Source organism: Undibacterium sp. (assembly GCF_030683615.1).
Classification (GTDB): domain Bacteria; phylum Pseudomonadota; class Gammaproteobacteria; order Burkholderiales; family Burkholderiaceae_D; genus Undibacterium; species Undibacterium umbellatum.
Genome location: NZ_JAUXQE010000007.1, coordinates 57,672 through 173,014 on the forward strand (window position 1 = coordinate 57,672; position 115,343 = coordinate 173,014).

107 protein-coding genes and 6 tRNA genes (1 of these 113 only partly in view) are annotated in these 115,343 nt (G+C 49.9%); 28 read left to right on the forward strand and 85 right to left on the reverse strand.

What is annotated here, in order from left to right:
* Positions 1–1,031, reverse strand: partial view of a metalloprotease PmbA gene (gene pmbA, locus Q8K39_RS04325; protein ID WP_305258443.1) — the 5' portion only. It extends 322 nt beyond the left edge of the window; 1,031 of the gene's 1,353 nt are visible here — the first part of the coding sequence; its start codon is at positions 1,029–1,031; the stop codon falls past the left edge of the window.
* A gap of 189 nt (positions 1,032–1,220) precedes the next feature.
* On the opposite strand from pmbA, the gene yjgA reads away from it, so the two are divergent.
* The 6 genes from yjgA to Q8K39_RS04355 are packed head-to-tail and all read left to right on the forward strand — an operon-like array spanning position 1,221 to position 4,432.
* Positions 1,221–1,835, forward strand: a complete 615-nt coding sequence (gene yjgA / locus Q8K39_RS04330; protein ID WP_305258444.1) for a ribosome biogenesis factor YjgA — start codon at positions 1,221–1,223, stop codon at positions 1,833–1,835.
* Positions 1,816–2,466: a molybdopterin adenylyltransferase gene (mog, locus tag Q8K39_RS04335; RefSeq protein WP_370868558.1), complete on the forward strand. Its 651-nt coding sequence runs from the start codon at positions 1,816–1,818 to the stop codon at positions 2,464–2,466. Before yjgA ends, mog begins: the two co-directional genes overlap by 20 nt.
* A gap of 19 nt (positions 2,467–2,485) precedes the next feature.
* Positions 2,486–3,028 carry a metal-dependent hydrolase gene (locus tag Q8K39_RS04340; protein WP_305258445.1) on the forward strand — a complete coding sequence of 181 codons (543 nt, stop codon included), beginning with the start codon at positions 2,486–2,488 and terminating at the stop codon, positions 3,026–3,028.
* A complete protein-coding gene (locus tag Q8K39_RS04345; RefSeq protein ID WP_305258446.1) occupies positions 3,025–3,702 on the forward strand; it encodes an alpha/beta hydrolase in 678 nt (225 codons plus the stop codon). The genes Q8K39_RS04340 and Q8K39_RS04345 overlap by 4 nt, the downstream gene beginning before the upstream one ends.
* Positions 3,699–4,010: a hypothetical protein gene (locus Q8K39_RS04350; protein WP_305258447.1), complete on the forward strand. Its 312-nt coding sequence runs from the start codon at positions 3,699–3,701 to the stop codon at positions 4,008–4,010. Before Q8K39_RS04345 ends, Q8K39_RS04350 begins: the two co-directional genes overlap by 4 nt.
* Complete coding sequence (locus Q8K39_RS04355) at positions 3,944–4,432, forward strand: phytanoyl-CoA dioxygenase family protein (protein ID WP_370868559.1); 489 nt, start codon at positions 3,944–3,946, stop codon at positions 4,430–4,432. The genes Q8K39_RS04350 and Q8K39_RS04355 overlap by 67 nt, the downstream gene beginning before the upstream one ends.
* Here the strand turns inward: Q8K39_RS04355 and Q8K39_RS04360 are convergent.
* Both Q8K39_RS04360 and purU read right to left on the reverse strand, forming a co-directional pair.
* Positions 4,429–4,971: a YaeQ family protein gene (locus Q8K39_RS04360; protein ID WP_110253036.1), complete on the reverse strand. Its 543-nt coding sequence runs from the start codon at positions 4,969–4,971 to the stop codon at positions 4,429–4,431. The two genes, Q8K39_RS04355 and Q8K39_RS04360, sit on opposite strands and share 4 nt — an antisense overlap.
* The gene (purU, locus tag Q8K39_RS04365; protein ID WP_186955434.1) at positions 4,971–5,843 is read right to left on the reverse strand and encodes a formyltetrahydrofolate deformylase; all 873 of its coding nucleotides are present in this window, start codon (positions 5,841–5,843) and stop codon (positions 4,971–4,973) included. Before purU ends, Q8K39_RS04360 begins: the two co-directional genes overlap by 1 nt.
* Positions 5,844–6,103: 260 nt before the next feature.
* On the opposite strand from purU, the gene Q8K39_RS04370 reads away from it, so the two are divergent.
* Entirely contained in the window at positions 6,104–7,129 is a 1,026-nt protein-coding gene (locus tag Q8K39_RS04370) for an NADP-dependent oxidoreductase (RefSeq protein WP_305258448.1), read from the forward strand.
* 67 nt (positions 7,130–7,196) lie between these two features.
* Here Q8K39_RS04370 and otnI read toward each other — a convergent pair whose 3' ends face one another.
* From otnI to ubiD, 4 genes are all read right to left on the reverse strand, one after another.
* Positions 7,197–7,988 (reverse strand): 2-oxo-tetronate isomerase, encoded by a 792-nt coding sequence (gene otnI / locus Q8K39_RS04375; protein ID WP_305258449.1) that lies wholly within the window; start codon positions 7,986–7,988, stop codon positions 7,197–7,199.
* A 10-nt stretch (positions 7,989–7,998) separates the two neighbouring features.
* On the reverse strand, positions 7,999–8,958 hold the full coding sequence (locus Q8K39_RS04380; protein WP_305258450.1) for a bile acid:sodium symporter family protein: 960 nt from the start codon (positions 8,956–8,958) through the stop codon (positions 7,999–8,001).
* Between the two features lie 157 nt (positions 8,959–9,115).
* Positions 9,116–9,526 (reverse strand): thioesterase family protein, encoded by a 411-nt coding sequence (locus Q8K39_RS04385; RefSeq protein WP_305258451.1) that lies wholly within the window; start codon positions 9,524–9,526, stop codon positions 9,116–9,118.
* 80 nt (positions 9,527–9,606) lie between these two features.
* A complete protein-coding gene (ubiD, locus tag Q8K39_RS04390; RefSeq protein WP_305258558.1) occupies positions 9,607–11,091 on the reverse strand; it encodes a 4-hydroxy-3-polyprenylbenzoate decarboxylase in 1,485 nt (494 codons plus the stop codon).
* A 486-nt stretch (positions 11,092–11,577) separates the two neighbouring features.
* On the opposite strand from ubiD, the gene Q8K39_RS04395 reads away from it, so the two are divergent.
* Positions 11,578–12,516: a transglycosylase SLT domain-containing protein gene (locus tag Q8K39_RS04395; RefSeq protein WP_370868560.1), complete on the forward strand. Its 939-nt coding sequence runs from the start codon at positions 11,578–11,580 to the stop codon at positions 12,514–12,516.
* 65 nt (positions 12,517–12,581) lie between these two features.
* Here the strand turns inward: Q8K39_RS04395 and Q8K39_RS04400 are convergent, their stop codons facing one another.
* The 8 genes from Q8K39_RS04400 to Q8K39_RS04435 all read right to left on the reverse strand — a co-directional run bounded on the left by Q8K39_RS04400 (position 12,582) and on the right by Q8K39_RS04435 (position 20,217).
* Positions 12,582–13,748, reverse strand: a complete 1,167-nt coding sequence (locus tag Q8K39_RS04400) for a pyridoxal phosphate-dependent aminotransferase (RefSeq protein ID WP_305258453.1) — start codon at positions 13,746–13,748, stop codon at positions 12,582–12,584.
* 102 nt (positions 13,749–13,850) lie between these two features.
* On the reverse strand, positions 13,851–14,315 hold the full coding sequence (gene nusB / locus Q8K39_RS04405) for a transcription antitermination factor NusB (protein WP_186955440.1): 465 nt from the start codon (positions 14,313–14,315) through the stop codon (positions 13,851–13,853).
* Between the two features lie 94 nt (positions 14,316–14,409).
* Positions 14,410–14,907, reverse strand: a complete 498-nt coding sequence (ribH, locus tag Q8K39_RS04410) for a 6,7-dimethyl-8-ribityllumazine synthase (RefSeq protein WP_110253023.1) — start codon at positions 14,905–14,907, stop codon at positions 14,410–14,412.
* 100 nt (positions 14,908–15,007) lie between these two features.
* Positions 15,008–16,126, reverse strand: coding sequence for a bifunctional 3,4-dihydroxy-2-butanone-4-phosphate synthase/GTP cyclohydrolase II (gene ribBA, locus Q8K39_RS04415; RefSeq protein ID WP_305258454.1), 1,119 nt, complete (start codon positions 16,124–16,126; stop codon positions 15,008–15,010).
* 192 nt (positions 16,127–16,318) lie between these two features.
* Complete coding sequence (locus Q8K39_RS04420; RefSeq protein ID WP_305258455.1) at positions 16,319–17,194, reverse strand: PhzF family phenazine biosynthesis protein; 876 nt, start codon at positions 17,192–17,194, stop codon at positions 16,319–16,321.
* 109 nt (positions 17,195–17,303) lie between these two features.
* Complete coding sequence (locus tag Q8K39_RS04425; RefSeq protein ID WP_305258456.1) at positions 17,304–17,753, reverse strand: Rrf2 family transcriptional regulator; 450 nt, start codon at positions 17,751–17,753, stop codon at positions 17,304–17,306.
* 63 nt (positions 17,754–17,816) lie between these two features.
* Positions 17,817–19,034 carry an NO-inducible flavohemoprotein gene (hmpA, locus tag Q8K39_RS04430; RefSeq protein WP_305258457.1) on the reverse strand — a complete coding sequence of 406 codons (1,218 nt, stop codon included), beginning with the start codon at positions 19,032–19,034 and terminating at the stop codon, positions 17,817–17,819.
* A 193-nt stretch (positions 19,035–19,227) separates the two neighbouring features.
* Complete coding sequence (locus Q8K39_RS04435; protein WP_186955445.1) at positions 19,228–20,217, reverse strand: XdhC family protein; 990 nt, start codon at positions 20,215–20,217, stop codon at positions 19,228–19,230.
* 169 nt (positions 20,218–20,386) lie between these two features.
* Between Q8K39_RS04435 and Q8K39_RS04440 the strand changes: the two genes are divergently transcribed.
* Positions 20,387–21,895 (forward strand): peptide MFS transporter, encoded by a 1,509-nt coding sequence (locus Q8K39_RS04440; protein WP_305258458.1) that lies wholly within the window; start codon positions 20,387–20,389, stop codon positions 21,893–21,895.
* Between the two features lie 48 nt (positions 21,896–21,943).
* Here the strand turns inward: Q8K39_RS04440 and Q8K39_RS04450 are convergent, their stop codons facing one another.
* Entirely contained in the window at positions 21,944–22,807 is an 864-nt protein-coding gene (locus Q8K39_RS04450; protein WP_370868561.1) for a DUF1653 domain-containing protein, read from the reverse strand.
* 439 nt (positions 22,808–23,246) lie between these two features.
* Here Q8K39_RS04450 and Q8K39_RS04455 point away from each other — a divergent pair, with 439 nt between their 5' ends.
* The 3 genes from Q8K39_RS04455 (at position 23,247) to Q8K39_RS04465 (ending at position 27,861) form a co-directional block, all read left to right on the forward strand.
* Positions 23,247–24,536, forward strand: a complete 1,290-nt coding sequence (locus Q8K39_RS04455) for an MFS transporter (RefSeq protein ID WP_305258459.1) — start codon at positions 23,247–23,249, stop codon at positions 24,534–24,536.
* Positions 24,537–24,695: 159 nt separating this feature from the next.
* Positions 24,696–26,960 (forward strand): OPT family oligopeptide transporter, encoded by a 2,265-nt coding sequence (locus Q8K39_RS04460; protein ID WP_305258460.1) that lies wholly within the window; start codon positions 24,696–24,698, stop codon positions 26,958–26,960.
* A 565-nt stretch (positions 26,961–27,525) separates the two neighbouring features.
* On the forward strand, positions 27,526–27,861 hold the full coding sequence (locus Q8K39_RS04465; RefSeq protein ID WP_305258461.1) for a hypothetical protein: 336 nt from the start codon (positions 27,526–27,528) through the stop codon (positions 27,859–27,861).
* A gap of 70 nt (positions 27,862–27,931) precedes the next feature.
* On the opposite strand, the gene flgL is transcribed toward Q8K39_RS04465, so the two are convergent.
* The 11 genes from flgL to flgB form a co-directional block, all read right to left on the reverse strand.
* Positions 27,932–29,158: a flagellar hook-associated protein FlgL gene (gene flgL / locus Q8K39_RS04470; protein WP_186955449.1), complete on the reverse strand. Its 1,227-nt coding sequence runs from the start codon at positions 29,156–29,158 to the stop codon at positions 27,932–27,934.
* An 8-nt stretch (positions 29,159–29,166) separates the two neighbouring features.
* On the reverse strand, positions 29,167–31,425 hold the full coding sequence (gene flgK, locus Q8K39_RS04475; RefSeq protein WP_305258462.1) for a flagellar hook-associated protein FlgK: 2,259 nt from the start codon (positions 31,423–31,425) through the stop codon (positions 29,167–29,169).
* A 104-nt stretch (positions 31,426–31,529) separates the two neighbouring features.
* Positions 31,530–32,438, reverse strand: a complete 909-nt coding sequence (flgJ, locus tag Q8K39_RS04480) for a flagellar assembly peptidoglycan hydrolase FlgJ (RefSeq protein ID WP_186955451.1) — start codon at positions 32,436–32,438, stop codon at positions 31,530–31,532.
* A gap of 9 nt (positions 32,439–32,447) precedes the next feature.
* A complete protein-coding gene (locus Q8K39_RS04485) occupies positions 32,448–33,575 on the reverse strand; it encodes a flagellar basal body P-ring protein FlgI (RefSeq protein WP_370868562.1) in 1,128 nt (375 codons plus the stop codon).
* 20 nt (positions 33,576–33,595) lie between these two features.
* Positions 33,596–34,261: a flagellar basal body L-ring protein FlgH gene (locus Q8K39_RS04490; RefSeq protein WP_186955452.1), complete on the reverse strand. Its 666-nt coding sequence runs from the start codon at positions 34,259–34,261 to the stop codon at positions 33,596–33,598.
* A 53-nt stretch (positions 34,262–34,314) separates the two neighbouring features.
* Positions 34,315–35,097, reverse strand: a complete 783-nt coding sequence (gene flgG / locus Q8K39_RS04495; RefSeq protein WP_186955453.1) for a flagellar basal-body rod protein FlgG — start codon at positions 35,095–35,097, stop codon at positions 34,315–34,317.
* A gap of 83 nt (positions 35,098–35,180) precedes the next feature.
* Positions 35,181–35,921 (reverse strand): flagellar basal-body rod protein FlgF, encoded by a 741-nt coding sequence (gene flgF, locus Q8K39_RS04500; RefSeq protein ID WP_186955454.1) that lies wholly within the window; start codon positions 35,919–35,921, stop codon positions 35,181–35,183.
* A 72-nt stretch (positions 35,922–35,993) separates the two neighbouring features.
* Positions 35,994–37,328 carry a flagellar hook protein FlgE gene (gene flgE, locus Q8K39_RS04505; protein ID WP_305258463.1) on the reverse strand — a complete coding sequence of 445 codons (1,335 nt, stop codon included), beginning with the start codon at positions 37,326–37,328 and terminating at the stop codon, positions 35,994–35,996.
* A 74-nt stretch (positions 37,329–37,402) separates the two neighbouring features.
* On the reverse strand, positions 37,403–38,077 hold the full coding sequence (locus tag Q8K39_RS04510) for a flagellar hook assembly protein FlgD (protein ID WP_305258464.1): 675 nt from the start codon (positions 38,075–38,077) through the stop codon (positions 37,403–37,405).
* A 21-nt stretch (positions 38,078–38,098) separates the two neighbouring features.
* Complete coding sequence (gene flgC / locus Q8K39_RS04515; protein ID WP_186955457.1) at positions 38,099–38,503, reverse strand: flagellar basal body rod protein FlgC; 405 nt, start codon at positions 38,501–38,503, stop codon at positions 38,099–38,101.
* A gap of 15 nt (positions 38,504–38,518) precedes the next feature.
* Positions 38,519–38,923, reverse strand: coding sequence for a flagellar basal body rod protein FlgB (flgB, locus tag Q8K39_RS04520; protein ID WP_186955458.1), 405 nt, complete (start codon positions 38,921–38,923; stop codon positions 38,519–38,521).
* A 183-nt stretch (positions 38,924–39,106) separates the two neighbouring features.
* Between flgB and flgA the strand changes: the two genes are divergently transcribed.
* The 3 genes from flgA to Q8K39_RS04535 all read left to right on the forward strand — a co-directional run bounded on the left by flgA (position 39,107) and on the right by Q8K39_RS04535 (position 40,764).
* A complete protein-coding gene (gene flgA / locus Q8K39_RS04525) occupies positions 39,107–39,832 on the forward strand; it encodes a flagellar basal body P-ring formation chaperone FlgA (RefSeq protein ID WP_305258465.1) in 726 nt (241 codons plus the stop codon).
* 127 nt (positions 39,833–39,959) lie between these two features.
* Complete coding sequence (gene flgM, locus Q8K39_RS04530) at positions 39,960–40,271, forward strand: flagellar biosynthesis anti-sigma factor FlgM (RefSeq protein ID WP_305258466.1); 312 nt, start codon at positions 39,960–39,962, stop codon at positions 40,269–40,271.
* A 1-nt stretch (position 40,272) separates the two neighbouring features.
* Positions 40,273–40,764: a flagella synthesis protein FlgN gene (locus Q8K39_RS04535; protein WP_305258467.1), complete on the forward strand. Its 492-nt coding sequence runs from the start codon at positions 40,273–40,275 to the stop codon at positions 40,762–40,764.
* 60 nt (positions 40,765–40,824) lie between these two features.
* Here Q8K39_RS04535 and motD read toward each other — a convergent pair whose 3' ends face one another.
* The 10 genes from motD to Q8K39_RS04585 all read right to left on the reverse strand — a co-directional run bounded on the left by motD (position 40,825) and on the right by Q8K39_RS04585 (position 53,506).
* On the reverse strand, positions 40,825–41,670 hold the full coding sequence (gene motD / locus Q8K39_RS04540) for a flagellar motor protein MotD (RefSeq protein ID WP_305258468.1): 846 nt from the start codon (positions 41,668–41,670) through the stop codon (positions 40,825–40,827).
* 29 nt (positions 41,671–41,699) lie between these two features.
* Positions 41,700–42,440 carry a flagellar motor protein gene (locus Q8K39_RS04545; protein WP_186955463.1) on the reverse strand — a complete coding sequence of 247 codons (741 nt, stop codon included), beginning with the start codon at positions 42,438–42,440 and terminating at the stop codon, positions 41,700–41,702.
* On the reverse strand, positions 42,422–43,153 hold the full coding sequence (locus tag Q8K39_RS04550) for an RNA polymerase sigma factor FliA (RefSeq protein WP_186955464.1): 732 nt from the start codon (positions 43,151–43,153) through the stop codon (positions 42,422–42,424). Before Q8K39_RS04550 ends, Q8K39_RS04545 begins: the two co-directional genes overlap by 19 nt.
* A gap of 5 nt (positions 43,154–43,158) precedes the next feature.
* Positions 43,159–43,989, reverse strand: coding sequence for an antiactivator of flagellar biosynthesis FleN protein (locus tag Q8K39_RS04555; protein ID WP_230413841.1), 831 nt, complete (start codon positions 43,987–43,989; stop codon positions 43,159–43,161).
* On the reverse strand, positions 43,982–45,316 hold the full coding sequence (flhF, locus tag Q8K39_RS04560; RefSeq protein ID WP_305258469.1) for a flagellar biosynthesis protein FlhF: 1,335 nt from the start codon (positions 45,314–45,316) through the stop codon (positions 43,982–43,984). Before flhF ends, Q8K39_RS04555 begins: the two co-directional genes overlap by 8 nt.
* The gene (gene flhA, locus Q8K39_RS04565; RefSeq protein WP_305258470.1) at positions 45,313–47,403 is read right to left on the reverse strand and encodes a flagellar biosynthesis protein FlhA; all 2,091 of its coding nucleotides are present in this window, start codon (positions 47,401–47,403) and stop codon (positions 45,313–45,315) included. Before flhA ends, flhF begins: the two co-directional genes overlap by 4 nt.
* Positions 47,400–48,551: a flagellar biosynthesis protein FlhB gene (flhB, locus tag Q8K39_RS04570; RefSeq protein ID WP_305258471.1), complete on the reverse strand. Its 1,152-nt coding sequence runs from the start codon at positions 48,549–48,551 to the stop codon at positions 47,400–47,402. The genes flhA and flhB overlap by 4 nt, the downstream gene beginning before the upstream one ends.
* 250 nt (positions 48,552–48,801) lie before the next feature.
* The gene (locus tag Q8K39_RS04575) at positions 48,802–50,631 is read right to left on the reverse strand and encodes a hypothetical protein (RefSeq protein WP_305258472.1); all 1,830 of its coding nucleotides are present in this window, start codon (positions 50,629–50,631) and stop codon (positions 48,802–48,804) included.
* Between the two features lie 54 nt (positions 50,632–50,685).
* Positions 50,686–51,888, reverse strand: coding sequence for a zinc ribbon domain-containing protein (locus Q8K39_RS04580; protein WP_305258473.1), 1,203 nt, complete (start codon positions 51,886–51,888; stop codon positions 50,686–50,688).
* A gap of 1,009 nt (positions 51,889–52,897) precedes the next feature.
* Complete coding sequence (locus tag Q8K39_RS04585) at positions 52,898–53,506, reverse strand: TetR/AcrR family transcriptional regulator (protein ID WP_305258475.1); 609 nt, start codon at positions 53,504–53,506, stop codon at positions 52,898–52,900.
* A 331-nt stretch (positions 53,507–53,837) separates the two neighbouring features.
* Here Q8K39_RS04585 and Q8K39_RS04590 point away from each other — a divergent pair, with 331 nt between their 5' ends.
* Positions 53,838–54,605 carry an ABC transporter substrate-binding protein gene (locus Q8K39_RS04590; RefSeq protein ID WP_305258476.1) on the forward strand — a complete coding sequence of 256 codons (768 nt, stop codon included), beginning with the start codon at positions 53,838–53,840 and terminating at the stop codon, positions 54,603–54,605.
* 81 nt (positions 54,606–54,686) lie between these two features.
* Here Q8K39_RS04590 and Q8K39_RS04595 read toward each other — a convergent pair whose 3' ends face one another.
* From Q8K39_RS04595 to Q8K39_RS04605, 3 genes are read right to left on the reverse strand one after another with little or no spacing between them, the layout of a single operon-like run.
* On the reverse strand, positions 54,687–55,544 hold the full coding sequence (locus Q8K39_RS04595; RefSeq protein WP_305258477.1) for a M48 family metallopeptidase: 858 nt from the start codon (positions 55,542–55,544) through the stop codon (positions 54,687–54,689).
* Between the two features lies 1 nt (position 55,545).
* Positions 55,546–56,067 carry an SH3 domain-containing protein gene (locus tag Q8K39_RS04600; RefSeq protein ID WP_305258479.1) on the reverse strand — a complete coding sequence of 174 codons (522 nt, stop codon included), beginning with the start codon at positions 56,065–56,067 and terminating at the stop codon, positions 55,546–55,548.
* Positions 56,064–57,947 carry an adenylate/guanylate cyclase domain-containing protein gene (locus tag Q8K39_RS04605; RefSeq protein ID WP_305258481.1) on the reverse strand — a complete coding sequence of 628 codons (1,884 nt, stop codon included), beginning with the start codon at positions 57,945–57,947 and terminating at the stop codon, positions 56,064–56,066. Before Q8K39_RS04605 ends, Q8K39_RS04600 begins: the two co-directional genes overlap by 4 nt.
* Before the next feature lie 287 nt (positions 57,948–58,234).
* On the opposite strand from Q8K39_RS04605, the gene Q8K39_RS04610 reads away from it, so the two are divergent.
* Both Q8K39_RS04610 and Q8K39_RS04615 read left to right on the forward strand, forming a co-directional pair.
* Positions 58,235–58,963, forward strand: a complete 729-nt coding sequence (locus tag Q8K39_RS04610) for a hypothetical protein (protein WP_305258482.1) — start codon at positions 58,235–58,237, stop codon at positions 58,961–58,963.
* A 45-nt stretch (positions 58,964–59,008) separates the two neighbouring features.
* Positions 59,009–60,112: an acyltransferase gene (locus Q8K39_RS04615; RefSeq protein ID WP_305258483.1), complete on the forward strand. Its 1,104-nt coding sequence runs from the start codon at positions 59,009–59,011 to the stop codon at positions 60,110–60,112.
* A gap of 24 nt (positions 60,113–60,136) precedes the next feature.
* Here Q8K39_RS04615 and Q8K39_RS04620 read toward each other — a convergent pair whose 3' ends face one another.
* The 25 genes from Q8K39_RS04620 to aroC form a co-directional block, all read right to left on the reverse strand.
* Positions 60,137–60,502 carry an agenet domain-containing protein gene (locus Q8K39_RS04620; RefSeq protein ID WP_305258484.1) on the reverse strand — a complete coding sequence of 122 codons (366 nt, stop codon included), beginning with the start codon at positions 60,500–60,502 and terminating at the stop codon, positions 60,137–60,139.
* A 259-nt stretch (positions 60,503–60,761) separates the two neighbouring features.
* Positions 60,762–60,995, reverse strand: a complete 234-nt coding sequence (locus Q8K39_RS04625) for a hypothetical protein (RefSeq protein WP_186955477.1) — start codon at positions 60,993–60,995, stop codon at positions 60,762–60,764.
* A gap of 240 nt (positions 60,996–61,235) precedes the next feature.
* A tRNA-Leu gene (locus Q8K39_RS04630) sits at positions 61,236–61,328 on the reverse strand.
* Positions 61,329–61,403: 75 nt separating this feature from the next.
* A tRNA-Cys gene (locus tag Q8K39_RS04635) sits at positions 61,404–61,477 on the reverse strand.
* A 109-nt stretch (positions 61,478–61,586) separates the two neighbouring features.
* Positions 61,587–61,662: transfer RNA gene (locus Q8K39_RS04640), tRNA-Gly, on the reverse strand.
* 36 nt (positions 61,663–61,698) lie between these two features.
* Positions 61,699–61,774 (reverse strand) — tRNA-Gly (locus Q8K39_RS04645).
* A gap of 51 nt (positions 61,775–61,825) precedes the next feature.
* Positions 61,826–61,901, reverse strand: a tRNA-Gly gene (locus tag Q8K39_RS04650).
* Between the two features lie 69 nt (positions 61,902–61,970).
* Positions 61,971–62,555 (reverse strand): CDP-diacylglycerol--glycerol-3-phosphate 3-phosphatidyltransferase, encoded by a 585-nt coding sequence (gene pgsA / locus Q8K39_RS04655; protein WP_305258562.1) that lies wholly within the window; start codon positions 62,553–62,555, stop codon positions 61,971–61,973.
* 76 nt (positions 62,556–62,631) lie between these two features.
* Positions 62,632–64,512, reverse strand: coding sequence for an excinuclease ABC subunit UvrC (gene uvrC, locus Q8K39_RS04660; RefSeq protein ID WP_305258486.1), 1,881 nt, complete (start codon positions 64,510–64,512; stop codon positions 62,632–62,634).
* A gap of 33 nt (positions 64,513–64,545) precedes the next feature.
* On the reverse strand, positions 64,546–64,947 hold the full coding sequence (gene acpS, locus Q8K39_RS04665; RefSeq protein WP_305258487.1) for a holo-ACP synthase: 402 nt from the start codon (positions 64,945–64,947) through the stop codon (positions 64,546–64,548).
* Between the two features lies 1 nt (position 64,948).
* Positions 64,949–65,719 carry a pyridoxine 5'-phosphate synthase gene (gene pdxJ / locus Q8K39_RS04670; protein WP_305258488.1) on the reverse strand — a complete coding sequence of 257 codons (771 nt, stop codon included), beginning with the start codon at positions 65,717–65,719 and terminating at the stop codon, positions 64,949–64,951.
* Positions 65,716–66,576 carry a DNA repair protein RecO gene (recO, locus tag Q8K39_RS04675; protein ID WP_305258491.1) on the reverse strand — a complete coding sequence of 287 codons (861 nt, stop codon included), beginning with the start codon at positions 66,574–66,576 and terminating at the stop codon, positions 65,716–65,718. The genes pdxJ and recO overlap by 4 nt, the downstream gene beginning before the upstream one ends.
* Positions 66,577–66,584: 8 nt before the next feature.
* Entirely contained in the window at positions 66,585–67,487 is a 903-nt protein-coding gene (gene era, locus Q8K39_RS04680; protein ID WP_305258493.1) for a GTPase Era, read from the reverse strand.
* A gap of 7 nt (positions 67,488–67,494) precedes the next feature.
* Positions 67,495–68,415: a ribonuclease III gene (gene rnc, locus Q8K39_RS04685; RefSeq protein ID WP_186955483.1), complete on the reverse strand. Its 921-nt coding sequence runs from the start codon at positions 68,413–68,415 to the stop codon at positions 67,495–67,497.
* A gap of 9 nt (positions 68,416–68,424) precedes the next feature.
* The gene (locus tag Q8K39_RS04690) at positions 68,425–68,832 is read right to left on the reverse strand and encodes a DUF4845 domain-containing protein (protein WP_186955484.1); all 408 of its coding nucleotides are present in this window, start codon (positions 68,830–68,832) and stop codon (positions 68,425–68,427) included.
* A gap of 30 nt (positions 68,833–68,862) precedes the next feature.
* Positions 68,863–69,765 carry a signal peptidase I gene (gene lepB, locus Q8K39_RS04695; protein WP_305258495.1) on the reverse strand — a complete coding sequence of 301 codons (903 nt, stop codon included), beginning with the start codon at positions 69,763–69,765 and terminating at the stop codon, positions 68,863–68,865.
* Positions 69,762–71,555 carry a translation elongation factor 4 gene (lepA, locus tag Q8K39_RS04700; RefSeq protein ID WP_186955486.1) on the reverse strand — a complete coding sequence of 598 codons (1,794 nt, stop codon included), beginning with the start codon at positions 71,553–71,555 and terminating at the stop codon, positions 69,762–69,764. Before lepA ends, lepB begins: the two co-directional genes overlap by 4 nt.
* 170 nt (positions 71,556–71,725) lie before the next feature.
* On the reverse strand, positions 71,726–72,541 hold the full coding sequence (gene truA / locus Q8K39_RS04705) for a tRNA pseudouridine(38-40) synthase TruA (protein ID WP_305258496.1): 816 nt from the start codon (positions 72,539–72,541) through the stop codon (positions 71,726–71,728).
* 72 nt (positions 72,542–72,613) lie between these two features.
* Entirely contained in the window at positions 72,614–75,466 is a 2,853-nt protein-coding gene (locus tag Q8K39_RS04710) for a FimV/HubP family polar landmark protein (protein WP_305258497.1), read from the reverse strand.
* A 363-nt stretch (positions 75,467–75,829) separates the two neighbouring features.
* Complete coding sequence (gene asd, locus Q8K39_RS04715) at positions 75,830–76,960, reverse strand: aspartate-semialdehyde dehydrogenase (protein ID WP_186955489.1); 1,131 nt, start codon at positions 76,958–76,960, stop codon at positions 75,830–75,832.
* A 47-nt stretch (positions 76,961–77,007) separates the two neighbouring features.
* The gene (gene leuB, locus Q8K39_RS04720) at positions 77,008–78,078 is read right to left on the reverse strand and encodes a 3-isopropylmalate dehydrogenase (protein ID WP_186955490.1); all 1,071 of its coding nucleotides are present in this window, start codon (positions 78,076–78,078) and stop codon (positions 77,008–77,010) included.
* A 17-nt stretch (positions 78,079–78,095) separates the two neighbouring features.
* Entirely contained in the window at positions 78,096–78,743 is a 648-nt protein-coding gene (gene leuD / locus Q8K39_RS04725) for a 3-isopropylmalate dehydratase small subunit (protein ID WP_305258498.1), read from the reverse strand.
* 8 nt (positions 78,744–78,751) lie between these two features.
* The gene (locus tag Q8K39_RS04730; RefSeq protein WP_305258500.1) at positions 78,752–78,874 is read right to left on the reverse strand and encodes an entericidin A/B family lipoprotein; all 123 of its coding nucleotides are present in this window, start codon (positions 78,872–78,874) and stop codon (positions 78,752–78,754) included.
* 18 nt (positions 78,875–78,892) lie between these two features.
* The gene (leuC, locus tag Q8K39_RS04735) at positions 78,893–80,296 is read right to left on the reverse strand and encodes a 3-isopropylmalate dehydratase large subunit (protein ID WP_305258502.1); all 1,404 of its coding nucleotides are present in this window, start codon (positions 80,294–80,296) and stop codon (positions 78,893–78,895) included.
* A 421-nt stretch (positions 80,297–80,717) separates the two neighbouring features.
* On the reverse strand, positions 80,718–81,800 hold the full coding sequence (gene aroC / locus Q8K39_RS04740; RefSeq protein ID WP_305258504.1) for a chorismate synthase: 1,083 nt from the start codon (positions 81,798–81,800) through the stop codon (positions 80,718–80,720).
* Positions 81,801–82,088: 288 nt separating this feature from the next.
* On the opposite strand from aroC, the gene Q8K39_RS04745 reads away from it, so the two are divergent.
* The 3 genes from Q8K39_RS04745 to Q8K39_RS04755 all read left to right on the forward strand — a co-directional run bounded on the left by Q8K39_RS04745 (position 82,089) and on the right by Q8K39_RS04755 (position 86,701).
* Positions 82,089–84,329 (forward strand): EAL domain-containing protein, encoded by a 2,241-nt coding sequence (locus tag Q8K39_RS04745; protein ID WP_186955494.1) that lies wholly within the window; start codon positions 82,089–82,091, stop codon positions 84,327–84,329.
* A 264-nt stretch (positions 84,330–84,593) separates the two neighbouring features.
* Positions 84,594–85,925: a sensor histidine kinase gene (locus Q8K39_RS04750; RefSeq protein ID WP_305258506.1), complete on the forward strand. Its 1,332-nt coding sequence runs from the start codon at positions 84,594–84,596 to the stop codon at positions 85,923–85,925.
* A gap of 17 nt (positions 85,926–85,942) precedes the next feature.
* The gene (locus Q8K39_RS04755) at positions 85,943–86,701 is read left to right on the forward strand and encodes a LytTR family DNA-binding domain-containing protein (protein ID WP_186955496.1); all 759 of its coding nucleotides are present in this window, start codon (positions 85,943–85,945) and stop codon (positions 86,699–86,701) included.
* A gap of 83 nt (positions 86,702–86,784) precedes the next feature.
* Here the strand turns inward: Q8K39_RS04755 and Q8K39_RS04760 are convergent, their stop codons facing one another.
* The 7 genes from Q8K39_RS04760 to rpsF all read right to left on the reverse strand — a co-directional run bounded on the left by Q8K39_RS04760 (position 86,785) and on the right by rpsF (position 91,659).
* The gene (locus tag Q8K39_RS04760) at positions 86,785–87,795 is read right to left on the reverse strand and encodes an inorganic phosphate transporter (RefSeq protein ID WP_305258509.1); all 1,011 of its coding nucleotides are present in this window, start codon (positions 87,793–87,795) and stop codon (positions 86,785–86,787) included.
* Between the two features lie 71 nt (positions 87,796–87,866).
* Entirely contained in the window at positions 87,867–88,493 is a 627-nt protein-coding gene (locus Q8K39_RS04765) for a DUF47 domain-containing protein (protein WP_186955498.1), read from the reverse strand.
* Positions 88,494–88,636: 143 nt separating this feature from the next.
* A complete protein-coding gene (locus Q8K39_RS04770; RefSeq protein ID WP_186955499.1) occupies positions 88,637–90,025 on the reverse strand; it encodes a replicative DNA helicase in 1,389 nt (462 codons plus the stop codon).
* Positions 90,026–90,190: 165 nt separating this feature from the next.
* Positions 90,191–90,643 (reverse strand): 50S ribosomal protein L9, encoded by a 453-nt coding sequence (gene rplI, locus Q8K39_RS04775; protein ID WP_305258511.1) that lies wholly within the window; start codon positions 90,641–90,643, stop codon positions 90,191–90,193.
* Positions 90,644–90,669: 26 nt separating this feature from the next.
* Positions 90,670–90,954, reverse strand: a complete 285-nt coding sequence (rpsR, locus tag Q8K39_RS04780; protein ID WP_110252960.1) for a 30S ribosomal protein S18 — start codon at positions 90,952–90,954, stop codon at positions 90,670–90,672.
* A gap of 9 nt (positions 90,955–90,963) precedes the next feature.
* Positions 90,964–91,263, reverse strand: coding sequence for a primosomal replication protein N (priB, locus tag Q8K39_RS04785; RefSeq protein ID WP_186955501.1), 300 nt, complete (start codon positions 91,261–91,263; stop codon positions 90,964–90,966).
* A 27-nt stretch (positions 91,264–91,290) separates the two neighbouring features.
* Positions 91,291–91,659 (reverse strand): 30S ribosomal protein S6, encoded by a 369-nt coding sequence (rpsF, locus tag Q8K39_RS04790; RefSeq protein ID WP_162040879.1) that lies wholly within the window; start codon positions 91,657–91,659, stop codon positions 91,291–91,293.
* A 263-nt stretch (positions 91,660–91,922) separates the two neighbouring features.
* On the opposite strand from rpsF, the gene lexA reads away from it, so the two are divergent.
* Positions 91,923–92,579 (forward strand): transcriptional repressor LexA, encoded by a 657-nt coding sequence (gene lexA / locus Q8K39_RS04795; protein WP_305258512.1) that lies wholly within the window; start codon positions 91,923–91,925, stop codon positions 92,577–92,579.
* A 157-nt stretch (positions 92,580–92,736) separates the two neighbouring features.
* On the opposite strand, the gene lon is transcribed toward lexA, so the two are convergent.
* The 7 genes from lon to Q8K39_RS04830 all read right to left on the reverse strand — a co-directional run bounded on the left by lon (position 92,737) and on the right by Q8K39_RS04830 (position 103,573).
* Positions 92,737–95,157 carry an endopeptidase La gene (lon, locus tag Q8K39_RS04800; protein ID WP_186955503.1) on the reverse strand — a complete coding sequence of 807 codons (2,421 nt, stop codon included), beginning with the start codon at positions 95,155–95,157 and terminating at the stop codon, positions 92,737–92,739.
* A gap of 237 nt (positions 95,158–95,394) precedes the next feature.
* Positions 95,395–96,660 carry an ATP-dependent Clp protease ATP-binding subunit ClpX gene (gene clpX, locus Q8K39_RS04805; RefSeq protein ID WP_186955504.1) on the reverse strand — a complete coding sequence of 422 codons (1,266 nt, stop codon included), beginning with the start codon at positions 96,658–96,660 and terminating at the stop codon, positions 95,395–95,397.
* A gap of 268 nt (positions 96,661–96,928) precedes the next feature.
* Positions 96,929–97,555 (reverse strand): ATP-dependent Clp endopeptidase proteolytic subunit ClpP, encoded by a 627-nt coding sequence (clpP, locus tag Q8K39_RS04810; RefSeq protein WP_305258513.1) that lies wholly within the window; start codon positions 97,553–97,555, stop codon positions 96,929–96,931.
* Between the two features lie 17 nt (positions 97,556–97,572).
* Positions 97,573–98,922, reverse strand: coding sequence for a trigger factor (tig, locus tag Q8K39_RS04815; RefSeq protein WP_186955505.1), 1,350 nt, complete (start codon positions 98,920–98,922; stop codon positions 97,573–97,575).
* 28 nt (positions 98,923–98,950) lie between these two features.
* A tRNA-Leu gene (locus Q8K39_RS04820) sits at positions 98,951–99,037 on the reverse strand.
* A 256-nt stretch (positions 99,038–99,293) separates the two neighbouring features.
* Complete coding sequence (locus Q8K39_RS04825) at positions 99,294–102,392, reverse strand: efflux RND transporter permease subunit (protein WP_305258514.1); 3,099 nt, start codon at positions 102,390–102,392, stop codon at positions 99,294–99,296.
* Positions 102,389–103,573 (reverse strand): efflux RND transporter periplasmic adaptor subunit, encoded by a 1,185-nt coding sequence (locus tag Q8K39_RS04830; protein WP_305258515.1) that lies wholly within the window; start codon positions 103,571–103,573, stop codon positions 102,389–102,391. Before Q8K39_RS04830 ends, Q8K39_RS04825 begins: the two co-directional genes overlap by 4 nt.
* A 207-nt stretch (positions 103,574–103,780) precedes the next feature.
* Here Q8K39_RS04830 and hpnC point away from each other — a divergent pair, with 207 nt between their 5' ends.
* The 3 genes from hpnC (at position 103,781) to Q8K39_RS04845 (ending at position 105,789) form a co-directional block, all read left to right on the forward strand.
* Positions 103,781–104,590 carry a squalene synthase HpnC gene (hpnC, locus tag Q8K39_RS04835; RefSeq protein ID WP_305258516.1) on the forward strand — a complete coding sequence of 270 codons (810 nt, stop codon included), beginning with the start codon at positions 103,781–103,783 and terminating at the stop codon, positions 104,588–104,590.
* Between the two features lie 211 nt (positions 104,591–104,801).
* Positions 104,802–105,050, forward strand: a complete 249-nt coding sequence (locus Q8K39_RS04840; protein WP_305258517.1) for a hypothetical protein — start codon at positions 104,802–104,804, stop codon at positions 105,048–105,050.
* Between the two features lie 34 nt (positions 105,051–105,084).
* Positions 105,085–105,789: a M24 family metallopeptidase gene (locus tag Q8K39_RS04845; protein ID WP_305258518.1), complete on the forward strand. Its 705-nt coding sequence runs from the start codon at positions 105,085–105,087 to the stop codon at positions 105,787–105,789.
* 95 nt (positions 105,790–105,884) lie between these two features.
* Here the strand turns inward: Q8K39_RS04845 and Q8K39_RS04850 are convergent, their stop codons facing one another.
* A complete protein-coding gene (locus tag Q8K39_RS04850; protein ID WP_305258519.1) occupies positions 105,885–106,733 on the reverse strand; it encodes a hypothetical protein in 849 nt (282 codons plus the stop codon).
* A 414-nt stretch (positions 106,734–107,147) separates the two neighbouring features.
* Here Q8K39_RS04850 and hpnD point away from each other — a divergent pair, with 414 nt between their 5' ends.
* On the forward strand, positions 107,148–107,981 hold the full coding sequence (gene hpnD, locus Q8K39_RS04855; protein WP_186955509.1) for a presqualene diphosphate synthase HpnD: 834 nt from the start codon (positions 107,148–107,150) through the stop codon (positions 107,979–107,981).
* Positions 107,974–109,347, forward strand: coding sequence for a hydroxysqualene dehydroxylase HpnE (gene hpnE / locus Q8K39_RS04860; protein ID WP_305258520.1), 1,374 nt, complete (start codon positions 107,974–107,976; stop codon positions 109,345–109,347). The genes hpnD and hpnE overlap by 8 nt, the downstream gene beginning before the upstream one ends.
* Here the strand turns inward: hpnE and radA are convergent.
* Positions 109,344–110,729 (reverse strand): DNA repair protein RadA, encoded by a 1,386-nt coding sequence (gene radA, locus Q8K39_RS04865; RefSeq protein WP_186955511.1) that lies wholly within the window; start codon positions 110,727–110,729, stop codon positions 109,344–109,346. The two genes, hpnE and radA, sit on opposite strands and share 4 nt — an antisense overlap.
* Positions 110,730–110,916: 187 nt before the next feature.
* On the opposite strand from radA, the gene lplT reads away from it, so the two are divergent.
* Positions 110,917–112,179, forward strand: a complete 1,263-nt coding sequence (lplT, locus tag Q8K39_RS04870; protein ID WP_305258521.1) for a lysophospholipid transporter LplT — start codon at positions 110,917–110,919, stop codon at positions 112,177–112,179.
* 49 nt (positions 112,180–112,228) lie between these two features.
* On the opposite strand, the gene Q8K39_RS04875 is transcribed toward lplT, so the two are convergent.
* The 4 genes from Q8K39_RS04875 to tsaB are packed head-to-tail and all read right to left on the reverse strand — an operon-like array spanning position 112,229 to position 115,297.
* Positions 112,229–113,245, reverse strand: a complete 1,017-nt coding sequence (locus tag Q8K39_RS04875; RefSeq protein ID WP_305258522.1) for a DUF1853 family protein — start codon at positions 113,243–113,245, stop codon at positions 112,229–112,231.
* On the reverse strand, positions 113,212–114,114 hold the full coding sequence (locus Q8K39_RS04880; RefSeq protein WP_305258523.1) for a uracil-DNA glycosylase family protein: 903 nt from the start codon (positions 114,112–114,114) through the stop codon (positions 113,212–113,214). Before Q8K39_RS04880 ends, Q8K39_RS04875 begins: the two co-directional genes overlap by 34 nt.
* The gene (rimI, locus tag Q8K39_RS04885) at positions 114,114–114,578 is read right to left on the reverse strand and encodes a ribosomal protein S18-alanine N-acetyltransferase (RefSeq protein WP_186955515.1); all 465 of its coding nucleotides are present in this window, start codon (positions 114,576–114,578) and stop codon (positions 114,114–114,116) included. The genes Q8K39_RS04880 and rimI overlap by 1 nt, the downstream gene beginning before the upstream one ends.
* Before the next feature lie 11 nt (positions 114,579–114,589).
* On the reverse strand, positions 114,590–115,297 hold the full coding sequence (gene tsaB / locus Q8K39_RS04890) for a tRNA (adenosine(37)-N6)-threonylcarbamoyltransferase complex dimerization subunit type 1 TsaB (protein ID WP_305258524.1): 708 nt from the start codon (positions 115,295–115,297) through the stop codon (positions 114,590–114,592).
* Between the last annotated feature and the right edge of the window lie 46 nt (positions 115,298–115,343).

Here is a 115,343-nt window from a genome sequence, read left to right on the forward strand (position 1 = left end):
GACCCGCCGGCATTACCGGTAGTTTGCATGCCCAGTTTGCGGGCAGAATAAGTAGACAGGAAATAGCCTTGCAAGACGCCATCCGTGACAATATTGCGTTTTTGCGTCTTGACGCCTTCATCATCGAAAGGTGAAGAGCCGACTGCACCGATAACATGCGGATCTTCCTGCACCTGTATATGGGAAGGGAAAATTTTCGTACCCAGCGAATCCAGCAAGAAGCTGGACTTGCGATACAGGGCACCACCAGAAGTGGCCTGTACCAAGGCACCCAATAAGCCTGCAGCCAGCGGCGCCTCAAACAACACCGGGCATTTTCGGGTATCAAGCTTGCGGGCATTGAGTTTGGCCAGTGCGCGTTCAGCAGCATAACGGCCTATGGCTTCTGGCTCCGCCAGTTTTTTGGCATTGCGATGGGAAGAATACCAGTCATCCCTTTGCATTTTTGCGCCTCTGCCAGCGATAGGTGCGACCGAGATCGTGTGACGTGAGACAGGATAACCACCCATGAACCCACGCGAATTGGCCGCCACAAAATGTGATTGCTGTGCGTGTACGCTGGCACCTTCGCTATTCGTGATGCGCTTATCGACGGCAAAAGCTGCTGCCTCAGTGCGTTTTGCCAGTTCTATGGCCTCTTCGGCAGTGACAAGCCATGGGTAGCACATCTTGAGGTCGCGCGGCGCCATTTCCAGCAGATCTGCTTCAGGCAAGCCAGCACAATCATCTTCTGCAGTAAAGCGGGCAATATTGTAGGCTGCATCGACAGAATCTCGCAGGGCTTGCTCAGAAAAATCTGAGGTACTGGCATTGCCACGGCGTTGACCGATATACACGGTAATGCCTATACCCTTGTCGCGGTTTTGCTCTATGGTCTCTATCTTGCCCTTGCGCACGCTAATGGACAGGCCACCACCCTCACTGATTTCAACTGCCGCATCCGATGCCCCTTTTTCACGGGCGAAACGCAACATATCCTGCGCGATTTGCTTTAACTGGTCCTGGGTATGGGTAAAAACTGGTTTGCTCATGGATGGGGTTCTATGTATGTCAGTGCTAAATGACCAAATGGCCAAAGGGAAATATCCTAATTATTTACCTTGATTCACACCATATATGGGTCAATTATGAGTGAATCCAAGCTTGATTTTAGGTAATTCCAAGCTAAAAAGGGTATCATAGCAGCCGTTTCATTAAGTTAATAGTAAAGGCGCAGAATTATGCCAAATCCAAATCGCGGCTCATGTGGCTATCAGTCCAGTGAGTTCGAACCAGAATACGACCGCCCATCCAAATCCCAGTTGAAGCGCGAAATGACCGCCTTGCAGAAATTGGGGCAAGAATTGGTAGAACAGGCCCGCGAACGCGTCAAACGCGTACCGATGCCAGAAGATGTGCGTGAAGCCATCCTGATTTGCCAGCAAATCAAGGACCATGAAGGCCGCCGCCGCCAGATGCAATATGTAGGCAAAAAAATGCGCACTCTGGATGAAGCAGAAATTGCCCTAATCCAGAAAACCATCGACAGCTGGAAAGGTGCTTCAAAGTCTGAAACTGCCGCCATGCATGCGCTGGAGCGCCGCCGCGACAAATTGCTGGCAGATGACAATGCCCTGACAGAGCTGATGGCAGAACACCCTCAACTCGACGTACAGCAATTACGCACCATGATACGCAATGCCCGTAAAGAACAGGCAGAGAACAAGCCGCCCAAGGCTTATCGTGAAATCTTCCAGATTTTGAAAGATTTGCAAAAATCCAAGGCTGCAGCCAATGCGGACGAAGCGAATGACGCAGACCTGGATGAAGAAGACGATGAGTTTGATGACAAGTGAGTCCGAACAAATGACGGTAGCAAATGGCGAAAAACTCAAGATAGGCCTGGTATCAATCTCAGACCGCGCCTCTGCCGGCATTTATCAAGACCAGGGCTTGCCCGCCTTGCAGGAATGGTTTGGCAAGGCTCTCGCCAGCCCTTGGGAAATGGTGACACGCCTGATCCCGGATGAACGCGCAGCTATAGAACAGGCTTTGATTGCCCTGGTGGATGAAGAGCAATGCCACCTTGTCATCACCACGGGTGGCACAGGTCCATCCCGACGCGATGTCACGCCAGAAGCCACGCTGGCAGTCGCGACAAAGGAAATGCCAGGTTTTGGCGAACAGATGCGCCAGATAAGTCTACAGTTTGTACCGACTGCCATCCTGTCACGCCAGGTTGCCGTGGTACGCGAAACAGCAAATCACGCTGCATTGATTTTGAATCTGCCAGGCCAACCCAAATCAATCAAGGAAACCCTGGAGGGCTTGAAGAATGCAGAAGGCAAACAAGTCGTTGCTGGCATTTTTGCGGCAGTACCCTATTGCATAGACTTGATAGGCGGACCGTATATAGAGACGGATGACAGTATCTGCAAGGTTTTCCGCCCTAAGAACGCGATACGCGTCAAAAGTCCATCTGCCTGAACGGCAAACCCCGATTGCGATGGCGACCATACTGACGCATCCTGTTGTGCCACTTACTGTGGGTCTGATCCTGGGTCAGAAACGGCTGCCTTGGCCTCTTGTAATAGCCGGCATGCTGGCGGCGATCTTGCCTGATTTGGATGTCATTGCGTTCAAACTCGGCATTGCCTATGAATCGGCCTTTGGTCACCGTGGCTTCAGCCACTCCATCGTGTTTGCCATGCTGGTCGCCAGCCTCGCCAGCATCTTTCATACTCGCTTGCGTAGTTCTGTCCTAGTTTGCTGGCTGTTCATTGCCTTCGCCACCATCTCACACGGCCTGCTGGATGCACTAACGACAGGTGGCGAAGGTGTAGGATTTTTCTGGCCGCTCACGGAGGAACGTTATTTCTTCCCCTGGCAATTCATCAAAGTCTCGCCAATCGGCCTAAGTCGCTTTCTGACTGAGCGTGGCTGGCGTGTCATACAATCTGAATTATTGACAGTCTGGCTACCGTGCAGCTTCCTGGTGCTAACAGTCAAACTGACTACTTATTTTTCATCCTCCCGAAGACCATCATGACTCAAGACATTTTAGCGACTGTAGAAAGAGAAACTGCACCGAACCCTAGCGTTTCCATCATCTGGATGCATGGCCTGGGTGCTGACGGCAATGATTTTCTGTCGATAGTCAGGGAACTCGATTTGCAAAACTGCCCTGGCATACGGTTTGTCTTCCCAACTGCGCCGACGATGCCTATCACTTTTTACGATCGTTATGTCATGCGCGCATGGTATGACATTCTTGGTAAAGACTTGGCTGCACGTGAAGATGAAAACGGCTTGCGCGCATCACAAAAGCGCATTGAACAATTGATTGCCAGAGAAAATGCGCGCGGCATTCCATCAGATCACATTATTCTCGCGGGTTTCTCGCAAGGCTGCGCCATGACCTTGCAAACCGGCCTGCGGTACCCTGAAAAACTGGCAGGTTTGCTCTGCCTGTCAGGCTATCTGCCACTGCGTAATTTGCTTGCAGAAGAACGCCACGAAGCGAATACCGGAACACCCATCTTTCAGGCGCACGGCCAAGTGGACGACGTTATTCAAATTCAGCGCGCCAAAGAATCGCGCGATCTTTTACTGGCAGCAGGCTACCAGGTAGACTGGCATGAATATCTGATGGCACATCAAGTCTGCAAAGAAGAGCTTACTGACATCAGTCAGTGGCTAAAAAAAGTCTTGCAGGGAAAATGAACGAGACAATAGGCATCGATCAAAGCATCGCAGCAACCCTGGCTAGCCAGGGTTTTGTTATCTTGCGTGGGTTTCTTGAGCAAGCTGAACTGAGCAAACTAGAGCAAGCATGTCAGTCCATCACCAATGAATACGGCGTGCGCCAAGTTTTGCAAGCCAAACCAAATATAGCTCAGTCACTGCGCCATGGCAGAAAATTCAATCAGTCCTGGATGCTGCCGGAATATCTGCAGCAAAACCGGTGCGCAGCCTGTTCTTCAATAAAAATGCGGCGCATAACTGGTTGGTTCCGTGGCATCAGGATATGACTATTTGCGTGAATCAAAAAGTAGAGCTGGCTGGATATAGCAAATGGACGCTAAAAAATGGCGCACATCATGTCGAACCACCAACTGATGTGCTGGATAAGATGCTGACATTGCGCATCGCCATGGATGCCGCCAATCATGAGAATGCTGCATTGAAAGTGCTGGCTGGCAGTCATCGCCACGGCAAACTCAAAGGAACGCAACTGGATATTTATATGGAAAACGCGACAGAGGCTGACATGCACATTTGCACCATGCTGGCAGGCGATGTTTTGCTGATTAAACCCCTGCTCTTACATGCCTCTGAAAAAGCTATGAAAGCTGACCAGCGTAGAGTCTTACATCTGGAATTCAGTGCAACTGTACTGCCTGCACCCATGCACTGGGCAGAGGCAGAGCGGATCTCTGGCCCAAAAAATTAGGCAAAATCTTTCAGCGTTTCCAGGTCAATTTGCACGGAGGCGTCTCCAGCTGACATCCAGATTTGTCCATCCTGTATCGTGCATTGTAATTGCATATTGCGTTGCGCGAGTTTTTCCAGTGCCTGGCTTTGCTCTGAAGGCACGTTCATGACGCGCAAATTCTTGGCACGATCAAGGCGGCTATTCATTGCCTTCCACCAGATATCACTGGCACTGGCAAAACTGTAGACGATGACTTGCTCTGAACGGCCGCAAGCCTTTAACAAACGTCGGTCGTCCGGCTGGCCCACTTCTATCCACAGCTGTATGGCGTCGGTGTAATCCTTGAGCCAGATATCAGGCTCTTCTGTATCGGATATGCCTTTACCAAATTCCAGGCGTTCAGCCGCATGGATGGCGAAAGCCAGCACACGTATCATCATGCGCTCATCGGTCTCAGATGGATGACGGGCAATCGTCAGACTATGGTCGGCGTAATAGCCGCGGTCCATATCAGAGATATTCAAGTCGGCTTTATAAATGATGGATTTGAGTGCCATTATTTGAACACCACCGTTTTATGACCATTCAACAAAATGCGATGTTCAACAAAGCATTTGACGGCACGTGCCAATACCACGCATTCAACGTCGCGGCCTATGGCTGTCAGTGTTTCCGGTTCCATGGAATGATCGACGCGCTCCACATCCTGTTCAATAATCGGGCCTTCGTCCAGATCACCAGTCACAAAATGAGCGGTAGCACCTATCAGTTTGACGCCACGTTCATGCGCCTGATAATAAGGTTTTGCCCCCTTGAAGCTGGGCAGGAAAGAATGGTGGATATTAATCGCCTTGCCTTTCAGGGCATCACATAGTTGCGGCGACAATATCTGCATGTAGCGCGCCAGAACCACCAGTTCAATATCATTGCTGGCAACAATATCCAATACCTTTTGCTCCTGCGCCTGCTTGGCTTCTGCCGGTGCACCCGCTGCCAGTGGCAGATGGTGGAAAGGAATATTGTAGCTGGCCGCCAGTTGATAAAAGTCGGTATGGTTCGAGACGATGGCCTTGATTTCTACAGGCAGCAGACCGCTCTTGTAGCGGAACAGCAAATCATTCAGGCAATGGCCAATTTTGGATACCATCAGCATCACGCGTGGCTTGTGATGGGCATCATGCAATTGCCAGTTCATTTGCATATTCGCACCCAAAGCTGCAAATTCTTCACGCAAGGCACTGTCGCTGACGCTGGAATCTTCTACCGCAAAATGCACGCGCATGAAAAAAGTTGCAGATTGTGCATCGCCAAACTGGGCAGAATCGATAATATTACAGCCATGGTTGGCCAGGAAGCCCGATACGCTATGCACAATGCCGCGCTGATCGGGACAGGATAAAGTCAGGATATATTCTGGTCGTATGCTCATGATGTCTGTGTATAGGCCAGGATTTACTGTTTTCCATGGCCAGAAACAAATTAAATTCGTTGAATTGATTGCAAAGCTTAAAAATTAACCGCGTATTGTCGCATGATCAGTCGCATAATTCATAGAATCCGGCTTCAATTAAATAATCATAACAAAAAGCACGATCGTTCTAATTAGTGTATAGTCGTTCTTCTGGTAGCCCCACCCAAAAAAAATTGGTTCAGACAGCAGCAACCCAAGTACAACATTCTGGAGACAACATGAGCACACTCAGCAATCAACAATACCGCCTCGCCGCTCGCCCTGTCGGCAACCCCAAGCATAGCGACTGGAACTTTACGACAGAAGAAGTACGTGATATCACAGACGGTGAAATCATCGTACAAACCATCTATATCTCGCTGGACCCGGCTATGCGCGGCTGGATGAATGAAGGCAAGTCTTACATCCGCCCGGTTGCCATCAATGAAGTCATGCGTGCTGGTGGCATAGGTAAGGTGATTGCTTCCAAGTCCCCAAAATTTGCTGTCGGTGATTATGTCTCTGGTGGCACAGGTGTGCAGCAATACTGGGTAGGTGCGGCAGATGACAAAACGGCGGGCTTTTACAAGGTCAACCCAAAACTCGCCCCTCTGCCAAAATTCATGAATGCGCTGGGCATGCCTGGTATGACAGCTTATTTTGGCTTGCTCGATGTTGGTCAGCCAAAAACAGGTGAAACAGTGGTGGTATCCGGCGCAGCCGGTGCAGTTGGCCAGACTGTAGGCCAGGTCGCCAAACAAAAAGGTTGCCGCGTCGTTGGTATTGCCGGTGGCAAGGATAAATGCGATTTCGTCGTCAATGAACTGGGCTTTGATGCCTGTATAGACTACAAGTCAGGCTCAGTCAAAGATGGCTTGAAAGAACACTGCCCGAATGGCGTAGATATTTATTTTGATAATGTCGGCGGTGATATTCTTGACACCGTACTTACCCGTATCAATCTGAAAGCACGCATCATTATTTGCGGTGCAATCTCACAGTACAACAACACTACACCAGTCAAAGGCCCGGCCAACTACCTGTCGCTGCTGGTGAACCGCGCCCGCATGGAAGGTATCGTGGTATTTGACTACGCTGCCCGTTACGGTGAAGCAGTCGCTGAAATGGGTAAATGGATGGCTGAAGGAAAATTCCAGACTCGTGAAGATATCGTCAAGGGCATAGAAACCTTCCCTGATACCCTGATGATGCTGTTTGAAGGCAAAAACTTTGGCAAGCTGATATTGCAGGTAGGCGAAGAATAAGAATCCGGCGTTCTTTCTGATATACAAAAAGCAGTCGTGATGACTGCTTTTTTATTAAGCTACAAATTCATTTCAACCAGGGCCATACCCAGGATAAGCCCTCTGAAGTGCCCGCACGTGGCCTATACTCACAGCCTATCCAGCCCTGATAGCCAAGTTCATCAATCAAATCAAATAGATAAGGGTAATTCACTTCCCCAAGATCAGGTTCATGTCTATCCGGCACACCAGCTATCTGTATATGGCCAATACCAGCATGCAGGCGCGACATATCGCGGCGCAACTTGGTCGCGACATCACCCTCGACTATCTGGCAATGATAGATGTCAAATTGCACACGCAAATTCTCTACGCCTATCTCCAGGCAAATCTCTTGCGCCTCATCTTGCCTGTTCAAAAAATAACCGGGTATGTCACGGGTATTAATGGGTTCAATAACTATAGTAATGCCCTCCCTTGCAGCCAGCAAGGCAGCATAGGCAAGATTACGCAAATACACAGCCCTGTGCTTTTCCCTGTCTTGTTCAGGCTGTATCAATCCAGCCATGACATGCAAATGACGGTTACCCAACACTCGTGCATAGTCAAGCGAGGTACTGAAGGCTTGCTTGAATTCTTCTTCACGACCGGGCAAGGAGGCAATCCCGCGCTCTCCCAACGCCCAGTTGCCGGGGGCTGTATTGAACAGGACTTGCTCCAATCCATGTGCATTCAACAAATCACGCAACTCTGTGGCCGGGTATTCATAAGGGAACAAATATTCAACCGCCTTGAAACCATCTTTCGCTGCAGCGGCAAAACGCTCAGGAAAAGCAAACTCGGTATACATCATGCTGAGATTGGCAGCAAAACGAGGCATGTCTGACTCCTTATCTTTTGGCGTAATGTTGCGCCATGATGGCACAGACCATTAACTGTAACTGATGAAACAACATTAATGGCAATAAGACCATACCAACAGCATGGCTGGCAAATAAAACTTTGGCCATGGGTACACCACTGGCCAGACTTTTCTTGGAGCCGCAAAATACGATGGTGATTTCATCTTCCTTGCTAAATCCCAAACGGCGGCTGATGACAGTCGTCAATACCATGATAATTGCCAGCATCAGGGCGCTGATGCCCAATAAACTTGCCAGCATCAAAGGCGGTAGTTGTTGCCATAAGCCTTGCACGACTGCCTCACTGAAAGCAACATATACGACCAGCAAAATCGAACTCTGGTCCACCATCTTCAGCGTGCCGGCATATTTTTCCAGCCAGGCCAGCAACCAGGGCCTGGCAATCTGTCCCGCGACAAACGGCAATAATAATTGATAAACAATTTTCAACATCGCGTCCAGTGAGGAATGAGTCTCACCATGTGCGACCACAAGCAGGCTGACCAGCAAAGGCGTCAGGAATATCCCCAACATATTACTGGCCGAGGCACTACAGACCGCCGCAGGTACATTACCGCGGGCGACTGAAGTAAATGCGATTGAAGATTGTACCGTTGACGGCAACACACATAGAAAAAGTATGCCTATGTATAATTCAGGCGTCACCAGAAACAGGAGCAATGGCTTCAAGGCCACACCCATCAGAGGGAAGATGGCGAATGTACATACCATGACCAGCAAATGCAAACGCCAATGGGTAATGCCGGCCAGCACAGCCTGGCGCGACAACTTGGCACCGTGCATGAAGAATAGCAATGCGATCATGCCTACCGACAAATGATCGAAGCCTGATGCGATCACCCCGCGCGCAGGAAACAGGCTGGCCAGTGCGACCACACCAAACAACAGCAAAGTCATATTATCGGGTAAAAAACGCGGGCGTTTCATATGGGGAGAAGCAATAAGTGTGGGTGATTGATTGTACTTGAATAAACCACACTGTCTTGCGAGGGAGATCGCCTTAAGGAAAAAACGTAGTCTGACACCAACACATCCAAACTCTACATCCGGCGTGCGGAGTTATCAACGTCCATACAGTCGTAAGTTAGACTGCTGCAACCACTGCCGGTAAATAGATGTCGCAAAATTCTGCCGGCATGCGACGTGCGCGACCACTGCTAAGCTCTATGCATACCAAATCCCAGCGCCCCCTGAGTACCGTGGCACCGTCGCTATCACGTATCAATTGAAAACGCCTGTCCATGGTGAGTTTACCGTCGCTGGCAAACAACCAGGTTGCCAGCGTCAACGATTCACCGAGCAAGGTTGGCAAGACATAATCATATTCACCACGCCTGATCGCCATGGCGCGGTCGAGGCGATGGTAATCTGCCAGATTCAATCCCAACGCTTCAGAATGTCCCCACGCGACTTCTTCGCACCAGCGTACATAGACTGCATTGTTAGTGTGATTCAAACCATCGATATCACTTCCCTGCGGCTTCACTGACCGCATGAACGGTTGCGGGTAATCCCAATTTGTGGAAACACTCATATATATACATGCAAAAAATTTGATAACTGCAAGGATGTAATTTACAAACCCAGCTCTTGCCAGATTTGATCTACTTTCGCCTTTACTTCTGGCGTCATTTCTATGGTGGTGCCCCACTCACGGCTGGTCTCGCCAGGCCATTTATTGGTCGCATCTATGCCCATCTTGCTACCCAGGCCACTGACAGGTGAAGCAAAGTCCAGGTAATCAATCGGCGTATTGTCGACCAACGTTGTATCGCGCAAGGGATCTACTCGGGTAGTGATAGCCCAGATGACTTCTTTCCAGTCGCGGATATTGACATCTTCATCGACGACGATGATGAACTTGGTGTACATGAACTGCCGCAAAAAACTCCAGACACCAAACATGACGCGCTTGGCATGACCGGCATAGGCCTTTTTCATTTGCACAACGGCCATGCGATAACTACAACCTTCCGGAGGGAGGTAGAAGTCGGTAATTTCACTGAACTGTTTTTGCAATAATGGGATAAAAACTTCGTTCAGCGCCACACCAAGTATCGCTGGCTCATCTGGCGGCTTACCTGTATACGTAGAGTGGTAAATAGGATCGCGGCGCATGGTGATACGGTCTATGGTGAAGACCGGGAACCAGTCTTTCTCGTTGTAATAACCGGTGTGATCGCCATAGGGACCTTCCAGCGCATGTTCATAGCCGCTAGGATGATTTTCATCTGGATAAATATGCCCTTCCAGCACAATTTCTGCTGATGCGGGTATGCGCAATTCGCTACCGATCGCCTTCACCAATTCAGTACGACTGCCACGCAAGAGACCGGCAAACTGGTATTCAGATAAACTGTCTGGCACTGGTGTTACTGCACCTAATATAGTGGCCGGATCTGCACCAAGTGCAACGGCGATGGGATAAGGTTTGCCCTTATTGACGATGCCATGTTCACGAAAATCCAGCGCACCGCCACGATGTGCCAGCCAGCGCATAATGACTTTATTGCGACCCAATACTTGCTGTCTATAGATACCCAGATTCTGGCGTTTCTTATTGGGGCCTTTGGTAATGACCAGGCCCCAGGTGATCAAAGGTGCGACGTCGCCAGGCCAGCAATGCTGGATGGGTAAACGAGCAAGATCAACGTCATTACCTTCCCAGACTATTTCCTGACATTTAGCACCACGCAGTTCTTTGGGTGACATGTCCCAGACAGCTTTCACCAACGATCCCAGGCCCAGCATCTCTTTAAAACCCTTGGGGGGTTCTGGTTCTTTTAGCGCTGATAATACATGGCCTATCTGCCGCAATTCGCTCAGGTTTTCTGCACCCATGCCAAGTGCAACGCGGCGTGTCGAGCCAAATAAATTACCCAGCACTGGTATGGTATGTCCAACAGGTTTGGTAAATAAAAGAGCCGGACCTTCGGCACGCAAAGTGCGGTCGCAAATCTCTGTCATTTCCAAATGTGGCGAAACAGGCAAGTCCACCTGTTTTAGTTCGCCTTTTTCTTGCAGTTGAGAAATAAAATCTCTCAAATCAGAATATTTCATCATTTTTCGCTTTTTCGTATCTCTGCACTAGTCGCACTAGCAAATTCTGCCAAGTGCTTGATTTTATTCAACTTTGCTGCATCGCAGCACAATTCATTAGACATAAAAGTAATCAATTTTTCATTTGATAGTGTTGACTTGATATAAAACCGCCCCTACAATTCGCCCAACTTGATGAAGAGGTTAATGACTTCCGCCACTTTCGATGCAAAGAAAGTTTCGCCACACGGTAACATCATTCACGGGGATCGGGCCCCAACATAACATTGTAAGGATTGTTTTCAAAAGGCGTCTGCCTTAACCCGAAAATAGTTGTTTGTCACTGGACACACCATGACCAGATCTGACTGATCTGATTTGACAAACGACTCCGGCGTCTTGCGATCACACTTGTGACGAAGACGATGTTTCTGATTCGTAGATTAGCTGTTTGCATTTGACTTTGAATAAAGGTGGATGTCGCGTCGCGAAAATTCAGGAGGTAACATGTTTCAACGTTTTATTTTAGCTGTACAACAAAGTAATTTTTCTTCAACGGATACGCGCAAAGCGCTCTCCATGGTAGCGCGTGATACAAGCAGTGGTTTATTCACCACCCTGCGCAACCTACTCACACTCGCTGGCGTCATCGCTATGACAGTTCTGGTCATGATGTTTGTCAAACCCGAACTCACTGACAAATTCAAAGATTTGTCCCCCTATGCTGAAGTTGACGAAGAAACGCCAGCAGAAGCAGTAGCGACTGTACCAGCACCTGATCTTGCACATTTGATGAAAGCACCCGGCCAGATCAATTCTGACGCGAATTTGCAAGCATCTGAAGAAGAAGCAAAAATACTGGGCAACACCCGTCAGCAACAATGGGTAACTACCTGGCTGGCCAAACGCTACCGTGTGGCTACTGATGCAACCAATATGCTGGTATCCGCCGCCTACCTGACCGCAAAAGAAATCAAGATTGATCCCTTGTTGATTCTGTCTGTCATGGCGATAGAATCAGGTTTGAATCCTTTTGCGGAAAGCCCGGTAGGAGCGCAAGGCTTGATGCAAGTCATGTCCAAAGTACATCACGACAAGTTCCAGGACCTTGGTGGCGTCAAAGCTGCCTTGAACCCGGTTGCCAATATCCGTGTTGGTGCCCTGATCCTGAAAGACTATGTCACTCGCGGGGGTTCTGTTGAAGCCGGTCTGAAGATGTATGTAGGCGCAGCCGATGCCGACAATGACTCTGGTTATGGCGCTCGTGTATTGAATGAATACAAGCGACTGAAAGATGTATCCGCTGGTAAAAATGTACCAACCTTCTTTAGTGCACCTGCACCTGTGCAAGCCCGCCCAATTGAGACAGCGCCAGTAGCAAAGCCTGAAACTACTGAAGCCAAAGCAACAATAGAAGCGAACAAAGACCAGGTTGCAGCACTGTAAACCTGATCGCAGATAAAAAAGCCGCCTGATCAAAATCAGGCGGCTTTTTTTCTTACAGGCTGCGACTATCTGTTAGCCAGAAATTTCTTCAGCCTGGCAACAGCCTCTTGCAAATTCTCAAATGAATTGGCATACGACAGCCGCACATAAGATGTCGCCGTCGCCGGGCCAAAATCCAGGCCAGGTACGATCACTACACCTGCTTCATTCAATACCTGTTTAGCAAAAGTATCTGCATCGTCAGTGAATCTGGAACAATCCGCATACACATAAAACGCGCCATCAGGCATGACAGGAATACCAAAACCCAGTTCGCGCAATGCAGGCACGATATAGTCGCGGCGACGCTTGAATTCTGCCTTGCGCTCTTCATAAATGGCAATAGTCGCAGGCTCAAAGCAAGCCAGGGCCGCATACTGGGCAATCGAAGATGGGCAAATGAACAGGTTTTGCGCCAGCTTTTCCATTGCAGGAACAATTCGCTCAGGCACCACCAGCCAGCCAAGACGCCAGCCTGTCATATTGAAATACTTGCTGAAGCTATTGATAACGACAACATCTTCATCTAGCGACAAGGCAGAAAATGGCGACCCGTCATAGGTCAGTCCCTGATAAATCTCATCAACGATGCTAAAGCCGCCCAACTCTTTTACTGTATCGACAATCTTGCCCAGTTCTTCATGCTCTATGGAAGTGCCGGTAGGATTCGATGGCGAAGCCAGCAAGACACCACTGCTGCGTTCATCCCATTGTTGGCGGACGATTTCTTCAGTCAGTTGAAAGCGATGATCCGGCCCGCTGGCGATGAGTTTTGCCCTGCCCTCGAATGCCGCAACAAAATGGCGGTTGCAGGGATAGCAAGGATCAGGCATCAGCACTTCCCTGCCCGGCTCGACCAGGGCAGCACAAGCTAGCAACAAGGCTGCCGATGCACCAGCTGTCACGATAATGCGGGAAGCAGGCACGTTGAGACCAAACACATCAAGGTAATGCTGTGATATCGCTGCACGCAATGCTGGCAAACCCAGAGCCGAGGTATATTGCAAACGCCCGGCTGCCATTGCTTTCGTCGCAGCATCAATCACTGCTTGCGGCGCAGTAAAATCTGGCTCGCCTATGCCCATATGTATCAGATGACGGCCCTGCTTTTCCAGTTCTGCCGCCATCTTCATGAGTTCCATCACATGGAAAGGGGCGATATTGTCCAGTCTTGCTGCGAGATTTTGATGCATGGCACTTCCTAAAAACACAGGCTGAAAAAAACCGCCTTATTTATCTTTCAAAATAAGGCGGTAGATACTTTTACAAATATGGTCAGTAACTTGGTCAGTACCTTACTTACCTGCTGCAACCTCAGTCGCACGCAGCTTTGCTGCCAGTTTGTCGAGTACACCATTGACATACTTGTGACCATCCAGACCACCAAAGGACTTGGTCAGTTCGACCGCTTCATTGATAACAACGCGGTAAGGGATTTCTATGTGATTCTTCAATTCATAGGCACCAATCAGCAAGGCGGCATGCTCGATCGGTGACAATTCAGCAATGGTACGATCGATCAGGGGAGCAATTTGCTGGCGCAATTCTATGGATTGTTTGATAGCACCGTGCAACAGGGAATCAAAATGTTCTCTGTCCGCCTTCTCAAAACCGTGAGCTTCACGGATATGGGCTTCAATTGCACCAGAATCTTCATTATTCAGCAGCCATTGGTACATGCCCTGCAAGGCAAATTCGCGCGCACGGTGGCGTGGCGAACGGTTCTTGCTGGGATTGGCGTGTAGTGTTTTATTATTCATATCTTCTCTTACCGTATCTTACTTAACTTACCTAATTTAAAACTGGGTGATCATGGTTCAGGCTTAAATTCAAGCTCAAGCCTGGACAAGACGATCAGGCATCATAGTGCACATCTTCTGTGGCTTCTGCCAATTCTTCGAGGGCCAGAGTCAGGTTGGCCATTTCTACGGCAACGCGGGCGGCATCACGGCCTTTTTCCTGCATGCGCACTTCGGCCTGTTCGTCATTCTCTGTGGTCAGGATGGCATTGGCGATAGGGATTCCGGCGTCCAGGCCAACGCGGGTGATGCCTGCGCCAGATTCATTCGACACCAGTTCAAAGTGGTAGGTTTCACCACGGATAACTGCGCCCAGAGCGATCAGGGCATCGAATTGATTGGTCTCTGCCAGTTTTTGCAAAGCCAGCGGCACTTCCAGTGCGCCCGGCACTGTGACGTGCAGAATGTCTTCATTGAGTACACCCAGCAGTGACAATTCAGCCAGGCAAGCATCCAGCAAGCCCTTGCCGATATTGTCATTGAAACGCGCCTGTACGATACCTACGCGTACGCCTGCGCCATCCAGATTTGCTTCGTAATGTCCAACTGTCATAATATTCTTTCTTGCGCTTTTCGCGCCTGATGTAATGTGAGTGGTGGAAGTACACAAAAAAGACCGCTGGCGACTCTGCTACAGTCCGGCACTCCCATCATTATTTGTCTGCGCACGGCTTATCGAGATAACCAACAACTTCGAGATTAAATCCTGTCATGGACGGCATCTTACGTGGATTGGCCAGCAATTTCATCTTGCCCACGCCAACATCTTTCAAAATCTGTGCACCTATGCCGTAATTGCGCAAGTCCATGCGTGCAGCACGGCCTGTTGGCCTGGTTTCTGGCGTATCGAGTGCTTTGAACTGGTCAAACATCTGCTCGGCAGTTTCTTCGCAATTGAGCAAGACGATCACGCCGGATTCCGATTTCTTGATAGCCGCCATAGCCGCAGCGACATTCCATGAATGCGTAGTGGCCTGGCTTTCCAGTAAATCAATGATGGATACCGGCTGATGCACACGCACCAGTGCTTCTTTTTCGCGGGTGATATCGCCATGTACCAGCGCCAAGTGGGCGGAGCCACTAGGCTTATCGCGATAAACCAGCGCCTTGAAGCTGCCATGCACGGTATGCATTTCACGTTCGGCCACACGATCAACGATGCTCTCTGTCTGGCTACGGTAATGAATCAGGTCGGCAATCGTCCCTATCTTCATATCATGTTCTTGGGCGAACTCGATCAGATCAGGCAATCGAGCCATGGTGCCGTCGTCCTTCATGATTTCGCAAATCACTGATGCCGGGGTCAGTCCTGCCAACTCTGCCAGGTCGCAACCGGCCTCAGTATGACCTGCACGCATGAGGACACCGCCTCTTTGCGCCTTCAGAGGGAAAATATGACCAGGCTGGACGATGTCAGCAGCAGTGGACTTCTTGTCAACAGCAACTTGTACCGTGCGGGCGCGGTCTGCAGCGGAAATGCCAGTGGTTACTCCTTCAGCCGCTTCTATTGATACGGTGAAGTTGGTGCCAAAAGAAGTGCCGTTGCGGCTTGTCATCATGGCCAGGTTCAACTGGTCACAACGCTCTTCTGTCAGAGTCAGGCAAATCAGGCCACGGCCAAACTTGGCCATGAAATTGATGGCTTCTGGAGTGACAAACTCGGCGGCCATGATCAAGTCGCCTTCGTTTTCTCTATCTTCTTCATCAACCAGTATCACCATGCGGCCAGCGCGCAATTCGGCAACGATTTCCTGGGTAGTAGACATGCTCATAGGGGAATATCCTGAACCGGGCCAAAGACACAAGAACGTCGGGCCGCTGGTTTTTCAGTGCAAATGAATGAAGTCGCTATTTTAAAGGATTTACGCCCTTTCTTCCTGTGCATTCTGTCGATTTATCAAGGATTTATGATGCATCCATTGAGTGACATGCGCCAGATACCTGACAAGTTCAGTCAAAGGGACCTAAATTTGCAGCGTCCCTTGCGCGATTTCTATTACATTGCCACCTACATGTATTTTTTTGTCAACATCAATATCAAGATAAAGCTGACATGGCCGCCTGACATATTCACCCTGGTTGACCACCAGACTGGCTGGCAGTGCATGACCCTGCTCTACCAACCAGGCCCCCAGGTTGGCACAGGCAGAACCAGTACCCGGGTCTTCGGCAAAACCTCCCCCTTGTCTGGCGAAGAAATAGCGCACTTTTATCTCGCTGCGTCCAGTTCCGACATCATTTGTGGCATCCGGTGCAAATACATAGGCAGACTTACGCCCCAGTTGATTGGCGGGCCAAAGGGACAGTTTCGCCGCATCTGGCTGCGCTCGCCCCACGGCCGCTGAGGATTTGAGCGGCACCAGCAATTGCTGGCTACCCGTGTTCACCCATACCGGCACAGACAATATATCATCCTCGTCCAGCCCCAACATGGCAGCAACGTCGCCAATGGCCAGATTGCTGGCTTGCACATGCGGCCCGGGTTTGGTCGGGGTGGTCAAGGTCCAGCGATTGTCATTGAATATCAAGGGGATGATACCGCCCTTGCATTCCAGGTTCAAATGCTGCCGTCCCTGATTTAAGACGGACACAACATGGGCACTGCCCAGGCTAGGGTGGCCGGCAAAAGCCATTTCTGTATCTGGCGTAAATATGCGCATTCTGGCTGTAGCAACTTCGGAAGGCAGGATGAAGGTCGTTTCAGACAAATTGAATTGCAATGCCAGGGCCTGCATTTCTTCATCAGACATACCGCTGGCATTTTCAAAAACACACAATGGGTTACCTGCCAAGGTTTGCCCAGCAAAAACGTTGACTATTCTAAATGCATATTGGCGCATGACGGCTCACTTCATTATTTGCGGTAAAAAATAAAACTTCACCACCATGCTGACATAATTCCCAGGCAAAAATAATCACAGATACAGCAATTTTTGACGATACAGCCAGCTACTGGATTCTGCTCATGCCTATCTGGTGCAGCATGACGATGGCCTCATGCGTCTTGCCTGCCACTACATCGCTAAGCGTATAAAGGTCAAGCTGCCTGTAAAAACCCGCAAGGGCAATGTCGAGTATGGATTTCAACTGACAATTGCCGCGCAAAGCACAAGGCGGCGCGGCACAGTCTATCAAGGCAGTCCCGCCTTCCAGGGTGTTTATGATGCTGCCAAGTCGATAGCTTGATGTCGGCTGCGCCAGAGCCAGGCCACCGCCCTTACCTCTGGTCGTCCTGATCCAGCCTTGCTGCCCCAGGAAATGGACGACCTTGACCAGATGATTGCGCGAAATCTCAAACTTGCCGGCAATTTCCGTAATCGTGACCGGAGCTTCCCCGTGCTGGTGACTCAGGTACATCAGGACACGTAAGCCCAGGTCAGTGAAGTGCGTCAATTGCATTATGTATTCTCTTCTTCATTCAGGTGCACGCCCTTGCCTGCACCTGTCTGGCAAATTCCAGCATCAATCGGCAAAACCACCGCTGCCAAATGCCTCCTTGTGTATGCGGCTGGCATCAACTCCCAGCGACTTCAGACTGGCAACTTGCGCCTGCATGAAGGCATGTGGTCCACAAACATAGTAATCAGCTTGCGGCATAATCACCTGATCGGCGATTTTGTCCAAGTCTAGTCGACCCGTGTAATCGTAGTCGATTTTTTTTTGATCACTGGCACGCGGGGTTTCGTAGTACACCGTGGATTTTACCTGAGGATGCATTTTTGCCAGTTCGCGCACCCTGTGCTTGAATGCATGCACTCCGCCATGACGACAGGCATGCAGGAAACGTATCTCCCTGCCTGACTTCCGCGCAGTCAAATGCTCAAGCATGGACAGCTTGGGTGTCAGACCAACTCCGGCACTAATTAAGACTACTGGTGTATCACGATCTTCGTGCAGGAAATAATCACCCATCGGCGGAGCCACTTCCAGGATATCGCCTTCATTGATGTCACGATGCAAGACATTCGACACCATACCTGCTGGTTTTTCTGCCAATTGTGCTTCGCGTTTAACCGAAATGCGGAGATAGGCATTACCCGGAGCAGCGGACAGGCTGTACTGGCGCGGCTGCATCATGCCCATTACTGGGACAAAGACCTTGACGGTAATGTACTGGCCTGGTCTGTAAACTGGCACTTTGCCGCCATCTGCCGGTTGCAGATAAAAAGAAGTGATCTCTTCACTTTCAACGACCTTCTCGCTGACCTTGAATGCTCGCCAGCCTGTCCACCCTCCCTCGGTCAGTGCGGCCCGACCATAAATGTCGTTTTCCAAGCCAGTCAATACGTCGGCCAGTTGACCATAGGCTGCTGCCCAGGCAGCAATCAAGTCGTCACTGGCAGCAGTCCCCAGGACTTCCTTTATCGAAGCCAGCAAATGCCGACCGACTATAGGGTAATGCTCTGCCCTGATCCCTACACTGACATGCTTGTTGGCCACCAAAGTCAATACCGGCAGCAAAACCATGGGGTCATCAATATGCTCAGCATAAGCGAGCACGGCCATCGCCAGCGCCTGTTGCTGACCGCCCGATTGCTGGTTACCCTGATTGAATACAGGTTTAAGCTCAGGATTATGCGCAAACATGCGCGCGTAAAAATGACGTGTCAGCGTGATGCCATGCTCTTTTAGAACAGGCACGGTGGCTTTTACTAGATCTCTGCTTGTTTGGTCTAACATGTTTTGCCTTTGCATGATGTGAATTACCAATAATATGTATATTAAATACATCTTAAAGATCGAAATTTGGAATGACGTTAAAATAAAAATCGGTCTGCATTGATTTTCAGTAACATCATAAACCCATAAAAATATATTGTAAATACATCTTTATGGCTTCCTACATGCAGATGGAAACAGCGCACCTTGATTTTCAGGCAAGCAAAGACTTGGCGTGCTCTACGCTTACTTCATTTGGCAATGAAATATGGTTCTTCACAGCAGTCAGTTCCGCTAGTATGGAAATGGCAATCTCTGCCGGGGTCTTACTGCCTATATACAAACCTACGGGGCCATGGAGTTTTGCCAGTTGCTCGTCGTTGAGATCAAACTCCTTTAATCTCTCCCTGCGCTTGGCGTTATTGATACGCGAGCCTATCGCACCAACATAAAAAGCATCTGACTTCAAGGCTTCCATCAGCGCCAGATCGTCAAGTTTGGGATCATGCGTCAGGGCGACCACGGCACTATGGCTATCGAGCTGCATGTCCAATACCAGGTCGTCGGGCATTACATGCACCAGTTGCACGCCCTCGACTTGCCAGCCACTGCGGTATTCTTCACGCGGGTCGCAGACGGTAACCTGGTAATCCATGCCCACCGCAATGCTGGCTAAAAAGCGCGACAACTGCCCCGCCCCGATGATGAGCAAGCGCCAGCGCGGACCGTGCACGGTAGTTAAAGCTTCATCGCTAATCTGTAATTGCTGGCCCGGATCTGCCTTTGCGAGTGTCACTCCCCCTGTTCGCAAATCCAGCCGTCTGGCCAGCAATTCATGTCTTTGCAAACCCTGCAACAAGGCATCGAGCTGGCTGCGCGCTGACAATGGCTCTATCGCCAGTTGTATCGTGCCACCACAGGGCAGGCCAAAACGGTGCGCTTCATCGGCAGTAATCCCATAGGTGACGATTTCTGGCAAGTGCCGCTGCATGCCTTCGCGCTGCACTCTTTCTATCAAGTCGTCTTCTATGCAACCGCCGGAGACAGAACCTACTACCTGTCCGTTGCCTGCTATAGCCAGTGTCGCGCCTTCCGGCCTTGGACTGGAACCCCAGGTCTTGATGACGGTGACCAGTTCGCAGGACTGCCCTGCCTTGATCCAGGCGTCGCAGGTCTTGAGTACTTCGAGATCTATGCTGTCCATTGCTTCGTATGTTTTCCTGTTATTCGGCTGTGAGGCAAACCTATCAATGAGTCATTTTCGCATGATTTTGCCTTATTCCTGTTTGATAGAAATTATCTATACAAATTGTCCAGTTTTCGGCTTTTCTTTGCATTACAATGCCTGCCAGACCACAACTCTGGAGCCCACCTTGTCCACAATCAAGCAAAGATTGGCCGCCGTCCCCGAAGGCGCAGGCGCACTGTTTTTCATACAGATTTTCGCCACCCTGGGCTTTGCCATCCTGTATTCCACGCTGGTGCTGTATGCAACCAAGAAGCTGGGTTTCACTGTCAAGGATGCCACGGCCATTATGGGAGTATTTGGCGCTTTCAATTATGGTCTGCATTTGTTTGGAGGCTATCTGGCAGGTCGTTTTATCAGTAACCGCAATCTGTTTGTCGGCGGCATGATCCTGCAAGTGATAGGCTGCGCGACTATTTCTGCCGGCACTTCAGCAACACTGTACTGGGGACTGGCCTTTTTCCTGACTGGCAGTGGCTTGAACGTCACTTGTCTGAACCTGATGCTGACGCAGCGCTTCAAACCAGAAGATAACCGCCGTGAAAGCGCATTCCTGTGGAATTATGCAGGCATGAACCTGGGCTTTTTCATCGGCTTCACCGCTGCCGGTTATTACCAGTTGCAGGAAGACTATGCCAGCCTGTTCATCTTTGCCACCATAGGTAACTTCATGGCTATCGTGCTGTCAGTAGCCAACTGGCGCAGGTTGTGTGACTTGAATACGACGCTACTGGATGTTACGGCCAGCCAGTTCCGCAAACGTTTTCTGGTCGGTCTGGCGGTTATGATTGGCTTGGTGCCGTTGGTTGAATTCATGCTGCATCGTGCAGCGATGACTGGAAATCTGGTTATGATTGTCAGCGTTGCCATTGCCGTCATCTTTATTTTTCTGACCATCATTCATAAAGAGCGCCGCGAGCGCAATAACATGACAGCCTATGTTTTGCTGACATTGGGTTCACTGGTATTCTGGACGCTTTATCAAATGGCCCCCATGGGTTTGCAGCTATTTGCCGTCAACAATGTAGACCGCATGGTCTGGGGTTATGAAGTGGCGCCGCAATGGATACAAAATATCAATAGCTTCGTCATCATGTTTGGCGGCCCGCTGATGGCAATGCTGTTCGACAGGCTGCGTGCCAAGGGCTGGAATATCGATATTCCACGCCAGTTCTCTGCCGCTCTGGTCATTATCGGCCTTGGCTTCCTTGTCCTTCCTATCGGCATAGCCAGCGCCGCTGGCAATGGTATGGTGGCTTTCAAATGGATTTTCATCAGTTACATCCTGCAAAGTATCGCCGAACTGCTGATTTCGCCTATCGGTTATGCGATGATAGGCAAACTGGCACCACGTCAGTACCAAGGCGTGATGATGGGTACCTGGATGCTGGTGACAGGCACGGCTTCTATTCTAGCCAGTCATTTCTCAGGCTTGATACCTGAGGCGACTGAAGGTCTGGCGTCGTCTACCAACCCAACCTATAACTACATCTTCTCTTTGCTGGGATGGGGCAGTGTTGGGGTTGGTGTTGTACTCATCATCCTGATCCCTGTCTTGCGCAAACTGATTACTGATGGGCCTGCCAAGACCACGCCAGCAGCAACAAATCCGGCTGTGCAAGCGGAGCCTGCGTAACAAAAAAACGAGAAGCAAGGTGGGCACGATGAAATGTGCTCGCCTTTTTTATTCCTTGATGGGTGAAAAACGCATGACTTCTGCGCCATTGATCTGCAGCATTTCAAAAAAGACAGACCTGGGTCTGATCCAGATTGAACCATCATGGGCGCGATAAACAATCACAGGGCTTAAGTCAGATTCTTGCGTTGCCTCACACACCAGTTCATAAATCCCGCCTTTGTAGTGGCGAAAGCGTTGCACACCCTTGGTTTTTATCAAGGGTGCGGGGGCAGCATCAGCAGCAATCTCGGCCGCTCTATGTTTTTTCAAAAATGCAGGTACTTTTACCGCTGCCAGCTTGTTGATGTCCTGCAGCAAACGTGGATCAATCGCAGGATAACCGTAACGTTGTCCCAGTTCACCGGCAATATGCAGCATCAAGGCAGATGCTACTTCCGCATCTGCCTCGGCCCTATGAGCAGAACCTTTGAAACGTATACCCATGGAAGCAGCCAGCGGTCCCAGTGAATAGGTGCTCAATCCAGGGAAAACCCTGCGCGCCAATTTGACGGAGCAAATCACGCCATCATGGGCTGGCCACAAGCCTAGCCTGTCACTCTCAGCCAATAAGAATTTTTCATCAAAACTGGCGTTGTGCGCTGCCAGCGCATCAGTGCCTATAAACTCTACCAACTCAGGTAACACCTCGGATACTGGTGGTGCTTTGTCCACCATGGACTGGGTAATGCCTGTCAATTCGGTAATAAAGTAAGGAATACGCACATTGCTATTGATGAGGCTGACATAGCGGTCGACGATTTCACCACCAACAATACGCAAGGCTGCCACTTCAGTAACACGCCCTCCTTGATCTGGTGACATGCCGGAGGTTTCAAAGTCAATCATGACTACAGGTTTTTCAAACATCATATTTTTTCACTAGCGGGAACTTATGAAGAGCAATACAATCTATTCATATCTGGCGTCAATAAAAATCTGTTGCGCTTGTTAATTTTCATTCACTTTCAACCCTCAGGACTTGGGTAAATGTACTTGCAAACTGCAGCGTCACTAGTAACACCGTGGTGCAGCCAGGCTTTTCAGCACTGGCGACGAAGCTTTGCGCATGCCCCAAGCCTAGTTTAAGTTCGAATCGTTCGACTAGTTCGACTAATCTGCGCTATTCGCCAGATGCCCTGATGATACGGTAGTAATCGCTGACCCAGCTTGTTCAGCCATACCAAGCATTTCATATCATCCATCTTTGCTTTTTTTGCTCCATCCTGGTTGCGCATAGACGCCCAGACCTGTGTCCTGCTTTTCATCTCGCCAAGCATAAAGACACGGGCAAATTATTGTATTACTCATCATGAAAAATAAAATTTTAGGCATATTTTCACTCCCTGAACGGGATTTATTACGGGATCTTGTCTACAGGCGCTTGTGGACGTCAATACTGATCAGTTCATTTGGCGCCCAGGTCACTATGCTGGCACTTCCACTGACAGCAGCTATCTTGCTGCATGCCAGTGCTACCCAAATGGGCATGCTGACATTCATGGAGGTCTTGCCCTTTGTCTTACTATCGCTGCCTTCCGGCGTCTGGCTGGACCGGGTACGCAAGCTGCCGGTCTATGTCGTTGGCGAAATCCTGATTTCCATTGCTGTCGCCAGTGTGCCTGTTGCCTGGTGGCTGGGTTATCTGAACATGACTTGGTTATACATCGTGGGCTTCATGATAGGTGTCGTTAACACCACGGCAGGTACGGCCTCACAAATTGTCCTGACACAAATCGTGCCACGTGATCGTTTGGTGGAAGCGCATGCAAAAAATGCCCTGGCAACTTCGGGGGCTGAAGTTGCAGGCCCTGCCACTGCCGGTGCATTGATCAAACTGCTGGGTGCACCGATCGCCTTGCTGGCTGATGCTGTCTTGTTGCTGACATCAGCAGTGATCTTGCGCGGGATCCATGTGAACGAAGTCAGAAAACCACGTGCAGACGCACATTTTTGGCGTGACTTGAAGGCCGGACTGTCCTTTGTCGCCAATAAACCCTTGCTGATTGCACTGGCGCTAACGGTTGGTGGCTGGCAGCTTTGCTATAACGCTGCATTGGTCGTGCAAATCCTGTATGCGACGCGTGAACTTGGCTTATCTGAACAGGCTGTTGGCCTGAGTTACATGGGCATGGGTCTCGGTACCATTATCGCAAGCGTGTATGGCAATCGCATCAGCCGCGACATCGGGCCTGGCCCCTGCATGGTGCTGGGCGTGGCGGTCTGCGGCTTGGGCTGGGGCTTACTGGCGTTGGCACCTGCCAATAACTGGGGCATCGCAGCATTCGGTTTCATGCTGATGTGCTTCTCCATAGGTGGCGTACTGATCTTCATTAACTTCCTGGCCTTGCGCCAGGCAGTCACGCCAGAAGCTATGCTAGGTCGCATGACCAGCACCATGCGCTGGCTGATACTGATACCGGCAGGGCCTGGCGCGTTAATAGGAGGCTGGCTGGGTGAGCATATGGGTTTGCGCTATGCACTGGGTTTTGCTGGAATAGCCGCCTTGTTGCTGGCGATACTTGCTGCAAAAAACCCCATTATTCGTGGCATTACCGTCTTGCCGCGCCTGAGCAAACAAGAGGAGATGCAACAAGTTTAAGGATGGCATTGCAAACAGGCTAAAGAAAGCGTGATAATGCGCGAATATTTATGTTTTTTCATCGATCCCCCACATGAGACCAGAGGGGGATTGTTTATTCGCCATGCTGAAATGGATCACCCTCTTATTCAGCCTTTTTGACAACAAATAGGTAGACCAATGCCAACAGAAATGTCAACGCCTGCTGCCAAGCCGGGGTTCAAGCCCTATATCCCTGCCTCCGCCATCCTTCCCGAAATGACCGCAAGAGCCCTGATCATGGGTGTATTACTTGGTATGGTTTTCGGTGCATCTTCATTGTATCTGGTACTCAAGGTAGGCTTGACTGTCAGCGCCTCGATACCGGTCGCAGTCATCGCCATCACCCTGTTCCGGCTTGGAAACAAGTTCGGCGCAAAAGATGCGACCATCCTGGAGAACAGTATCACCCAGACCGCCGGTTCTGCTGGCGAATCCCTGGCTTTTGGTTTGGGCGTGACGATGCCAGCCATCCTGATCCTGGGTTTTGATCTGGAAATCTCGCGCGTCATGCTGGTTGGCTGCCTGGGTGGTTTGCTGGGTATTTTACTCATGATCCCCATGCGCAGAACCATGATAGTGGAAAAGCACAATGAGCTGAAATACCCAGAAGGCACGGCTTGCGCCGAAGTATTGAAAGCGGCAGCAACCGATGCTTCCCGCGAAGCAGCTGGCGAAAAAAATAATCCGAATGCAGCAGACGACGCCAGCAAACGTGCAACGATTATCTTTGCTGGCTTTGGCATTGGTCTCTTGTACAAGATCGCCAACGTTGCCCTTAAAGGCTGGAAAGATACACCTGAAGTCGTATTCGGCGCACCATTGAAAGGTGGCTCGCTGGGCGCTGAAGTATCCCCGGAACTGCTGGGCGTAGGCTACATCATTGGCCCGCGCATTGCTGCCGTTATGGCAGCCGGTGGCGTCATGTCATATCTCTTGCTGATACCGATGATCAAGTTCTTTGGTGACGCACTGAGCGTGCCCCTGGCTCCTGGAACCAAGCTCATCAGTGAAATGAGTTCCCATGATGTACGTGGCGCCTATATCCTGTACATCGGCGCTGGTGCAGTTGCTGCTGGTGGTCTGATCAGCCTGATGCGTGCCATGCCAACTATCTGGCGCAGCCTGTCGGCTGGCTTGTCTGGCCTGGGTAAAGGTGCTGCGGCAGCCACCGCACCGCTGCGTACTGATCAGGACATTCCGATGAAATGGGTAGTCATTGGCGCCCTGGCCATTATTGCCGTCATTACTTTTGCCACACCGCTGCACATGAATTTCCTGGGTGCGCTGTTGATTCTGGTATTTGGCTTCCTGTTTGCTACGGTTTCTTCCCGGCTGACGGGTGAGATTGGCTCCTCTTCCAACCCTATCTCTGGCATGACGGTAGCCACTCTGCTGTTTACTTGCCTGATCTTCCTGATCATGGGCTGGACTGGTGGACAATACTATGTCACTGCCCTGTCTGTCGGCGCAATTGTCTGTATCGCGTCCAGCAATGCCGGTACCACTTCACAGGATTTGAAAACCGGCTACATCGTTGGCTCCACGCCGCGTTTGCAGCAATATGCGATTCTGGCAGGTGCCTTGTCTTCAGCCCTGATCCTTGGCCCTATCTTATTGAAACTGAATGATTCCGGCACAGTCTATGTACCTGCAGCGCAAGTAGCCCCTTCCCTGCAGACGGATGCCTCGAAACTGACAGACACAGGTCAATTACAAGGGCCACAGGCTGAGACAGATAAAGGCACTTACAAAGTCTGGCACAAGAATGACAATGTCGGTGGACCTGCCGGCAAATACTTTGTCGACAATGCCGGCAAGGCAGTGTATCTGGTTGACCCCGGTATCAATGGTGCCCACAACAAACGCCCTGATGGTACTGAAGTCAAGAAATACGACGCCCCAAAAGCTGTGCTGATGTCTTACATCATCAAAGGCATCCTGGACCAGCAGCTACCCTGGACTCTGGTCTTGTTTGGAGTGATGATTGCGCTAGTGCTGGAAATGGCAGGCATACCATCACTGGCTTTTGCCGTTGGCGTGTATTTGCCACTGTCCTCCTCTGCCCCGCTGTTTATCGGCGGCATGATACGTTGGGCGGTAGATCGTCGCAATAACAAGCTGGAACATAATAAGCATCTCAGTGAAGAAGAGAAACAGGCAGCGGGTGACCGCAGTTCCGGCGTATTGCTGTCTTCCGGTTATATTGCTGGTGGCGCACTGGCAGGTATCGTGATTGCATTCACTGCCGGTATCCTGACTGACTTCGACAAAAAAGTTGGTGAATGGGCAATGGCAAACAATCCATTCTTTGAAGGTGTCAATGCCAATGCCTTGTCGATGATCCCGTATATATTGATTGCCTTCACCCTGTATTGGGTGGCACGGGAAAAGAAGCCTGGTTGATTGATGGAGACTTCTGAGTAACCCAGTAATAAGGCTGCAAAGGCTTGATTGTTCATGACAATCAAGCCTTTTTTATTTCTCCGACACATTAGGGCGTGTTGACATATCTTTTAGACAAAGCGTTCCTGCCATATCGCGGGCTGGCAAGACGTGCGGTGCAGTCAGGGCTGGTGCCCCTGACAAGACGCGCAACGCAGTCCAGCGTGCGATCTGGCGGGAACCCGGAGGGAATGGGCCAGAAACCTCGCCTGACGTTGTTGTGCGTCGCTCACTTGGCTCGCCAAGCAGCGCTCCGCACGCCTAGCCAGGCAAGGTTTCTCACCCATTCGCTTGACTAAAAGATATGTCAACACGCCCTAGATATGACGATATCTAATCCAAGCACTTGGCTCAGACATGAACATCACGCTCGACGTTGCCGACTTGCTGAAAAGTTTGCGTAGTGGTGATGACTGAAACGAGCAAACGCTACAAGTCAGCCCGCTGGCATGCGCCCCCATGGCGGCAGATGGGGCAGCATGCATAGGCCGTATCAGTCTGCACCTGGTTACGGCATGAAGCTTTGATGAAAATGCGGCAGAATGGTACAGAGCAAGTACAATATCCGCATATTATTTATCTGGAAGCCGCCATGTCAGCACCTCAAGCCGCAGTTGATTGCAAAAACCAAACCGTTGCCGTTGGCGACATCGTCCGCGTAGTCAATCTCGACAAGAGATTCATCAAAAGCTTCCCCGAAGATGAACGCATACTTATTGAGTCGATGATAGGTCAGTTCTTTAAAGTCATTGCCATGGATGAAGAAGGCCAGCCCTGTGTCATGCGTGAATGGCATGACGAGCGTGGCATCATGCAAACCCATGTGATCGCTCTTGATGCAGAAGACATGGAAAAAATTTAAATGAAGCTGATGTAAAAACCAAAAGCAGCTGAGGCTGCTTTTGGTTTATAAACTTGATGATCCAAATTTGTCAGCGTATATAACTAAATAAAGACAATTCCGAGGTTTTGACAAAGGACTGCTGGGCTGCCTGCAACGTCACTTGCTGCTGGCTGAGTTCGGTCAATGCTTTGGCATAATCAAGATCCAGTAAGGCAGACAAATCCTGCTTGAAGGCCACACTCTTGGCATCGCCTTCACTATCAAGATCTTCTATTTCCTTGAGACTCGTTCCCAGCTTGGCACGTGCTGTCAGTACATTATTGAGCGATTTGTCGACATTATTATTGCCCTGATTGAGTGCCGCGGTCAGTTCCTTTTTGGCAGAAGCATTACCTGCCGGTAAATTCAAGGCATTGATGATGTCTGTTACCGTCTCAAAAATGTTTTGGTTGCCGGGTTGCACAGTATACTTATCACCTGGACCCGGAGCACTTACCGGTGGCCCAACGGCATTGGTGACACTCAAGTCTATGCCATCAAAAGTGATCGGCGCGCCACTGACGTAAGGTGTCAACGGCACAACCACCGTCCCTGTCGTTTTATTCGTTACCGTAAAAGAAGTACCCAGGTTATCAAAGGCCACTTCATAGTTATTGCCAGTCAAATTCGCTGAAGTAGGCACATTGATCGATGCAGCAGCCACGGCCAGCCCGGCATTTGAAGGATTGGGCTGGACATTGAATTGCCCTGGCGCAGTACGGATATTTTCAAAAATTTCAGTACCTGGACCACTCAAAGGTATCTGCCTGGAAGAATCTGCCTGGATAAACCTTTGTCCAAGATCACCATTGTAAGTGGCACCACCGGCTTTTTTTGTATATGGCGCAGTCGTGCTATTAAATCCGGAAAACAGATAATTGCCAGTACCGTCAGTAGCGTTGGCATGTCCAAACAACTGATCAAGATTACCCTGCAGCTCCTGGGCAATAAAACCGCGCTCGGTATCTGTATATGTGCCATTACCAGCCTTGACGATCAAGGTTTTAATATTGTGCAAGGCCTCGGTAACATTACCCAATACACTTTCTGACGCACTGAGATTATTTTTTGCAGCCTGACGATTGGTGGCGAACTGAGTATTCAAAGAGTCCGACTGGGAAATCACCAGCGCCCGTGCCGATGCAATCGGGTCGTCAGCTGGTGTCAAGACACGGCGACCAGAGGAAACTTGCTGTGAAATTTTATTCACACTCGCTTGCAAGTCACTGATTCTGGTGCCAGCGGATTGATAAATGGTACTTGTACTGATACGCATGATTACCTCTATCTGCCCAACGCCAATAAGGAGTCAAACAATGTACTTGCTATTTGCATCAACTTGCCTGCCGCTTGATAGGCCTGCTGGTAACGTAATAAATCTGCTGCTTCTTCGTCCAGGTTCACACCCGACTCTGATTGCTGGGCTGCGACGTTTTGCGCCAACAACTTGGTTTCTGAAGCACTCGTAATTTCCAGCTCATGCGCCTTGTTGCCGACCAGACTGACGAACTGGGCATAACCACCCTGGAAAGTAGTAGTTTTGCCACCGATGGTATTTTGTGTTTGCAAACTGCTCAGAATAACGGCATTGCGGTTATCGCCGGAACCATTGGTATTTGGGGCGACATTAAATACGTCACCATTGGCCGGACTGCCTGACACGGAAAAACTGATGCCGTTATAACTGATAGTAGAACCGGCAGTATAAGGTATGGCAGTTCCTGCAGGATACGTTGTCGATGTGTTGCCGTTGGTAACCGTCACATTGGCGGTAGCCGGAAAGCCAGTCAAGGTATTGCCTGCCGAGTTATAAGTCAGCCGGGTAGCGGCAACTGGCAAGGCGGCAGACAACGTAAACGTTTCACCATTGGAGGGTGGAGCAGCACCGTCAGTCACAGCAAAGCTGATACCGCTAAAGCTTATCGTTGCGCCGCTGGTGTAAGGTACCGTTGCTGGCGGGGGGTAATTAGTCGTCACCGCGCCAACTTTCACAGACACTGTCGCACCAGCAGGAAAACCTGTCAGTGTATTGGCAGGCGAGGCGAATGTCAGCGTCACCGGTGCCGCCAGTGTAGAACCGATAAATGAATTATCCGCTGTCGCGGGGCCTATGGTTGCCGTTGCTGAGTTACTGGCGGAAGCCACCTGCGAATTGGCAACCCCTGAACTGATCTTGCCAGTCCCCGTATTGGTTGTTGGAAATGAGGTATTCAGTGGTGCTGCTGCTGCCAGCTTGGCCGGGTCTTGAATGGCGACGGAGATACTTGAACCGCCAGCGGCAGTCGGCCTGATCAGGAATTCATCCCCCGCAGCAGGAACAGCAGCGGCTGGCGGCGGTGCCAACTGAAAATTAATACCATCAAATTTCAAAGGCAGGCTTGCTGTAGTCTGCGACACGCCATCCGACAGACGTGTTAACTTGTAATTACCACCAATAAATTGCAGACGATAATCACTGGTTGTTAAGGCAGTGGTATCGGTAATACTGGCACTGATTGCTGCTGTTGAAGTATTCAATGCACTAGGCGTCGATATCGGACCAGCAATATTGAAGAAATTGCCTCCCACTTGCCCATTCAAGTCCAGACCTAACTTTTGCTGGTCGTTAAATTGTGTTGCAAGCCCGATGGCAATTCTGCCTACTCCGTTTTGCGCGACATCCAGAGTACTTGCCCTGAAATCAAACAAGCCACCCAATTTACCCCCACCAAAACTGCTTTCTGGCAACAGTACCGACGTACCGTTCGTCACATAAGAAACTTGAGTGCGTGCCGGATCAGTCAAAGACTGGCTGACTTGCAATTTTGTGACATCACTGCCCAACACCAGTGGCTGACCATTGCCTATGAATATATTGTATTTGGCACCTTGGGGCACCACACTGACCTTGGTCAGCTTACTTAATTCTGTAACAAGTTGATCTCTCTGGTCAAGCAAGTCATTGGGACCACTGCTATTACTGGAAATACCCTGAGCTTTTTCAATAACATCGTTTAAATTTGCCAGTTGCGATGCGTAACTATTGATAGAGCCAACCACTGTTCCTATCTGCCCATTGACGTCAGCAGAAATTTGATCCAACCGGGTTTGCAAGCCATTCAGACGTCCTGTCAGTGCTTGCGCAGACGACAATGCAGCCTGACGTGCAGCGGCACCGGCCGTACCATTCGGGCTGGCGGCCAGATTCTGGAAAGCTTTAAAAAAGTCCTGCAATGCAGGTGTCACGCCTGCTGTCGGGTCTGCTACCAGATTATTGATCTGGCTGATCTGGTTGTAATAGACATCGGCCTGGTTTTTAGCAGACTGCGATGCATTGACCTGATTACCCAAAAAGGAATTGTATTGACGTTGTATCTGGGTAACAGAAACACCCTGACCTATAAATGAGCCGCCCAGGTTTTGGGGCTCATTTGCGGTCTGAATGATGGATTGGCGGTTATATCCTGGGGTTGATGCATTGGCAATATTATGCCCAGCCGTGGCAATACCCAACTGTGCCGCAGCCAGAGCCGATTTGCCTACACCAAATATATTTGAACCCATAATTGAACCTGCTCTTTTGCTAAGTTAGCTACCCAGTGCTATCAATCATGTTGTCGGTGCGTTTCTGAAAAACTTTAATCTGATTGCACTTTCACTGGGGAAACTTATGTTGAAAGGGAATTTTTGATGATTTTTGTTAACTTATTGGCATACTCAGGATCGGTCGCATAACCGGCTTTTTGCAAGCCCTGAGCAAAACTTGAAGCGTCTTTGGAATTGGCAATCACGTTTTCATAACGTGGATTCTTGGTGATCAATTTGGCATAGTCCTTGAATGCATCTGCATAAGTATCATACGCCCTGAATTTTTCGACTCTGCGCTGGGCAACACCATTCACATACTCTGTTGTAACAGCATCAACGGTCTTGCCTTTCCAGCCCTTGGTAGCCTTCATACCAAAAATATTATGGCTACTTGAACCATCTGCGGTTTTAATTTCGCGACGCCCCCAGCCACTTTCCAGGGCAGCCTGGCCCAGCATGAATTTGGCTGGAATACCCGTTTCCTGGCTGGCTTGTTCAGCATGAGCAGTCAGTTTTTCCTGGAATTCACGGACATGATTTGGCCCGGTGAATGCCGTCTTGGGTGCACTGGCAGGCATTTGTTCAAATTTCAAATTATCCAGATAAGTGTTGATCCCACGGACGCTGGCTGAACTTGCAGGATTACCAGGGCTGCCTCCAGTGTCGGCCTCCAGTGCCTGGTTCATGGCATTATTGGAGAGTTGCCTGACGAGTACATCTGCCAGGCCTACGCCTTTCTTGGCCATGGTTTGCGATAACTGCTGATCCAGCATGGAAGTATACATGCGGCTTTGTTCACTATCGAACACACCATCCTGACCACCCGCCTGACGCATGGATTTCAACATCATGTTCATGAACAGCGCTTCAAACTGCTGGGCAGCACCCTTAATTGCATCAGGCGAATTATTTCTCGCCGACTGCTTGAGCTCATCAAGACCTTTGCTGTCGAAAGCCGTTCTGTCCGTGAAATCGGTGCGCCCTATCATCTCGATTCCTTAGATAATTTCCAGGTCTGCGCGCAATGCACCAGATGCCTTGATGGCTTGCAGTATGGATAACAAATCTTGCGGCGTGGCTCCAATAGCATTGAGTGCTTTCACAACGTCGGTTAGCGACACGCCCGCTTTCAGCATCAATAATTGTCCCGCATCTTTGGTAATGGTGACAGTAGAATTGGCAGTTGGCGCGGTCTGTCCAGCGGCCAGCGCATTTGGCTGGCTGACGGTGTTATCGGTATTGATCACGACAGACAGGTTGCCATGTGCCACCGCACACGTTTCTAGCGTCACTGCCTGGTTCATCACGATGGAACCGGTTCTGGCATTCAAAATCACTTTGGCCGCGGTTTGCGCCGGGGTCACGTCAATGTTTTCCAGATTACCCAAAAATGCGACACGCTGATCGGCAGTAGCAGGTGCTTTCACTTGAATCACGCGGCCATCCATGGCGGCAGCAGTATCTGGTCCAAAGCGACGGTTGATCGCATCGACGACCCTGCTGGCGGTAGAGAAATCTGAGGTATTCAATTCCAGTTGTATAGTCGGCCCTTGCGCGACTGAATTTGGTACAGCTCGCTCCACGGTAGCGCCGGAAGAAATTTTACCCACACTTAAATGATTGACCTGGGCTTTGCTGCCATTGGCCGCAGCACCAACCCCGCCCACCAGCACATTGCCCTGTGCCATCGCATAAATCTGGTTGTCCGCACCTTTTAATGGTGTCATCAATAAAGTACCGCCACGCAAGCTCTTGGCATTACCCATGGATGACACTGTAATATCCAGAGTCTGTCCAGGCTGGGCAAATGCCGGCAAGGAAGTTGTTACCATGACTGCAGCCACGTTCTTTAATTGCAAGCTGGTTCCTACCGGAATGGCGACCCCCAGTTGCTGCAACATGCTGATGATGCTTTGCACGGTAAACGGGGTTTGCGTAGTCTGGTCACCACTGCCATCGAGACCAACTACCAGGCCATAACCCAGCAATTGATTTTGCCGCACGCCCTGTATACCAGCCAGATCCTTGATGCGCTCTGCACGACTTTCCGGGGCGATCATGGCAGCCAATATCGCCGTGACCAGCATGGCAGCCTTGATCATTCTTGATGGGGAAAGTGCGTTCATAAAACTACCCTGACCATTCACTATAAAGGAAGAAAGCTAAGGAAAAACCGCGACAACATGGAACTCATCTCAGTAGAATCAAGTCGTGAAGTTGAACGGTATTCAAAGCGCGCATCAGCAACCTGGGTAGATGCGACCACATTGCCAGCAGCAATGGTGGTGGGATTAATGACGCCAGAAAAGCGTACAAATTCTGCCCCTTTATCAAAGGCTAGTTGTTTCTCACCGCTGACGAGCAAATTACCGTTTGGCATGACATCGATCACCGTCACAGCAATCGTGCCAGTGAAATTATTACTGGCAGTTTGTGCGCCTTTTTCATCGTACTTGGTCGATGAGGAGGTGGCCAGAGCAGCTTGCGCTGTGGTCGTCGCCGGGACGCCAAATACCGTCGGTGCTGCAAAAGAAGCCGCACCAGTTTTGCTGTTCGAGGCAGCAGCAGCTTTTCCTGCCGAAGTTTTTTCAACAATGGAAATCGTCAATATGTCACCAACCATGCGTGCCTTGGCATCTTCATATAAAGGACGATAACTGGCCTGCTGGAAAATTGCCCCATTCGCCTGCCTCTGTGGTTTGGCCGATTGAGCCGGAATGGAAGTCGGCTGATGCACTATTGCTGGCGGGGTCACCGCACATGCTGTGAGCATCAACAAAGGGAGCAGCAAGAACAAGTTTGAATATTTCATGATGTACTCATCAGCCAAGTGTCAACAATTGAAGACCAAGGATTAATTTGCCATTAGAGTTGCGACAGGCGTTGCAACATCTGGTCTGAAGTCGTAATCGCCTTACTATTGATTTCATAAGCGCGCTGGGTCTGTATCATATTCACCAGTTCTTCCGCAACATTGACATTGGATGTTTCAACAAAACTTTGTACCAGCAGGCCTGCGCCATTAGTACCTGGTGTATTGGTGCCGGGATTGCCAGAAGCGGCAGTTTCAACATACAGGTTTTCGCCCAATGCCATCAAACCGGCAGGGTTGATAAAAGTCGCGAGCTGCAAGGAGCCAACTTGGACTGGTGCTACCGAACCAGGCTGTGTCACCGAGACTGTGCCATCCCGTCCTACCGTGATCGATTGTGCATTGGCAGGAATGGTAATTGCAGGTTGAATCACAAAACCGCTGGATGTCACTAATTGCCCCTGACTATCGGTCTGAAATGAACCGTCTCTGGTATAGCCAGTCGTGCCATCTGGCATCAAAACTTGAAAGAAACCCTGCCCCTGTATTGCCACATCCTTGCTATTGCCCGTCTGTTGCAAATTACCCTGGGTGAAAATCTTTTCTGTCGCCACCGGACGTACACCCGCCCCCAATTGCAAACCGGATGGCAGTTGCGTCTGTTGCGAACTTTGCGCACCAGGCTGACGTATATTTTGATACAGCAAATCTTCAAACACAGCGCGCGAGCGCTTAAATCCATTTGTACTGACATTGGCCAGATTATTGGTCACGACGTCCATCTGCGTTTGCTGCGCATCCAGGCCAGTCTTGGCTATCCATAATGAACGTATCATCGCACTCCCCTTTTTGCCTTGTTTTGCTTGGCATTCACCTCAACGGCAAACACTGCTACTAAGCTATTGTGCTACAAAGCCATTCAACTCAAAGTCAAGATCTGACCTGCTTTAGTGGCGTTATTCTCGGCGTTCTGCAAGACCTTCATTTGCATTTCAAAGCTACGCGCCAGATTAATCATATTGACCATGGACTCAACGACATTGACATTGCTGTTTTCCAGCATACCGCCCGCCACGCCTACTGCGGGATCCGCATCCACGGCGGTACCATCTTTGGTCTTAAATAAGCCGTCATCACCGCGCACCAGATTATCCTCAGGCGGATTGACGAGCTTTAATCTGCCTATAACTTGCACCGCATTCGGTTTGGTGCCACTGGGGATGGCGGACACCGTGCCATCCTTGGCGATCGCAATTGCCATATCCGGCGGTATCGTGATGGGGCCACCATCACCGACCAGGTTCAAACCACTTTGGGTTTGCAAAATACCGTTCTCGCTGATTTTCAAACTGCCGTGGCGTGTGAAAGACTCAGACCCATCCGGCATCTCAACTGCCAGCCAGCCCTTGCCCTGCACTGCCACGTCCAGCTCGCGACCAGTGATTTGCATGCCACCAGTAGAAAAGTCTGTCCCTACCGTGGCATCCACGACAAAGGCGCGGGTTGGCAAGCCATCGCTCTTGACTGGCACTGCACGAAAAGAATCCAGTTGCGCCCTGAAACCTGTAGTCGTAACATTCGCCAGATTATGCGTAACGGTAGCCTGCTGCTCAAGGATATGCTTGGCACCGGTCATCGCGGTATATACCAGTCTATCCATGAGCTACTCCTGTTTGCTTAGGGTTAAAAACACACATATCACACATATCAATGCAGATAAAAATGGCGATCATTAACGCAGGTTGACCAGCGTCTGCAATACTTGATCCTGGGTCTTGATGGTTTGCGCATTGGCCTGATAAACACGCTGAGCGGTAATCATATTCACCAGCTCACCCGTCAAATCGGTATTTGAATCTTCTGTCGCAGATGAAGTCAAGGTACCCAGAGCACCTGAATTTGGAGGGCCAACCAGGGCATTGCCGGAAGCAGCAGTTTCTATCCACTGATTATCACCAGTCGATTGCAAACCATTTGGATTGGTAAAATTAGCCAACACCACTTGCGCCAGAACCGCCGTTTTGCCGTTGGTATAGCTGCCGACGATAGTGCCATCTTTGGCCGTATTGAACTTGGCCAACTTACCTGATGCATAGCCATCCTGGGTATTTTTACTGACGCTGAAATCTGAACCGAATTGCGTAGTACCAGTGAAATCGTATTTAATATCCAGGGTCGTATTAATCGGTGTTATCGCACCGGTGCTGACTGGCACGGTCAAGGTAGTTGCCCGTGGATCTGTCGCAGAGAATTGTGGTGTTACCGCACTCAACCTGCCCAGGTTGTCAAAACCAAGACGGGTAACGGAATTGGCAGTAGCGCCAGCACCTGCAATCAGGACACCATCCACTGTAGCGAAGACATCCCATTCTATGGTTACTGGCGGAGTCGGCGCAGGAGCAGTGTTATCACGCTTGACAAAAAATGATTGAACCACATGTGAGTTACCCAGGCTGTCAAACACAGCGATCGACGTTGAACTGTTATACGTAGTCGGATCAGTAATACTAAATGCGATAGGCGTAATCACCGGGGGGATAGTCACTGGCAATTGGGTCCCTGGCACCAGCTTGCGCGAATCCAGATTCATGACAGCATTAATCAATGTTGACTGTGCTGGCGCAATATCTGAGGTATTAATATTGATAGGAGCAGCAGCGCCAGTGGACAAGACACCAGCCGAATTTGCCACATACCCTGTCAATTGCGCGCCTTGCGCATTGACGATATTACCCAGTTTATCCAACTGGAACTGACCATTCCGTGAGTAAGTGACGGCACCGTTGGTCGACATGCGAAAGAAACCACCGCCGTTGATGGCGATATCGAGTGGATTATTCGTCGTCGAAATATTCCCCTGCGTGAATTGCTGGACGACGCCCGATACTTTAGTACCAATACCCACAGTCCCCCCAGAAGAGCCATTGAGCGAATTTGCATAAACGTCTGCAAATTGCGTTTGCCCCTGCTTGAAACCCACGGTGCTGGCATTGGCAATGTTATTACCAATCACATCCAGGGATTTGGAAGCTGCGTTAAGTCCACTCAGTCCTTGTTGAAAACCCATGATATTTCTCCCTTACTTAGGCTAATTCGTTGTTACGCATTACTACAGGATTTGATACAGGATGACTCCAAGGATCAATAAATTTGTCTTACGTCACTCATACTGATATCTCCAATATTCGGCAGGCTGAGTTTCAGGCCTTGAGAGCCTGAGCTAATGCTCGATACCACGCCAAATGCCAGACTGGTCGGATCCAGTTTTTTGTCTGCTGCATTGGCGACAAATTCGAATTTATAGGCACCATTGGCAGCTGTGGCACCAGCGTCGGTCTTGCCATCCCAGGTCAGCGTATTCACGCCTTGGGGCAAGGCACCCAAAGTCATTTTTCTGACCACAACATCCGCGCTATCACGGATCACGACTTCCACGTTACTGGCCGACTGTGGCAATTCCACTCCATAGATGCCCTTGCCTTCTGTGACTATCATGGAATTGCCTGGTGCAATCACCCCATGACCTATCATGCTGGCGGCCTGCAAGTTTTGTCCATTCTGGAAACTGGTACTCAGCGCTGTCACGGATGCGTTCAACTTATCGATACCCGACACCGTCGACAATTGCGCCAACTGACTGGTCACCTGGGCATTGTCCATGGGATTCAACGGGTCCTGGTTCTTGAGCTGGGTCACCAGCAAAGTCATGAAAGTGTTTTTTGCTTCCTCTGTCGAATTCGCTGAAGCTTTTGCCCCGTTCATCGTCGACAACAACGCTGGATCCACGGTGCTGCTTTGTACGCCACTGGTAGCCATGATCTATTCCTTCAAAAAATCTTATTGCCCTAAAGTCAAGGTTTTCAGCAGCATGGTTTTTGCTGCATTCATGACTTCCACATTGTTTTGATATGAACGTGATGCTGAAATCATATTCACCATTTCTTCCACCACATTCACATTTGGCATGGCGACATAGCCTTTTTCATCTGCCATAGGGTGTTTTGGGTCATACATCAGTTTAGGCGGATTAGTATCTTCTACAACCTCATTTACCTTGACCGCTGTAGAAGCCGTGCCTGCGACCGGCACAGCACTGAAAACCACCTGCTTGGCTTTGTAAGGTGTGCCGTCAGAACTGGTGACACTGTCGGCATTGGCCAGATTGCTGGTTACCACGTTCAGACGTTGCGACTGCGCGCTCATGCCTGATCCGGCAACATTGAAGACATTAAAGAGTGACATGATGATTGTCCTTGATTATCCTTGTATCGCTGCCAACAGACCCTTGATTTGCATATTGATCATGGTCAGGCTGGCTTCATAACGCAGGGCATTGTCTGTGAACTGATTGCGCTCTACGTCCATATCCACTGTATTTCCATCTACACTACCCTGTACAGTTGGCCGGTATTGCGCCGCCACGCCAGCTACGCTGCCTGGCGTATCCATGTGCTTGCCTGCAGTTTTATTTAAAGCCGTAGGAGACTGGTTTGGATTCTGCCCCAGTGCATGACTCAAGGCGCTGGAAAAGTCGATATCCTTTGCCTTGTAGTTGGGCGTGTCTGCATTGACTATATTCGATGCCAACAATTGCTGACGCTGCCCCCGGACTGATAATGCCGTCTCGTGAAACTTGAAAAATGTATCCAGTTTGCCAACCATCTTCCTCTCCTCTGCCGCATGGCTTTTGCACTCAAGGCGCACAAGGGTTTTCTATACCTTGCATCTTATTCGTCACGGCACAAGTTTGATCATGCAAGCAGAGAGGGAAAAACCTGTTTGTTCGTGCTTTCAAAAAAATCTGCGACTCCTAGAATGAAGTTCAGAACAATCCATGCAGGAAACATGATGAAAGCCGCGAAGAGATTAAGCAGAATCGTCAGCAAACAAGTCTTGGCACTGGCGCTGCTGGGAATGGCGTGCCTGAGCCAAGCCGCGCCTGCTCAGATTCAAGACACAGCACAGCTACGTCAGATTGCACTGGACTTTTTGACATTGCAGGCATCCGGTCTGAGCAATGAAATACAGGTAACCGTAGGCGAAGTTGATAAACGCCTCAATTTGCAAGCTTGTGATAACCCCAATCCATATCTCTTGCCTGGTAGCAAACCTTGGGGCAAAGTCACCCTGGCGATACGCTGCACAGCCCCTGCTCCCTGGCTGGTCTATTTGCAGGCAAATGTGCAAGTCACGGCAGACTATTATGTCGCGGCCAACGCGCTGACTCATGGGCAAGTGATTGCACTGAGTGACTTAAGCAAGCAAAGAGGTGATATTTCCAAGCTGCCCGCCGGCGTCATCACTGCACCTGAGCAAGCCATAGGCAAAAGCATGCAGGTGTCCCTGACATCTGGCAGTGTCATGCGTATGGATGCCTTGAAAAGTCCCGCCGTGGTGCAGCAAGGCCAATCTGTGCGGGTAGTCAGCAATGGGCCAGGTTTCCAGGTGGCAACAGATGCTATAGCACTCAATAATGCAGCAGATGGTCAAATTGCCAAGGCCAAAACCAGCTCGGGACAAACCATTAGTGGCGTTGCCAAGAATGGCGGCATCATAGAAATAGTTTACTAATGGCAATATTTCACTGGGTAGAATTAAGTGAACGCAATATTTTTTAGCAGTAAGATTAAAGTTTAAAATTACACAGCCGATAAACTGGATGTAGATGTTTGTAAGTCCCACACTAGAGGGTATCGCTGTGAAAATTGATGACGCACTGAACAAGACCGCGGGGCTACCAGTCGGCCCGCAACAGGCTCGCACGGAAAAACCCGCTGACAATGCGGCTCCGGTTGCGAATACGAATTCGTCGAAAGTACAAATTTCGACTCTGTCCACACAATTGCAGGCGTTGCAGAATACGCAAGCTAGCAGTGCTGTGTTTGAGACAAAGAAGGTGGAGGCAATCAAGTTGGCCATTTCCGAAGGGCGCTTTCAGGTGAACTCGGAAAAAGTCGCTGATGGGCTTCTGGAAACAGTCAAAGATTTGCTCAACGCCAGAAAACGCTAACATGAACACAAGAAGTTCCGGACACACTGCCATTCAACAATGCCTGCAGGAGGAAGTCAGCATCATGTCTTCACTTGCCGAATTGCTTAAAAAAGAGCAATCAGCATTGATAGAGAGCGATGTAGTCCAGCTCAATGAGCTTACTCAGAGCAAGGGACAGCTTGTTGTCAAAATGAATGAACTTGAAAAAAAACGAAATCGCTTTTTGGATGAACTAGGCTTTAATGCTGATATTGACGGCATGCAAGCCTATTTGCAGCAAGCTGGCGATATAGCAGACGTTGGCAGGGACTGGGATGCGCTGTTGCAATTAACTTTGCAAGCCAAAGAAGACAACCGCACCAATGGCACGCTCATCAATCGTCGCTTGTCAGTGAACCAGGCAACTTTGAACCTGCTGCAGCAAAATACCAATCAGGCTGGGTCCATGTACGGTCCAAATGGTCAGTCCACCGTCAAGACCACGCCAGGCAAAGGCTATGTCGCCACTTAAGGCAGCCAAGGCATCAGCTTTAGTAACTTCCATTTATTGTTTCCCCGCCGCGACCAAAACTTAAGGGGCTGGTGCTGCCTCAGACAAGGATGCGGCTGCCGGCCTGCCAGCAGTTGATGGCAATGAAGTTGCCGTGGATACTGGTGCAATTGGCACTTCCACTACAGGCTCAGGCAATACTGACAAAATAGTCACCGATACGCGCCGATTTCTGGCCCTTCCCTCGGGCGTTTCATTCTCGCTTACTGGCAATTTTGCCCCTTGCCCTACCGCCGTTACCCGGTTTTCATCTACTCCATTCTCTGTGAGCAGGCGCGCCACAGTGCTGGCACGTACGGCTGACAATTCCCAATTTGAAGGGAAAATGGAATTTTTGATAGGCAGGTTATCGGTATGGCCTTCCACCTGTATTGCATGGGTGTCCAGCTTGAGGACGCTTGCAATCGCCTTGAGTGCCTGTATGGAATCAACGTTCAGGCGTGCATCACCTGGCGCAAACAAGAGGCTGGCATTGATTTCTATGGTGATGCCCCGACTGGTCTGGGTGACGCGCACCTTGCCCTCACGTACAAGAGGTTCCAATACCGTCAGAATATCTTTGGCCATGGTGGTCATTTGCGCCCGCTCTTTGCGCAAACCCTCGCTAACACGGTTCTTGACCAAAGGAAGAGGATCAAGTTTGACCAATTGCTCGGTTTGCGCATCTACCGGCTTGGGATTAACCGTCATGACCTTGCCAAAAGCGCCCGTCAATGAATTTGACAAGACCCGGTACTTACCCTCGTTCAGTGAGGATATTGCATACATGACGACAAAAAATGCAAACAGCAAGGTAATAAAATCCGCGTAGGAAACCAGCCATCTTTCATGGTTGTCTGGTTCTTCGTGGTATCTTTTCCTTGCCATAAATAGATGTTCGACCTTGAATTCTGGTGTTAAGTACGGTGATTGGTCAGTCTTTCTTCTACCACGCGTGGGCTATCGCCCAAGGCGATACTATAAAAAATATCAGAAAGCATTTCGCGGCGCGTGACTTCACGGCCTATGATTTCCTTCAATTTATTACTGACTGGCAAAAACAATAAGTTAGCCATCCCTACACCATAAATGGTGGCAACAAAAGCGACTGCGATACCACCACCCAGCTTGGATGGATCACTGAGATTTTCCATGACGTGGATCAAGCCCAGCACCGCGCCCAAAATACCTATGGTAGGCGAGTAACCACCTGCGGCTTCCCAGATTTTGGCAGCCTGGCGCTGCTCCATCTCATACAGGGAAATATCGACATCCAGTATGTCTTTGAGGCGTATCGGGTCTATGCCATCAATCACCAGGCGCAGTCCCTTGCTGATGAACGGATCATTGGAGGCATTCATATAGCGTTCCAAACTGAGGAAACCTTCGCGTCTGGCAACGACACTCCAGATCAGCGCATCAGCAACATTTTTCTTGCTACTGTCCGGCGGTTCAGATATTACCCAGCGCAGCATCCGCACGCCACGCTTGAAGGTACTCAACCTGCTTTGCAGCAAGACCGCACCGAGTGTGCCAACCACAACGATGACAAATGCGGCTGGTTGCACCAGCGAAGACAAACGACCACCTTCCAGCAATTGCCCGGAGATGATGCCAAATACCACCAGTATCAATCCGACTATGCTAGCCCAGTCCACGCTTTCTCCCTTAAGTATGCCCTGAGCCTGGCGACTGCCTGACTATGCAATTGTGAAATCCGCGATTCCGACACCCCCATCACGGCACCAATTTCTTTCAAATTCAATTCCTGCTCGTAGTACAAACCCATTAGCAGTTTCTCTCGCTCTGGCAAGCTGTCGATCGCACCAATGACGGCATCGCGAAAATCATCGTTGAGCAAATCCTGCAAAGGATCGCCAGACAAGTCTGAGCAATAGTGGTCGAGAAAATGTTCTTTAGTATCCGAGTCGTGAAAGTCTTCGTAATACACAAGCTGATGCCCGCCACTGTCAGTCAGCAAGTCCTGATATTCTTCCAGACTGAGCTTGAGTGACTTGGCGACCTCAGTTTCCAGTGGTGGCCGCCCCAGTTTTTGCTGCAGCACATTCATGGCATTTTCTATCTTGCGCATGTTCTGGCGCACGCCGCGCGGCAACCAGTCACTACTGCGCAATTCATCCAGCATGGCACCCCGTATGCGTTGCACCGCATAGGTTTCAAATTGTGCGCCATGAGTATCTTCATAGCGGTTAACGGCGTCCAGCAGGCCTATCATACCGGCCTGCACAAGATCATCCACCTCCACACTGGGAGGCAGGCGCGCCTTCAACTGGTAAGCCAGACGCTTGACCAGTGGAGCATGCTCCCTTAACAGGAAGTTTTTATCTGATTTTCCGCTAGCGGTGTACATTTTGATTACATTCCAAGACCGACACCCAGCTCAGGGACTCCTTCTACACATAATGTGGAACGCGCAGTCATCGCCAATTGCTCGGCCAGCCTGGAAAACGCCAATGATGCCAAAGCTCTAGGAAAAGCATCAATCACAGAACGTCCCAAATGCGCCGCCTTTCTGACATGCTCGTCTTCCGGCACATTGCCGACATAGTGCAATGGCACTGCCAGATAACGGCTGGCCGCCTGCGCCATATTTGTATAAATCAATCTCGCCTCTTTTTCTGATGCACCGGACACCAAAATACCATAACCTCGCCGGCCTATCCGGTTGCTAACCCGCTTGATCAGTCCATATGCTGCCTTGATCATGTCAGGATCAGCAGATACCTGTATCACCAGCTCGCTGTCGTCCAGCGTCGCCAATGGGAAGGCATCGTCCAGGTTAATATCACTATCAACGATCACCAGGTCCGAACTATTGGCCACTGTGTCAAAAACTCTCGACAGCTGGCGCGCGCTTTCTGGCGGCAACCAGGCATGCCTGGCCAGCATCGTCACTGACAAGCCTGCAGCCACCAATTTAACAGCTTCCTTCATTGTACGCTGTTGTCTCGCTACATCCAATAAGGTCTGATCATGCCTGGCATTCAACCATGCACCTACGCTGTTTTCCGAGGCGCGGGCATCGACCATCAGGACCTGGTTGCCCTGGCGCGCCAGCGACACGCCGAGATTGACTAACATGCCACTCTTTTCATCCTCTCTCAAAGCCGACAAAAAGGTGAACACCCTTGGTTTTGGCCCCGCCAGCATGCGCCGCAGGCCTTCTGCCTGATCAAAACTAGCCAAGGAACACCTCCTTGCCAGCACGGCCAGATGCTCTGGCGGCGGATGCTGAAGAAGAGACTGCACCAGCCATCAGCAGTGGCAATTCCTCGTCGAGATAGCGAAAAGCCGCAGTCTCACGCTTGAGCTTGAAAGCACGGTCGATCAAATACAATTTATTGGCAATATGCAGGTCTTCAGGCACACGCTGACCGCTGGCGACGTAATACACCATGAGCTTTTGACGGATCGCAATATCGAGCGCTCCCCCTATCGTCGCAGCCTCATCGAGTTTGGTAAATATGCAACCCGCCAGGCCATTACCCTGATAAGCGCGCACTACTTCACTCAGGGTTTCACCCGTCGATGTCGCATTCAGGCATAGCAAACGCTTTACTGGAGTGTCTGTTCCAGACAACATTGCTACCTGCTCGGTCACCATCTTGTCGCGTTGGCTGACACCGACAGTATCGATCAATACCGTATGCTTGTTCTTGAGCTCGGACAAGGCGATGCGCAAATCGGCTTCATCCTTGACGGCATGCACCATCACACCGAGGATTTTTCCGTAGATGCGCAATTGCTCAAAGCCACCGATACGATAACCATCAGTCGTGATGAGGGCCAGCTTGGATGGACCATGACGCATGACACACCGGGCAGCCAGCTTGGCAGTAGTGGTAGTCTTGCCTACGCCTGTTGGGCCAACCAAGGCATACACCCCACCCTTTTCCAGCATTTCATTTTCATTATCGATCGTGGACAAATTGCGAACCAGAATATTTTTGATCCATTCCAGCCCGTCCTCTACCTTGCCTGTTTCCGGCAGTTTCTCTACCAGATAGCGCGCCAGGCTGGCACTAAAACCGGTAGCCAGCAATTCGCGCAGGATTTCTGCTTTTTGCGGCTGGCGTTTTTGTGTCTGCGTCCAGGATATTTCTGCCAGTTGAGATTCAAGCATGCTGCGCATGGAGCGAATTTCTGACATCACGTCATTCAATTCATTGGCACTGACAGGCGCCTCCAGCTCACTGACAAAACTGCTGGCGTTTTTTTGCGGCTTGAATGCAGGCACATCCACGCTACGCTCTGGCGTTCTACTCAGGGGCCGGTGCAGAGCGACCGCTTCTTCTGTTTGAAAACGTGGCGGAAAGCGTGGCACTTCAGGTACCGCAACCTGCTCACCTGCATCCGGTGCGATAGCGCTAATGGCTTCATCTGCCATTGCCAGAATCTCCACCTTGCCACCCACATTCCGATTCGACAGGATTACGGCATCCGCGCCCAAAGCATCGCGCAACATGCGCAAAGCTTCCCGAGAACTATTCGCGGTAAATTTTCTGACGTTCATGATTGACCTCCGACCAAGCTGGTGACTCTAATTGTTTTTGTTTCAGGTACTTCTGCGTGTGACAATACTTTTAACTGTGGCAAATTGCGGCGCAGGAAACGCGACAGCAAGGCGCGCAATGGCGCAGGCACCAGCAACACTGGTGTCAAGCCCATCTGTTCCTGATGTTCAGCGGCCGCCTGGGTCTGGCTTGCCAGCGTGTCAGCCAGGCCTGGCTCTATGCCTGAACCATCCGCGCCACTGGTTTGTAGCGCTTGCATCAAGAGGCGCTCAAGACGATTATCCAGTGTCATGACTGTCATTTCATTTCCGGTTGGGAAAATCTGCTGAACGATGGCACGGCCCAGGGCAATCCTGACCTGCGCAGTCAATTCATTGGCGTCCTGAGTATGCATGGCTTGTTCGGTCAAGGTCTCAATGATGGTGCGCATATCGCGGATATGCACGCCTTCGATCAACAGGTTTTGCAAGACTTTTTGCAAGGTAGACAGTGGCATGGATTTTGGCACCAGCTCCTCTACCATTTTCGGCATGTCTTTTGCCAGGTGATCCATCAACAATTGCACTTCCTGGCGACCCAGCAATTCAGCAGCATGGCTGGTGATCAGATGATTCAAATGGGTGGCAATAACAGTGCCTGAATCAACCACGGTATAACCCATGGCCTGTGCCTGCTCGCGAATGGCTGCATCAATCCAGACGGCAGGCAAACCAAAGGCAGGGTCAGTAGTCATTGCACCAGGTAAATTGCCAGTCACCATACCTGGATTAATCGCCAGGTATTGACCGCTCAAAGCCTCGCCAGCACCGACTTCTACCCCCTTCAGGGTAATTCTGTATGCCGAAGGTTTGAGTTCAAGATTGTCGCGAATATGCACTGGCGGAGATAAAAAACCAACTTCCTGGGCGAATTTCTTGCGTATCCCTTTAATGCGGCGCAAGAGTTCACCACCTTGGTTTTTATCCACCAGCGGGATAAGGCGGTAGCCAACTTCCAGGCCCAGGGTATCGACAGGCAAAATATCCTGCCAGGTTGCTTCTTCCATTTCCTGTGGCGCTGCGGTCGGTGTATCCACTCGCTCATCTCCGGCAACAGGCGCAACTTCCGACCGTTTATTGAGAAGGTAACCGCCACCACAAAGCACTGCCGCCAGCAAGAGGAAAGCGAGATGAGGCATGCCGGGTATCACGCCCATGCCACCGATGATGCCACCAGTGATGATCATGACCTGGGGTTTGGCAAACAATTGGCCGATCAACTGATCACTGATGTCTTCATCATTTGCCACGCGCGACACCACGATACCAGCCGCAGTAGAAATAATCAGCGAGGGAATTTGTGCCACCAGGCCATCACCAATCGCCAGCAAGGTATAGTTTTTCAATGCGGTAGAAAAATCCAGGTCATGCTGCACCATGCCCACGATCAAGCCACCCACAATGTTGATGATGGTGACCATGATGCCGGCGATCGCATCGCCGCGCACATATTTACTAGCACCATCCATGGCGCCGTAAAATTCAGCTTCTTGTGCAACTTCGGTACGGCGGCGGCGGGCCTCTTGCTCGGCGATCAAACCGGCATTCAAATCGGCATCGATCGCCATTTGTTTGCCAGGCATCGCATCCAGTGCAAAACGCGCACCCACCTCGGCGATACGGCCAGCGCCTTTGGTGACGACAGTAAAGTTGATGATGGTCAAAATAACGAACACCACGATACCAACGGTGTAGTTACCGCCGATCAAAAAGTGACCAAAGGCTTCAATCACCTTGCCTGCTGCGTCTGGACCAGTATGGCCTTCAGTCAGCACTATGCGGGTGGATGCCACATTCAGTGACAGGCGCAACATGGTACTGACCAGCAGCACGGTAGGAAACACCATGAAATCCAAAGGCCTGACCGTGTACAAACTGGTCAGCAAAACGATGATCGCAATCGCGATATTGAAGCTGAATAACACGTCCAGAATAAATGCAGGCAGAGGCAAAATCATCATCGCCAGCATCATGATGATGAGTAAAGGTGCAGCCAGTGCCCGGGTATTGATGCCATTCATCCAGGCAGGCAAGGTGAAACTATTCATGCTTGTGCTCCTGCTTGGTTATTCGGATCAAGTTCTGGTGGTACATGCAAATCATTTGGCTCTTCAGGTCTATTGCCGCCAACCTTGGTATAGCTGCGCAACTGGTAAACATACGCCAGCACTTCTGCCACTGCGGCATACAAGGTTTCAGGTATTTCATCACCAAGGTCGGTATGTGTGTAAAGGGCACGGGCCAGTGGGGGCGCTTCCAGCAATGGCACCTTATGTTCTTTCGCCAGTTCACGAATCCTGGCAGCCACCGCATCTGCTCCTTTGGCGACCACTTTAGGAGCACCACTGCCGCCTTCCGTGTATTTCAGGGCGACGGCAAAGTGGGTCGGGTTGGTGATGACCACATCTGCTGTAGGAATTTCAGTCATCATGCGACGGCGCGCCATTTCACGCTGCTGTGCCCGGATTTTTGCCTTGATTTGCGGATTACCGTTGGCTTCCTTGGATTCCTGCACTACCTCCTGGTGAGTCATTTTCAGCTTTTGCGCGTACTGCCACATCTGATAAGGTGCATCAATGGCAGCAATCAATGCCAGCGAACCCACAATCGCCAAAAAACACACGCCCATCATATGGCCGACGTGGGCAGGGCCAGACTTCAGCGCCTCTAGTGGCAGGGCAAAGATGGCATTCTTTTGGCCCATGATGACGATCCAGGCAACAGAGCCAACCAAAATTGTCTTGATGATGGCCTTGACCAATTCCACACCTGCACGGGCGGAAATCATATTACCGAGACCAGAAATTGGATTCATACGAGAAAAATTTGGCGTTAATGCCTTGGCGCTGAACAACCAGCCGCCAATCAGCAAAGGCGAACCCAGCGCCACTATCACCAAAAGTCCCGCAGCGGGTGCGAAGGCCAGCAGTACATCCATCAGGCTGGCTGCTATTTTCGCAAACAGAAGTTCATGATCATAGATAATCGCCCGCTCCAGCGACAAGCCAGAGATCAGTGCATGATTAAGGTGACGCACCAGTCCGTCACCCATACCCCATAACGCACCTCCTGCTGCCAACAAGATGGTGCAAGTAGACAACTCTCTCGAACGTGGAACATCGCCCTCTTCCCGCGCCTGTTCAAGGCGCTTGGGCGAGGCCGGTTCGGTTCTTTCGAGATCGCTATCTTCGGCCATTGCCGACTCCTGTTATTTCCACAAAGCAAGTGTTGCTTTGATTACGCAAATGTACAGGTGTAATTATTGGCTATGGCAGAAGCGCAAGATGCGTTGAATAAGGGAGGAAATACCCCCCTCCTCTCAGCAAGGAAGGGGCGAATGCTAAAAAAAGCAGGTGAAATGCCCGAACAACAGGCATGGATAACGAGCCAGCCCGAAAAGCATTATCACTTAACCAATTTAAGATAAGGCATACGGCCTAGATAATTCAGGCAGTAGCTACACGATTGCCACATTCCCCGCAAAAGCTGGCATCCACATCCACCGAAGCACCACAGGCCCGGCATGCCTGCATGGTCTTGATCTTATTCATCGCTGCGGCGTATTGCCTTTTCTCTTTCTCGCTATGGTCTGGCAACTGCTGCTTTCCCGACGCCAAGGCAGAAGCCTTAGCAGTGTTAGCAGCAGGATCAGCAATCATCTGATTCATCATGCCAACTTTTTCTGCACGTTCCAAGTCTTTAGCCGAGGTCGGTGCCACCACCATGGAATTTTGTTCGGCAAAGCATTTCAGACTCTGCGCCAGTTCATCGGCATACGCTGGCAAACCGCGCATTCCAGTCATTTGACGAAGCGAGTCGCGGCCAAAAATAACAGTATCGATTTCTGACACCCATACACGCAAGGTCATGGATTCTATGTTGATGACCTTTTTACTGGTTTGCAGATTGCCAGAGATTTGATTGCCCAACTGGACACTGGCGGATTCAAAACTGCCCTGTATGTCAACCCAGATCAGTTTCGAGACGAAATCAAAACGTCCCCAGAGTACATGCGCAGCACGGTAACAGTACATGCCCACGCCAAAAAAACTGCAAGTCAGGGTGAAGTTGGTCCATACCGTCTCGCTGGCCAGAATGGCGCGCGTCAGCCATACAGCCATCAGAGTGCCGCTGGCAATTAAAACGAAGGCCAGACCAGTCAAGCACGTCAGCCAGAAAAATTCTTTGGTGGCCAGCGCATGTTGAAGACTTTCTGCCACCTTGCCCACTTGCGGGCACGGCTGGGTTTCTTCAAAAATTTCAGCTGTGAACTGCCCTTGCGGACCTTCGATAATGGGTGAACGACGCGAATATTTACGGTTAGGCGTGCGACTAAACCATTTCTCCATCAATATCCTGTCGAGCTCTTCCAATAATTTATTTGGATGGGCATTCATGGTTACCGTTTCTACCACACGCGCCGCACCAATGACCTGAGGAGTGGCTAGCAACTGATTTTTCAATGCCAGACCAAAAACCGCGCAAGCAGCCAATGCACACAACATGGTGAGCAAGACCACGCCATTTACCGACAGGTTATCAACCGGCGGCAAATGAGATGCCAACAAGCCCAGTACGACAGGCCCGAGTACCGCCAGTACAATCAGGATGATAAGACTGCTGATACCCACATTGGCGGTTTCCTTGATCGCACCAGTCGTGGTGGCGGTGCGAGCAACCATCGGGCGCATGATCTGAAAAAACACAAATGCACCATACACCAGCCCTATCCAGGCATTAGCCGCACCTTGACCAAACACTAGCCAGCAAAATAAAAAGCTGATCAATGTCGCAGTCAAAGACAGAAAATTATAAAACTGTGTCTGCGCAGAATACTGGATGACAATGGGCGCAAATATCAATTGCGGCACCCAGGAATACAACAAGCCATTCAAGGGCCCGTTTGGCTCTTTAAGTGAAATCGCATTCTGCCTGAGGTTTTCTTTGTAGTGACGGGCATATTCTGAATCACCGTCTTTGTCCGCAGGCAGCAGCGGTGCCAGACTTTCAGGGCGATTACGTCCAAAGAAATAGCGCAGCTGCGAAAACGCACGTGCCAATAATAATATCCCGAACAACAGCAGGATGATGGCGATCCCCAGTACTGCAAAGACCGGCAAATCTGGCGCAGACGCCAAGCGCCCACGTATATCAAACATGACCCAGGTGCCAGCCAAAATCAGCAATCCGCCAGAAATCATGCTGGCAAGATTTTCTACCTTATAGGGATTGGGAAACTCAAATAACTGGCTTTCCGGATTGAATTCATAGCTCATGCGCGCAACTCTTTATTTGAAATATGTTTGGACTATTGGTTGTTTAGCAGCGACTTATTCGCCTTGCAAGCGCCGGGCCTTTTTTATTCTGGCTTTGGCAGCAGCATTATTCGGATCCAGGGCCAGCGCGCTTTGTGCGGTAGCAATGGCACGGTCATAATCACCGTTAGCGAGAAAACTATCTGAGCGCGCCAGCAAAGCTGCTACCTGCCCCTGGCTCATCCCGCCACCGAAGGGGGTGTGCATGCCGCGCGAAAATTCTTGATGTTGCGCATTCAGGTTGCGCTGGCGCTTGCCAGATGCAGGCAACACCTCATCAAAATCTTCCTCGTCATCGAAATCATCCTCATTTTTCTTTTTGGTATTCTTTTTCGCATTCTGTGCTAATGCAACGGGAACTGAAGCTGCAGCTGGTTCAGGAGCTGTCGTCATCTGTGTCGCCGAACTAGCAACAATTGGCGGATTCTGCATCCCTGGCATGTCTGTCTTAGCGCCTGTCGCAGAACTCACCACCGTGTCTGCTATTGGTGCCGATGCGCTCGGAGCAGACTCACTGGCTGATGCCGAAGCTGTAGCAATAGCGCTGCTATCCGCTTGCACCGTTTCAGTAGTTGCTACTAAAGTGCTACCTGGCGAAAACCAAAAATAGCCGCCCGCCAGTACACTGACCAGCAGCAATAAGCTGACCGCAATTGCCACCAACTGCGATGCCGGCATACTTGTTTTCATAATGTCACCAGGAATTACCGTATCAGGCGAGTTGCTTTTCTTGTCTAGTTCGACTGGCTTGCTGACAGGTACCTCCGTTTGCAATACCTCTGTGGCAGCAGGCACTTCTATCGCCTGAACCAGAGATGGCGCTGGCGATGATGACAAAGCCGCTTGAGCGGGTTCGCCATCAAGATCAAGAGTCGCAGGACTGATTTCATCCAGATCCAGGCTCAACTCTGTGAGCGCATCTTGACTGGAAGCAGACAAGTCAAGCTGCGTCAGCGGAACTGAGTCTTTGAAAATTTCATCATGAATATCAATACCATGGGTTTCGCTTGAAGCAGACGGTGTAGAGCCAGCCACACTGGTCCCGCACTTCTTGCAAAATTTAGCCCCCGCAGTCAATTCGGCCAGGCAATTTGTACATGACATGGCGGGACCAGGCTGCACACTGCTATTAGCATTAACAGTGATGGATGATCCACAGGATTTGCAAAACTTGGCCCCGTCTTTATTCTCAGTACCGCAGTTTTCGCAATTGAGCATACGTGTTCACCTTGATTAATTGATATGGCATGATCTCAGAAAATTGCCATATATTCAACCAGGCATGTAATGCCTTACACAGTTTGTACGACTACAGGCACAGCAACCATACGGTGCATGAAATACATCATGAATGCGGTAATCAACACCGTAAACACCAGAATATCACCCAGCAATCAAAATACAGGATAGCTCCTCCACCTGCAGGCTAACTGACGATCATGCCAGCAACCACTAAGCCAACAACACAGATAGTTTGTTGCATGGACGAGTTAATCGCCATGAACGAAATACGACTATCAGCGGCTGGCACGGCCAACATCATTGCCTGGGCCTGAATGATGCTTGAAAAAATCCCGACGAACAGCAGGAGATTGACAAGGATGACCAAAAGTACTGGAGTAACACCAAGACGGGTATAACCTGGCTAGCAGCAAATGCTGTTTACAATGTACCCATCACCCTGCCACGCATCGAGAATGGGAACAAGCCTGTCGTGATCACCAGTACGATGTCACCAATGACACCACCAAACAAACCCGTCACTATGCGTGTAAACAAGAGGAAGTAAAAATTAGGCGCAATACCGCAAAGGTAAGTGCTGATGATAAAACATGTGTAAAAGAACAGTAATAGGGCTTACGCAAAACCGCCCCAGCTGCGTTGCAGCTCCTAGCCGTACTAAAGTACTGCCTTCGTCGCTGACGCCTTGCTGGGACAATTTTGCGTAAGTCCTAAGTAAGAGTCTATTACAGTCAAATCGGTCAGCAAAACCCGCTGCCGCAGAACCTGCGATACCTGCACTTAAGGCATAGGCAGATACCACCACACCAAACTGTGAAGCTGAGGCTATCGCCCATTTTATCCTGGATGCCTTTCATCGTTCAAAAGATAGTGAATACCCCAGGGCTTCACTGCATGCCTTGTTCAGTCTCATTAAGAATGGCTGGAAAGAATAGCACTCTCAGGAGTCAGGTTCCATCAAAAGCCTTACACCTTAAAGAAAGATTCAGGCTGGCGCTTGTGCCGACAGACTATTTTCTATAAATGCCCTGGCGGTGGTCGCTGCATAGCCTTGGGGCATGATATCCCCCGCCGCACTGGCGAGTTGAAATGCTCCCTCCATAAAAGCGAGCAGGCCGGCAGCCAGCTCAGGCACGCTGCTGATGGCCTTCTTCTGGTCTTGCAGACACGCAGTTAGCAAAGCCTGTATCAGAAATAATTCAGCCGCAATTGCCTCCTGAAACACCGCACGCACTTCCGGCTGCCGGACAGCTTCCGCACCAATCACCACCCAGGCCGACACAGCCTCAGGCATCGCACCCTCCCCTTTTGCCAGGCGCGCATTGATATAGGCCAGCAACTTCTCTCGCGGCGTTGTGGCGGTTGCCGCCAGCAAGTCATAGCGCGCCCGTGACATCGTCGCCAGCAACTTGACCAGATAAAGCAGTATCTCGCCCTTGCTCTTGAAATGATAATGAATCAAACCTGATGCCAGGCCAGCCTGTTTGGCAATTGCCAATATGGTAGCTTTTTCATAGCCATGCTCCGCCATGACAGACAACAAGGCAAAAACGATCTCTTTACGACGCTGCTCGGTATTGGATTTTCTCGACATTGTGAAGACCTGCTTACAATTTTGGTTATCAAACCAAATTCTACTTGGTTTCAAGGGATTGCAAACAAAGTATTCTGAACACAAGAACAAACAAAATTCGGACTATTGCAGACTACAATCAGGCCGGAGCAAAACACGAATGTTGGAACAGCATTCAGATGTCCATCTCATGGCATAAGCTGATTCCGTGATGTCTGCATAAAAACCAATCTGCTTATCAAAATGCAATGCCATTTCATTGCACCACTTTTTAGAAATATCAATTGGCTTTAGCCTGTCGTCGAGAACACCTATGTTGCACCGCTTTAAACGGTTTATCTGCCTTCTATTTTTGTCAGCATTCGCACTATTGCCAGCATTTGCCAATGCAAGCAAACCGGACAACGACAAGCCTGTGATCAAACTCTTTCTACAAGAAAGCCTGGACATCCATGGCCGGCAATTGCCCTTGGACCGTGATCTGGAAGCCATACTGATTTATTTCGAGCGAGAATCAGGCTTGCATTTTGATAAACAGTTATTGCCCTGGAACCGCGCGCAACTCATGGCGCAAAATGGTGAGGGAATCGTCTTTGGCATCTCAAAATCGCCAGAGCGCCTCAAGCTGTATCACTTTTCCATTCCCGTCGTCAGTGAAAAAATATGGGCGATTACTTATGGCGATCCGCGCCCTAACTTCCAGTCCATAGAAGACTTGCGCGGCAAAACCGTTAGTATAGGCCGTGGTTTCAGCCACGGTATGGATTTTGAAAAAGCCAAAAACGTCCTCTTCAAGGTGCAGGAAGATTCCGCCTCTTCAGCTGCTCGCTTTAAAAAACTCATGAACCGCCGCAGCGACATCATGCTCTGGCCCGTACGCCAATTGCAGAGCGCAAGCCAGGTAGAAGCCTACCTGCGCGACCAGCTCATCCCCAGTTTCAATGACCCTGAACTGACTGGAAAAACGTTTTATGTCTCTGCCAAACCCGTGTTTTATGACACCACCCATTTTGCCGCAGCGAATGGCAAATATGAAGCGGAAATGGAAAAATTGAATGTGGTAATCCGCAAGGGAACAGCGAATGGGAAGTTACCTAAATTGCTGGTAAAGTTTTACTGACGGCAAGATACTCACATCTTGAAGAAACGCTGCGCAGGACACAAATCTGGGCAGCGTTTTTTTACACGGCAAAATATTCAATCAACGGCTAAACTCTTTAATCCTCTCATCAAAAGAACGCCCCTGAGACCCATTATTGGAATCAAACCGTGTTCGCATGACTTTATCGAGGCTATCCAATCTGTCTGCAGGTGAAGGATGCGTTTCAAACAGCAAACTGAAATTACCATCTTGCACACTTTGCGACTGCAAGGTTTGTATCACGGCGGGCAAACCATAAGGATCAAAGCCTGCACGGGCTGCGATCACGACGCCGATACGATCAGCTTCATATTCATCACTCTTGTCCAGGCCCTTTGCATACATATCTTTAAAAGCATTGGCAGCGAAGGTTTTGAGATTGGCATCCCATTTCAACTGTGATGCAGCCAGATCAGCAAACACCCCCATGCCACCAGTATTTCGCATTGCATTCAGATGATGCTTGCGCAGGACGTGGGCAATCTCGTGCGCCAGTACTCCAGCCAATTCAGATTCACTACGCATGCGTGCCAACAAACCCCTGGTCACAAAAATATTCCCTCCTGGCGTAGCAAAGGCATTGAAGCCTACATCATCAAGCACGCCAAACGTCCACGGCAAGTCCGGTCTTTCTGTTTGCAATGCCAACCAGCGGCCCAGGGTATTTACATAGCGCTGCAAAGCAGGATCATTCACCAAAGGTTTGGCGCCCAACAAACTGGCGGCAAACTCCTGGCCCAAGGCAATTTCTTTTGGCTCGTCAATTTCCTTGGTCTTATCGACTAAATTTTTTGCGCCCTCAGCAAGATTTTTCACGTTGCCAGGTAACTTGTTTAGAAAATCTCCAAACTGTGCCATCGCTGGACCGGAGAACACCATAATGATGCTGGCGATCAGTATTTTTTTCACGATGCGCATATTAATTATTCTCCCGTTTGCCAATATTGTTTTGATCGATGTACTCAACATTTGCTGCATACAAATTGGATCTTTGGGCGAACGTGCGTGCACCATCCTTGCCAACGACATTGGCGTGCATTTTTTCCAGTTCAGAATAATTCGGCGAAGCCCTGCGCAAGTCTTCCTTATCCAGGCCCTTGACACCTGTACCAACTGTCCCTGTATTCGAGGTCCGCCCTCCCGTCATCAATGAACCCAGTACATTGCCGCCAGCAGCAGGTGCAACATTACTGCCAATGGTCGCATCCAGGCGCAAAGCAGTCATCCTGACCCAGCCCGCTTGACCAGAAGAAGTTTTGACCTGGGTCCAGGCACCATTGCGCTGCATGACGTCAACTCTGGTCTGGTTTGCCAATGTGCCGATGATTGAAGCATCGGCACTGGCCTTGTCCATTAGCTCTGTGGATTTGGAAGTTGTCGCTGACTCAGCAAAAGCATTGCCTGCCAACATCACTGCTGCAATTAAAAATGGTAGTTTCATGAGTTCTTCCTCAGAGGTTCGTACAATTCAACTTCAGCAGCCCTGCCCTTGACGGCAAACAAGCCACGCAAACTAAAAGCGAGATCAGCACTACCACAGGCCAGCATGGTTTCTTTGGTCACCAGCACGCGGGCGACACCCTTGGTTAAGCCTTCTACCCGACTAGCCAGGTTGACGGCATCTCCAATGGCGGTGTAATCAAGCTTGCGTTTGGCACCAATAAAGCCTACCACAGCCGCCCCTGTGTGTACACCGATGCCAACATCAAAGTCAGACAAGTCTGAGCCTTCTGCTGCCAGTTCTTGCCTGAAGGCAAGCAGATTCTCCTGCATTTCCATAGCGGCCGCCACGGCATGGCTGGCATGCTGAGGGTCATCCACAGGCGCGCCCCAGAATGCCATGATGCAGTCACCAATAAATTTATCCAAGGTGCCGCCATGCCGCCACACCACCTCGACCTGATGTTCAAAATAGCGGTTCAGCAGTTTCACGACTTCATCAGGCGTCTTAGTTTCCGACAAACTGGTGAAGCCACGTATATCAGAGAACAGCACCGTAATCTGGCGCGTCTGGCCTGAGAGGCTTTCCACCGTTTCACCATGTTCGACAATCTTGCGAACCACTTCAGGATTCAGGAAACGGCCAAACAGCGAAACAGTGCGGTCACGAGTACGGCGCTCGCGCAAGTAGCCCGCAAGAGCTGCCAGTAAAAACCAAGTCCAGGAAAAAATTACTGGCGTCACTACCGGCAACATCCAGTGATGCTCAACCATTTGGTCAGCAAGATAGACAGCCCCCATCGTCAACACCAGCAAGGCACTGCCAGTCATACCAGGATGCCAGCGCCGCCTGAATGCCAGCACCAGGAAGGAGATCATCGTCACCCCGGCCACCATAGGCCAGACAAGCGCAACACGCCTTATGCTGCGGCCATTCTTGAGGTTATCCAAAGCCACCGCCAAAATATCGACGCCTGGATAACCAGGCTCCAGCGGTGTCAGGTGATGATCAAACAGTCCAGCCGCAGAGGAACCGATGATGATGATTTTATTGTGGAATAATTTACCCAGTTTAGCTTCATCCTCTGCCGATAAATTTGGGCGTTGTTCTGTCAGCGTTTTAAACAAGTCTGCATACGCAAAACGCTTATGCCCCTGAGCAGGCCAGAATATTTGGAAGTCAGCGCCAGGTGGCAGCTTGCCACCCAGGTCAGCCACCACCCGCGCAGGCAGCGAAGGTAAACGCCAGCCATCAATATCAGAATAAAGACCATACCGCCGCACCACACCATCTGCATCGTTCAGGCTATTCACCAATCCCAGACGCCAGGCACTGGGCTCAATTGCCAGAGGCAGTTGCATGGAGAGCCTTGTATTGGTTTTACCAGGCTGCCGGATGGCAAATGCATCGGCCAGCTCGGTCATTGCTACCGTCGCAATACTCTTGCTTTCCTGCAGCAACAACACCTGCTGATAGGCATGCGAAAAATCCCTGATCTGCCCGGATAAAAATGCATCGCTCTTGGGCGCTGCCAGATCACGCTCCTGAAAACTGATATCGAACACGACAGCCCTGGGAGAAAATCCGGCAAGTGCCTCCAGCAAGAAACCATGGATTTCACGCTTCCACACCCACAAACCGGCGATCTTCTGCATGCCCAACATACTGGCATCATCAATATCCACCACCACGATATCAGGATCCGGCTGATAAGCCGGTGCATGACGCCGCAAATAGACATCCCCAAGCCGGGACTCTGTGGTTGCCAGCAAATGCAGACCAAACAACTCAACACCCATCATTGTCACCAAGAACAAAGTCAGTGCGGTATACCACCGTAAAGTAGCACTACCGATAAATGGGAAAAATTTTTTGAGCATGTCGCAGGAGAGAAGTAAAACACGCTAACGAATGCTGACCGAGTTTACCCGGAATTTTCCGTAGCAATGGTCCGCAACAGTGACAAATAATTAAAATACAACGTTTATTGTTGATATGTATACCTCTCATCACATGGCTACACTGAAATACTGCCTGATGTCAGATAAAAAACCACAATCCTGTTTCCGTGCCAGCAGGAAAACAGTTCTGATATGATACCGCCGCCTCGTGTATTTTCTGAATGACACAGGGCCATTTCTCATTTCATGTATCGGCAAAACTCTCTATGATTGCACTTCATCGCCTCCCTCAATTTTGCCTTGCCATCCTGCTGTGCAGCTCGCCAATCTGGTCACAGGCGCAGCAAATCGCGCCTGGCGAATACCTGAGTGAGGGAGCCTATAGTAAATTGAATATTACATCTAACAGTGCAGGCAAACTCAACTTCAGCATTTACTCCGAGGGTGAAGGTTCATGCTCGATGAAAGGCGAAATCATCGCAGGCAAGGCAACACTGCGCAAAAGTGGCATGAAACAAAGCTGCGTTTTGCGCTTCACCCAAAAAAAGACTGACATCGAATTAGATGGAAGTATCGACATATGCGAACAAAATTATTGTGAACTGGCCAGCATTGCCAACCAGTATTTCAAGCCAGCAGGATGCAGCGTTCCTGAGCGTAGCCAGGCTCGCAAAGAATTCAAAGCCTTGTACGACAAAAAAGAATACTCAGCAGCCATGGCCAAACTCGACCCCGTCTTTGTCAATTGCGGCAAAATTCTTGAACCCCTGGAGATGGGCTGGGTGCGCAATGACCTGGCGTTGGTGCAAAACAAATTGCAAATGCCAGACCGTTGCCTCGCGACACTGCAACCACTCACAGAAGAAGCAGCATCACCAGACAACGCGATCATCAATAATTGCGAGAGATGCACCGATGAATTCAGTAAAAAATATTTGTCCATGATCAAGGCCACACGCACCAATTTGAAACTCTGCCAGACAAATAAAAAATAAACACCAAGACCCGACCTCCATCGACCCCAAGCATAGATGCACCTCATGCAAGCCAAAAGAATCAACGGCCTTGACACCCTGCGCGCCCTCGCCATCTTGCTGGTATTAATGTCGCATTACTGCGGCTTTGTCAGCAAACACCAAACCTTTGGCTTCGCAGGCGACATAGGCTGGGCAGGTGTGGATTTATTTTTTGTACTGAGTGGCTACTTGATAGGCAACCAGATCATGTCTGCCGCAGCAAAGGGGCAAGCATTGTCGCTAAAGAATTTTTTCGCCCGACGCCTGCTACGCACCCTACCCAATTACTATGTTGTGCTGGCCGCGTATTTTATTTTTCCGGTAGCACTGGGCGGGCGCAGCACATCATCGCTATGGCAATTCCTCACATTCACCCAAAACATAGGCCTGGAATATGGGCAAACCTTCACCCACTCCTGGTCGCTGTGCATAGAAGAACAGTTTTATCTGATACTGCCGATAGTCAGCGTCGTCCTGGTCAGACTTAAGAGCCCAATCTGGCTGGCATGGGGCCTACTCATCGCCGCAATAGGTAGCGGCATGGCATTTCGCGCAGTGGCGTATATGCACGGTCACGGTGCGTTTGATGCAGAGGTCTACTATTCCAGCTTTGGACGCTTTGACGAACTACTCCCCGGCGTCGCCATCGCCATGCTCAAGAATTTTCATGCGAGCTTATACGACAGACTCATGCGCCACGGCCAGGCCCTGCTCATCACCGGCCTGCTGGCTACAGGCAGCGTCCTGTATTGCATCAACAACGACGACTACAACAAACTGCTGATCGTCAATTCACTGGGCTTCTCACTCATCGCCATCAGCTTCGCCATCCTCACCTTTGCTGCCCTCAGCCCCAACAGCTACCTGCACCGCCTGCGCCTGCCAGGTGCCGCGCAACTGGCGCTGTGGTCGTATGCGGTCTATCTGGTGCATAAACCTGTGTTCATGCTGATAGGTGAGCAGTTAGCCAAGCGACACATCAATGCGAATGCGCCGCTGACCATTGTTCTGGTTACTGCAGCGGGGATATTTGGTGGGTGGTTGTTGTATAGAATGGTGGAGAGACCATTCATGCAAATACGGGAGAAATGGTTTCCGGGCCCAAATCAGAGGGCCCAGATAAATTGAATCATGTTAGTGGTGCTTGTAGAACTAGCGCACCTGTATGCGTGACAGGGGAACAATCTCATTGTCATCACTTGTGTAGCCGTCGTAGCCGATAAGATAGCTGGTGCCTTCTTTCTTTATCACACGGCCAGGATACCAGTCGCCCTTCCACAACACCTTGATTTTGAGTCTTTCTGGCCCCACCCACTCATCATCATCGGCGGTATAACCAACATAAGTAATCTTGCACTTATCAGGGGCAGCCTCAGTAATCGTTGCCTTGTACCAATCACCTTTCCACAGCACCTGCGTCGCTCTCCCCACCGTACATAGTTCTGCAAACGCCGAGGTTGAAAGACTCAAGGCGAGTACTGCCAGCGAAGACAGGAATGCAGATTTTTTAAAATTCATCACAAGCTCCTCAAAGTGGGTAAGTAGGTAAGGACAACGACAGACTTGTTAAAGCGATATCGCGCCAGTTATTTTAGGACCAGGAAAGCAGATATGCAAACAGAGAATCGCACAAATCAAAGCGCCAATGCCCATGCAAATAAAGCGATCGATAATCTTGAGCCCGACTATCCGCAAACATGACAGGCTAGACAGCTCTAAGAAACTGGCTTTCGCGCCACCTGAACCTGATAGCCATACGCGCTCAAAACAACAACTGCTAAACAGAGGTGGCTAAAATTGATTCAATACTATTGATGTCCAGATAAGCGTCTTGAAATGATTTTCCACTCGGATTAACAATCCGAATTTTTACAATTTTCGAAGTATCACTTATTTCCCTGACATAGCCGAAATGGGATGTTCCACTTTTCATGTGAATTGTTACCGCATTTTTTTTCTCGTCAGTCGAGGATTTAAAATTTAATGCCAGAACTTCATACATAGATTCCATTTCAGTCTCCATTTTAACTTCGGTTAAGATTCATTCGTCACATAGTGTAATGTTAATTCCATAAAAAACAATGAAATCGCAAAAGTCGATGTGGCAATCATTTTACTAACGGAAAAGATGTGAAACGTATAAACAGGAGAATTTAGGTCAAGCTAAAAGATTTCAAGAGAGCCAAGATCGAGCTAAGCCGTTGAACTCATTGGCTTAACATTCTGTTGTAGGTATTGAAAAGTAAGTATGTGGTGCCCGAGGCCGGAATCGAACCGGCACGCCCGCTATTAACGAAGCGGCGGATTTTAAGTCCGATGTGTCTACCAGTTTCACCACTCGGGCCCACTACTACAACCTGCTTAGCGAAACGCTAAGTCGGGTTCTGGAAAAAAAGCGCTCTAAAGCGCTTTTTGTATTTGGAGGCGGGGGTCGGGATCGAACCGGCGTCTACGGCTTTGCAGGCCGCTGCATAACCACTTTGCTACCCCGCCAGGGGTGCTATCTCGGCGTCTTGTCTTGAGTGATTTTATCACGCTTGATGATCGCTGAAATGCGGTGCAACTTGAACAAAAAAGGGAAGCCTTGCTTCCCTTCAGAATCTGGAGCGGGAGAAGAGTCTCGAACTCTCGACCTCAACCTTGGCAAGGTTGCGCTCTACCAACTGAGCTACTCCCGCAGATGTACTGCTGATACTTCAGGTGCTACGCCATTTTGGAGCGGGAGAAGAGTCTCGAACTCTCGACCTCAACCTTGGCAAGGTTGCGCTCTACCAACTGAGCTACTCCCGCATTTTTACAACTATATTACTTTACTGCTTTTCGCTGCCGTCCAAAAATTCTTGGAGCGGGAGAAGAGTCTCGAACTCTCGACCTCAACCTTGGCAAGGTTGCGCTCTACCAACTGAGCTACTCCCGCGTTGCGAAGACCAGAATTATATATCATCCAGCCTCTGTGTCAACTACCCAATCAAAGATCATTCCACGATTACTTCATTTTATCGGTAGTTTCCTTGATTAAGGGCCATGCCTTGCGCAGGTAATAGAACATGGACCAGACTGTGAGGATAGCTGCAATCCACAATAAAACTGAACCAATTGCCTGGGTGTCGATCCATTCAAAGAGAACATCGTTATACAAGAGCATAGGGATCGCTACCATCTGTGCGGCGGTCTTAATTTTACCGAGCGAACTCACTGCAACTGATTTAGATGCTCCTATTTGAGCCATCCACTCTCGCAATGCCGAAATAGTGATTTCTCGACCGATAATGACAAATGCAAAAACATCGTTGACACGACCCAGCTTAACCAACACCAGCAAGGCACCAGCAACCATGAGCTTATCAGCCACAGGATCAAGGAAGGCACCAAATGACGATGTCTGGTTCCATCTGCGAGCCAGAAAGCCATCAAACCAGTCAGTAATCGCTGCGACAATAAAAATTATCGTCGACGCTAGGCCTTGCTCATATCGAGTTAACCAATCAACTGGCAAGTAAAAAACACCTACGACCAGCGGTATCAGCGCGACACGTAACCAGGTCAGCAGGATAGGAAAATTGAAAGGCATGTTGTTGTGGTTTTTATTCGGTTTATGCATCAGGCTCGCTGACTACAATGCCAGCGCCTGACGCAATTATATTTCCCTATCGCAGCCGCTTGTAAATTTCTTCTGCCAATTGGCGAGAAATGCCTTCTACGCTGGCCAAATCGGCGACACTGGCATCGCCGACGCCTTTTAAACCACCAAAACGCACCAGCAGACGCTGGCGGCGCTTGGGGCCTATTCCTTCTATTTCTTCCAGTTGCGAGGCCTGTCTGGCCTTGTCGCGCTTGGCACGCATGCCTGTGATGGCAAAACGGTGAGCTTCATCGCGGATGTGGGCGATCAACATGAGGGCGGCAGATTCCTTGCCCAACTCCTTCGCTGCGCGGCCATCGACGAATACCAGAGTTTCGAGGCCGACCTTGCGGCCCTCGCCTTTGGCGACGCCGACGATGAGGCTGATATCGAGACCAAGTTCGACAAAGACTTGCCTGGCTATCTCGACCTGACCTTTGCCACCGTCGATCAGGACGATGTCTGGCATGCGGCGCTCATTGGTCTCATCGCCGCCTGTGTCGCCACTGGCGACTTTTTCATAGCGGCGAAACAGTACCTGGCGCATGGCGGCATAATCATCGCCGCCGGTAATATCCTTGATATTGAAACGGCGGTATTCACTGTTTTGCATGGCGTGGTGATGGAACACGACGCAGGATGCCTGAGTGGCTTCGCCTTGGGTGTGGCTGATGTCAAAACATTCGACGCGCAATTCTTCGAGGTTTTCTATATCCAGTTCCAACACGCTTGCCAGGGCGCGGGTGCGTGCCTGTTGCGAGCCTTGCTCTGACAACATGCGGGCCAGTGCCAGCCTCGCGCCCTTGACAGCCATATCCAGCCAGGCGCGGCGCTGTTCCTGCGGCTGGAAGGACAAATGGATGCGGTGGCCACATTGCTCGGCCAGAGCCAGCATGAGATCAGGTGCATCGAGTTCCACATTCATGACCAGTGTGGAAGGGATGAACTGGTCAACATAGTGCTGCGCCAAAAAGGCGGAGATAACTTCTACTTCGATTTCATTTTCTGCGACGCTGAGGGCATCATCGACATGGGTAGGAAAGTAAGCCCGGTCACCCAGATGCCGCCCACCCCTGACCATGGCCAGGTTGACGCAGGCACGACCGCCCTCCACTACCACCGCAAGGATGTCGATATCGACATCGCCTGCGGTTTCCATGCTTTGCTGATGCAAGACTTTGGACAGGGCCTGCATTTGATTGCGCACGGCTGCTGCCTGTTCGAATTTCAGTTCCATAGAAAAATCCAGCATCTTTTTTTCCAAGGTCTGCATGACTTCAAGCTGGCGGCCACGTAAAAAGTCGGCGGCATTATTAACATCTTGCTGGTAGTCTTCATGCGCAATGATATTGACGCAAGGCGCGCTGCAGCGGCTGATCTGGTGCAGCAGGCATGGGCGGGTACGGTTGGCAAATACGCTGTCTTCGCAACTGCGCAGCAAAAAGACTTTCTGCAAAATTTGCATCGATTCCTTGACTGCCCAGCCTGATGGAAATGGCCCGAAGTACTGATGTTTTTTATCGATCGCACCACGGTAGTACATCATGCGTGGCGTTTTCTCTGTAGTGATTTTCAGGTAAGGATAAGACTTATCATCACGGAACAGGATGTTATAGCGTGGCTTTAATGCCTTGATGAGGTTGTTTTCAAGGATCAGTGCTTCGGCTTCACTACGGGTGACTGTGGTTTCGAGCTTGGCGATTTTCTCTACCATCATCGCGATGCGCGGACTGGACAGGTTTTTGAGAAAATAACTGGAGACACGTTTTTTCAAATCACGCGCCTTGCCCACATACAGCACCTGGTCATTGCTATCAAAATAGCGATACACGCCCGGCAGGTTGGGTAATTTGGCAACCAGATCGAGCACTTGCTGGCGTGCTTCTGAAATATTTGGTTCAGTCATGTTGCAATCAATCTGCAGCGCTTGTGGAAGTCGCTACTTTAGCAGGGATTGCTCAATGATCACAAAAGCGATGGCGTAATCAGTTTCATCGCTGACTGACATACGTGCGTGTAAACTGCGCTCTTGCATCCATTGCAGCATATTACCGTTAGCTTGCACGACGGGCTGACCCTGGTCGTTATTCAGTGTTTGCACAGCATGCCAGTTCATGGGGTCACGCATACCCATTCCTACAGCTTTGGAAAAAGCTTCTTTTGCGGCAAAGCGGGTGGCCAAATAGCGCAGACCGCGCGCTTCGACCAGAGCTTTGCGTTGACGGAAGATGGCTAATTCTTCTGGCCCCAGAATTTTTTCAGCAAAGCGTTCACCGTTACGCGCCAGGGCTTCTTGCATGCGCGAGATTTGTACGATGTCGGTGCCTATGCCGTAGATCATGTCAGGCCGCCCTATGCAAACTCGCCAGGCGGGCTTTGACCATCAAAGCTTTCATATCGCTAATAGCTTTTGCCCAGCCTACAAACAAGGCCTGGGCGACGATGGCATGACCTATATTCAATTCAGATATTTCCGGGATGGCGGCAATGGCGGCGGTATTGTTCAAATGCAGGCCGTGTCCCGCATTCACTTTCAAACCATGGCGTATGCCTGCGATGGCGGCTTGCGCTACGCGTGCCAGTTCTTGTGCCTGCAATTGTGAATCAAACGCGTCAGCATAGCGGCCAGTGTGGATTTCTATGACGCTTGCGCCTGCCTCAGAACTGGCCTGTATCTGCTGTTCATCTGCATCGATGAATAATGACACACGTATGCCTGCCGCCTGCAATTGCCTGACTGCGGCCTGTACTTTGGCAAAGTCACGGGCGACATCAAGGCCGCCTTCTGTCGTGACTTCTTCACGGCGCTCTGGCACCAGGCAAACATCTTGCGGCAGGATGCGGCAAGCAAGATCAAGCATTTCATTATTGACTGCGGTTTCCAGGTTCATGCGCGTAAGCAGTTGCGGCCGCAGTTGCTCTACATCTGCATCGCGGATGTGGCGGCGGTCTTCACGCAGATGCAGGGTAATGCAATCTGCACCCGCCTCTTCTGCCAGCAAGGCGGCTTGCAAAGGGTCTGGATAGGTCGTGCCGCGCGCATTGCGCAGGGTGGCGACGTGGTCAATATTCACGCCCAGTTCTATCAACTGGCTTTGTTGATGGATATTCATAGATTTTGCAAATCGATCAGTATTTGCCGGGTATTTAACGCTGCGCCGTGCAAATGATGGGCAAGCAAAAAGCGCATCAGCAGCTTGCTTTGCAGTTGCGTACTTTGCTCAGTATAGTCGCCGCGTTGCATGGCCAGCAAAGTCTTGCCGCTGACTCTGGGCACGCTATCGGCTGGCATGGCTGGCCTGGGGCCGCGCTCCGGGTCCAGCACATAGAATTGCTCTGTCTGCACGCGTTCGCGCTGTTGCGTGCAGCGGGTCAGGTCACCCAGCAGGCCGGATTCGCGCAGTAGTGCGAACTCAAAGCGACGCAGGACGATGGTGGCTGGCTCATCATGGGCAAGCTGGTTCAACGTGGAGACATACAGGTCAAACAAATCCGGGTGCGCTTCATCGCGCATGAGGAACTTGACCAGCAATTCATTGAGGTAAAAGCCGCATAGCAAGGCAGATTTTTCTAGCGGCAGCATGCCGCCTACCCAATCTGCCGTCGTTAGCGTTCGGATTTCACCTTTGCCTGTCCACCCCAATTGCAATGGCTGGAAAGTTTGCAAGACACTGCGCAATTGCGAATGCGGGCGCTTTGCACCCTTGGCCACCAGGGCGATGCGACCATGGTCACGCGTTAGTACATCGATGATGAGACTGGTTTCTTTATAGGGCCAGGAATGCAGGACAAAGCCTGGCTGCTCCAGTATGCGCAAGTCTTTGGCAGGGGATTTGCTGGCAACACGCGGCGCGGCTTTGGGTGCCCGTGTGCGGACTGCAGTTTTCTTGGCAGCAGCTGGTGCTGCCGGTACAGCAGCCGCATCTTCAACGGCGCTGTCCTCATGCACGGCGACTGCCTGCTCATCCATGGATGGTTTTACTCGTAACCGTAAGCACGCAAACCGGCTTCATTGTCTGCCCAGCCAGATTTAACCTTGATCCAGATTTCCAGATACACAGGGCCACCAAACAGCTTTTCCATATCTTGGCGTGACTGGGTCGAGATGTCTTTCAAGCGAGCGCCCTTGTTGCCGATGACCATGGATTTGTGGCCATCCCGATCCACAAGGATGGCGACGAACACACGGCGCAAATTGCCTTCCTGCTCAAATTTTTCTATCAGCACGGTACTGGTGTAAGGCAGTTCATCACCAACAAAGCGGAACAGCTTTTCGCGCACGATTTCCGCTGCCAGAAATTTCTCGCTGCGGTCAGTGATATCGTCTTCGCCAAACATGGGCGGGTTCAGCGGCAAGTATTTGCGGATTTCACCTTCCAGGTTTTCAAGCTGGAAGCGCAAGGTTGCGGATACTGGCACGATCGCAGCAAAAGGATGGAGTACTGCCACTTTCTGAGCAAACGGCATCATCACAGCTTTGTCTTTAACGCGGTCTGATTTATTGATGACGAGGATACAAGGTACGTCCTTAGGCAGCAAATTAATCACTTGCTGATCAGCCGGACCAAAGGTACCTGCTTCTATGATGTACAAAATCACGTCTGCCGCTGTCAGCGTCGTGGTGACAGTACGGTTCAGCGTGCGGTTCAGTGCATTTGAATGACGGGTCTGGAAGCCCGGTGTATCAATGTACACGAACTGGGTATTGTCTTTCGTTTGTATGCCGGTAATGCGATGGCGCGTAGTTTGTGCCTTGCGTGAGGTAATGCTGACCTTGGCGCCTATCAGGGCGTTCATCAGGGTCGATTTGCCAACGTTAGGTCGCCCGACGATGGCGATGTAACCACAGCGGAAATCAGGATTGTCTATTAATTCAGTCATGCGGTGGTCAGGCAGTCTTAGGGTGAGTCTCAGGGTGAATATCATGGTTCAGCAGTTCGTCTGCTGCAGCCGTGCCGGTAATTCCTTGTACCACTTTTGGCTTGTCAGCCTTGGGTATATCTACATCCAGCAAACTTTTTTGCTTGGCTGATTGCGGTTTGGCTTCTGACACTGCTTCGCCTTGTACTGTCGCAATGCCAGCCAGCTTTAATTGTGAAGCGCGTGGCTTGGCTTTCTTGGCTGCAGGCGAACGTACCAGCATGGCCAGGGCAGTTTCCAGCGCAAGCTTGGCTGCAGCCTGCTCGCCGGCACGGCGGCTACCACCTGTACCAAAAACTTGTATTTCTAATTTTGGCACCAGGCATTCAATTTCAAACTCCTGATTATGTGCCGCACCATGGGTTGCCACCACATTATATTGTGGCAAGGCAATTTTTTTACTTTGCAAAAACTCTTGCAGCAATGTTTTGGCATCCTTGCCCAAGGTAGTTGGATCAACACTTGCCAACACCGGCGCATACAGGGAACGGATGACTTCACGCGCGGCATCAAAGCCCGCATCAAGGAAAATCGCGCCGAACAAGGCTTCCAGCGTGTCTGCCAAAATCGACGGGCGTCGGAATCCGCCGGATTTCAGCTCCCCCTCTCCCAGGCGCAAGAACTGCGACAATTCAATTCTCTGTGCAATTTCATATAACGACTGTTGTTTGACCAGGTTGGCACGTACGCGCGACAAATCACCTTCATCAATATTGGCAAAACTATCGAACAACAGGGATGCGACGACACAATTCAGAACTGAGTCGCCAAGAAATTCCAGACGTTCATTATGCAAAACACTATGACTACGATGTGTCAAAGCCTGCTGCAACAAAGCGGGGTTGCTAAACTGGTGCCCCAGCCTTTTCTGCAATAGTTGTTGATTCATACGCGTAACTTAATCTGCCTTGACAGGTTTGGTAACGACAATACCATTCTTGGCAGTCGTACCTGAATATTCCATCAAGATGCTAGCAGGACCAACCAGAGGTATTTTCTTGGCGTAAGAAAAATGCAGATCAAAACCGCCATCTGTATTCCTGGTAATAATCAGGTCCTTGCCTGAAACAGCATCGAAATAGCCGACCTCTTTTTGCCTGTCGAAAGCAACTTGTATTTCTCTGGGCGTAGAACCAGAATTTTTGGTGCTATTGATGGCCTTCGAAATAGAGTTATATTCGATCATGGTAGGTACAACTTTCATTGCAACCATGGCGACTACGATCACCACAGCCATAGCCATGAGCAAACCGATTAAAGTAATGCCTTTTTGTTTTTGCGCAGAAAAATGTTGATTTTTAGACATAAATATTCAATTCCTGATTAAGATTGAAGTTTAATGAAAACTACCAATACGTTCGATGTCACCAAAATTCATCCAGATGAAAAATGCTTTACCGACAATATTTTCATCTGGTACAAATCCCCAGAATCGGCTGTCCTGACTATTATCCCTGTTATCGCCCATCATGAAATAACGTCCCGCTGGTACGGTACAGCTAAAACCATCGATTTCATATGCACATAACTCTTTACCCTTGAAATCATATGGCTCGACAAAGGCAGGTCTTTGCTCATTGATCAGGATACTGTGGCTAAGGCCTGTCAGGTCTTCCTTGTAATGCTTGAGGTAATCCAGATTATCACGGAAATCAGGCATGCTTGTGTATGAAACATCTTTACCATTTACAGATAAACGCTTGTTTTTATACACGATTTTATCACCAGGCACACCGATCACACGTTTAATATAGTCTACAGATGGATCCACAGGGTATTTAAATACCATGACATCACCTCTGCGTGGATCATTGATGGAAATAATCTTTTTATTAATCACCGGCAGGCGTATACCGTAAGTGAATTTATTGACCAATATCAAATCACCAATAAACAAAGTTGGCAACATTGAGCCGGATGGAATTTTAAAAGGTTCGAACAAAAAGGAACGCAAGAAAAATACCAGTGCAATCACTGGAAAGAAACTGCCGGAATATTCTACCCAGACAGGTTGCTTGAGCAAGTTAGCTTCCAGTTCATGGCGGGTATTTTCCTCCAGTCGTATACCTTCTGCTGTCAACTTGGACCGGCGGGCATCGTATTCAGCCAAAGCCTTGTCGGCATTTTGACGACGTTGTTTGGCAAATATAAAGGTATCCAGAAACCAGATCACACCTGTCACTATAGTCAAAACAAACAGGATCAGGGCAAAGTTGCCTAAGATTGATTGCAAACTCATTTTTCATCCACTTGTAAAATCGCCAAAAACGCTTCTTGCGGGATCTCCACTGAACCCACCTGCTTCATGCGCTTCTTACCTGCTTTTTGTTTTTCCAGCAATTTGCGCTTACGGCTGATATCGCCACCATAACATTTCGCCAACACATTTTTGCGCAAGGCTTTGACATTTTCACGCGAGATGATGTTGGAACCAATTGCAGCCTGAATTGCCACGTCAAACATCTGGCGTGGGATCAATTCGCGCATTTTTGCGGCGACGGCACGGCCACGGAAATGGCTGTTTGCCCTGTGCACGATAATTGCCAGTGCATCGACCTTTTCGCTATTGATCAACATGTCCACCTTGACCACATCTGCAGCGCGGTTTTCCTTGAACTCATAGTCCATGGAAGCATAGCCACGAGAAGTGGATTTCAGGCGATCAAAGAAATCCAAGACAATTTCAGCCATTGGCATTTCATAAGTCAATTTGACCTGCCGGCCGTGATAATTCATATCCAGCTGCACACCGCGTTTTTGCGTACACAAGGTAATCACCGAACCCACATACTCTTGCGGCATGTAGAGATTGACGGTGACAATAGGTTCGCGAATTTCTTCTATCTTGGATGGTTCTGGCATCTTGGACGGATTATCCACCATCAGGATGCTGCCATCAGCCATCAGTACCTCATACACCACCGTTGGTGCTGTGGTGATGAGGTCCATGTCGAATTCACGTTCCAGACGTTCCTGGACGATTTCCATGTGCAGCAGACCAAGGAAGCCGCAGCGGAAGCCAAAACCCAGCGCCTGTGACACTTCAGGTTCATACATCAGCGCAGCGTCATTGAGCTTGAGTTTTTCCAGGGAATCGCGCAGGGCATCGTATTGATTGGCTTCAACCGGGAACAAACCGGCAAACACTTGCGGCTGCACCTCTTTAAAACCGGGCAAAGGCTCGGCAGCAGGTTTGTTGGCAACAGTGATCGTGTCGCCAACTTTGGCTGACTTCAATTCTTTAATGCCGGCAATCACAAAGCCGACCTGCCCAGCCGACAATTCTGTACGGCTCAGTGACTTGGGCGTAAACACGCCCACACTTTCAACCAGATGCTGGGCTTCGGTTGCCATGAACAAGATCTTGTCTTTAGGACGCAGCGTACCGTTCTTGATACGCACCAGCATGACAACGCCTACATAATTATCAAACCATGAGTCGACGATCAGTGCTTGCAAAGGTGCAGTTGGATCGCCTTGCGGAGGTGGTACTTTAACGATCAGCGATTCGAGTACATCTTCAACACCCAGACCGGTTTTTGCTGAGCAGTGCACAGCATCGGACGCATCTATGCCGATGACTTCTTCGATTTCCTGGCAGGCATTATCGGGATCGGCAGATGGCAAGTCAATCTTGTTCAGGACGGGGACTACCTCGACACCGAGTTCAATAGCGGTATAGCAGTTTGCTACTGTCTGAGCTTCCACACCCTGGGATGCATCAACGACCAGCAAGGCGCCTTCGCAGGCGGACAGAGACCGGCTGACTTCATAGCTGAAATCGACGTGACCCGGTGTATCGATGAGGTTCAGGTTATAAATCTGACCATCGCGTGCCTTGTAATGCAGGGCCGCTGTCTGGGCCTTGATAGTGATACCACGTTCACGCTCAATATCCATGGAATCAAGCACTTGCGCTTCCATCTCGCGGTCTGAGAGGCCGCCACAAAGCTGGATAATACGATCTGCCAGTGTGGATTTGCCATGGTCAATATGGGCAATAATCGAAAAATTGCGGATGTTATTCATTGAAATTACGAAAGAAACAAAGGTGAAGCGAATACCAGCTATAAAAAAAGCGCTCTGAGCTGGGCAAGCTTCCCCAGGCGAGCGCCTTCAGTTTGGGTTTTGCAAAACGCCATTTTACCGGATTTCACCCCGGAAAGCCGATAAATCGTCGAGTTGATGTCAGTTGAGCACTACAAAAAAGACAAGAAAGCCAGAGTTTCCACCAAATCTCTTTGTGGCAAGCCCCATTTGTCTTCATAGTCGATTCTGGCCAGGTATAAGCCGTCAGGCATGAATGTAGGCGCGGCGATTTCGCGGTTCATGCTAGCCAGCACTTCACCCATCCATTCAGGCTCCCTCTTACCTGTACCAACAAAGATCAGCGAACCAACGATATTTCTGACCATGTGATGCAGGAAGGCACTGGCACGCAAGGTAAAGATAATCATCTCGCCCTGGCGCCGTACCTGTATGTCGTACATATGCTTGACCGGGGTCTTAGCCTGACAACCTGAGGCACGAAAGGCAGAAAAGTCATGTTCGCCCAATAGATGCGTAGCAGCAGCGCGCATGCGCTCCACATCCAGCGCACGAAAGGTCCACCCTGCACGTCCGCTCCACATCGGTGACCGAATGGCGGCATTATGCAAAATATAATGGTAGGTGCGCGCCCTGGCACTAAAGCGTGCATGAAAGTTGTCTTCGGACTCAGTATCTAAAGGTAGTTCTTTTACCCACTGGACTGCTACAGAGGCAGGCAAAAAAGCGTTGACTCCATTTACCCATGAGTAGGGCTCACGTAACAGATCACAATCAAAATGCACGACTTGCTCTATGCCATGGACACCGGCATCAGTACGGCCTGCACAGGTTGTCTTGATTTCTGCCTTGGTAAACTGCTGCAACGCCCGCTCCAGCGCATCTTGCACAGTATTACCTGAGGGCTGTGTCTGCCAGCCTTGCCAAGAACCACCATCGTACTGCACACCTAAAACTAATCGTTTCACTGCAACTCCATATCCCAAAAAACAAAACGGGCGCCAGCATGTGCCGCGCCCGTCATGACTACCTCAAGAAACTCAAGCCATTTGCGCCATCATGGACTTGGCTCTTTCTACTTGCTCAGTCGTGCCGCCCTTGAGGACTTCGTCAAGCAATTCACGGGCACCTTCCTTGTCGCCAATTTCATGATAAGCAACGGCCAAGTCCAGCTTGGTCGCCATTTCTGCATTCTGCGCTGGCGCTTCTGCCTCAACAACAGGAGCAGCGGCAGGTTCCAGATCAAGATCTATGCCGGACAGATCAAACTCAAAAGCTGAAACCGCGTCTACCTCTGCTTTGCCTGCCGTCAATTCTGGTAACGGTGTTTCTGCAGCCTCATCTGCGAGGGATGCAGCTAACAGATTTTCATCGATTTTTTCATCTGCAAGGAACTTGTCCAGAGACAAAGGGTCGGCGGCAGAATTATCCTCCGCAAAATCAATATGTCCGAGATCAAGCTCAAACTTGTCAGCTTCTGGCTGCGGCGCTATCGCTGGTGCAGGTTCTCCAATCATAGGGATGGGAGCTGGCTCAGGATCTTTAGTGCCAAAATCAAAATCTATCGTGCCAAAATCGACTTCTGGCGCAGCCACTGGCACTTCAACAGGCGCAGCGCGAGCGACAGGCTCAGGAATTTTTGGCACTTCTGGCTCAGACATGCCGGAAATATCCAGATCAAAATCCAGCGCATGCTCATCCATTGCTGGTTCTTCAGCCTTGGATTTAGCTGCACCATTACGCTCTGCTGTGTCAATAATACTGATTGCTTCGAGCATATCCTGAGACAGGGAGTTGGCCAGCAATGCTTCCGGATCCAGATCTTCCAGTGGCTGAGTACCAGAACCCAAGCCTGAAGCTGCTGCCATCTCTGCCTTGGCCTTACCGCCTGCATAGAGCGGGTTGCCTGGTTCCAGCACGATACCCATAGAAGCAGCCTGAGCCCAGTCATCCCCCTCACCACTAGTCATGCCATACAACTCACTGGCCAGACGCTCAAAGGTTTTGGCATCTTTACGGCCAAAATAAATTTCCAGCAATTTCACCCTGACCGCATGACGGTCTGGCTGGGTACGCAGAGCTTCTTTCAGAATTTCTTCGGCCTGAGAATCGCGACCATAGGCGATATACACATCGGCTTCTGCCACCGGATCGACTTCATTGGCGTCAAGTTGACTTGCTGAAGGGGCGAAGTTGGAATTGAAGACGCTATTATTCGTATCCACACTTTGCCCACCAGTAGAGCCAAACATGGAGTTTGCCTTCATGCTGGAACCAGTCAGGATACTATCTTCAAACTGTTGCATTTTTTTCTTGCGCTGGCTAGTCCAGATACCCAGACCACCCAAGATGGCCAGCAAGCCTATACCGCCAGGCAGGAGATAATCGGAAATGCTATCAAAGAAACTCGGCTCTGGCGGCGGTGGCGGCGGTGCAACCGTTTTACGTTTCACCGGTGGCTTAGGTGCTTCAGTAGCTACGGCAGAAGCAGCAGATGCTGTTGCTGGCATGCTGGCGGGCGCACTCACTTGCGCAGACGCAGCGACTGAAGCAGTGGCCGATGTCGCCACGGATGCGGGAGCCGGGGCCACAGCCACGCTGGCAGCAGCAGGTGCTGTCACTGATGCAGGAGCAGCGACTGCAGGCAGACTTGCAGCAATCGGCGCACTGGCTTTCGCATCTGTACGTGGCTTGGTCAACTCTGCTTGCTTGGCTGCCAATTCTTTGTTTTTGATTTCTATCTTCTGCGCTTCCAGCAGATTTTTCAAATCGCTGACATTTTTTTCCAGCTCTTTGACGCGCGCATTAGCTTCTTGCGCAGCACGTTCTTTCGCCAGCTTATCTTCATCCCCCGCCCCTTTGCCAGCAGTACGTGCAGATGCCGGGCCAACTTTGGACAACTTCAGTTTATCAGGAGAGTCGGTTGTCGCATTTGGTACTTCCTGGACCTTGGCCGAGATTTTGCCACCACCGCTTTGCTTGGTCGCTGGCGCTTTCTCTGCTGGCGCTTCTGCTACCTGGCCCGCCAATTTATTACGGTAAGCGTTAAAGTCTGCAGCATGCGCCACGACCACAGAATGTGCTTCATTGCTGCTGCCGGTGTTAGCACGCGCAGAATCAGCATCAGGAATAGTCAAAATCTGCCCTGATTTCAGGCGATTCATGTTGTTGCCGGCAAAGGCTTGCGGATTGGCACGATAAAGACTAACCAGCATCTGGTCCAGTGACACGCCTTCTGCACGGTAACCGCCAGCAATCTTGCTTAATGTATCACCTGCTTTGACCTGATACTCGCCAGCAGAAGTAAAGTCTTTGCTGGCCTCAGCGTTTTTTGTAGCGGACTTGCTTCCTGCACTGGTTTCCGGCGTGGTAGGCCGGTTATTTTTTGCAGAACTCGGAATGGTAAAATTTTGTGGCTTTCCAGCAACAAGTGTAGGGTTACTGACTTGCGCAGATTGACTATTTCGCAATTCGGCGGGGTCCAGCAAGAAGGTGTATTCTCTTACCAGCTTGCCGTTGGATGAGTTCATCTCCACCAACATATCGACGAACGGTTCGTTCATCGGCTGGGCAGAACTGATGCGTATCACATAATTGGCACCACGCTGCTCGATGGCAAAACGCAGGGACAATAGCGCGGCATTAAAGTCTATGTTGGCTTGTTTAAAAGCTTCCTGAGATGCCAGTTTGGGCACCAGAGAATCAACTTCATCCTTAGCAGGAGAAGTCAGCTCTATCTCGGCACGAAGCGGTTGCCCCAGAGCGGACAACACGGTCAATTTACCGAGACCGGTAGCATGCGCGCTAGACAGCGCAAACAAGGACGACGCTACAGCAACACTTAACGCCTTGCGTCCCAGGGTAATCACAGACGATTTTTTTTGATTATGCATTTTGTCAGACATATTGGGAATTTTGGGCGAACAAAGTCCGCTGGGTGACGCTTTACACATTGCCTAGCGACGCGTCCTAATGTTTCACATTAACATTACAAACAATGCCACGCAAGCTTAACGCGATTTATCACAGTGGTAAATACATTAAGAACCTTGAAGTGCAAGGATATCGCATAAATGTTGTTGCCAAATGACAAGTGAATAAATAATCGCCAAAATCCTAATTGTTTATTTATTAAAATTGAAACTAAATACCCGTCGACACCTTCGACGAAGCACTTCTGCAGTTTCAAAAACGACAAGGGGGCGTTAAACGCCCCCCTATATTCTACAACAAGTTTTTAAGACTACCTCAAAACATCAATCTTCGATCAAAATCCGCAACATTCGACGCAGCGGTTCTGCAGCTCCCCACAGCAATTGATCGCCAACAGTAAAAGCCCCGACGTACTCGGGCCCCATCGCCAGTTTGCGGATACGGCCAACCGGAATTGTCATGGTGCCAGTCACAGCCACAGGAGTCAGATCACGGATACTGGCTTCACGGGTATTTGGCACAACTTTCACCCATTCATTGTCTGCAGCGATCATGGCTTCGATATCGGCTACCGGCACATCTTTTTTCAGTTTAAATGTCAAAGCCTGGCTATGGCAGCGCATGGCTCCTATACGTATGCAGAATCCATCGACTGGTACAGCGGAAGTGCCAAAGCCTTCCCCCTGTCCGAGAATTTTATTGGTTTCCGCCATGCCCTTCCACTCTTCCTTGGACATGCCATTTCCCAGATCCTTGTCTATCCATGGGATCAGCGACCCACCGAGCGGTACGCCGAAATTGGCAGTCTCGGCTTCTGACAAGGAACGCTGTTTCGCAATGATCTTGCGGTCGATTTCGAGAATTGCACTTTTTGGATCATCCAGCAAAGCACGCACTTCTGCATTCAAAGTACCGTATTGCGTCAACAATTCACGCATATGCTGCGCGCCACCACCAGATGCAGCCTGATAAGTTTGCGTGCTCATCCACTCTACCAGACCAGCCTTATACAAAGCACCAACACCCATCAACATACAACTGACAGTGCAATTGCCGCCTATCCAGTTTTTCTGGCCCTTGACGAGAGCTTGCTTGATTACCGGCAAGTTGACGGGATCAAGCACAATCACAGCGTCATCATTCATGCGAAGACTGGAGGCAGCATCTATCCAGTGCCCACTCCAGCCGGTTGCGCGCAGTTTTGGATAAATGTCATTGGTGTAATCACCGCCCTGGCAGGTAATAATAATCTCGCACTTCTTGAGCGCCTCAATATTATTTGCGTCTTGCAAGGTCTTTTCATTCTTTGCCATTGCAGGGGCCGAGCCACCCGTATTGGAAGTTGAAAAAAACACGGGTTCAATATGATCGAAATCACCTTCTTCCTGCATGCGTTGCATCAGGACAGAACCCACCATACCGCGCCAACCTACCAGACCCACCAGTTTCATCATTTTTCCCTAAAATTTTGCAGGACGTCCCTGCCCTTCACGAACAAAAATCAACTTAATGCCTGTAAAACAGCCTGCCCCATCTCGCCCGTACCAACCTTGGTTGTACCAGCCTCATAGATGTCAGGGGTACGCAAGCCTTGCGCCAAGACTTTTTTAACGGCGTTTTCGATACGGTCAGCCTGTTCAGCCTTATTCAAGGAATAACGCAACATCATGGCGGCAGACAGGATGGTTGCCAGAGGATTGGCCACGCCCTTGCCCGCGATGTCCGGTGCCGAGCCATGGGAAGGCTCATACAAACCCTTGTTATTCGCATCCAGTGAAGCAGATGGCAACATGCCGATAGAACCAGTCAGCATGGATGCCTGATCAGACAGGATGTCACCGAACATATTGCCAGTGACGATAACGTCAAATTTCTTTGGCGCACGCACCAATTGCATGGCGGCATTGTCGACATACATATGATCCAGCGCCACGTCAGGATATTCCTTATGCACTTCCGTGACGATATCTTTCCAGAACTGGAAAGTTTCCAATACATTGGCTTTGTCGACACTGGTCAGGCGTTTGTCACGCTTTTGCGCAGCCTGGAAAGCCACATGCGCAATACGACGGATTTCTGATTCTGCATAACGCATGGTATCAAAACCTTCGCGCTCGCCTTTGAAAGGTCCGTCCGGGCAGACACGCACGCCGCGTGGCTGACCGAAATAAATATCACCTGTCAGCTCGCGGATGATCAGGATATCCAGGCCAGAAACCACTTCCGGCTTCAGTGTCGATGCACCGGCCAGTTCCGGGTACATGATGGCTGGACGCAAATTGGCGAACAGCTTCAGGTTTTTACGCAAACCCAATATGGCTTGTTCAGGGCGCAATGGACGATCCAGGGTGTCATACTTCCAGTCACCTACTGCACCAAACAGGACTGCATCGGCTTCCATCGCCAGTTTCAGTGTCGCCTCTGGCAAGGGGTGGCCAGAAGCTTCATAGCCAGCGCCACCGACAGGCGCAGTTTCCATTTCAAAAGATTCGCCAAGCGCGTTCAATACCTTGACTGCCTGCTCAACGATCTCAGGACCTATGCCGTCACCCGGCAAAATAGCAATTTTCATATTCTCAACAAATTAATTTAGATAGTATTGGCGAGCCAAGGCTGAGCAGCAATATGGCGCTCTTCAAAAGCGCGTATCTTGTCAGCCTGGCGCAAAGTCAGGCCAATATCATCCAAGCCATTGAGCATGCAATACTTGCGGAAGGCATCAACATCAAAGGCATAGCTGGCACTGCCATTGGTATTGCGCACAACTTGCTGCTCCAAATCCACGATCAGGCGGTAGCCAGGGAAGGCTTTAACTTCATTGAATAGCACATCAACCTGCGCATCTCCAAGAACGATGGGCAGCACGCCGTTTTTATAGCAGTTATTAAAGAAAATATCGGCAAAACTAGGAGCTATAATGGCACGAAAACCGAATTGCTCCAAGGCCCAGGGTGCATGTTCACGCGAAGAGCCGCAACCAAAATTTTTACGCGCCAGCAAGATGGACGCACCTTGGTAGCGAGACTGATTTAGTACGAAATCAGGATTGACCGGACGCTTACTATTGTCCATGCCAGGCTCACCATGATCAAGATAACGCCATTCATCAAACAGATTAGGTCCAAAGCCACTACGCTTAATGGATTTCAAAAACTGCTTGGGGATGATGGCATCGGTATCAACGTTGGCCCTGTCCATAGGCGCAACCAAACCATCGAGTAAAGTAAATTTTTCCATACCCTTGCTTATTTTTTGCCTACATTTTCGACTGCTTCGCCAGCCTTTTTAACGTCTTTGCCTATGCCTTGAACGGTATTGCACGCAGTCAGCACCAGCGCGCACATCGCCATTACAAATATCTTTTTCATGTCATCTCCCCAAACAAATTAAGACAATCCACGTACGTCAACAAAATGCCCAGCAACACCTGCTGCAGCTGCCATTGCAGGTGACACCAGATGGGTGCGACCGCCCTGCCCCTGACGACCTTCAAAGTTACGGTTGGAAGTGGAAGCACAACGCTCACCCGGCTCCAGCCTGTCGGCATTCATGGCCAGGCACATGGAGCAACCTGGCTCACGCCATTCAAAGCCAGCCGCCTTAAATATCTGATCCAGACCTTCGCGTTCAGCCTGCTCTTTGACCAAACCAGAGCCTGGCACAACCATCGCCAGTTTGACATTCGAGGCGCGATATTTGCCTCGCACCACTGCAGCGGCAGCGCGCAAATCTTCTATGCGCGAATTGGTGCAGGAACCGATAAAGACTTTATCAATACGGATGTCAGAAATTGCAGTATTTGGTTGCAATGCCATGTAGATCAGGGCTTTTTCTATGGCATCGCGTTTCACGGCATCTTTTTCCTGTTCAGGATCAGGTACACGGCTATCTATCGCCACCACCATCTCAGGAGAAGTACCCCAAGTGACCTGCGGTTTGATTTCGGCAGCATTCAGCGTCACGACCATGTCGAACTTGGCACCTGCATCAGTATGCAATGTGCTCCAGTACTCAACTGCCCTGTCCCAATGCGGACCAACTGGCGACAATGGGCGACCTTTGACATAGTCGATGGTAGTTTGATCTACCGCCACCATGCCAGCACGCGCACCTGCTTCAATCGCCATATTACAGACCGTCATGCGGCCCTCCATGGACAGGCTGCGGATGGTAGAGCCAGCAAATTCAATTGCATAACCAGTGCCGCCGGCGGTACCTATCTTGCCGATAATGGCCAGGACAATGTCTTTCGCTGTCACTCCCACAGGCATGGCACCATCAACTTGCACCAGCATGGACTTGGACTTTTTTGCTATCAAGGTTTGTGTCGCTAGCACATGCTCAACCTCAGATGTACCAATACCATGCGCCAGGCAGGCAAAAGCACCATGCGTGGAGGTATGTGAATCACCGCAAACGACCGTCATACCTGGCAAAGTTGCTCCTTGCTCAGGCCCGATGACATGCACGATGCCCTGGCGTTTGTCGGCCATGCTGAAATAGGTTAAACCATATTCTTTGGCATTGGAGTCCAGCGTTTCCACTTGCAGGCGAGAGATCGGGTCATCAATACCATTGATGCGGTTTGTGGTTGGCACATTATGATCTGCCACCACCAGATTGGCGGATAGGCGCCAGGGTTGACGTCCAGCCAGCTTCAAGCCATCAAAGGCCTGCGGGCTGGTGACTTCATGCAACAAATGGCGGTCTATATAGAGAATTGCAGTGCCATCATCTTCGGAATGGACTACATGGGATTCCCATAATTTATCGTAAAGCGTTTTAAGCATAATCTGAAGCCTGGAAATAAGTCATCGGTTCTTGCAACATCCTGTACTGCATCTTTTTTTCGCATTTGATTATGCCACAATTGTGCAACGCAAAACCAACCCTCATGCCAAATTGGTGCATGAAAGTTTCAGTATAAATGCATGGGTTTGATGATAATCGCCAAATTTTCATCTGGTTTTTCGGGCTAATCTGGAAAATCGCCAGTGAAAATTTTGAGTTGAGAAAAATGTGCTCAGGAAAGTGACCGAACAGACCAACGGCGCAAGTGATATTGATGGTGATAGAGATGCGCGGCGGGTAAAGAGGCAATATGCTCTATGAGAATGCTATGGCACCGTTGCAACTGGCCCAGTGTAGCATGTTCCCACTCACCAACAAGGAATGGGAACTTGCGATATCAAGCAAATAATTTATCAGGAATCACTGAGCTGATTTGACATCGCCGCATTGCGCCCGGTGGCGCAGGGCATGATCCATCAAGACCAGTGCCAGCATGGCTTCAGCTATCGGCGTTGCACGTATACCAACACAAGGATCATGACGACCAAAAGTTTCCACCACAACCGGATTACCGTCTTTATCAATTGACCTTCTTGGCGTGCGTATCGAAGAGGTAGGTTTGATGGCGATGGAAACCGTAATATCCTGTCCAGTAGAAATGCCACCAAGTATGCCACCTGCATTATTGCCAACAAAGCCTTCTGGCGTCAGTTCGTCACCATGCTCAGAGCCGCGCTGAGCAACGGAGCGAAAACCTGCACCTATCTCCACACCTTTGACAGCGTTAATCCCCATCATGGCATAAGCAATTTCTGCATCGAGTTTGTCATAAATAGGCTCGCCCAGACCGACCGGTACGTTGGATGCGACCACATCTATCTTGGCGCCAATGGAATCACCATCCCTGCGCAATGCATCCATATAGTTTTCAAGCTGAAGTATAAGAGCAGCATCTGCCGTTGGCGCAAAGAATGGATTGTTTGCAGCATGCTCCCAAGCCTGAAAAGGAATGACAATTTCGCCTAACTGACTCATGCCGCCATGGAATACTGTTCCGTATTGCTGTTTCAACCACTTCTTGGCGATCGCAGCTGCACCAACGACCGGCGCAGTCAGGCGTGCAGAAGAACGCCCACCGCCGCGTGGGTCGCGGATGCCATATTTATTCCAGTAAGTGAAATCGGCGTGACCAGGGCGAAAGGTTTCAGTTATGTTGCCATAATCCTTGCTCCGCTGATCCTGATTGCGGATCAACAGACCAATCGGTGTGCCTGTGGTTTTGCCCTGATAAACGCCAGACAGTATCTCCACCGTATCAGGCTCTTGCCGCTGAGTCACATGACGCGAGGTCCCAGGGCGGCGGCGATCAAGTTCTGGCTGTATGTCTGCTTCAGACAAGTCCATGCCTGGAGGGCAGCCATCAATCACGCAACCAATTGCGGGCCCGTGGGACTCGCCAAAGGTTGTAACAGTAAACAAAGTGCCAAAAGTATTACCGGACATAATATTTCAAAAATGAGAGGTTAGACAGAATGAAGCCCATTTTACCAGTGAAGCACGCCGCACAGAATTTCGCTTCCACGCCAGGAAGAGAAAGATTTCACTATTTTTCGCACATTCCAGCCAAATTCAGGACATTTTTCTCCCCGTTCAGACGAATCTTGTTTTATTCTTACCAATGAAAAATAGATGAAGCTTGGCTACGGATACATTTAGTGTCATAGTTCCGCAAAGAACCAATTTTGCAGTGCCCTTACCATACGATATGCCAAGCATGGAGCCGCATTACAGATGAATTCAACGATCCACTCTTCTGAAGATGATCTGGTTTTCCTAGATGAACCAGACAGCGATGAAACTGCGACGGCTTCACGGCCCGCGCAGACTTGGCGGATCATGATTATTGATGATGATCCTGATGTTCACTCTGCCACAACTTTTGCTTTGGGCAGTCTGGAGATACAGCATCGCGCCCTCAGCTTTCTGCATGCCTATTCTGCTGCTGAAGCGCGCGACATCCTGAAAAATGAAACTGATATTGCCATCATCCTGCTGGATGTGGTCATGGAGCAGGAAGACGCCGGCTTGCAATTGGTCAGCCATATACGTAAAACCCTGGGCCTGACTGATGTACGTATCATATTGCGCACTGGACAACCAGGCTATGCACCAGAAATAGATGCGATACGCGATTACGACATCAATGATTACAAAACCAAATCGGAACTGACCCGTACCAAACTCTACACTGCCGTTACCTCAGCCATACGTTCCTACGAACAAATCTGCGCGATCAGCGCCAGCCGTCGCGGCCTGGAAATGATCATCCATGCCAGCACAGAATTAATGGCGCTACAAGGATTGCAAAATTTTGCCGCAGGGGTACTGGTGCAAATTGCCGGTTTGCTGGGACTTAACACCGAAGGCTTTGTCTGCGCCCGCCAAGTACCAGTTGAGCTACAGGATGATAGTGATGACTTGTACATCATTGCCACAACCAATATGTATCTTGGCAGCCTAAATAAACCGCTTGAAAAATTAAGCAACCAAGCTGCCAGTGGCATCGTCAAACGTTCGCTGGAAGCGCGTCAGAGCATATTTGAAGCTGAATCGACGGCGCTCTATTTTAATAATGTCGCGCAAAAAGATTTCACCTTATTTCTGAATACCGGCTTGCATTTGAATGAAATGGACAAGCGCTTGCTGGGTGTGTTCTGCGGCAATGTGTCAGTCGGTCTCGATAATGTCATGCTGACCTCGCGCCTGCATAACTATGCTTTCTATGATCCGCTGACTGGTTTGGCAAACCGCCTGAAACTCTTGCAGACCTTGAACGAGACCCTGCTCACCTCGTTAAAGAACCATAGTTCGTTATCTCTCATTGATATTGATCATTTTGCTGAAACCAATGATGCACTTGGACATCAGTTTGGTGACCAGTTATTGTATTCAGTCGCTCAGAGACTGTTGGCCAATTTTGGCGAGCAATGCCAACTTGCCAGGGTAGGCAGTGACACCTTTGCCCTGTTGGGAGATGAGAGCCTGGTCTGTCCGGATAAAATTCTGGCCCTGTTCAACTCACCTTTTGATGTTGATCAGCAAGATGTACAACTCTCGGCAACCATAGGCCTGATCAAACTTGATGATTATGACAGCGATGGCTCTGAGGCACTGAAAGATACCAATATTGCCCTGAAACGCGCCAAGATGAATCGTCGCGGCGGTTATGAATACTTTACCCGCAACATGGGCGTGGAAATTCGTGAACGCGTCTTGCTGATGCATGCCCTGCGTGCTGCATTTGAACAAAAGAAATTATTCCTGGTTTTCCAACCCCAGATTGATATGCGCGATGGCAGGGTGCTGGGTGCTGAAGCTTTGTTGCGCTGGAAAACCGATGAGGGCAAATTCATCCCGCCAGACCAGTTTATCCCTATCGCCGAGTATTCAGGTTTGATTGTCGATATAGGTGAATGGGTATTGCGTACCGCCTGCCTGGAACTCGTGCATCTGCGTAGCCTGGGTTACACCGATTTCCAGATGGCCATCAATGTCTCGCAGGCGCAGTTTTCTCATCCGCTATTCATGCAATCGCTGAACAAGGCGCTGGCCGATACCCAGGTTCCTCCAAAATATGTGGAATTGGAAATTACCGAATCCATGGCCATGAAAGATCCGGAGTTGCTAATCAAGACCCTGCATCAGATCAAACAACTGGGCATGAGCATCTCTATTGACGATTTTGGCACTGGCTTCTCCTCACTCAGTCACTTACAAAAGCTGGATGTAGACAAATTAAAAATTGATCGCGCCTTCGTCAATGAAATCCAGAAAAACCCGAATGAAGGCAGTATTGCAAAAATGATAGTGCAACTCGGTAAAAATCTGGGACTATCCATCATCGCCGAAGGTGTCGAAAGTGAAATGCAGGCCAATACCCTGCTCTCTTATGATTGCCATATCGCCCAGGGATATCTGTACTCCAAGCCATTGACCCGCGATGACTTGCATGCCTGGCTGGCCAGCAGATAAGTCTAGAGCACATCAGACTGCTATTGCCGTCTGATGTGCTCCACATACGCACACGCCCCGCACATTCCCCAATCTGCAGCATCGACACTCATGCATATCAAATGAGGCATTTTCCATTCTATCCTGCATTTTTTGCAGACTGTCGCAAGTCGCTACCCATGCAAAGACGATTTCCCTACAGTATCAACATGGACTGAAAAGTCGCTAGCAGCCAGTTCCACGCACTTCTGGTATGTCTGGGATAACCGTTAAAAGAGAAGCATCATGAATAAAGACAATGCAGTTACATTCAAACAAACCATCGCCAACCTGATGGCCTGGCTTAGTAAAAGCTTTGACACAACGGCAGCCTGGGTCACGAAATTGTCGTGGTGGAAGTTTTTTTTATTTGCCATTATCACCATCACAGCAGGCGGCTTGTTGCAAGACATACTGTTTACTTCTGAAGAAAACGTCGTGGTGACCAAAAGCAGCTCACCGAAAAAAACAAAAAAAACCAGCAAAATCACCGATGGCGATACCAGCATAGAAATCGACGACACTGGTCTGCACATCCGCAAAAACAATCTCGATGGCAAAGGCAAGCAGATAGAGATCGATGAGAACGGAATTCACATCCGCAAAGATGACGGTATTGCTCCGCCCGCTCCACCCGCACCACCAGCGGCTCCAAGCGCTTCTGACCCAGTAGCACCGCCAGTTCCACCGGAACCTCCGCGTGCCCCATCCATCACGGACAGGGACGATATCCATATCAAATTACCTGCTGAATTAGCCAAGGAAATCAGTGAAGAAATCAATAACGCTGTTGCTGATGCTGCAGATGAAGAAGTACGTAGCTATAAACGGACGTCGTCAAAATGGTTTGCCAATTTTGTCGTTTTGCTGGTCGTTGGTCTGTTTGGCATGAAAGCACTGATGAGTGGAAAAATACGCGCTGAAGAAAAGGCCAAGGAAGCTGGCATGGCGGCAGAACGCGAATCCCTGTTGCGTCAGGTTAGCGAAGCACAGATGCAAATGATGCAAGCCCAAGTAGAGCCGCATTTCCTGTTCAATACCCTGGCCTCGGTTGAATATTTGATAGAAACTGATCCGCCACGTGCCGCTGCCATGCAGCGCAGCCTGATCGCTTACTTGCGCGCTGTCTTGCCACAAATGCGAGAAAATGCCAGCGTGACCAATCTGGGACGTGAAGCTGACATGATCAAGTCTTATCTGGAATTACTGAAAATGCGCATGGAAGAAAGATTGAATGTCGACTTCATCATGCCGGAAGGCTTGCGCAGTGCTTCCTTCCCGCCGATGATGCTGCAGTCCCTGGTAGAAAATGCGATCAAACATGGCCTGGAATGCAAGGCAGAAGGCGGTACCATCCACTTTCATGCAGAGGTCGCCCATAACAAGTTGCGCGTCTCTGTCAGTGATGATGGTCTGGGGTTTGGTGCCATGCCCAGCAATGGGACTGGACTGGGACTGCAAAATATACGTGAGCGCCTGAAATTGATTTATAAAGAAAAAGGACAAATGATCATTACCCCTAATCAACCCAGCGGAGTTTGCGTTACTATAGAAATCCCGTACGAATTAGCCAACTAGTTTCAATTACGCTGACCATGCCAACTGCCATAATTGCTGATGATGAAAGACTGATGCGCGACCAGTTAAAGTCGCGCCTGGAACAAGTCTGGCCCGAACTGGAGATTCTCGATGAAGCAAAAAACGGCGAGGAAGCCGTCGCTCTGGTAGAAACACATAAACCAGACCTGGCCTTCCTCGACATACGCATGCCAGTCAAAACCGGGCTTGAAGCAGCCAAGGACATCGGCAGCAAGGCGCATATAGTATTCATTACTGCCTATGACCAATATGCCATACAGGCTTTTGATCATGGTGCGGTGGATTATGTATTGAAGCCTGCTGATGTAGAAAGGCTGACACGCACTGTGGAAAGACTCAAGGCCAGATTAACGGCCCAGAGCCAGCCAAATGACATGAGTATAATGCTCTCGCAATTGGCCAAGCAAATGGGCATTGCCCCCAAGCCGGATTACCTGCAATGGATACAGGCCTCCATAGGTCAGGAGTTGCGCCTCATACCTGTGGAGGAAATTCTATTTTTCCAATCCGACGAAAAATATACGAGAGTACAAACCGCCACTTACGAAGCCTTGATACGCAAGCCAGTGCGTGACCTGGCAGATGAACTGGACCCTGCCCTGTTCTGGCAAATCCACAGATCGACCCTGGTGAATGCCAAGGCTATCTCAGGTGTAGTACGCGACTTGCGTGGTCGCCATCTGGTACAAATCAAAGGTCTGACAGAGAAGCTTGAAGTCAGCAGAAGTTTTGTGCACTTATTCAAACAAATGTAACTTGCCATCAGCAGAATTCAAGTCCAATAAAAAAGCCTCAGTTCATACACTGAGGCTTTTTTACTCTCACGAATGTCAATTCATCAGAGGATTTTTGTACCGATCCACCAAGCTATCGCTGCCACAAAAGCAGAAGCGGGTATGGTCAAAATCCATGCCCAGACAATATTGCCAGCAACACCCCAACGTACCGCAGACATTTTTTGCGCTGATCCCACACCAACAATGGCACCTGTAATGGTGTGTGTCGTTGACACAGGGATACCCAACACCGTTGCCATGATCAGTGTGATGGCACCACCGGTTTCTGCGCAAAAACCGCCTACAGGTTTGAGTTTGGTGATTTTCTGGCCCATGGTTTTCACGATACGCCAACCACCAAATAAAGTACCCAGACCAATGGCTGCGTAACAGGAGTACACAACCCACTGTGGCGGTGCTTTATCTGCTGCACTGGAGTAACCTGCAGCGATCAACAACATCCAGATAATACCCATGGTTTTTTGCGCATCATTGCCACCATGACCAAGACTGAATACCGAGGCTGACACCAATTGAAGGCGACGGAACCATTTATCCACCTTCATGGGTGTCGATCTGACAAACAACCAGGATACGACGAGCATCATCACAGAGCCCAGGAAGAACCCCAGCAGCGGTGACAAAACAATAAACAAAATGATTTTGTACAGCCCGCCAGCAATCAGTGCCCCAGTACCCTCTTTCGCCACGGCTGCACCAATCAAACCACCAATCAATGCATGCGAGGATGATGAGGGGATACCAAAATACCAGGTAACCAAATTCCAGAATATCGCCCCGACCAGCGCCCCAAAAATGACGTAGTGATCAACAATGACAGGATCTATTGTCCCCTTGCCTATTGTTTTGGCAACAGACAGATTAAAGACGAAAAACGCCAGTACATTGAACAGGGCAGCCATGGCGACTGCCTGACTGGGTTTTAATACCCCTGTAGAAACAACGGTAGCGATTGCATTAGCGGCATCATGAAAGCCGTTCATGAAATCAAATAACAATGCCAGTATCACCAAGAAAATGATGACATACAGGCTCATTTGTAAGGATTGCATAAAAGTGAATTCCCTTGTTCGCCCTCTGCATTGACAGAGAACAGTTAGGCGTCAAAAAAAGAGTCAGACGCTTAAGCGTTCTCAACAATGATGCCTTCAATGATATTGGCAACGTCTTCACAACGATCTGTCACTGTCTCCAGTATTTCGTAGATCGCTTTCAATTTGATCAGATTGCGTACATCAGGTTCGTCACGGAATAGTTTGGACATCGCTGCACGCATGACGTGATCAGCATCCGATTCCAGACGATCAATTTCTTCGCACAGCGCCAGAATTTCACGGGAATTATCCATGTTATGCAACAAGGCGACAGCGGCCTTCACCTTTTCAGCGCATCCAAGGCAAAGCTCTGCCAGGCGTTTGGCTTCTGGCGTAATCTCGCGGATATCGTACAAAGAGATGGTTTGGGCAGCATCTTCCAGCAAATCCAGAATATCATCCATACGGGTGATCAGTTTATGGATGTCATCACGGTCCAGTGGCGTGATGAAAGTTTTGTGCAACAACTCTATCGTATTGTAAGTAACAGTATCCGCCTGTTTTTCTATGCTCTCTATCGCATGAACACGGATCTCCAAATCATCAAAATTTGTCATCAGGGCAACCATTTCCTTGGAACCTTTGACACATAACTCTGCATGTTGATTGAAGAGTTCAAAAAATTTGCCCTCGGTGGGCATCAAGCGTCCAAACATTTTATTCTCACTGAAAATATAAGATTTCTAGAATTGTCCAGGCAGGCGCATGCAATCAAGCATGCCTGGCAACACTGTTCTACTTTTTAAGTCTTGATTTACTACTTTGCGTCTACCCACCAACACCAGCATTTTGCTTTGAGTTATTCACTATCACCGTAAATCGACAAGGAACCAACATAATTGTCAAACTTGGTATATTCACCCAGGAAAGTCAGGCGCACGCTACCAATAGGGCCATTACGCTGCTTACCAATAATGATTTCCGCCGTGCCCTTGTCAGGTGAATCCGGGTTGTACACCTGATCACGATAAATAAACATAATGACGTCAGCATCTTGCTCAATCGCGCCAGATTCGCGCAAGTCAGACATGACTGGGCGCTTATTCGGTCTTTGCTCCAGAGAGCGGTTTAACTGGGACAAGGCAATCACCGGGCAATGCAGTTCTTTTGCCAGGCCCTTCAAATTTCGGGAAATTTCAGAAATCTCAGTCGCACGGTTTTCGCCAGCGGAATTGGCCGACATCAATTGCAAATAATCGACGATCACCAGGCCCAGCTTGCCACACTGACGTGCCAGACGACGGGAGCGTGCGCGCAATTCTATAGAACTCAACGCCGGCGTTTCATCAATATACAGTTGCGCTTCATTCATCTTTTGAATGGCGTGCGTCAGGCGTGGCCAGTCTTCATCGGTCAATTTGCCGACGCGCAAACGGCTCTGATCCAGGCGCCCTACCGAGCCCAGCATACGCATGGCCAACTGAGCCCCCCCCATCTCCATGGAAAACACGGCGACTGGCAAGCCGCTGTCTATCGCCACGTTCTCACCGATGTTCAGTGAGAAGGCGGTCTTACCCATCGACGGACGGCCAGCTACAATCACCAGATCACCAGGCTGCAAGCCTGAAGTCATCTTGTCCAGATCAGTGAAGCCAGTCGGCACACCGGTAATATCATTTTGATTGTCGCGGTTGTACAGCTCGTCTATGCGTTCGACCACCTGGGTCAGCAAGGGCTGAATCGCCTGAAAACCCTGAGCACCGCGTGCGCCTTCTTCAGCAATAGCAAAGATCTTGGACTCAGCCTCGTCCAGCATTTGCTTGACCTCTTTACCCTGCGGATTGAAGGCATTGCCAGAAATTTCATCCGCGACGGTAATCAGCTTACGCAATACACCGCGGTCACGGACAATTTCTGCATAGCGACGGATATTTGCAGCAGAGGGGGTGTTTTGTGCCAGCGCATTCAGGTAAGTCAGGCCACCGGCATCTTCTGCCTTGCCTGTACTAGTCAGCGCCTCAAAGACGGTAATGACGTCAGCCGGACGCGAGCTATTAATGAGTTTGACCATGCACTGGAAGATAATCCTGTGGTCGTAGCGATAAAAATCTTCTTCGCCGATAAAATCGGCGATACGGTCCCAGGCCGCGTTATCCAGCAATAGGCCACCCAGAACAGATTGCTCTGCTTCTATGGAATGGGGGGGGACGCGTAGCGCGTCAACTTGAGGATCAGAACCAGCTTTCATGGCGCGCATTATAACCGTTAAACCAGACTATCAGAGCGTTCAAAGTACGAGAAGATGGCGAGTTTGTGACAAGTTTGTGACAAACAGACAAATAACGAAAAATTTCTCTCAAACATGAAAAAAGCCGGGAATCCCCGGCTTTTTCAGCGTTTTGCAAAAAGCAAATTACGCGTGTTCGCCCACTACTGCAACATTAACGTCAACAACAACGTCAGTGTGCAAAGCAACGGAAACACTGTGTTCACCAGCGATCTTCAACGGACCTTGTGGCAAACGCACTTGTGCTTTTTCTATCGCGAAACCTTGTTTAGTCAGGGCTTCAGCGATATCTGCGTTAGTGACGGAACCAAACAAACGGCCATCTACACCAGATTTTTGTGTGATTTGAACAGTCAAACCAGACAGTTTTTCGCCTTGAGCTTGAGCAGTTGCCAATTTAGCGGCCGCTGCTTTTTCCAGCTCAGCGCGTTTTGCTTCGAATTCAGCAACTGCAGCCGTCGTTGCACGACGAGCCATACGTTGTGGAATCAAAAAGTTACGTGCATAGCCGTCTTTAACGCGAACTACATCACCCAGATTGCCGAGATTAACGACTTTATCCAACAGAATAACTTGCATATTTTTCTCCTTTACCTTGTCGTCAATTACGCTGTGTGCAAATCAGTGTATGGCAGCAACGCGAGGTAACGTGCACGTTTGATTGCAGTGTCAACTTGACGTTGATACAGCGCTTTTGTACCGGTCAAACGTGCTGGCATGATTTTGCCGTTTTCTTGCACGAAATCTTTCAGTGTGTCGATATCTTTGTAGTCAACTTTTTCTACATGTGCTGCTGTGAAGCGGCAGAATTTTTTACGCTTGAACAAAGGATTTTGTTGTTGGCGCTTTTGCTTCAATTTGCTTTTGTCGAATTTTTTACCGAATGCCATTTTTGGCTCCTAATCTAGTAAAGTTGTCCCGAATTCAGTGACGTGAAAAACGAGACTTTTGCTATTGCGATTTTTGCGCGCTAAAAAACCAGTGAATTCCATGGGCTGCTCCAAGGCAATTTCTGTAAACCGCTGGGATATTTCACCAGCAGCCATTGCAGAAATTTCAAACTCGACCTGCCGAACTGTGTTCGCCTCACGAGTTTCTGAACTATGCATCAAGGTAGCAGAAGCTATCGGGATACCGGCCGGGGTGTAACGCAATGCGCTTTTTTCCACAATCCGTGCTACGAGCTTCAGCTGATTCACTATTTTTTACGCGACCTTTGTCAATTATTAAGCAGCAGGCGCTTCAACACGTTGCGCTTTTGCAGCATCTTCTTTCTGAACAGCTTTCATCATAGGAGAAGGTGTTGTTTCTGCTTTTTTCAATTTGACTGTCAGGTGACGCAAAACAGCATCATTGAATTTAAATGCTGTTTCCAACTCGAGCAGAGTTTCAGCATCGCATTCGATGTTCATGCAAACATAGTGCGCTTTAGCCAATTTTTGAATCATGTAAGCCAGTTGACGACGGCCCCAGTCTTCAACGCGATGGATTTGACCACCACGAGCTACAACACTTGCCTTGTAGCGTTCGATCATTGCAGGAACTTGCTCGCTCTGATCGGGATGTACGATAAATACGATTTCATAATGACGCATATATTCTCCTTGTGGACAATAAAATAGCCCGCCTCGGCGTCAAGACGAGTGCGGGAAGAGGAAAGCCGATAATAATAACCCAGTTTTTCATATTGATCAATTGGATCAGTGACTTAGCTGCTTTATAGGCCAATTTAGACGTTAAAGTGAGGTATTTTTTCACATTTCGGACAGATCTCGAGGATTTTGACTTGCATATTCAGCTCTACTGTATAAAAATACAGACTGCTTGTATATACAGCACCTTCACACTAGAAAACACCATGCTTAAACTCACCGCCCGCCAGGAACAAATTCTTAACCTGATTAAAGATGCCATTCAAAACACAGGCTTTCCCCCTACACGCGCTGAGATTGCAACAGAATTGGGGTTTCGCTCAACCAATGCTGCAGAAGAACATTTGCAAGCACTGGCACGCAAAGGGGTTATAGAAATTGCGGCAGGTACCTCACGCGGCATTCGACTGCTGGAATCGAAGCTGTCCAACCATATCACCGGCAAACAACCGCCCCCACTTCACTCTACCTTGATTCAACTCAGCCTGCCACTGGTGGGCCGCGTCGCTGCTGGTTCGCCCATCCTCGCCAGCGAGCATATTGAATCCACTTACCATGTTGACCCTTCCCTGTTCTCTGCCAAACCTGACTTTTTACTAAAGGTACGCGGCATGTCTATGCGCGATGCCGGTATATTTGATGGCGACTTGCTGGCAGTAAAAAAAGCCGACAGTGCCCGCAATGGCCAGATCGTCGTTGCACGCCTGGGTAATGATGTGACAGTGAAACGCTATAACAAGACTGGTAACCTGATAGAACTAATACCGGAAAACCCCGATTATCCTGTCATTAAAATCAGTGACACGGAAGAAGATTTCGCGCTGGAAGGGCTGGCGGTTGGCCTCATGCGCAACTGGGTTTGAGATTAACCTGTGCATGATTTTTGCCCTCTCAAGTATTTCATGTAAAGGCAGAATCACAAACTTATTGACACCAGCTTGCCACCAAACTTTCGTTAGCGGTTGACATAAAAAAACGTCCGGATATCCGGACGTTTTTCATTTCAGAAACATACATTACTTAGTGCTTGACCACAGTAGTATCAGCTGTTGCTTCTGTTGGAGCAGCTGCCGGTGTAGACGCCACCACGGCTACTGGTTCGTCAACCAAAGGAACGGGCTGGGATTCCAGTGCAATTTCGAGGACTTTGTCTATCCACCTTACCGGGATGATTTCCAGCTTGTTTTTGACATTATCAGGAATCTCAGTCAGATCCTTGGCATTTTCCTCAGGTATCAGCACAGTCTTGATACCGCCGCGATGAGCCGCCAGCAATTTCTCTTTCAAGCCACCGATAGGCAAGACTTCGCCGCGCAATGTGATCTCACCAGTCATGGCAACATCTGCGCGGACCGGGATGCCAGTGAACACGGATACGAGCGCCGTGGTCATGGCGATACCGGCAGATGGACCATCTTTTGGTGTTGCACCTTCAGGTACGTGGATATGAATGTCACTCTTTTCGAATACATCTGCCTTGATACCCAGACGCTTGGCGCGGCTGCGTACTACAGTGCGGGCTGCTTCGATCGATTCTTTCATGACATCACCCAGAGTACCAGTACGGATGACACCACCTTTACCTGGCATGGCGACAGCTTCTATAGTGAGTAAATCGCCGCCCACTTCAGTCCAGGCCAAGCCAACGACCTGGCCAACCTGGTTATCCTTGACGGCAACGCCAAAGTCATAACGACGCACACCCAAGTACTTATCCAGGTTCTTGGAATTGACCGTGGCTTTTTTCTCGGTCTTTTTCAGCAAGAGCATTTTCACGACCTTGCGGCAAATCTTGGAGATCTCCCTTTCCAGCGAGCGCACGCCTGCTTCGCGTGTGTAATAGCGAATGATGTCACGCAAGGCACTTTCTGCCACGGTGATTTCGCCTTCTTTCAAACCATTGTTCTTGATTTGCTTAGGTAACAGATAACGTTGCGCAATGCTAGTTTTTTCATCCTCGGTATAACCCGACAGACGAATGACTTCCATCCTGTCGAGCAAAGCTGGCGGGATATTGTAGGAATTGGAGGTCGCTACAAACATCACATCAGACAAATCGAAGTCAACTTCGATATAGTGATCCGAGAAAGTGTGATTTTGCTCAGGGTCCAATACCTCTAGCAGGGCTGACGAAGGATCGCCACGGAAGTCAGCGCCCATCTTGTCCACTTCATCCAGCAAGAACAAAGGATTACGCACGCCAACCTTGGACAGGCTTTGCAAGATCTTGCCAGGCATCGAACCTATGTAGGTACGGCGATGACCGCGAATTTCTGCTTCATCACGTACCCCGCCCAAGGCCATACGCACGAACTTGCGGTTCGTTGCACGGGCAATGGATTGCCCCAGCGAGGTTTTACCAACACCAGGAGGACCCACGAGACACAGAATAGGCGCTTTCAGCTTGTCGACGCGCTGTTGTACTGCAAGATATTCCAGAATGCGCTCCTTGACTTTATCAAGGCCAAAGTGTTCGTCCTCCAACACTTTTTCAGCATTCGTCAAATCATTATTGACCTTGGATTTTTTCTTCCATGGCAAATTGACGATGGTGTCGATGTAATTACGCACGACAGTAGCTTCTGCCGACATCGGTGACATCATCTTGAGTTTTTTCAACTCATTCTGTGCTTTGTCGCGGGCTTCTTTAGGCATTTTGGCAGCCAGGATTTTTTTCTCCAGCTCGTCAATATCGGCGCCTTCTTCACCCTCGCCCAGCTCTTTCTGTATCGCCTTGACTTGCTCGTTCAGGTAATACTCGCGTTGGGATTTCTCCATCTGGCGCTTGACGCGACCACGGATACGTTTTTCGACTTGCAAGATGTCAAGCTCGCCTTCGAGCTGGCCCAGCAAATGCTCAAGACGTTTTGCCACACTGAAGATTTCCAGAATGACTTGTTTCTGCTCCAGCTTCAAAGGCAGGTGCGCGGCGATGGTATCGGCCAGGCGGCCAGCATCATCAATACCAGACAGAGAGGCAAGAATTTCTGGTGGAATCTTTTTGTTCAGTTTGACGTACTGGTCAAATTGCTGAACGATGGCGCGACGCATCGCCTCCACTTCTGACTCATCACCTTCGTCAACGGCGATAGGTGTCAGATCAGCAAAGAAATGCGATTCAGAATCATGAATCTTGCTGATACGTGCACGTTGCGCACCTTCAACCAGCACCTTGACGGTGCCGTCGGGCAATTTCAGCATTTGCAAGATATTGGCAATACAGCCAATTTCATAAATATCGTCGGCAGAAGGCTCATCCTTGGCAGCCGCTTTTTGGGCAGCAAGCATGATGCTCTTGCCCTGATCCATGGCGGCTTCAAGCGCTTTAATGGATTTGGGGCGTCCCACAAACAGGGGGATTACCATGTGCGGGAATACAACAACATCACGCAGTGGCAATAACGGCAATTGGGTTTGTTCGGTAATCAGAGTAGTCGTCATGGCGCACCTTTCATAAATACTGGTTAACAATGTTGGCGCACTGGGCGGAAACACAAGCCCATTCTGGAAAAAAACAATAAAAAAAGCCACTCAGAGAGCTTCCCCGGGTAGCTTTACGATTGAAGCCAGAATCGTTTTGTTAAATCATTGTACTTCGAAACAATTTAAAACAAGGCAAATAAATAAAAAATGGGGAGTTAACTCCCCATTTTTCTTACTTCATGGCAAACAATGCCATCAGGCTCCAGCCACTTTTGGTTGCTCATGGTAAATCAGCAAGGGTTTTGCACCATTGGTGATCGTGCTTTCATCAATGACAACTTTCTCCACATTCTGGTGGCTAGGCAAGTCATACATGACATCCAGCAAAGCATGCTCAAGGATGGAACGCAAACCACGAGCACCAGTTTTACGCATAATAGCCTTTTTGGCAATCGCCTGCAAAGCCGCCGGGCGGATTTCCAGTTCAGTACCTTCCATCTCCAGCAATTTTGCGTACTGCTTGATCAGGGCATTTTTTGGTTCCACCAGGATTTGGATCAACGCCGCTTCATCCAACTCATTCAGTGTCGCGATGACTGGCAGACGGCCAACCAACTCAGGGATCAGACCAAACTTGATCAGATCTTGCGGCTCAGCATCTTGCATGACCTCACTGGCGCTCTTTTCCGCCTGGCTCTTGACGCTGGCTGAAAACCCTATGCCACTGCGCTCAGAACGGTCAGAAATGATCTTGGCCAGGCCATCAAATGCACCACCACAGATGAACATGATGTTTGTCGTATCAATCTGGATGAAATCCTGATTCGGATGCTTTCGACCGCCTTGAGGTGGCACGGATGCCATCGTACCTTCAACCAGCTTCAGCAAAGCTTGTTGCACACCTTCACCGGAAACGTCACGGGTAATTGATGGGTTGTCTGATTTACGGGAAATCTTATCAATTTCATCAATATAAACAATGCCCTTTTGCGCACGCTCGACTTCATAGTTGCAATTTTGCAGCAATTTTTGAATAATATTCTCGACGTCTTCACCAACATAGCCCGCTTCGGTCAGGGTAGTCGCATCGGCAATGACAAAAGGTACATTCAGCATGCGCGCCAGGGTCTGCGCCAGCAAGGTTTTGCCGGAACCAGTCGGACCTACCAGCAAGATATTACTCTTTGCCAATTCAACATCGTCTTTTTTGCCCAAATGCTTGAGACGCTTGTAATGGTTGTACACCGCGACTGCAAGGATACGTTTGGCACCCAACTGACCAATCACATACTGGTCCAGCAAGTCAGTGATTTCTTGCGGCGTAGGCAATTCAGTTTTCGCGCTGGCAATATTATCAATCTCAGACACTTCGTCACGAATGATGTCATTGCACAAGTCAATACACTCGTCGCAAATGAATACGGATGGCCCTGCTATTAATTTTTTAACCTCATGCTGACTCTTGCCGCAAAACGAGCAATAGAGCAACTTTTCTCCGCTGGAGGATTTTTTATCGGGCATGATACGTATATGAAATAAACAAAATTAATCTATAAAACTGATGATTAAACTGCAGCTTGACAAAACTTTACACAGGCCTTGCCCGCGCAAACCAACCACAAATTTCCTCAGCTTCTTGGTCTTGCATATTACCTGCAAAAACGGCTTTCGTCATGACATCAATATGCAACTATGGGGAGCAATGAGACATTATAGAACAGAATGAAAAAACGCCCGGACCGTTACGGAACAGGCGTTCTTGTTTTGATAAGCTACGTAAGTGAGCAACTCAAGCGCGATGCGCCAGTACCTTATCGATCAGACCATACTCTGCAGCAGCGTCCGCTGACATGAAATTATCACGATCTGTGTCCTTGGCAATTTGCTCCAAGCTACGACCAGTTTTTTCAGCCAGGATACCATTCAAACGTTCGCGCAAATACAAAATTTCACGTGCCTGAATTTCAATATCAGATGCCTGTCCTTGAGCGCCGCCCAGAGGTTGATGAATCATGATACGGGAATTTGGCAAAGAGAAACGCTTGCCCTTGGCACCGGCAGCCAGCAAGAAGGCACCCATGGATGCCGCCAGGCCAGTACACAAAGTTGACACATCAGGCTTAATAAACTGCATGGTATCGTAGATTGCCATACCAGCAGACACCGAACCACCTGGAGAGTTGATGTAGAGTGAAATATCCTTATCAGGATTTTCACTTTCCAAGAACAGCAACTGTGCGACGATGAGGTTGGCAGCCTGGTCATTGACCGGACCAACCAGGAAAATCACACGCTCCTTGAGCAAGCGGGAATAGATGTCGTATGCACGCTCACCTCTGCCGCTTTGCTCAATCACCATAGGCACCATGCCCAGCATGTTTGTGTCCAGTGCCGAATTACGGATGATGCCTGTCATGTGTTTTCCTTTATTTATTACGCTTGTGCGTTGTTACCCATCAATTCGTCGAAAGGCAGAACTTTGTCTGTTACCTTCGCTTTACCCAGCACATAGGTAACGACGTTTTCTTCTAATACAAGGGCTTCAACTTCAGCAAGACGATTGCGATCGCTAAAATAATACTTAACGACTTGCTGTGGATCTTCATAGCTTTGGGCAAAATCTTCAACTTGCGCTTTGATTTGCTCGGTTGTTGCTTGCAGACTGTTCGCCTTGACCAGTTCAGCCAGGATCAGACCCAAACGAACGCGACGTTCAGCTTGTGCATTGAACAAATCAGCCGGGAAAGGCACGTCTTTTACATTCATGCCGCGCTGCGCCATGTCCTGACGTGTCATTTCTGCCAGACGCTCGCCATCTTGTGCAACCAAAGTCTTGGGTACGTCGAATTCCACTACCTTGACCAGTGCGTCCATGACACTTTCTTTAGTCTTGGCTTTGACGCGACCACGTACTTCACGCTCCAGGTTTTCCTTGATGTCGGTACGCATCTTGACCAGATCGCCATCTTCTACGCCGAGCATTTTTGCAAATTCGGAATCAACTTCAGGCATGTGCGCCCATTCCAGTTTTGTCAAAGTGATCGTGAATTCTGCAGTTTTACCGGCAACATCCTTGCCATGGTAGTCTTCAGGGAATGCCAATGGGAAAGTCTTGGATTCGCCAACTTTCAAACCGATAGTTGCTGTTTCAAACTCAGGCAACATGCGGCCTTCGCCCAGTACGAATGCAAAACCATCAGCTTTGCCGCCAGCAAATTCGACGCCGTCGATCTTGCCAACAAAGTCTACTGTAGCACGGTCGCCATTCTGTGCGGATTGATCTGCACCGCCGTCGCCGTGCGCACCCTGCTCGCCTTTAACGTGGAAATGCACGCGTTGTTTGCGCAGGATATCGATAGTTTTATCGATTTCAGCATCAGTCACGTCAGATTTGACTTGCTCTACTTCGGCAGCGGACAAATCACCGACTGTGATTTCTGGATATACTTCAAAAGTTGCATCAAATGCCAAGCTACCTTCAACCACGTCTGATCCAGACTTTGGCTCTATGCTTGGATAACCAGCAACACGCAATTTGTTTTCGTTTGCAGCAGCAGCAAAAGCCTGGCCGACTTTATCGTTCAGAACTTCTGTTTCCACTTGATAGCCGTATTGAGCGGCTACCATTTTCATAGGTACTTTACCAGGACGGAAACCAGGCGCTTTTGCTGTACGTGCACGCTGTTTCAAACGCTTTTCAACTTCTGATTGCACATCGGCGATCGGGAAGGAAATCGTCAAGCGGCGTTCCAATTTATCTAAAGTTTCGACTGCAGTTGCCATGAAAATCGTCCAAATAGTAAAAATTCTGTGGTGCGAGGAGGGGGACTCGAACCCCCACACCATTGCTGGCGTCAGGACCTAAACCTGGTGCGTCTACCAATTTCGCCATCCTCGCGGGATGTATGTTTATGTTCACCGGCGCAATGCCGCCACACGTTGAGCACGGCCGTCATAAAAAGCAAAGGGCGACCCGAAATTCAAGCGTCGCCCAAAACTGATGTATGTGGCATTACAACTCCAGCCCGATATTCTACTGGATTTTACCAGCGTGTGCCTTATTTTTTTAAATGCAAGGACAATACACGCCCCAAGACTGAGGTTAATCCACCTTTATCCCTTGCTGACACACTCGTGGCAGCAAGGGGCAGACCCTAAACGCTGGTCTTCTTAACCCTAAACCAGGCCGCGTACAATGCCGGCAAGAATAACAGTGTCAAGGCAGTTGCAATAATCAGGCCGCCCATGATGGCGACTGCCATCGGGCCCCAGAACACAGAGCGCGACAAAGGTATCATTGCCAATACAGCTGCTGCAGCCGTCAGGATAATGGGACGGAAACGGCGCACTGCCGATTCCACAATCGCTTCCCATGGTGGCACCCCCTCACCTATATCATGCTCAATTTGGTCGATCAGAATCACCGAGTTACGGATAATCATACCGAACAGAGCAATCACACCGAGCTGCGCCACAAAACCAAACGGACGTTGCAGTATCAACAAGGCCATTGCTGCCCCTGCCACCCCTAAAGGTCCGGTCAAAAAGACCAGCAGCGATCTGGAGAAACTATGCAACTGCAACATCAGCAAGGTGAAGATGATAAAGATGACCAATGGCACATTCGCCGCAATCGATTCTTGCGCCTTACCACTGTCCGCCGCAGCACCAGCCAACTCTATCTTATAACCAGGTAAAAGACTGGCCCTGATTTCATCCAGCTTTGGTGATACCTGGCTCGAGACCGTTGGGCCTTGTATGCCATCAACCACATCAGATTGCACCGTTACCGCCCACTCGCGCCCCTCACGCCAGACGACGCCAGGCTCCCACGCAAGGTTGATGCGCGCCACTTGCGACAAAGGCACATATTTGCCGCTAGCTGTTGGTACATTGGCATTTCCCAAAGCTTCAACGGTAGAACGTTCATCCACTGGCTGACGTACCACGATGTCGATGAGCTTGTTGCCATCACGGAACTGCCCCACATTAGAACCAGTAAGGATAGTATTTGCTGCCCGCATCACAGATTGCGATGTAATACCGAGTGCACGCAATTTATCCTGATCCAGATCGATACGTACCACCTTGACCGATTCGTTCCAGTTATCGTTCACACCAACCGTATTGGGATTAGCGCGCATGACTTCTTTGACGCGATCAGCAATTTCCCTGACTTTGCTTACTTCCAGGCCTGTTACACGGAATTGCACCGGATAAGGAACTGGAGGGCCGTTCGGCAAAAGTTTCACACGGCCGCGCACTTCAGGAAAATCTGTCTTGAAAGCCTCAATGATTTTCAAGCGCAAGGCTGCACGCGCCTTCAGATCCTTAGGCAAGACCACGATTTGCGAAACGTTGGTTTGCGGGAAAATCTGATCCAGTGGCAAGTAGAAACGTGGGCTACCCGTACCGACATAACTGGTGACGCTTTCTACGCCCTCCTGCTTCTGGATAAAGGCTTCAAACTTCATGGCTTGCGCCTCTGTCGCCTTAAAGGAAGCCCCCTCGGGCAACCACAATTCCACCATCAACTCAGGGCGACTGGAATCAGGGAAGAATTGTTGTTCAATAAACTTGAATCCATACACCCCAAGCATAAACACCCCAAGCGTAATGACGATCGTGGTTTTGCGCCAGGTAACGCACCAGTTCACCAATGCACGGAAGCGGGTATAAAACGGCGTATCAAAAATCTCATGCTCACTCCCCCCAGAACCTCCATGCGGCTTGACCTTCAGCAGCAGATAGCCCAGATAGGGTGTAAAAATAACCGCCGCCAGCCATGAAATCAGCAAAGCCAGGGCATTCACCGAGAACATCGAGAAGGTGTATTCACCGGCAGCAGATTTAGCCAGGCCAATTGGCAAGAACCCCGCAGCAGTTATCAGGGTGCCGGTCAGCATAGGCATTGCGGTGGAAGTATAGGCGAAGGTTGCTGCATCAAAGCGCGAGAACCCCTCCTCCATTTTCCTGACCATCATTTCTACAGCAATAATCGCGTCATCAACCAGCAAACCTAGGGCAATAATCAATGCCCCCAGCGATATCTTGTGCAAATCGATATCTAGTATACGCATGAACAGGAAGGTGATTGCCAACACTAACGGTATCGTCAAACCAACGACCAGGCCCGGCCAGATATCCAGCCGAAAAGGCTTGGTATGCAAACCCAGTGCCAGAAAACTGACTACCAAGACGATAATCACAGCCTCTATCAAGGTGCGAATAAATTCACCAACAGAAGATTTGACAGCATCCGGCTGATTGGTAACTTGTTCCAATGTGATGCCAACTGGCAATTTGGCCTTGATTGCAGCCACGTCGATTTGCAGACGCTTGCCCAACGCGATGATGTTACCGCCCTTATCCATGGAAATACCCAGGCCGACAACCTCCTTGCCATTGAATCGCATCTTGTCTTGAGGAGGGTTTTTATACTCACGCTTGACCGTTGCAAAATCGCCGAGACGGAAAGTCGTACCATTGGCGCGTAACTGCAAATTCTCCAACTCTTTCACTGTCATCAGTGCGCCAGAAATCCTTACTTGCAAATTATCTGTGGAAGTTGTCAAAACACCCGTGGCTTCAACCCCATTCTGAGAATTGATTTGCCCGACGATAGTCTCAAAGGGAACACCCAGTTGCGAGAACTTTTTCTGAGAAAACTCAATGTTGATTTTCTCATCCTGCACTCCAAACAACTCAACTTTGGATACAGAAGGAATACGCAGGAATTGCTGACGCACAAAGTCTGCATATTCCTTGACTTCTTCATACTTGAATCCATCGCCAGACAAGGCAAAGATGGAACCATAAGTATCACCAAACTCATCATTGAAAAACGGGCCTACGACGCCAGGTGGCAAAGTCCCGCGCATGTCGCCGATTTTCTTGCGCACCTGATACCAGGATTGCGCCGTATCTTTGGGCGGCGTGGACTCACGTAGTTGCAGAATGATTAAAGTCTCACCTGGCTTGGAGTAGCTGCGTATGGTATCTATGTACGGCGTCTCTTGTAGCTTTTTTTCCAGCTTGTCAGTCACCTGATCAGCCATTTGCAGAGCAGTAGCGCCTGGCCATATAGCCCGCACGACCATTGCACGAAACGTAAATGGTGGATCCTCATCCTGCCCCAGCTTGCTATAACTCAGTATGCCACCCAACAAAAGTACCACCATCAGATAGCGCGTCAGCGGGATGTGCTCCAGCGCCCATCTGGATAAATTGAACCCACGTGAAGAATCGCTCATTTGGCCGCTCCTGCGACCGCTGCCGGGGCAGCATTGCTTGCTGCCACAGCCTTGGCCGGGGCCGCCTCAACGCCAAGAATAGTGACTTTCTGGCCGTTTTTCAGCAGGTTGGCTCCAGCGGTCACTACCACCTGACCGGGCTTGACACCTCCAGCCAGCAAAGCTTCTTCCCCATAAGAACCGGCAACTTGCACAGGCACCAGCCTGACTACTCCAGATTCAACCACCCAGACTGAAGACGCATTTTTTTCCTGAAACAAGGCAGTCAAAGGCACTTTGATTGCATTATTAGGATTTTTTGCATTGAAGCTGACATAAGCTGTCATGCCGAGTTGCACATCCTTATTATCACCAGCAATGCTCACCTTGGCTGTGTAAGTGCGCGTCACAGCATCGGCTATTGGTGACAATTCACGCAATTTTCCAGGCATGGATTGACCAGGATTGGCCCACAAGCGCACATTGACATCCGTCATCTGACGAATGGAATTAACTTTATCTTCAGGAATGCCGACCACAACGTCCATGGCCCCCATTTGCGCCACCCGTACTACTGATGTGCCAGCCGCGACCACCTGGCCTACCTCTGCATCAATGCCTGTGACGACACCATCGACATCGGCCACCAGACTGGTGTATGACGACTGGTTGGACTGGTTTTTATAAGCAGCCAGTGCCTGTTCGTAAGTAGATTGCGCCGCCTTGGCTGCCACTTCTTTGCCATCCAGCACTGCTGCAGCGACAAAATTCTTGGAACGCAATTCTTGATAACGTTTCAGCTCTGCCCTGGCCAAATCACGATTGCTCTCGGCTGCGGTCAAACCTGCCTTGGCCTGGACTTGCGCCAGCGCCAGGTCTTGCGGATCAAGCTGCATCAATACCTGACCGCGCTTGACCATGCTACCTGTATCTACCTTGCGCGCGACAATTTTGCCAGGAACACGAAAACCCAGGCGCGACTCTACACGTGGACGTACCTCACCAGGCAGTTCAGCATTGATATCTACATTGCTGCTTGCCAGGGTAATCGTTCTGACGGGACGGATATCCTCAGTTTTCTCAGCAGGCTTGGAACAAGCGAGCAATAGTGTCGCAGAAGCAAGGATGAAGGCGAATGGAACAGCGCGCCTTCCAGCAAACTGCCTCGCTTGAGGATGGATGGTAGTTTCTGGTGTTAACACAGGAGTTTTCCTTTACTATGCAGGCTTTCCGGGCCGGAACAAAACGGGTAAGAGCTAAAATAGGAGCCAGTTTTTTATTAATTTTTTATATTGACTACATGCTACTGTCAAATAACTGACTTTGCGGTTAGTAATTATAGTTAAGCATCTTGTTTTTGCCAATGACTTTTCGGTCATTAAGATTTTTCATGGAATTTAACTCTACAAATGTCGGTCGACCATTACGAAAATTTCCCTGTTGCCTCGCTCTTGCTTCCTGCCAGGCTCAGACCAGCAGTAAAAACTATCTATGCATTTGCCCGCAGTGCAGATGATATTGCAGATGAAGGCGATGCAAACCCGGAACAAAGACTTAGGCAATTAGCTGAATATGAACATGAACTCGACCGCATAGAAAAAAATACTAGCAGCGAATCACAACTATTCAAGGCACTTGCTGCCATCATCAGCAAATATGACCTGCCTATACAGTGTTTTCGCGATTTACTGTCCGCTTTCAAGCAGGATGTTGTTACTACCAGATACGCTGACTTCCCAGACCTTCTTGATTACTGCGCACGCTCTGCCAATCCGGTGGGCAAGCTGATGCTGCACCTGTACGGAGAAGCCAGCGCAAAAAATTTGCAGGATTCAGATGCCATTTGCAGCGCACTACAACTGATTAACTTTTGGCAAGATGTCGCCATAGACTGGCAAAAACAACGAATTTACCTGCCCCTCGATGACTTGAGCCGTTTTGGCATAAGTGAACAACACATATCCAGCGGCATGCAAAATGACGACTGGCGCAATATGATGCGCTTTCAGGTGGCGCGCGCGAGAAATCTGATGCTGTCAGGCAGTGGCCTGTCCACCCGCCTGCCTGGCAGGCTGGGATGGGAATTGCGTCTTGTGGTCCAGGGCGGACTGCGCATCCTCGAAAAAATCGAGGTCGTCGATGGCAATGTATTTCAGCACAGACCCAAGCTAGGGAAAACAGACTGGCTCAAGATTGCCTGGCGCGCTACTCGCATGTAATTACAAACCGCTCTAAAACCGGGCAAACGATTGCTAACGTCATAGAGTGTTAAAAAGCCGCTGGAATTTTTAAATCATTCCTGTTTTCGACCAATAGCAATAGGAGATATGCAGGAATGAACTTAAAATCAATCTCTCAATTACGTTAAACAAGCTAGGCTCGACACAACGCTGATCAGAGAACGGGCCTGCGATGAATTCTGGAGTCTGAATGCAAACTTGTATATGTCGTTGCACTTTCCTACTATTTCTATTGTCACTGAGCGGCTGCACCGTGATTGCGATAGCTGATGCTGCTGTTTCAACAACTGTCAAAGTCGGCAGTGCCGTAGTGGGAACCGCAGTCGATGTCACCCGTGCAGGTGTGCGGGCTGTTACCAGCAGTGACAGCGAGGACCACAGTGACAAAGCAGACAACAGCAACGATGGCGACTCAAGCAACAGCAATCACAACAAGTAAGTCCTGCATTTTGTACGTTAGCCCACTCAATATCATGCCAACAGCATTGCAAATTGCCAAGCACAAAGAAGTGCAGAACGCTGCCAAGACAGTACTGGCGCGCCTGGCAAGCATGATCACCGACCATGATACCGAGCAAAGCATTGCAGAAAAAGCCTATGCCATGCTCTGCGAATCGGGTTATCGCGATACCTGGTATCACCAGTGCCCTGCTCTGGTCTTGCTTGGTTCACGTAGTTGCGTCTCCATTTCTGGCAGCGACTATCAACCCGGCAAAGAAATGGTCGGAACTTCTAACCTAATCACCGTCGATTTAAGCCCAAGCCATCAAGAATATTGGGGTGACTGTGCCCGCTCATTTGCTGTAGAAAATGGGAGAGTCACCCTTACTCCGCAGTCGCTTGAGTTCCGCAATGGACTTTGTTTTCAACAACACCTGCACGCCCAAATGCTGGAAACAGTGACACCAAAAACCACTTTTGGTCAGTTGTTTGACTGGGCTAATTTGCGCATACGGCAAAATGGTTTCGTGAATCTGGATTACCGCAATAATGTAGGTCATAGCATCGTCACGGATCGCGACGACAGGCAATACATCCAATCAGATAACAGACTGGAATTAGGTGAAATTTCCTTTTTTAGCTTTGAACCCTTCATTCGCCTGAAAGGCGGGAAATGGGGTTTCAAACACGAAGGAATTTTTTACTTCAATGAGCAAGGCAAGCTCGAAGAGCTATAAGCCTGCAAACTTAATGTAAGTTGCTTGTTATTTGAGAATGAAAAAGGCTGGGCAGATAAATATCTGCCCAGCCTTTTTTCTTATACTAACTACAGTTAAGTCTTGGCGCAATCGACCACAATATTGGCAGACGCTGCTGGATTAGCGGCATCAACAACACCCGTACCGCCAGTCACCTTACAAGTCTGGCCTGTAGGTTGTGTATCTACGGTGACATTGAAGGGCTTACCAGTCAACCAGCTCCAGCCAAACAAATAATTGCCAGGTGCGCTGACTGCATATTTATCAGCATAGCCATCAACAGTATTCACCAAGGTCAACACTGTTCCTGCAGTCAAACCATTGACCGTAAACTTGACCGGCACCGCAGGCACGCAAGTGACGACTGACGTCAATGCTGCTGGCAAATTGGCATTACTGGCTGTACCAGTGCCGTTGGCAACCGTACAGTATTGTGAAACTGGCGGTAAGCCGACCGAAATTGCGTAAGTCGTTCCACTCACAACAAAATCGGTAAACTTAAAGCTGCCATTCGCAGTGACATTGGCTTTGTATAGATTATTGTTGAGCAAGATCATGGAAGCACCATCAGTCATGCCTGCAACCGTACCGCCCAAAGGTACATTTGGCGTACAGGTGACAGCAATATTATTGACAGCAGCCTCGCCACTCATTTTGCCGCTACCATTTGCGACTGTGCAATTAACAGAGTTTGGCTGCTGAGCAACACTAATGGTGTAATTGCCATTGCTAGCTACATTGAATTGGAAAGTGCCATCTGCATACAACGTCTGGAGATAATTACCTTCATTACGCAAGGTAAGAGTATCGCCACTTCCCAAGCCTGTTACTTTTCCGCCCACGGTTGTGTAGACATACCCACCGCATCCGGCGAGAACTATGCCTGCGCCAGCTACCATTGCTGCAAATTTCGATTTATTCAAGATATTCGTCCGGATTGTTAATTTTTTCAAAAGCAGTGCTCGCTCTAAAGAGGCACAGTATAACGCGCTGCCTATTATACGTTCAGTCCTGAGCAAGATGACAGTTCTTCGTTTCGATTACAATATGTTACGGCAAAATCATCCCTTTCCGATGTTTCAGGTCCTCGCAAAATCAGGAAATCTCATTAATTACCCTAAGATCACGCTAATCTACATAAAATCATGTATGAATATGTCGCTGAACTGTATCAGTTAATAATAAATTCATATTTTCCATGTAAACTGCGACAAACATCTCTTTAGGTGAGTCCCTTACTGATAAAAACTGCGCATGATATTTGTGGGCAGCGCCACAGTTTGTTAACATAGCCACTTTTTTGGCTTTCTCTGCCGCCACTTATTACAAAATCACGCATGTCTCCAGACGAATATTGCCAGCAAAAAGCTGCACAAAGTGGCTCCAGTTTTTACTATAGTTTCCTGTTTTTGCCCCAAGCCAGAAGGCGGGCAATTACCGCGCTGTATGCATTTTGCCGTGAAGTCGATGACGTTGTGGATGAAAGCACGGATGATATGGTGGCCCGTAGCAAGCTCGGGTGGTGGCGCAAGGAAGTCCAGGCCATGCTAGCGAACCAGCCCACACATCCCGTGACGAAGGCTTTGCTGCCGCACATGGCAGATTATCAGCTTGATGGCGCTCACCTGCAGGCGATTATCGATGGCATGGAAATGGACCTCAACCAGACCCGCTATCTCGACTTCAACGCCCTGCAAAAGTATTGCTGGCATGTCGCTGGCGTCGTCGGTATTTTGTCGGCCAGTATTTTTGGCATCACCAATCCGCAAACCCGCGAATTTGCCGAAAAACTGGGACTGGCCTTCCAGATGACCAATATCATCCGCGATGTCGGTGAAGATGCGCGCAAAGGCAGGATTTACCTGCCCGTGAACGAATTACAGCAATTTAATGTCACTGCGGCCGATATTCTGAATGCACGCCACAGCACGCAATTTGAGACTCTGATGCAATTCCAGTATGAGCGTGCGCAAAAACTGTATGAAGATGCCTTTGCCCTGCTGCCGCCTGAAGACCGCAAGGCACAAAGAACAGGCTTGATCATGGCAGCGATCTATCGTGCCCTGCTGGTAGAGATACAGCGCGATGGTTTCCATGTACTGAATCAGCGTATCTCGTTGACACCCATACGCAAACTCTGGCTGGCCTGGAAAACTTACGTCCGTGGCTAAAAGAGATGCGCTGAAAAATCAGTCTGTTGCAGTCATCGGCGCTGGCTGGGCTGGTTGCGCGGCTGCGTGCGAACTGGTACAACAAGGTGCGCTTGTCACTTTACTCGAATCCAGCCGCAATCTGGGTGGTCGCGCCCGTGGCGTTACGGTGCATGGACACGAACTCGACAATGGCCAGCATATTTTGCTGGGTGCCTATACCGAGAGTTTGCGCCTGATGCGACTGGTTGGCGTCGATACGCAAACTGCCTTGTTGAACCTGCCGCTGCAAATGGTCTATCCAGCGCTGGAAGATGGCATGTCATTTATCACCCCGCGCTTGCCTGCACCACTACATTTATTGCTGGCACTAATTAGCTCCGCTGGCCTGAGCTTCGCTGACAAAATGGCGCTCGCCAGGTTTTCTTCGACCGCACGCTGGATGGGCTGGCGCTTGAATGAAGATTGCAGCGTCATAGAATTACTGGAGCGCTTTGATCAAACGCCCCGCTTATGTCGCCTGATGTGGATACCTCTTTGCATTGCTGCCCTGAATACACCACCAGAGCGAGCATCAGCCCAGGTATTTTTGAATGTCTTGCGTGATAGCCTGGGAGCTAGACGTGCAGCTTCTGACATGCTGATACCCCGCCTGGACCTGAGCAGCATCTTGCCAGAAAAAGCGGCTGAATTCGTACGTGTTCATGGAGGGCAAGTTTCGACTGCACATACCGTCACTGGTTTGCAGCAAAGCGAACATGGCAAATGGCAATTGGAATTAAAACAGGCTGAAGCAAGCAATGTAGCCAACTATGACGCTGTGATACTGGCATGCGATTTCGCCAATGCAGACAGATTACTGTCTACATTGCCAGCCACAGACCAGGCAGTGCCATTGCCGGCAATGAGTTACGAACCCATTACTACCTGTTATTTGCAATATGCGCAGAACGTGCGACTGCCGCGCCCCATGCTGGCTTTGCTCGACGATGCCGGGCAAAAAAAATGGGGACAATATGTATTTGACCGTGGCCAGTTGCACACCGATCAGGCTGGATTGCTGGCAGTGGTCGTGAGTGTGTCGCAAGCAGCAACTGAAATTGACAAGCATGAACTGGCCATGGATATTGCAGCGCAGTTGGCACAAAGCCTGGGCATGCCAGAACTGGCGCAGCCGATATGGCATCAATGCATCTCGGAAAAGCGCGCCACCTTCAGTTGCGCGCCCGGTTTGCACAGGCCAGACAATCTTACTGCCTATCCTGGCCTGTATCTGGCAGGCGACTATACCAAGGGCGACTATCCGGCCACCCTGGAAGGCGCAGTTCGCAGTGGTATCGCAGCCAGCCAGGCTATCATCAAAGACTTGAAAGCAGCAAAAAACTAATCCTGAATTTCGCTATCAACATCGCGGATTCTGGATAAGGCTTCTTCTATCCTGTCCACGCCTATAATGGTCAGTCCTTCGATTTTTTGTTTCGGCGCGTTCGATTTCGGGATCATGGCGATGGAAAACCCTAGCTTGGCGGCTTCGCGTAAGCGTTCTTGCCCCCGTGGTGCCGGACGTATCTCACCAGCCAAACCAACCTCGCCAAATACCACCAGGCCGCGCGGCAAGGGTTTATTTCGCATGGAAGAGTTAATCGCCAACAGCACGGCCAGATCGGCCGCTGGTTCGGCAATCTTGACGCCTCCAACAGCATTGATAAAAACATCCTGATCAAAGGCTGCCACGCCCGCATGCCTGTGCAACACAGCGAGCAGCATGGCCAGGCGATTTTGCTCCAGACCTACCGACAAACGGCGCGCATTGGGTGCGTGCGAACTGTCGACCAGCGCCTGTATCTCTACCAACAAGGGCCGCGTACCCTCTTGCGTGACCATGACACAGGAGCCGGCCACCTGGGTGTCATGTTGCGACAGGAATAAGGCGGAAGGATTGGATACACCTTTCAAACCTTTTTCAGTCATGGCAAATACACCCAGCTCATTGACCGCACCAAAACGGTTTTTTATAGCGCGCACCAGACGGAAGCTGGAATGGGTATCGCCTTCAAAATACAAGACCGTATCGACGATATGTTCCAGCACACGTGGGCCTGCCAAGGCACCTTCTTTGGTGACATGCCCAACCAGGATCATGGTGATATCCATAGTCTTGGCAACGCGCGTCAACTGGGCTGCGCATTCACGCACTTGAGCGACTGAACCAGGCGCTGAACTAAGGGCGTCAGAGTACATGGTCTGGATAGAATCAATGACCACGACCTGTGGCTTATGTTCAGCCAATGTATTCAGGATTTTTTCCAGTTGTATCTCAGCCTGCAATTGCAAGTCCTTGGCGTCCAGCGACAAGCGCTTGGCGCGCAGCGCAATCTGTGCACCGGACTCTTCGCCACTGACGTACAAGACTTTTTTAATACGCGCAAGGTTGGCCAAGGCCTGCAATAGCAATGTCGACTTACCAATACCTGGGTCACCACCGATCAGCACGACGCCACCAGCGACCAGCCCACCACCAAGCACGCGGTCAAATTCATCTATGCCTGTACCAAAACGCGGTACATCGAGCGCCTCGATTTCAGCCAGGTTCAACACTGGGGCGGATTGTGCCAGCCCCTGGGGTTTGACACTAAAACGATTACCGACTGATTCGACGATGGTTTCGACGAGCGTATTCCACTGCCCACAAGCGGGGCACTGCCCAGCCCATTTATTAACAATACCACCACATTCGGTGCAGGTAAAATTGGTTTTTGCTTTTGCCATGTTCAGACCAGAGAAATTTGCAGGGTTTACAACTTCTGCTCGCATCGATACGCCCGGCAGAAAACACTGATATTTTAACCAGTATTCAGCAAATAGCTTGCCTTATTTCACTAATTCGCCACAATTTTCATGGTATAAAGCTGCCAGAGACATTTCGTAGCAGGTAGACATAGAACATGAATAAAGCATGAAGAGCGGTTTTTACACGATCATGGCGGCGCAGTTTTTTTCTTCGCTGGCCGACAATGCCTTACTAATAGCCGCGATGGCACTGTTGACATTCATGCAATCCCCAGATTGGATGTCACCCCTCTTAAAGTTATTTTTTGTTTTGTCTTACGTCTTGCTGGCGCCGTTTGTTGGTGCCTTTGCCGATTCCCTTCCCAAGGGCAAGGTCATGCTCATCACAAACATGATCAAAGTCTTCGGCTGCGCCCTGATGTTTTTTGATGTACATCCCTTGATCGCCTATGCCGTCGTCGGCTTTGGCGCTGCTGCTTACTCACCTGCCAAATATGGCATCCTCACCGAGCTGTTGCCACCAGAAAAGCTGGTTGCTGCCAATGGCTGGATAGAGGGGTTGACCGTATCCTCCATTATCTTTGGCACGGTACTTGGTGGTGCACTGGTGAACTCCGACGTGTCTAAGACACTCATCGGCTTTGATTTCCCCTTGATCGACTTTAATATCACTACACCATCAGAAGCAGCTCTTTGCGTGATCACCGCCTGCTATGCAGCGGCAGCGTTATTCAATATGCGCATCCCTGATACAGGTGCACGCTACAAGCATCAGCAGCGCAACCCCATCAAACTGGTCACTGAATTTGCAGAATGCGTAACCATCCTGTGGAAAGATAAACTGGGTCAAATCACCCTGGGTGTTACTACTCTGCTATGGGGCACGGCGGCAACCCTGCAATTTATCGTACTAAAATGGGCAGAAAAATCTCTGCACATGACGCTGGACAAGGCTGCAATCCTGCAAGGTGTGGTCGCTATCGGTGTAGCCGTGGGTGCAGTCGCCGCAGCCCGTTATGTACCCTTGAAAAAATCCCTGAATGTCATGCCACTGGGTGTCGCCATGGGTCTGGTGGTCATCACAATGATTTTTGTGCACTCGCTCTGGGTTGCTTACCCATTGCTGATCCTGGTTGGCGCTTTGGCTGGATTCTTTGTGGTCCCTATGAATGCCCTGCTACAGCATCGCGGTCACGTGCTGATGAGCGCAGGACATTCGATTTCCGTCCAGAATTTCAACGAGAATCTGTCTGTTCTGACCATGCTGGCCATCTATACCTTACTGAATACCCTAGAGATAGACATCATGGTGATTATCGTGCTGTTTGGCCTGTTTGTGTCCAGCACCATTTATGGCGTCATGCGCAAGCACGCTGCCAATCAGCGCGAACATGACTCACTGGCATTGATAGGCGAACACAAGCATTGAACAGTGGGCGGCGTCGATGAGTCGCTCTTTTCGAGACACACGCGAGGTCTTATTGTGCGCGCTTGACCTTGACAGCGTCCGCACGCACAAACCAGTCATCCGGCAGCACCATACCCCGGCGGTATTCTTGCATCACTGCCAGACCATGCTGATCTTCCTGCATCAGCGCCAGCATGAGCGGTGTATTGGCGCTGGCAATATAAGCCTGCATGCTATTGAGGATAGTATCTTTATCTTGCGTTGTACCCTCGCCTACCTGTGCAGGAGCCAGCCAATCCAGCCTATCCAATAGCAAGGCATGCTCAAAGTCTAGCGCTCGCACTTCTGATTGCGTCCATATCGCACCACGGTAATGATCCTGCGCCAAACCAGCCAGATGGCCATGCACATGAATGAAGGTATCAACTATTTCTTCATCACGATAGAACAACCAGCCCAAGACCAATGCCTGCGCACTTTGCACAGCTTGCGGCAAGACTTGTTGCGCTAATGGATGCCTGGATAACTGCAATTGCTGGTCTATGATCTTGTGCAACTTCGCACCCAGACTGTCTGCCAGATTAGGGCCGAGATAGTCATACAAATCCGGTGGTGTCGCTACATCACCATGATACAAATAGAATTTTGTCGCCAGTTCCAGATGTTGCAAGCCAGTTGCAGTCTGCAATAGAAAATCAAATTCACCTATCGTACTGGCACCCTTGTTATGCACCTGCAAGCCATGTGCATACAGCAAGCCATGGACACGCAGATAGAATCCATAGAGCCGTTCTGCATACAGACCCAGGCGGCGTGAAGGATGTTGCTGTAACAGAAGGAGCAAGGGAGCAGGATCGCGATCAAGCTCAGCCAGCCAATCCGGCACAGCCTGCCTATTTGTGTAAGCTGCCGTTGCGAGCGTACCGTGCCAGAGAGGATCATGCTCATCCAGCAAACCCGGCGCAGTCAACATCCATGCCAGCACCCTTACATGCGGGTTATGGAGATGCTGCCACTGCCGATGAAATGCAATTTGTGCGCTCTCCATGTACGTCAACTTGCTGGCAGTGCTTTGATGGCCAGACACAAATCTGCCCAGGCTTTGGCCTTGTCTGCTGGTTTACGCAAGAGATAGGCAGGATGGTAGGTCGCCACTACAGGCACCCCCTTGAATTGATGCACCTTGCCGCGCAATTGCCCCACTGGCGTTTCCAGATCCATGCCCAATAAGGACACTGCCGCAGTTTTGCCAAGCGCCACGATGATTTGTGGTTTGATCAAGTCTATTTGTCTGTGCAAGTATGGCAGGCAAGCAGCTATCTCATCTGCGCTTGGTGGCCTGTCCTTGCCTTGTTCATCAGTAGGACGGCATTTAACGATATTGGCGATATAGCTTTGCTCTCCGCGAGGTACACCAAGCGACTTGAGCATATTGTCGAGCAACTGCCCAGCTGCACCAACAAAAGGCAAACCTTGCAGATTCTCGTTATAGCCAGGCCCCTCACCAACAAACAACCATTTAGCCTGTTTGTCACCTGTGCCAAATACGGCTTTTTTTCTTCCCTCACACAAACCGCACTGACGACAGTTTTCCACCATGGGCTGCAATGCCTCCCATGACAGCCTGGCAACCGCAGGCTCCTGAGCGATTTGCGCGATCTCATTTGCAGGCAGCACCCAGTCGCCTGGCTCCGGCATGCACTCAAAAGCTTGCACTACAGGCTGGACTTTTGGCAGGTTCTTGGGCGGCACTACCTCAGGCTCTGACCAGGCTTTACTTACAGCGGGCGCAAGATTTGTTATTGCGGGCTCTGGAGCGTGTACAGCGACGGGCTCAGTTTGAATTTCTACAGTGGCATGAGGCAGCACTGGCTCGGCATCCCGCAATAACCACAAGGGGCCCAAGCCTAGTTCGTGCAAGGCCCTTTGACTGTTATAAGCATCAAAAGTCTGCATCAACGCGTCCTCCGCATCACTATTGCATCTTCGCGCTGATTATCGTGCGCCGGGTAATACCCTTTACGCACTCCGATGGCCGCAAATCCTGCGCCCTCATAGACAGAAATGGCACGCACATTGCTGCGCCTCACCTCCAGCAAAATCGAAGAATAGGCTTGCTCATTGGTGTAGGCAAACAACTTGCCCATTAATAATTTTGCATAACCTTGCCCTTGGTATGACAGGTCCACAGCAAAATTAAGCAGATGCAATTCATCAAGTATCGGCATAACGACAAAGTAGGCAAACAAATCCAGTTCGACATTCCTGAAACCATAAGCTTCATAGCCACTGGAAAGAGAATCAGCAAAATTGCCGCGCGACCACGGATGAGTGTACACCTGCTCTTCTATGCGCAGCATACGGTCAACATCGGCAAAGCCAAGTTTGCAATAATGTGGTGTGATTAATTTCAATTCCATAATCAGGTCCATCAGCCTGCCGCTTTGCCAGCCTGAAGTTTGACTTGCTCACGCTCAGCCGTGGTCAGGGCGATCTTATTACGCAAGTACAGAGGTTGTGCCTGGTCAGCGGGCAAACCATGACCAACAGCGAAATCCAGACGACCGAGTATGCCGACCTGCTTTGCATGCGGCATGCACGGAAAACTTCGATATCTCGCCTGCACAGTTTCAGGCAAAACCAGGCCATTCCCCAGCACCAATAGTGGATTCTCCAGGGCAATGGCAGCCAATGCCGCGTCCAATCCTGCCAAAGCAGGTGCACTTACCTCTGTCCACCCTGTTTTGTCATAGCAATATTGCGCCCAATACACTTCATTCATGCGCGCATCGAGTATGCAGACATACTCATTGCCAGTGACCTCTTCGCGCGCTGCTTCAGCCATGGCCAGCAAACTTACCACCGGCACGACTGGCAAATCAGCCCCGTAGGCCAGGCCCTGCACAATGCCGCAAGCTGTACGTATTCCGGTAAAAGCGCCTGGCCCGCAACCAAAAGCGATGGCATCACAATCCTGCAGGCGCACTCCGGCCTCCACAAGCAAGGCCTGTATCGCCGGCAAAATGCCCTGGGAATGTGTTTGTACGCCACTCAGTTCGCGGACAAAGAGCCCACCGTCAGCCAATATGGCTGCAGTGGCGACTTCCGTGGAAGTTTCAATTGCTAAAATTCTCGTCATACCCATATTTTACCGTGTTCCAACCGTTTCACGACTGGGTCTTTGC

What these genes read in the sequence shown, in the direction of transcription:
- yjgA (WP_305258444.1), top strand. Translation starts at nt 1,221, where the DNA reads ATGCCAAATCCAAATCGCGGCTCATGTGGCTATCAGTCCAGTGAGTTC.
- mog (WP_370868558.1), top strand. Translation starts at nt 1,816, where the DNA reads ATGAGTTTGATGACAAGTGAGTCCGAACAAATGACGGTAGCAAATGGC.
- Q8K39_RS04340 (WP_305258445.1), top strand. Translation starts at nt 2,486, where the DNA reads ATGGCGACCATACTGACGCATCCTGTTGTGCCACTTACTGTGGGTCTG.
- Q8K39_RS04345 (WP_305258446.1), top strand. Translation starts at nt 3,025, where the DNA reads ATGACTCAAGACATTTTAGCGACTGTAGAAAGAGAAACTGCACCGAAC.
- Q8K39_RS04350 (WP_305258447.1), top strand. Translation starts at nt 3,699, where the DNA reads ATGAACGAGACAATAGGCATCGATCAAAGCATCGCAGCAACCCTGGCT.
- Q8K39_RS04360 (WP_110253036.1), bottom strand. Translation starts at nt 4,971, where the DNA reads ATGGCACTCAAATCCATCATTTATAAAGCCGACTTGAATATCTCTGAT.
- purU (WP_186955434.1), bottom strand. Translation starts at nt 5,843, where the DNA reads ATGAGCATACGACCAGAATATATCCTGACTTTATCCTGTCCCGATCAG.
- Q8K39_RS04370 (WP_305258448.1), top strand. Translation starts at nt 6,104, where the DNA reads ATGAGCACACTCAGCAATCAACAATACCGCCTCGCCGCTCGCCCTGTC.
- otnI (WP_305258449.1), bottom strand. Translation starts at nt 7,988, where the DNA reads ATGCCTCGTTTTGCTGCCAATCTCAGCATGATGTATACCGAGTTTGCT.
- Q8K39_RS04380 (WP_305258450.1), bottom strand. Translation starts at nt 8,958, where the DNA reads ATGAAACGCCCGCGTTTTTTACCCGATAATATGACTTTGCTGTTGTTT.
- Q8K39_RS04385 (WP_305258451.1), bottom strand. Translation starts at nt 9,526, where the DNA reads ATGCGGTCAGTGAAGCCGCAGGGAAGTGATATCGATGGTTTGAATCAC.
- ubiD (WP_305258558.1), bottom strand. Translation starts at nt 11,091, where the DNA reads ATGAAATATTCTGATTTGAGAGATTTTATTTCTCAACTGCAAGAAAAA.
- Q8K39_RS04395 (WP_370868560.1), top strand. Translation starts at nt 11,578, where the DNA reads ATGTTTCAACGTTTTATTTTAGCTGTACAACAAAGTAATTTTTCTTCA.
- Q8K39_RS04400 (WP_305258453.1), bottom strand. Translation starts at nt 13,748, where the DNA reads ATGCATCAAAATCTCGCAGCAAGACTGGACAATATCGCCCCTTTCCAT.
- nusB (WP_186955440.1), bottom strand. Translation starts at nt 14,315, where the DNA reads ATGAATAATAAAACACTACACGCCAATCCCAGCAAGAACCGTTCGCCA.
- ribH (WP_110253023.1), bottom strand. Translation starts at nt 14,907, where the DNA reads ATGACAGTTGGACATTACGAAGCAAATCTGGATGGCGCAGGCGTACGC.
- ribBA (WP_305258454.1), bottom strand. Translation starts at nt 16,126, where the DNA reads ATGAGCATGTCTACTACCCAGGAAATCGTTGCCGAATTGCGCGCTGGC.
- Q8K39_RS04420 (WP_305258455.1), bottom strand. Translation starts at nt 17,194, where the DNA reads ATGCGCCAATATGCATTTAGAATAGTCAACGTTTTTGCTGGGCAAACC.
- Q8K39_RS04425 (WP_305258456.1), bottom strand. Translation starts at nt 17,753, where the DNA reads ATGCAATTGACGCACTTCACTGACCTGGGCTTACGTGTCCTGATGTAC.
- hmpA (WP_305258457.1), bottom strand. Translation starts at nt 19,034, where the DNA reads ATGTTAGACCAAACAAGCAGAGATCTAGTAAAAGCCACCGTGCCTGTT.
- Q8K39_RS04435 (WP_186955445.1), bottom strand. Translation starts at nt 20,217, where the DNA reads ATGGACAGCATAGATCTCGAAGTACTCAAGACCTGCGACGCCTGGATC.
- Q8K39_RS04450 (WP_370868561.1), bottom strand. Translation starts at nt 22,807, where the DNA reads ATGATGTTTGAAAAACCTGTAGTCATGATTGACTTTGAAACCTCCGGC.
- Q8K39_RS04455 (WP_305258459.1), top strand. Translation starts at nt 23,247, where the DNA reads ATGAAAAATAAAATTTTAGGCATATTTTCACTCCCTGAACGGGATTTA.
- Q8K39_RS04460 (WP_305258460.1), top strand. Translation starts at nt 24,696, where the DNA reads ATGCCAACAGAAATGTCAACGCCTGCTGCCAAGCCGGGGTTCAAGCCC.
- Q8K39_RS04465 (WP_305258461.1), top strand. Translation starts at nt 27,526, where the DNA reads ATGAAAATGCGGCAGAATGGTACAGAGCAAGTACAATATCCGCATATT.
- flgL (WP_186955449.1), bottom strand. Translation starts at nt 29,158, where the DNA reads ATGCGTATCAGTACAAGTACCATTTATCAATCCGCTGGCACCAGAATC.
- flgK (WP_305258462.1), bottom strand. Translation starts at nt 31,425, where the DNA reads ATGGGTTCAAATATATTTGGTGTAGGCAAATCGGCTCTGGCTGCGGCA.
- flgJ (WP_186955451.1), bottom strand. Translation starts at nt 32,438, where the DNA reads ATGATAGGGCGCACCGATTTCACGGACAGAACGGCTTTCGACAGCAAA.
- Q8K39_RS04485 (WP_370868562.1), bottom strand. Translation starts at nt 33,575, where the DNA reads ATGAACGCACTTTCCCCATCAAGAATGATCAAGGCTGCCATGCTGGTC.
- Q8K39_RS04490 (WP_186955452.1), bottom strand. Translation starts at nt 34,261, where the DNA reads ATGAAATATTCAAACTTGTTCTTGCTGCTCCCTTTGTTGATGCTCACA.
- flgG (WP_186955453.1), bottom strand. Translation starts at nt 35,097, where the DNA reads ATGATACGTTCATTATGGATAGCCAAGACTGGCCTGGATGCGCAGCAA.
- flgF (WP_186955454.1), bottom strand. Translation starts at nt 35,921, where the DNA reads ATGGATAGACTGGTATATACCGCGATGACCGGTGCCAAGCATATCCTT.
- flgE (WP_305258463.1), bottom strand. Translation starts at nt 37,328, where the DNA reads ATGGGTTTTCAACAAGGACTGAGTGGACTTAACGCAGCTTCCAAATCC.
- Q8K39_RS04510 (WP_305258464.1), bottom strand. Translation starts at nt 38,077, where the DNA reads ATGGCTACCAGTGGCGTACAAAGCAGCACCGTGGATCCAGCGTTGTTG.
- flgC (WP_186955457.1), bottom strand. Translation starts at nt 38,503, where the DNA reads ATGTCACTCTTTAATGTCTTCAATGTTGCCGGATCAGGCATGAGCGCG.
- flgB (WP_186955458.1), bottom strand. Translation starts at nt 38,923, where the DNA reads ATGGTTGGCAAACTGGATACATTTTTCAAGTTTCACGAGACGGCATTA.
- flgA (WP_305258465.1), top strand. Translation starts at nt 39,107, where the DNA reads ATGATGAAAGCCGCGAAGAGATTAAGCAGAATCGTCAGCAAACAAGTC.
- Q8K39_RS04535 (WP_305258467.1), top strand. Translation starts at nt 40,273, where the DNA reads ATGAACACAAGAAGTTCCGGACACACTGCCATTCAACAATGCCTGCAG.
- motD (WP_305258468.1), bottom strand. Translation starts at nt 41,670, where the DNA reads ATGGCAAGGAAAAGATACCACGAAGAACCAGACAACCATGAAAGATGG.
- Q8K39_RS04550 (WP_186955464.1), bottom strand. Translation starts at nt 43,153, where the DNA reads ATGTACACCGCTAGCGGAAAATCAGATAAAAACTTCCTGTTAAGGGAG.
- flhF (WP_305258469.1), bottom strand. Translation starts at nt 45,316, where the DNA reads ATGAACGTCAGAAAATTTACCGCGAATAGTTCTCGGGAAGCTTTGCGC.
- flhA (WP_305258470.1), bottom strand. Translation starts at nt 47,403, where the DNA reads ATGAATAGTTTCACCTTGCCTGCCTGGATGAATGGCATCAATACCCGG.
- flhB (WP_305258471.1), bottom strand. Translation starts at nt 48,551, where the DNA reads ATGGCCGAAGATAGCGATCTCGAAAGAACCGAACCGGCCTCGCCCAAG.
- Q8K39_RS04575 (WP_305258472.1), bottom strand. Translation starts at nt 50,631, where the DNA reads ATGAGCTATGAATTCAATCCGGAAAGCCAGTTATTTGAGTTTCCCAAT.
- Q8K39_RS04580 (WP_305258473.1), bottom strand. Translation starts at nt 51,888, where the DNA reads ATGCTCAATTGCGAAAACTGCGGTACTGAGAATAAAGACGGGGCCAAG.
- Q8K39_RS04585 (WP_305258475.1), bottom strand. Translation starts at nt 53,506, where the DNA reads ATGTCGAGAAAATCCAATACCGAGCAGCGTCGTAAAGAGATCGTTTTT.
- Q8K39_RS04595 (WP_305258477.1), bottom strand. Translation starts at nt 55,544, where the DNA reads ATGCGCATCGTGAAAAAAATACTGATCGCCAGCATCATTATGGTGTTC.
- Q8K39_RS04600 (WP_305258479.1), bottom strand. Translation starts at nt 56,067, where the DNA reads ATGAAACTACCATTTTTAATTGCAGCAGTGATGTTGGCAGGCAATGCT.
- Q8K39_RS04605 (WP_305258481.1), bottom strand. Translation starts at nt 57,947, where the DNA reads ATGCTCAAAAAATTTTTCCCATTTATCGGTAGTGCTACTTTACGGTGG.
- Q8K39_RS04610 (WP_305258482.1), top strand. Translation starts at nt 58,235, where the DNA reads ATGATTGCACTTCATCGCCTCCCTCAATTTTGCCTTGCCATCCTGCTG.
- Q8K39_RS04615 (WP_305258483.1), top strand. Translation starts at nt 59,009, where the DNA reads ATGCAAGCCAAAAGAATCAACGGCCTTGACACCCTGCGCGCCCTCGCC.
- Q8K39_RS04620 (WP_305258484.1), bottom strand. Translation starts at nt 60,502, where the DNA reads ATGAATTTTAAAAAATCTGCATTCCTGTCTTCGCTGGCAGTACTCGCC.
- Q8K39_RS04625 (WP_186955477.1), bottom strand. Translation starts at nt 60,995, where the DNA reads ATGGAATCTATGTATGAAGTTCTGGCATTAAATTTTAAATCCTCGACT.
- pgsA (WP_305258562.1), bottom strand. Translation starts at nt 62,555, where the DNA reads ATGCCTTTCAATTTTCCTATCCTGCTGACCTGGTTACGTGTCGCGCTG.
- uvrC (WP_305258486.1), bottom strand. Translation starts at nt 64,512, where the DNA reads ATGACTGAACCAAATATTTCAGAAGCACGCCAGCAAGTGCTCGATCTG.
- acpS (WP_305258487.1), bottom strand. Translation starts at nt 64,947, where the DNA reads ATGATCTACGGCATAGGCACCGACATCGTACAAATCTCGCGCATGCAA.
- pdxJ (WP_305258488.1), bottom strand. Translation starts at nt 65,719, where the DNA reads ATGAATATCCATCAACAAAGCCAGTTGATAGAACTGGGCGTGAATATT.
- recO (WP_305258491.1), bottom strand. Translation starts at nt 66,576, where the DNA reads ATGGATGAGCAGGCAGTCGCCGTGCATGAGGACAGCGCCGTTGAAGAT.
- era (WP_305258493.1), bottom strand. Translation starts at nt 67,487, where the DNA reads ATGACTGAATTAATAGACAATCCTGATTTCCGCTGTGGTTACATCGCC.
- rnc (WP_186955483.1), bottom strand. Translation starts at nt 68,415, where the DNA reads ATGAATCAACAACTATTGCAGAAAAGGCTGGGGCACCAGTTTAGCAAC.
- Q8K39_RS04690 (WP_186955484.1), bottom strand. Translation starts at nt 68,832, where the DNA reads ATGTCTAAAAATCAACATTTTTCTGCGCAAAAACAAAAAGGCATTACT.
- lepB (WP_305258495.1), bottom strand. Translation starts at nt 69,765, where the DNA reads ATGAGTTTGCAATCAATCTTAGGCAACTTTGCCCTGATCCTGTTTGTT.
- lepA (WP_186955486.1), bottom strand. Translation starts at nt 71,555, where the DNA reads ATGAATAACATCCGCAATTTTTCGATTATTGCCCATATTGACCATGGC.
- Q8K39_RS04710 (WP_305258497.1), bottom strand. Translation starts at nt 75,466, where the DNA reads ATGCATAATCAAAAAAAATCGTCTGTGATTACCCTGGGACGCAAGGCG.
- asd (WP_186955489.1), bottom strand. Translation starts at nt 76,960, where the DNA reads ATGATGAAACTGGTGGGTCTGGTAGGTTGGCGCGGTATGGTGGGTTCT.
- leuB (WP_186955490.1), bottom strand. Translation starts at nt 78,078, where the DNA reads ATGAAAATTGCTATTTTGCCGGGTGACGGCATAGGTCCTGAGATCGTT.
- leuD (WP_305258498.1), bottom strand. Translation starts at nt 78,743, where the DNA reads ATGGAAAAATTTACTTTACTCGATGGTTTGGTTGCGCCTATGGACAGG.
- Q8K39_RS04730 (WP_305258500.1), bottom strand. Translation starts at nt 78,874, where the DNA reads ATGAAAAAGATATTTGTAATGGCGATGTGCGCGCTGGTGCTGACTGCG.
- leuC (WP_305258502.1), bottom strand. Translation starts at nt 80,296, where the DNA reads ATGCTTAAAACGCTTTACGATAAATTATGGGAATCCCATGTAGTCCAT.
- aroC (WP_305258504.1), bottom strand. Translation starts at nt 81,800, where the DNA reads ATGTCCGGTAATACTTTTGGCACTTTGTTTACTGTTACAACCTTTGGC.
- Q8K39_RS04745 (WP_186955494.1), top strand. Translation starts at nt 82,089, where the DNA reads ATGAATTCAACGATCCACTCTTCTGAAGATGATCTGGTTTTCCTAGAT.
- Q8K39_RS04750 (WP_305258506.1), top strand. Translation starts at nt 84,594, where the DNA reads ATGAATAAAGACAATGCAGTTACATTCAAACAAACCATCGCCAACCTG.
- Q8K39_RS04755 (WP_186955496.1), top strand. Translation starts at nt 85,943, where the DNA reads ATGCCAACTGCCATAATTGCTGATGATGAAAGACTGATGCGCGACCAG.
- Q8K39_RS04760 (WP_305258509.1), bottom strand. Translation starts at nt 87,795, where the DNA reads ATGCAATCCTTACAAATGAGCCTGTATGTCATCATTTTCTTGGTGATA.
- Q8K39_RS04765 (WP_186955498.1), bottom strand. Translation starts at nt 88,493, where the DNA reads ATGTTTGGACGCTTGATGCCCACCGAGGGCAAATTTTTTGAACTCTTC.
- Q8K39_RS04770 (WP_186955499.1), bottom strand. Translation starts at nt 90,025, where the DNA reads ATGAAAGCTGGTTCTGATCCTCAAGTTGACGCGCTACGCGTCCCCCCC.
- rplI (WP_305258511.1), bottom strand. Translation starts at nt 90,643, where the DNA reads ATGCAAGTTATTCTGTTGGATAAAGTCGTTAATCTCGGCAATCTGGGT.
- rpsR (WP_110252960.1), bottom strand. Translation starts at nt 90,954, where the DNA reads ATGGCATTCGGTAAAAAATTCGACAAAAGCAAATTGAAGCAAAAGCGC.
- rpsF (WP_162040879.1), bottom strand. Translation starts at nt 91,659, where the DNA reads ATGCGTCATTATGAAATCGTATTTATCGTACATCCCGATCAGAGCGAG.
- lexA (WP_305258512.1), top strand. Translation starts at nt 91,923, where the DNA reads ATGCTTAAACTCACCGCCCGCCAGGAACAAATTCTTAACCTGATTAAA.
- lon (WP_186955503.1), bottom strand. Translation starts at nt 95,157, where the DNA reads ATGACGACTACTCTGATTACCGAACAAACCCAATTGCCGTTATTGCCA.
- clpX (WP_186955504.1), bottom strand. Translation starts at nt 96,660, where the DNA reads ATGCCCGATAAAAAATCCTCCAGCGGAGAAAAGTTGCTCTATTGCTCG.
- clpP (WP_305258513.1), bottom strand. Translation starts at nt 97,555, where the DNA reads ATGACAGGCATCATCCGTAATTCGGCACTGGACACAAACATGCTGGGC.
- tig (WP_186955505.1), bottom strand. Translation starts at nt 98,922, where the DNA reads ATGGCAACTGCAGTCGAAACTTTAGATAAATTGGAACGCCGCTTGACG.
- Q8K39_RS04825 (WP_305258514.1), bottom strand. Translation starts at nt 102,392, where the DNA reads ATGAGCGATTCTTCACGTGGGTTCAATTTATCCAGATGGGCGCTGGAG.
- hpnC (WP_305258516.1), top strand. Translation starts at nt 103,781, where the DNA reads ATGTCGGTCGACCATTACGAAAATTTCCCTGTTGCCTCGCTCTTGCTT.
- Q8K39_RS04840 (WP_305258517.1), top strand. Translation starts at nt 104,802, where the DNA reads ATGCAAACTTGTATATGTCGTTGCACTTTCCTACTATTTCTATTGTCA.
- Q8K39_RS04845 (WP_305258518.1), top strand. Translation starts at nt 105,085, where the DNA reads ATGCCAACAGCATTGCAAATTGCCAAGCACAAAGAAGTGCAGAACGCT.
- hpnD (WP_186955509.1), top strand. Translation starts at nt 107,148, where the DNA reads ATGTCTCCAGACGAATATTGCCAGCAAAAAGCTGCACAAAGTGGCTCC.
- radA (WP_186955511.1), bottom strand. Translation starts at nt 110,729, where the DNA reads ATGGCAAAAGCAAAAACCAATTTTACCTGCACCGAATGTGGTGGTATT.
- lplT (WP_305258521.1), top strand. Translation starts at nt 110,917, where the DNA reads ATGAAGAGCGGTTTTTACACGATCATGGCGGCGCAGTTTTTTTCTTCG.
- Q8K39_RS04880 (WP_305258523.1), bottom strand. Translation starts at nt 114,114, where the DNA reads ATGCAGACTTTTGATGCTTATAACAGTCAAAGGGCCTTGCACGAACTA.
- rimI (WP_186955515.1), bottom strand. Translation starts at nt 114,578, where the DNA reads ATGGAATTGAAATTAATCACACCACATTATTGCAAACTTGGCTTTGCC.
- tsaB (WP_305258524.1), bottom strand. Translation starts at nt 115,297, where the DNA reads ATGACGAGAATTTTAGCAATTGAAACTTCCACGGAAGTCGCCACTGCA.